This is a genomic window from Crocinitomix catalasitica ATCC 23190 (assembly GCF_000621625.1).
GTDB lineage: Bacteria > Bacteroidota > Bacteroidia > Flavobacteriales_D > Crocinitomicaceae > Crocinitomix > Crocinitomix catalasitica.
On record NZ_JHXV01000010.1, the window covers coordinates 57,672 to 173,014 of the forward strand.

At 33.8% G+C, this 115,343-nt stretch carries 98 protein-coding genes and 2 pseudogenes (2 of these 100 cut by a window edge); 56 read left to right on the forward strand and 44 right to left on the reverse strand.

Going from position 1 to position 115,343, the window contains the following annotated elements:
* The 4 genes in view from mutL to T367_RS23805 are tightly spaced (at most 44 nt apart) and all read left to right on the forward strand, a layout consistent with a single transcriptional unit that may run on beyond the window.
* Positions 1–176 carry the 3' end of a DNA mismatch repair endonuclease MutL gene (gene mutL / locus T367_RS0108020; protein ID WP_027419383.1) on the forward strand. The gene continues 1,705 nt to the left of window position 1, outside the view, so the window shows 176 of its 1,881 coding nt (coding positions 1,706–1,881); its start codon lies off the left edge, out of view; its stop codon occupies positions 174–176.
* Positions 177–220: 44 nt separating this feature from the next.
* Positions 221–901 carry a rhomboid family intramembrane serine protease gene (locus T367_RS0108025; RefSeq protein WP_211252693.1) on the forward strand — a complete coding sequence of 227 codons (681 nt, stop codon included), beginning with the start codon at positions 221–223 and terminating at the stop codon, positions 899–901.
* 2 nt (positions 902–903) lie between these two features.
* Positions 904–1,818 carry a rhomboid family intramembrane serine protease gene (locus T367_RS0108030; protein ID WP_035842980.1) on the forward strand — a complete coding sequence of 305 codons (915 nt, stop codon included), beginning with the start codon at positions 904–906 and terminating at the stop codon, positions 1,816–1,818.
* Positions 1,799–2,914, forward strand: coding sequence for an endonuclease/exonuclease/phosphatase family protein (locus T367_RS23805; RefSeq protein ID WP_051568446.1), 1,116 nt, complete (start codon positions 1,799–1,801; stop codon positions 2,912–2,914). The genes T367_RS0108030 and T367_RS23805 overlap by 20 nt, the downstream gene beginning before the upstream one ends.
* An 11-nt stretch (positions 2,915–2,925) precedes the next feature.
* Here T367_RS23805 and purE read toward each other — a convergent pair whose 3' ends face one another.
* The 4 genes from purE to rpmH all read right to left on the reverse strand — a co-directional run bounded on the left by purE (position 2,926) and on the right by rpmH (position 5,827).
* Positions 2,926–3,417, reverse strand: a complete 492-nt coding sequence (gene purE, locus T367_RS0108040) for a 5-(carboxyamino)imidazole ribonucleotide mutase (RefSeq protein ID WP_027419386.1) — start codon at positions 3,415–3,417, stop codon at positions 2,926–2,928.
* Entirely contained in the window at positions 3,410–4,444 is a 1,035-nt protein-coding gene (locus tag T367_RS0108045; RefSeq protein WP_027419387.1) for an acyltransferase family protein, read from the reverse strand. The genes purE and T367_RS0108045 overlap by 8 nt, the downstream gene beginning before the upstream one ends.
* Positions 4,434–5,579: a 5-(carboxyamino)imidazole ribonucleotide synthase gene (locus T367_RS0108050; RefSeq protein WP_027419388.1), complete on the reverse strand. Its 1,146-nt coding sequence runs from the start codon at positions 5,577–5,579 to the stop codon at positions 4,434–4,436. Before T367_RS0108050 ends, T367_RS0108045 begins: the two co-directional genes overlap by 11 nt.
* An 86-nt stretch (positions 5,580–5,665) precedes the next feature.
* Positions 5,666–5,827, reverse strand: a complete 162-nt coding sequence (gene rpmH, locus T367_RS24510) for a 50S ribosomal protein L34 (protein ID WP_072032179.1) — start codon at positions 5,825–5,827, stop codon at positions 5,666–5,668.
* Positions 5,828–6,003: 176 nt separating this feature from the next.
* Between rpmH and T367_RS0108055 the strand changes: the two genes are divergently transcribed.
* Positions 6,004–7,797, forward strand: a complete 1,794-nt coding sequence (locus T367_RS0108055; RefSeq protein WP_027419389.1) for an ABC transporter ATP-binding protein — start codon at positions 6,004–6,006, stop codon at positions 7,795–7,797.
* Here T367_RS0108055 and T367_RS0108060 read toward each other — a convergent pair whose 3' ends face one another.
* Positions 7,798–8,667, reverse strand: a complete 870-nt coding sequence (locus T367_RS0108060; protein ID WP_027419390.1) for a sigma-70 family RNA polymerase sigma factor — start codon at positions 8,665–8,667, stop codon at positions 7,798–7,800.
* 324 nt (positions 8,668–8,991) lie between these two features.
* Between T367_RS0108060 and T367_RS0108065 the strand changes: the two genes are divergently transcribed.
* From T367_RS0108065 to T367_RS0108105, 8 genes are all read left to right on the forward strand, one after another.
* Positions 8,992–9,411 (forward strand): RrF2 family transcriptional regulator, encoded by a 420-nt coding sequence (locus tag T367_RS0108065; RefSeq protein ID WP_027419391.1) that lies wholly within the window; start codon positions 8,992–8,994, stop codon positions 9,409–9,411.
* A 62-nt stretch (positions 9,412–9,473) separates the two neighbouring features.
* A complete protein-coding gene (locus T367_RS0108070; RefSeq protein WP_027419392.1) occupies positions 9,474–9,704 on the forward strand; it encodes a DUF2061 domain-containing protein in 231 nt (76 codons plus the stop codon).
* A complete protein-coding gene (locus T367_RS0108075) occupies positions 9,704–10,396 on the forward strand; it encodes a phosphoadenylyl-sulfate reductase (RefSeq protein ID WP_027419393.1) in 693 nt (230 codons plus the stop codon). The genes T367_RS0108070 and T367_RS0108075 overlap by 1 nt, the downstream gene beginning before the upstream one ends.
* Before the next feature lie 9 nt (positions 10,397–10,405).
* Positions 10,406–11,296, forward strand: a complete 891-nt coding sequence (gene cysD / locus T367_RS0108080) for a sulfate adenylyltransferase subunit CysD (RefSeq protein ID WP_027419394.1) — start codon at positions 10,406–10,408, stop codon at positions 11,294–11,296.
* Positions 11,297–11,307: 11 nt separating this feature from the next.
* Positions 11,308–12,549: a sulfate adenylyltransferase subunit 1 gene (locus T367_RS0108085; protein WP_027419395.1), complete on the forward strand. Its 1,242-nt coding sequence runs from the start codon at positions 11,308–11,310 to the stop codon at positions 12,547–12,549.
* 76 nt (positions 12,550–12,625) lie between these two features.
* Entirely contained in the window at positions 12,626–15,274 is a 2,649-nt protein-coding gene (locus tag T367_RS0108090) for a T9SS type A sorting domain-containing protein (RefSeq protein WP_027419396.1), read from the forward strand.
* 12 nt (positions 15,275–15,286) lie between these two features.
* Positions 15,287–17,152, forward strand: coding sequence for a S8 family peptidase (locus T367_RS25550; RefSeq protein ID WP_027419397.1), 1,866 nt, complete (start codon positions 15,287–15,289; stop codon positions 17,150–17,152).
* Positions 17,153–17,476: 324 nt separating this feature from the next.
* Positions 17,477–18,022, forward strand: a complete 546-nt coding sequence (locus T367_RS0108105; protein ID WP_027419399.1) for a hypothetical protein — start codon at positions 17,477–17,479, stop codon at positions 18,020–18,022.
* Between the two features lie 704 nt (positions 18,023–18,726).
* Here the strand turns inward: T367_RS0108105 and T367_RS0108110 are convergent.
* A complete protein-coding gene (locus T367_RS0108110; RefSeq protein WP_027419400.1) occupies positions 18,727–19,032 on the reverse strand; it encodes a type II toxin-antitoxin system RelE/ParE family toxin in 306 nt (101 codons plus the stop codon).
* A gap of 1 nt (position 19,033) precedes the next feature.
* A complete protein-coding gene (locus tag T367_RS0108115) occupies positions 19,034–19,258 on the reverse strand; it encodes a hypothetical protein (protein WP_027419401.1) in 225 nt (74 codons plus the stop codon).
* 415 nt (positions 19,259–19,673) lie between these two features.
* Here T367_RS0108115 and T367_RS0108120 point away from each other — a divergent pair, with 415 nt between their 5' ends.
* Positions 19,674–22,172: a PEP/pyruvate-binding domain-containing protein gene (locus tag T367_RS0108120; RefSeq protein ID WP_027419402.1), complete on the forward strand. Its 2,499-nt coding sequence runs from the start codon at positions 19,674–19,676 to the stop codon at positions 22,170–22,172.
* A 670-nt stretch (positions 22,173–22,842) separates the two neighbouring features.
* Positions 22,843–23,736: a DUF808 domain-containing protein gene (locus T367_RS0108125; RefSeq protein WP_027419403.1), complete on the forward strand. Its 894-nt coding sequence runs from the start codon at positions 22,843–22,845 to the stop codon at positions 23,734–23,736.
* 634 nt (positions 23,737–24,370) lie between these two features.
* On the opposite strand, the gene T367_RS21790 is transcribed toward T367_RS0108125, so the two are convergent.
* Together T367_RS21790 and T367_RS0108140 are read right to left on the reverse strand one after the other, a co-directional pair.
* Positions 24,371–25,540: a S1C family serine protease gene (locus T367_RS21790; RefSeq protein WP_084274351.1), complete on the reverse strand. Its 1,170-nt coding sequence runs from the start codon at positions 25,538–25,540 to the stop codon at positions 24,371–24,373.
* A gap of 188 nt (positions 25,541–25,728) precedes the next feature.
* Positions 25,729–26,058 (reverse strand): hypothetical protein, encoded by a 330-nt coding sequence (locus tag T367_RS0108140; protein ID WP_027419405.1) that lies wholly within the window; start codon positions 26,056–26,058, stop codon positions 25,729–25,731.
* A 90-nt stretch (positions 26,059–26,148) separates the two neighbouring features.
* Between T367_RS0108140 and T367_RS0108145 the strand changes: the two genes are divergently transcribed.
* The 3 genes from T367_RS0108145 to T367_RS0108155 all read left to right on the forward strand — a co-directional run bounded on the left by T367_RS0108145 (position 26,149) and on the right by T367_RS0108155 (position 31,704).
* A complete protein-coding gene (locus T367_RS0108145; protein ID WP_027419406.1) occupies positions 26,149–29,577 on the forward strand; it encodes a methylmalonyl-CoA mutase family protein in 3,429 nt (1,142 codons plus the stop codon).
* Positions 29,578–29,848: 271 nt separating this feature from the next.
* Positions 29,849–31,333, forward strand: a complete 1,485-nt coding sequence (locus T367_RS0108150) for a PP2C family protein-serine/threonine phosphatase (protein WP_027419407.1) — start codon at positions 29,849–29,851, stop codon at positions 31,331–31,333.
* 14 nt (positions 31,334–31,347) lie between these two features.
* A complete protein-coding gene (locus tag T367_RS0108155) occupies positions 31,348–31,704 on the forward strand; it encodes a hypothetical protein (RefSeq protein WP_157454166.1) in 357 nt (118 codons plus the stop codon).
* 57 nt (positions 31,705–31,761) lie between these two features.
* Here T367_RS0108155 and pckA read toward each other — a convergent pair whose 3' ends face one another.
* From pckA to T367_RS0108185, 6 genes are all read right to left on the reverse strand, one after another.
* A complete protein-coding gene (gene pckA, locus T367_RS0108160) occupies positions 31,762–33,375 on the reverse strand; it encodes a phosphoenolpyruvate carboxykinase (ATP) (protein WP_027419409.1) in 1,614 nt (537 codons plus the stop codon).
* Between the two features lie 155 nt (positions 33,376–33,530).
* Entirely contained in the window at positions 33,531–34,364 is an 834-nt protein-coding gene (locus tag T367_RS0108165; protein WP_027419410.1) for an ion transporter, read from the reverse strand.
* Between the two features lies 1 nt (position 34,365).
* Positions 34,366–35,733, reverse strand: coding sequence for an exonuclease domain-containing protein (locus T367_RS0108170; RefSeq protein WP_027419411.1), 1,368 nt, complete (start codon positions 35,731–35,733; stop codon positions 34,366–34,368).
* A 20-nt stretch (positions 35,734–35,753) separates the two neighbouring features.
* Positions 35,754–36,320, reverse strand: a complete 567-nt coding sequence (locus T367_RS0108175) for a TlpA family protein disulfide reductase (RefSeq protein ID WP_027419412.1) — start codon at positions 36,318–36,320, stop codon at positions 35,754–35,756.
* Positions 36,321–36,329: 9 nt separating this feature from the next.
* On the reverse strand, positions 36,330–37,019 hold the full coding sequence (locus tag T367_RS0108180) for a phospholipase D-like domain-containing protein (RefSeq protein WP_027419413.1): 690 nt from the start codon (positions 37,017–37,019) through the stop codon (positions 36,330–36,332).
* Positions 37,020–37,023: 4 nt separating this feature from the next.
* Complete coding sequence (locus T367_RS0108185; protein WP_027419414.1) at positions 37,024–37,359, reverse strand: helix-turn-helix domain-containing protein; 336 nt, start codon at positions 37,357–37,359, stop codon at positions 37,024–37,026.
* Between the two features lie 210 nt (positions 37,360–37,569).
* Here T367_RS0108185 and T367_RS0108190 point away from each other — a divergent pair, with 210 nt between their 5' ends.
* Together T367_RS0108190 and T367_RS0108195 are read left to right on the forward strand one after the other, a co-directional pair.
* Positions 37,570–37,965, forward strand: coding sequence for a hypothetical protein (locus tag T367_RS0108190; RefSeq protein WP_027419415.1), 396 nt, complete (start codon positions 37,570–37,572; stop codon positions 37,963–37,965).
* Between the two features lie 30 nt (positions 37,966–37,995).
* On the forward strand, positions 37,996–38,700 hold the full coding sequence (locus T367_RS0108195; protein WP_027419416.1) for a PspA/IM30 family protein: 705 nt from the start codon (positions 37,996–37,998) through the stop codon (positions 38,698–38,700).
* A gap of 284 nt (positions 38,701–38,984) precedes the next feature.
* Here T367_RS0108195 and T367_RS23810 read toward each other — a convergent pair whose 3' ends face one another.
* The 10 genes from T367_RS23810 to T367_RS0108245 all read right to left on the reverse strand — a co-directional run bounded on the left by T367_RS23810 (position 38,985) and on the right by T367_RS0108245 (position 52,862).
* Entirely contained in the window at positions 38,985–39,560 is a 576-nt protein-coding gene (locus T367_RS23810) for a hypothetical protein (protein ID WP_051568448.1), read from the reverse strand.
* 158 nt (positions 39,561–39,718) lie between these two features.
* On the reverse strand, positions 39,719–40,297 hold the full coding sequence (locus T367_RS23815) for a hypothetical protein (RefSeq protein ID WP_027419417.1): 579 nt from the start codon (positions 40,295–40,297) through the stop codon (positions 39,719–39,721).
* A 181-nt stretch (positions 40,298–40,478) separates the two neighbouring features.
* Positions 40,479–41,429: a calcium/sodium antiporter gene (locus T367_RS0108210; RefSeq protein ID WP_027419418.1), complete on the reverse strand. Its 951-nt coding sequence runs from the start codon at positions 41,427–41,429 to the stop codon at positions 40,479–40,481.
* On the reverse strand, positions 41,426–41,860 hold the full coding sequence (locus T367_RS23820) for a twin-arginine translocase TatA/TatE family subunit (protein ID WP_051568449.1): 435 nt from the start codon (positions 41,858–41,860) through the stop codon (positions 41,426–41,428). The genes T367_RS0108210 and T367_RS23820 overlap by 4 nt, the downstream gene beginning before the upstream one ends.
* 57 nt (positions 41,861–41,917) lie before the next feature.
* The gene (gene secDF / locus T367_RS0108220) at positions 41,918–45,004 is read right to left on the reverse strand and encodes a protein translocase subunit SecDF (protein WP_027419419.1); all 3,087 of its coding nucleotides are present in this window, start codon (positions 45,002–45,004) and stop codon (positions 41,918–41,920) included.
* 239 nt (positions 45,005–45,243) lie between these two features.
* Positions 45,244–46,326, reverse strand: coding sequence for a glycine cleavage system aminomethyltransferase GcvT (gene gcvT, locus T367_RS0108225; RefSeq protein ID WP_027419420.1), 1,083 nt, complete (start codon positions 46,324–46,326; stop codon positions 45,244–45,246).
* A gap of 115 nt (positions 46,327–46,441) precedes the next feature.
* Positions 46,442–50,176: a M4 family metallopeptidase gene (locus tag T367_RS23825; protein ID WP_051568450.1), complete on the reverse strand. Its 3,735-nt coding sequence runs from the start codon at positions 50,174–50,176 to the stop codon at positions 46,442–46,444.
* Positions 50,177–50,355: 179 nt separating this feature from the next.
* Entirely contained in the window at positions 50,356–50,739 is a 384-nt protein-coding gene (locus T367_RS0108235) for a DUF1987 domain-containing protein (RefSeq protein WP_027419421.1), read from the reverse strand.
* A gap of 157 nt (positions 50,740–50,896) precedes the next feature.
* Complete coding sequence (locus tag T367_RS0108240; protein ID WP_027419422.1) at positions 50,897–52,291, reverse strand: T9SS C-terminal target domain-containing protein; 1,395 nt, start codon at positions 52,289–52,291, stop codon at positions 50,897–50,899.
* Positions 52,284–52,862 carry an RNA polymerase sigma factor gene (locus T367_RS0108245; protein WP_027419423.1) on the reverse strand — a complete coding sequence of 193 codons (579 nt, stop codon included), beginning with the start codon at positions 52,860–52,862 and terminating at the stop codon, positions 52,284–52,286. The genes T367_RS0108240 and T367_RS0108245 overlap by 8 nt, the downstream gene beginning before the upstream one ends.
* Positions 52,863–53,035: 173 nt before the next feature.
* On the opposite strand from T367_RS0108245, the gene mdh reads away from it, so the two are divergent.
* Positions 53,036–53,971, forward strand: a complete 936-nt coding sequence (mdh, locus tag T367_RS0108250) for a malate dehydrogenase (protein ID WP_027419424.1) — start codon at positions 53,036–53,038, stop codon at positions 53,969–53,971.
* Positions 53,972–54,400: 429 nt separating this feature from the next.
* Here the strand turns inward: mdh and T367_RS0108255 are convergent, their stop codons facing one another.
* Together T367_RS0108255 and T367_RS0108260 are read right to left on the reverse strand one after the other, a co-directional pair.
* Positions 54,401–56,536, reverse strand: coding sequence for a peptide MFS transporter (locus tag T367_RS0108255; protein ID WP_027419425.1), 2,136 nt, complete (start codon positions 56,534–56,536; stop codon positions 54,401–54,403).
* 563 nt (positions 56,537–57,099) lie between these two features.
* A pseudogene (locus T367_RS0108260) lies at positions 57,100–58,335 on the reverse strand (peptide MFS transporter); the annotation flags it as partial.
* Positions 58,336–58,531: 196 nt separating this feature from the next.
* Here T367_RS0108260 and T367_RS0108265 point away from each other — a divergent pair.
* Both T367_RS0108265 and T367_RS0108270 read left to right on the forward strand, forming a co-directional pair.
* Positions 58,532–60,427 (forward strand): M1 family metallopeptidase, encoded by a 1,896-nt coding sequence (locus T367_RS0108265; RefSeq protein WP_027419427.1) that lies wholly within the window; start codon positions 58,532–58,534, stop codon positions 60,425–60,427.
* A gap of 55 nt (positions 60,428–60,482) precedes the next feature.
* Entirely contained in the window at positions 60,483–63,011 is a 2,529-nt protein-coding gene (locus T367_RS0108270; RefSeq protein WP_027419428.1) for a DUF5686 family protein, read from the forward strand.
* Positions 63,012–63,015: 4 nt separating this feature from the next.
* On the opposite strand, the gene T367_RS0108275 is transcribed toward T367_RS0108270, so the two are convergent.
* The 3 genes from T367_RS0108275 to xerD are packed head-to-tail and all read right to left on the reverse strand — an operon-like array spanning position 63,016 to position 65,858.
* On the reverse strand, positions 63,016–63,882 hold the full coding sequence (locus T367_RS0108275) for a DMT family transporter (RefSeq protein WP_027419429.1): 867 nt from the start codon (positions 63,880–63,882) through the stop codon (positions 63,016–63,018).
* Entirely contained in the window at positions 63,875–64,915 is a 1,041-nt protein-coding gene (gene ribD, locus T367_RS0108280; protein ID WP_027419430.1) for a bifunctional diaminohydroxyphosphoribosylaminopyrimidine deaminase/5-amino-6-(5-phosphoribosylamino)uracil reductase RibD, read from the reverse strand. Before ribD ends, T367_RS0108275 begins: the two co-directional genes overlap by 8 nt.
* 22 nt (positions 64,916–64,937) lie before the next feature.
* Positions 64,938–65,858 carry a site-specific tyrosine recombinase XerD gene (gene xerD / locus T367_RS0108285; RefSeq protein ID WP_027419431.1) on the reverse strand — a complete coding sequence of 307 codons (921 nt, stop codon included), beginning with the start codon at positions 65,856–65,858 and terminating at the stop codon, positions 64,938–64,940.
* Between xerD and aroQ the strand changes: the two genes are divergently transcribed.
* The gene (gene aroQ, locus T367_RS0108295; protein WP_027419432.1) at positions 65,849–66,271 is read left to right on the forward strand and encodes a type II 3-dehydroquinate dehydratase; all 423 of its coding nucleotides are present in this window, start codon (positions 65,849–65,851) and stop codon (positions 66,269–66,271) included. The two genes, xerD and aroQ, sit on opposite strands and share 10 nt — an antisense overlap.
* On the opposite strand, the gene T367_RS0108300 is transcribed toward aroQ, so the two are convergent.
* From T367_RS0108300 to T367_RS0108315, 4 genes are all read right to left on the reverse strand, one after another.
* Complete coding sequence (locus T367_RS0108300; RefSeq protein ID WP_027419433.1) at positions 66,268–66,573, reverse strand: DUF3817 domain-containing protein; 306 nt, start codon at positions 66,571–66,573, stop codon at positions 66,268–66,270. The genes aroQ and T367_RS0108300 overlap by 4 nt on opposite strands.
* Positions 66,566–67,033 (reverse strand): MarR family winged helix-turn-helix transcriptional regulator, encoded by a 468-nt coding sequence (locus T367_RS0108305; RefSeq protein ID WP_035842985.1) that lies wholly within the window; start codon positions 67,031–67,033, stop codon positions 66,566–66,568. The genes T367_RS0108300 and T367_RS0108305 overlap by 8 nt, the downstream gene beginning before the upstream one ends.
* A gap of 129 nt (positions 67,034–67,162) precedes the next feature.
* Entirely contained in the window at positions 67,163–68,185 is a 1,023-nt protein-coding gene (locus T367_RS0108310; RefSeq protein WP_027419435.1) for a fumarylacetoacetate hydrolase family protein, read from the reverse strand.
* 14 nt (positions 68,186–68,199) lie between these two features.
* On the reverse strand, positions 68,200–70,608 hold the full coding sequence (locus T367_RS0108315; protein ID WP_027419436.1) for an alpha-ketoacid dehydrogenase subunit alpha/beta: 2,409 nt from the start codon (positions 70,606–70,608) through the stop codon (positions 68,200–68,202).
* 180 nt (positions 70,609–70,788) lie between these two features.
* Here T367_RS0108315 and T367_RS23830 point away from each other — a divergent pair, with 180 nt between their 5' ends.
* Entirely contained in the window at positions 70,789–71,496 is a 708-nt protein-coding gene (locus T367_RS23830) for a DUF547 domain-containing protein (protein ID WP_051568451.1), read from the forward strand.
* Positions 71,497–71,516: 20 nt separating this feature from the next.
* Here the strand turns inward: T367_RS23830 and T367_RS24880 are convergent, their stop codons facing one another.
* Positions 71,517–71,657: a hypothetical protein gene (locus T367_RS24880; RefSeq protein ID WP_157454168.1), complete on the reverse strand. Its 141-nt coding sequence runs from the start codon at positions 71,655–71,657 to the stop codon at positions 71,517–71,519.
* A gap of 177 nt (positions 71,658–71,834) precedes the next feature.
* Between T367_RS24880 and T367_RS0108330 the strand changes: the two genes are divergently transcribed.
* The 7 genes from T367_RS0108330 to T367_RS0108360 all read left to right on the forward strand — a co-directional run bounded on the left by T367_RS0108330 (position 71,835) and on the right by T367_RS0108360 (position 78,686).
* The gene (locus tag T367_RS0108330; protein ID WP_027419437.1) at positions 71,835–72,425 is read left to right on the forward strand and encodes a hypothetical protein; all 591 of its coding nucleotides are present in this window, start codon (positions 71,835–71,837) and stop codon (positions 72,423–72,425) included.
* A gap of 175 nt (positions 72,426–72,600) precedes the next feature.
* Positions 72,601–74,871 (forward strand): aconitate hydratase, encoded by a 2,271-nt coding sequence (locus T367_RS0108335; RefSeq protein ID WP_027419438.1) that lies wholly within the window; start codon positions 72,601–72,603, stop codon positions 74,869–74,871.
* Positions 74,872–74,942: 71 nt separating this feature from the next.
* Entirely contained in the window at positions 74,943–75,779 is an 837-nt protein-coding gene (locus T367_RS0108340; RefSeq protein WP_157454169.1) for a hypothetical protein, read from the forward strand.
* Positions 75,780–75,884: 105 nt separating this feature from the next.
* Positions 75,885–76,280, forward strand: coding sequence for a DUF1987 domain-containing protein (locus T367_RS0108345; RefSeq protein ID WP_169736040.1), 396 nt, complete (start codon positions 75,885–75,887; stop codon positions 76,278–76,280).
* 110 nt (positions 76,281–76,390) lie between these two features.
* Positions 76,391–77,041 (forward strand): OmpH family outer membrane protein, encoded by a 651-nt coding sequence (locus tag T367_RS0108350; protein WP_027419441.1) that lies wholly within the window; start codon positions 76,391–76,393, stop codon positions 77,039–77,041.
* Between the two features lie 11 nt (positions 77,042–77,052).
* Complete coding sequence (locus tag T367_RS0108355) at positions 77,053–77,604, forward strand: DUF4924 family protein (protein WP_027419442.1); 552 nt, start codon at positions 77,053–77,055, stop codon at positions 77,602–77,604.
* Positions 77,605–77,774: 170 nt separating this feature from the next.
* The gene (locus tag T367_RS0108360) at positions 77,775–78,686 is read left to right on the forward strand and encodes a lysophospholipid acyltransferase family protein (protein WP_035842988.1); all 912 of its coding nucleotides are present in this window, start codon (positions 77,775–77,777) and stop codon (positions 78,684–78,686) included.
* Here the strand turns inward: T367_RS0108360 and T367_RS0108365 are convergent.
* Positions 78,683–79,270: a DinB family protein gene (locus T367_RS0108365; protein ID WP_027419444.1), complete on the reverse strand. Its 588-nt coding sequence runs from the start codon at positions 79,268–79,270 to the stop codon at positions 78,683–78,685. The genes T367_RS0108360 and T367_RS0108365 overlap by 4 nt on opposite strands.
* 168 nt (positions 79,271–79,438) lie before the next feature.
* Between T367_RS0108365 and T367_RS24515 the strand changes: the two genes are divergently transcribed.
* The 14 genes from T367_RS24515 to prmC all read left to right on the forward strand — a co-directional run bounded on the left by T367_RS24515 (position 79,439) and on the right by prmC (position 98,194).
* Entirely contained in the window at positions 79,439–84,490 is a 5,052-nt protein-coding gene (locus tag T367_RS24515; protein WP_072032180.1) for a hypothetical protein, read from the forward strand.
* A gap of 4 nt (positions 84,491–84,494) precedes the next feature.
* Positions 84,495–85,226, forward strand: a complete 732-nt coding sequence (locus tag T367_RS0108375) for a mechanosensitive ion channel domain-containing protein (RefSeq protein WP_027419445.1) — start codon at positions 84,495–84,497, stop codon at positions 85,224–85,226.
* 105 nt (positions 85,227–85,331) lie between these two features.
* Complete coding sequence (locus tag T367_RS0108380; RefSeq protein ID WP_027419446.1) at positions 85,332–86,663, forward strand: NAD(P)/FAD-dependent oxidoreductase; 1,332 nt, start codon at positions 85,332–85,334, stop codon at positions 86,661–86,663.
* A gap of 2 nt (positions 86,664–86,665) precedes the next feature.
* Positions 86,666–88,258, forward strand: a complete 1,593-nt coding sequence (locus T367_RS0108385) for a 4Fe-4S binding protein (protein WP_027419447.1) — start codon at positions 86,666–86,668, stop codon at positions 88,256–88,258.
* A gap of 23 nt (positions 88,259–88,281) precedes the next feature.
* Positions 88,282–88,980, forward strand: coding sequence for a glycosyltransferase family 2 protein (locus T367_RS0108390; RefSeq protein WP_027419448.1), 699 nt, complete (start codon positions 88,282–88,284; stop codon positions 88,978–88,980).
* 98 nt (positions 88,981–89,078) lie between these two features.
* Positions 89,079–90,443 (forward strand): cellulose synthase family protein, encoded by a 1,365-nt coding sequence (locus T367_RS0108395; RefSeq protein ID WP_245593032.1) that lies wholly within the window; start codon positions 89,079–89,081, stop codon positions 90,441–90,443.
* 74 nt (positions 90,444–90,517) lie between these two features.
* Positions 90,518–91,318 carry a ParA family protein gene (locus tag T367_RS0108400; RefSeq protein ID WP_027419450.1) on the forward strand — a complete coding sequence of 267 codons (801 nt, stop codon included), beginning with the start codon at positions 90,518–90,520 and terminating at the stop codon, positions 91,316–91,318.
* A gap of 10 nt (positions 91,319–91,328) precedes the next feature.
* On the forward strand, positions 91,329–92,231 hold the full coding sequence (locus T367_RS0108405; protein WP_027419451.1) for a ParB/RepB/Spo0J family partition protein: 903 nt from the start codon (positions 91,329–91,331) through the stop codon (positions 92,229–92,231).
* Positions 92,231–92,845, forward strand: a complete 615-nt coding sequence (locus T367_RS21825) for a DUF5683 domain-containing protein (protein ID WP_051568452.1) — start codon at positions 92,231–92,233, stop codon at positions 92,843–92,845. Before T367_RS0108405 ends, T367_RS21825 begins: the two co-directional genes overlap by 1 nt.
* A 42-nt stretch (positions 92,846–92,887) precedes the next feature.
* Positions 92,888–93,772 (forward strand): hypothetical protein, encoded by an 885-nt coding sequence (locus T367_RS0108415; RefSeq protein ID WP_157454171.1) that lies wholly within the window; start codon positions 92,888–92,890, stop codon positions 93,770–93,772.
* The gene (locus T367_RS0108420; protein ID WP_245593033.1) at positions 93,769–94,431 is read left to right on the forward strand and encodes an HD domain-containing protein; all 663 of its coding nucleotides are present in this window, start codon (positions 93,769–93,771) and stop codon (positions 94,429–94,431) included. Before T367_RS0108415 ends, T367_RS0108420 begins: the two co-directional genes overlap by 4 nt.
* Before the next feature lie 63 nt (positions 94,432–94,494).
* A complete protein-coding gene (locus tag T367_RS0108425) occupies positions 94,495–95,100 on the forward strand; it encodes an outer membrane beta-barrel protein (protein WP_027419454.1) in 606 nt (201 codons plus the stop codon).
* A gap of 155 nt (positions 95,101–95,255) precedes the next feature.
* Positions 95,256–97,337 (forward strand): OmpA family protein, encoded by a 2,082-nt coding sequence (locus T367_RS0108430; protein ID WP_027419455.1) that lies wholly within the window; start codon positions 95,256–95,258, stop codon positions 97,335–97,337.
* Positions 97,338–97,357: 20 nt separating this feature from the next.
* Complete coding sequence (gene prmC / locus T367_RS0108435; protein WP_169736042.1) at positions 97,358–98,194, forward strand: peptide chain release factor N(5)-glutamine methyltransferase; 837 nt, start codon at positions 97,358–97,360, stop codon at positions 98,192–98,194.
* On the opposite strand, the gene T367_RS0108440 is transcribed toward prmC, so the two are convergent.
* Positions 98,195–98,965 (reverse strand): SOS response-associated peptidase, encoded by a 771-nt coding sequence (locus T367_RS0108440; RefSeq protein WP_027419457.1) that lies wholly within the window; start codon positions 98,963–98,965, stop codon positions 98,195–98,197.
* Between the two features lie 104 nt (positions 98,966–99,069).
* Between T367_RS0108440 and T367_RS21830 the strand changes: the two genes are divergently transcribed.
* Entirely contained in the window at positions 99,070–99,735 is a 666-nt protein-coding gene (locus tag T367_RS21830; protein ID WP_051568453.1) for an inorganic diphosphatase, read from the forward strand.
* A 55-nt stretch (positions 99,736–99,790) separates the two neighbouring features.
* Here T367_RS21830 and T367_RS0108450 read toward each other — a convergent pair whose 3' ends face one another.
* The 5 genes and pseudogenes from T367_RS0108450 to T367_RS0108470 all read right to left on the reverse strand — a co-directional run bounded on the left by T367_RS0108450 (position 99,791) and on the right by T367_RS0108470 (position 104,531).
* Positions 99,791–100,954: a T9SS type A sorting domain-containing protein gene (locus T367_RS0108450; RefSeq protein WP_027419458.1), complete on the reverse strand. Its 1,164-nt coding sequence runs from the start codon at positions 100,952–100,954 to the stop codon at positions 99,791–99,793.
* 85 nt (positions 100,955–101,039) lie between these two features.
* Positions 101,040–101,876, reverse strand: coding sequence for a 5-oxoprolinase subunit C family protein (locus tag T367_RS0108455; RefSeq protein ID WP_027419459.1), 837 nt, complete (start codon positions 101,874–101,876; stop codon positions 101,040–101,042).
* Complete coding sequence (gene pxpB, locus T367_RS0108460) at positions 101,870–102,589, reverse strand: 5-oxoprolinase subunit PxpB (protein WP_027419460.1); 720 nt, start codon at positions 102,587–102,589, stop codon at positions 101,870–101,872. The genes T367_RS0108455 and pxpB overlap by 7 nt, the downstream gene beginning before the upstream one ends.
* Positions 102,589–103,317 (reverse strand): annotated as a pseudogene (locus T367_RS21835) (LamB/YcsF family protein). The gene pxpB and the pseudogene T367_RS21835 overlap by 1 nt, the downstream one beginning before the upstream one ends.
* On the reverse strand, positions 103,314–104,531 hold the full coding sequence (locus tag T367_RS0108470) for an Nramp family divalent metal transporter (protein WP_027419461.1): 1,218 nt from the start codon (positions 104,529–104,531) through the stop codon (positions 103,314–103,316). The pseudogene T367_RS21835 and the gene T367_RS0108470 overlap by 4 nt, the downstream one beginning before the upstream one ends.
* Positions 104,532–104,663: 132 nt before the next feature.
* On the opposite strand from T367_RS0108470, the gene T367_RS21840 reads away from it, so the two are divergent.
* Complete coding sequence (locus T367_RS21840; protein ID WP_169736043.1) at positions 104,664–105,908, forward strand: MFS transporter; 1,245 nt, start codon at positions 104,664–104,666, stop codon at positions 105,906–105,908.
* A 67-nt stretch (positions 105,909–105,975) separates the two neighbouring features.
* Here the strand turns inward: T367_RS21840 and T367_RS0108480 are convergent, their stop codons facing one another.
* Both T367_RS0108480 and T367_RS0108485 read right to left on the reverse strand, forming a co-directional pair.
* The gene (locus T367_RS0108480) at positions 105,976–106,209 is read right to left on the reverse strand and encodes a hypothetical protein (protein ID WP_027419462.1); all 234 of its coding nucleotides are present in this window, start codon (positions 106,207–106,209) and stop codon (positions 105,976–105,978) included.
* Positions 106,210–106,361: 152 nt separating this feature from the next.
* Complete coding sequence (locus tag T367_RS0108485; protein WP_027419463.1) at positions 106,362–108,212, reverse strand: SulP family inorganic anion transporter; 1,851 nt, start codon at positions 108,210–108,212, stop codon at positions 106,362–106,364.
* Between the two features lie 322 nt (positions 108,213–108,534).
* Between T367_RS0108485 and T367_RS0108495 the strand changes: the two genes are divergently transcribed.
* The 8 genes from T367_RS0108495 to T367_RS0108530 form a co-directional block, all read left to right on the forward strand.
* Positions 108,535–108,948 (forward strand): HYC_CC_PP family protein, encoded by a 414-nt coding sequence (locus T367_RS0108495; protein WP_157454173.1) that lies wholly within the window; start codon positions 108,535–108,537, stop codon positions 108,946–108,948.
* 50 nt (positions 108,949–108,998) lie between these two features.
* The gene (locus T367_RS0108500) at positions 108,999–111,215 is read left to right on the forward strand and encodes a TonB-dependent receptor (RefSeq protein ID WP_027419465.1); all 2,217 of its coding nucleotides are present in this window, start codon (positions 108,999–109,001) and stop codon (positions 111,213–111,215) included.
* A gap of 7 nt (positions 111,216–111,222) precedes the next feature.
* Positions 111,223–111,573: a heavy-metal-associated domain-containing protein gene (locus T367_RS0108505; RefSeq protein WP_027419466.1), complete on the forward strand. Its 351-nt coding sequence runs from the start codon at positions 111,223–111,225 to the stop codon at positions 111,571–111,573.
* Positions 111,574–111,818: 245 nt separating this feature from the next.
* Positions 111,819–112,460 carry an O-methyltransferase gene (locus T367_RS0108510; protein WP_027419467.1) on the forward strand — a complete coding sequence of 214 codons (642 nt, stop codon included), beginning with the start codon at positions 111,819–111,821 and terminating at the stop codon, positions 112,458–112,460.
* Entirely contained in the window at positions 112,460–113,488 is a 1,029-nt protein-coding gene (locus T367_RS0108515) for a threonine aldolase family protein (protein ID WP_027419468.1), read from the forward strand. The genes T367_RS0108510 and T367_RS0108515 overlap by 1 nt, the downstream gene beginning before the upstream one ends.
* On the forward strand, positions 113,475–113,741 hold the full coding sequence (locus tag T367_RS0108520; protein WP_027419469.1) for a hypothetical protein: 267 nt from the start codon (positions 113,475–113,477) through the stop codon (positions 113,739–113,741). Before T367_RS0108515 ends, T367_RS0108520 begins: the two co-directional genes overlap by 14 nt.
* Entirely contained in the window at positions 113,732–114,358 is a 627-nt protein-coding gene (locus tag T367_RS0108525) for a hypothetical protein (protein WP_027419470.1), read from the forward strand. Before T367_RS0108520 ends, T367_RS0108525 begins: the two co-directional genes overlap by 10 nt.
* Before the next feature lie 87 nt (positions 114,359–114,445).
* A protein-coding gene (locus T367_RS0108530) for a hypothetical protein (protein ID WP_027419471.1) crosses the window boundary here: on the forward strand, positions 114,446–115,343 show its beginning. 1,334 nt of this gene lie beyond the right edge of the window; 898 of the gene's 2,232 nt are visible here — the first part of the coding sequence; it begins with the start codon at positions 114,446–114,448; its stop codon lies beyond the right edge, outside the window.

A 115,343-nucleotide genomic window follows, 5' to 3' on the forward strand; every position in this document is an offset into this window, starting at 1 on the left:
TAGCCTTATCAGCGGCAAGCGCCATGGCAACAAAAGGGGGGAATAAATTGACTGGTGATGAAATGGAATACATAACGGATGCGCTTTTTGCATCTAGTGCTCCGCAAATATCACCACACGGCAAAAAAATTATTGAAACATTTACTTTAGAAGAAATATCAAAAAGATTTAACTAATGCTACAGAACATTTTCCGGAACATGCAACCCGTCGTTAAAAACTTGCTAATAATTAATGTTATTTTTTTCTTTGCGACTTTTGTATTCCAACAACAGAATATAAGTCTGATTAATTTATTGGGCCTACACTATATTGATTCTCCACTTTTCGAGCCTTATCAATTGGTGACGCACTTTTTTATGCATGCCAATTTCCCGCATATCTTATTCAATATGTTTGCTGTTGTGATTTTTGGAAATATGCTCGAACGAATTTGGGGTGCGAAGAAATTCTTAATTTTCTATTTCGTAACAGCATTGGGCGCTGCGGTATTACATCAATTTATTCAAGGACTTGAAGTTTATAGTGCATCTGGATCTTGGCTGCCTGTTTTTAATGGTATTTTTGAAATTCAAGGAGACATGGTTCAATATCCAAGCACAATTAAAGATTTTAATTCTGTTTGGACTACGATTAATATTCCTACCGTTGGTGCTTCTGGTGCTGTATACGGTTTAATTATGGCGGTTGCTTTATTGTTCCCGAATACTGAGGTGTATCTTTATTTTGCCATTCCTGTTAAAATGAAATGGCTTGCATTAGGTTTAGCGGCTATCGCACTATTCAACGGATTTCAAAATAATCCAGGAGATTCTGTAGCGCATTTTGCCCATTTAGGAGGTATGTTATTCGGATTTATTATGATTAAAATTTGGCAACGTCAAAGAACTGATTTTTATTAATTATGGAAGGGGAACGAATTATAGATTTTATTAAACGAAGTATTCGTGAGTCTGGTCTTACAGGGAAGATTATTGCTGTAAACGCAATTGTTTTCATGTTCTTTGTACTGTTAAGATTGATAGGATACTTGTTTCAGTTTAGAGGATTAGAGGATACTGTGAAGATGTATTTTGTTGCGCCAGGAAATCCAGCGGAGCTATTATATAAACCGTGGTCGTTAATCACACAGCTGTTCACACATGCCGACTTTTTCCACTTCTTCTTCAACATGTTCATTTTGTATTTTGTTGCAAGAATTTTTATCCATTTCTTCGGTGAAAGACGATTGTTGACCACCTATTTATTGGGGGGGATATTTGCATATTTGATACATATAATAGCGTATTATATTTTTCCCGCTTATACAATGACTTCTGCACCTCCTATAACTGGAGCTTCGGCTTCTATAATGGCGGTGTTTATCGCTTCGGCGATTCACCAACCTAGCTTTAAAGTGAATTTATTTGGTGCTTTTCCAATGCCGCTTATTTTATTAGCCGTATTGTATGTGATCTCAGATTTAGTTGGAATAGGTAGCAATGATAATGTTGCACATTTTGCACATTTAGGTGGAGCACTTTTTGGTGGTTTGTCTGTATTGAATATTCATTCGAAATCGAACTTTATGAATCGTTTTGATAAATGGTTCTATAGCTATAATTGGTCAAAAATATCGTTGAAGAGGAAACCTAAAATGAAGGTCTACTCTCAATCAAAAAAAACGGCAAAAGAGATGACTGATGAGGAATTTAATGCCTCAAAAGTTGAAAAACAAAAACGGGTAGATGCAATTTTAGACAAGATTGCTAAAAAAGGTTACGACGGTCTGAATAAGGCTGAAAAAGACTTCTTATTTAATGAAAGTAAGCGAAAATAAACGCAAATTAGGTCTTCTATTAAAATTGATGATCCTAATGAATGTGCTCAACTCTTTTGGGTTGATAGCAGCATATATGGCCACGCATATATCGCCGACTTCGTTCGTCTACTTTAGTTTTTTCGGATTGACTTTTCCCATTTGGCTAACTATCGAAGTGTTATTTATTGTTTTCTGGTTGTTCTTCTCCAAAAAGCTAATGCTCATTTCTTTTGTGACGATTCTGCTAGGATTTAATCATGTAACAAATTTCTTTGCAGTGAATATGATTGATAGCAAAATGACTGCATCAGTAAAGATCTTATCTTATAATGTTAAAATTTTCAATTTGTATGACCTCGAGAATCGGGAATCTCTTCGAGATGCAAATTTTAAATTCTTACAGGAAGAAGATGCGGGGATCTACTGTTTTCAAGAATTCTATCATCAAGAAACAGAAGGAGTTAATCCTTTTATAACTAAGGATCATTTAGTGGAGATATTAAACACGCCATATCATCACGAACGATATACGCATGAAATGTCACATAAACGATATTTTGGTGTTGCAACTTTCTCTCGTTACCCTATAATTGGTAAGGGGGAAATAGCTTTCGAAAACGATGCGAATAACTTTTGTATTTATTCTGATATCGTAGTAAATGAAGATACTTTTCGCGTGTTTAATGGTCATTTAGGTTCTATTCGATTCCAAAATGACGATTATAAATTCTTTGACGAAACGGAAGACAAAAAGAAATATGTCAATGAAGAAGCTGGTCAACGAATCTATAATCTATTAAAGAATGCTTTTATTAAACGTTCAAGTCAAGCGGAAAAAGTAGCCAAAGAAATTGAGAATTCTCCTTATCCTGCTATTTTCTGTGGTGATCTTAATGATACGCCTGTATCTTATGCTTATACGCAGTTTGAAGATCAATTAGACGATGCTTTTGTTGCTTCAGGAAATGGAATAGGGCAGACATATATTGGAAAGATTCCATCAAATAGAATCGATTATATTTTTTATGATCCGGATTTAAAATCTAAAGATTTTGAAACGCATTCAGTGAGTTTCTCAGACCACAAAGCTGTCTCTTGTTGGATTGGAAAATAACTTAAAGCGACTTAATTATTTTCTTCCATTTCTTTAGCTGTTTCTAGTACTTTGTCTTTTAAACTTGCTTTATAAGCTATAATTCTATTTAAGACTTCAGGATTTGCAGACCCGATAATACTTGCTGCCAAAATTCCAGCGTTCTTCGCACCATCTAATGCTACAGTTGCAACTGGAATTCCTCCAGGCATTTGAAGAATGGATAGAATAGAATCCCAACCGTCAATTGAGTTGCTTGATAAAATTGGAACGCCAATAACGGGTAATGGTGTAATTGATGCCATCATACCTGGTAAATGAGCTGCTCCACCTGCACCCGCAATAATCACTTTGATTCCTCTCTTATGCGCCTCACGACCATAATCAAACATGCGTTCTGGTGTACGATGTGCAGAAACAACAGTCATTTCGAATGCTATATTAAATTCCTTTAACATGTCTGCAGCTTGCTGCATTACTGGCAAGTCAGACTTGCTCCCCATTATAATACCAACTTCAATCATATTTATTTTTTATGCGCTTATACTTGAATTTCTTCGATAAAATTATACTTGGTTTTTCAACTAATTTATAAAGTAAATAGGCTGCTACCCAAGAAATAATCAAAGCAAAAATAATCATTAAATAGGGATAGTGGGTCGTCAAATAATGGGATCTTGTGAAATATAAGAATTGTTGACCGGTTAATCCGTGTATTAAATAGAAAGAATAGGAGATTTTACCAGTTATATTAAAGAATTTGAATTGACTTGGTAATCCAAGAACTAAAATAAATGTAATTAAAGAAACGACAAGGTCTTGTGGCATGTAGAAATAAGCTAAATCAAGAAGAATTATCCCTGCAATAACATAGTATACCCAATGTTTCTCAATTTGTCGAATGAAGAAAGTACACAGGCCTAGTAGAAAATAAGGAGCGCTTACGAAAAATGTATTCGCATTATTGGTATACAAGCCAAAAAGTAGTAAAAAAATTGCTATTCCAGCAAACAACCATTTACTTTTTGTAATTAAAGGAAATAACAGTCCAATTAATAAATAGAATTGTAGTTCGACTTTTAACGTGAGGAAAATAGGATTGATCCAAGTATTATCTGGAAAAAATGATTTTAACCACTCAAATGCATTGATGAAATCAACCATAAAGAACCCATTCGCAAAAAGTTGGCGCCACTGAATATTGTATGGAGTGAGCCAAACATACTCAAAAAGAAAGTTCGTCCAAATTGTAATCAATGCAAGTACAATAAAGTAGGGAGGCAAAAGTCGAGAAAGTCGTTTTCCTAAATATTGAAAATAATCTCGAATGTGGTAACCACCATAATACAAAGCGTAAGGGATGATAAAACCAGAAATAATATAAAACATTTCTACTCCTTGAGCACCAAAGTGAAAGGCCTGACGGATATCTTCATTGGCAATTAAGGGAATATTCTCACTAGTATGATTGGTAAAATGAAATAATGCAACAGAAAGGGCTGCAATAGCCCTTATAAACTCAATATGATTAAGATGCTGCTTATTTTCCAACTGCTTTTAGCGTTTCTTTGACTTTAACTGCAATTTCCTTTGCCGTATCTAATTCCGGATTAAGGATCGTAATATGGCCCATTTTACGAAAAGGTTTTGTTTCCCTTTTACCGTATAAATGCGGATAAACACCTGGCCAATTCATGATTTTCTCAAATCCTTGATATTTTACTTCTCCAAAATTCTCTTTTTCACCCAAAAGATTAACCATAACCGATGGCTGAAGCATTCCAGTTGCGCCTAAAGGTAAGTTTAAGATTGCACGTAAATGTTGCTGATATTGTGAAGTATAATTGGCCTCAATGGTTTGGTGTCCGCTATTGTGCGGACGAGGAGCAACTTCATTAACCAATACTTGCCCCGTCTTCGTTAAAAACAATTCTACTGCTAAAATTCCAACCATACCAAGCTTTTCAATTATGCTTTCAGCAATATCCTTAGCTACTTCTTCAATTGAAGGGGAAACATTGGCAGGCGCAAATAAAAACTCTACCAAATTGGCCTCAGGATTAAATTCTAACTCGACCAATGGATAAGATTTAATTTGTCCATCAGCATTCCGCGAAACAATAACTGATAATTCTTTTTCAAAATCTACAAACGATTCTAAAACACTTGCTTCGCTAAATCCTAATTCAAAATCAGCGCTTGACTTAATGGCTTGTACACCACGACCATCGTATCCACCTGTTCTTAATTTTTGCATGAATGGCAAAAAGTCTTGATGATCAGAAAGTGATTCGTTCTCTGCAATCAATTTAAATGGAGCGGTAGGAATCTTATTTTCTGAATAGAAAGACTTTTGTAATCCTTTGTCTTTTATCAAACGAATGATATGAGGCTGCGGATAAACTTTTTTTCCTTCTTGTTCCAACTTTTCAAGAGCATCAACATTGACATTTTCTATTTCAATCGTGATGACATCCTTATCTTTCCCAAAATTATAAACGGTATCAAAATCTAAAATACTACCCAAGGTAAATTCTTTGGCAATATTCCTGCATGGCGCATTTTCGTCTGAATCTAAGATGTGAACTTCTACATCAAAGTCAATCGCTTCTTGAATAAACATGCGGCCTAATTGACCGCCGCCTAGAATGCCAATCTTCATTCCTGATTGATAAAAACTACTCATGTTACAAATTTAATATTCTTTTAAAGTTAGGGAACAAAAAAAGCCCCTTGGTCACAAGGAGCTTATAATAATATCGCGAAAGTATATTATCTCTTAGCTAAAGTTTCTGAAGAAACTGATAATTTCTTTCTTCCTTTTCTTCTTCTACCGTTGATAATAGCTCTACCGTTTTTAGTAGCCATTCGACTTCTAAATCCGTGCTTATTTCTTCTTTTTCTAATTGATGGTTGAAACGTTCTCTTGCTCATTGTCCTATATATTATAAAATACTTTTATTTCTTCTTCTAAATTTCCTCTAAGGGAGTGCAAAGATAAAACAAAAATATAGAGTACAAAATTTTATTTGCGATTTTTCGAAATTATGTAATTATTATGACATTCACTCCATATAAAGACCTTAATTTTACGCTTTTTAAGTCGAATTATGTTTGGAAGAAATAGTAAGAAAGATAAAGTTACATTGTCAGAAGATGCTTATAAAAAGGCGAGACGCTTTTTTAAATTCTTAAAACCTTATAGGTCGGTATACCTTGTCGGTTGGTTGTTTTTAATTTTATCAAGTATCACATCTATGTTATTCCCTGCTTTAATGGGACAGTTATTGGGAACAAATGGCGATGAAAAGCCAATTGTAGACATTCCAAATGTTGATTTAACCAATATAAATACCATACTTATAGTAATGTTGGTTGTTTTTGGTGCTCAAGCTGTATTTTCGTTCATTCGAATTGTACTTTTTAATCATGTAACAGAAAGAGCATTAAAAGATCTTAAGTCAAAAGCTTTTGATCGCTTGATAAAATATCCAATAGATTTTTTTAATCGGAATAAAGTAGGGGAGTTGTCTTCAAGAATTGCAACTGATATTAATTTATTGCAAGAGACCTTAAATACAACCATCGCCGAATTCTTCAGACAATTCATTACCATTATTATAGCTTTAGGATTCATTCTAATGGTTTCGTGGGAATTGGCTTTATGGATGTTAGCTGTTGTTCCTGTTTTAGCGATTTCTGCAATTATCTTTGGTCGTTACATCAGAAAGCTGTCAAAAGCTGCTCAAAATGAATCTGCTAGTTCGAATGCTATATTAGAAGAGGTATTAACTGGGATTGTGAATGTGAAAGCATTTACGAACGAACAATACGAAATTAATAGATACGGTAGCAGAATTAAAAATATACTGAAATTAAATATCAAGAGTGGAATAATGCGTGGGGCTTTTGTTTCGTTCATTATTTTTGGAATGTTTGGTGGTGTAGCTTTTGTTATATGGAAAGCAAAGGGTATGCAAGGCGAAGGTCTAATCACCAGTGCCGAATTCACAGCATTTATATTATATACTATTTTCCTTGGGGCATCTTTTGCCGCAGTGCCGGATTTATATGCCAAAATTCAAAAAGCAATCGGTTCAACCGAACATTTAATGGACTTATTAGAAGAGGATGTTGAAAGTGCTGAAGGTAATTTGTTGACAGACTTTAAAGGAGCGGTTGAATTCAAATCTGTGTCTTTTGCCTTTCCTCAAAGAAAAGAAATTCAAGTGCTGAATGAGATTAGTTTTAAATGTGCTCCAGGTCATACAACTGCTTTAGTTGGTAGTTCAGGCGCTGGTAAAACAACCATATCTGCATTATTATTGAAGTTTTATAATGTTGATAAAGGTGCTATTCTTTTTGATGGAATTGATGTTAAGGATATTGCAACTGAAAGTTTAAGATCGAATATTGCAGTAGTACCACAAGAAGTAATTCTATTTGGTGGTACGGTTAAAGAGAACATTCTTTATGGTAAAACCGAAGCGACTGACGAAGAGGTGATGGAGGCTGCGAAAAAAGCGAATGCTTACGACTTTATCATGTCATTTCCTGATCAATTCGACACAATGGTAGGGGATAGAGGTATTCAATTATCAGGCGGTCAAAAACAACGTGTCGCAATCGCCAGAGCAGTCCTAAAAGATCCTAAAATCTTAATTCTTGATGAAGCCACTTCTGCGTTGGATACCGAATCAGAAAAATTAGTACAAGATGCTTTGGATAAATTGATGATCAACAGAACATCATTCGTTATTGCGCATCGTTTGTCTACGATTCGAAATGCGGATAATATACTTGTCTTGGAAAATGGGAAAATTGTTGATCAAGGTAAACATGACGAATTAATTGCAAAAACAGATGGTGTTTACCATAAGTTGAATAATATGCAATTGTCTTAATTAACCCAAATAGGTTCTCAACATTTTGCTTCTTGAAGTGTTTTTTAATTTGCGAATGCCTTTTTCCTTAATCTGACGAACTCTTTCTCTTGTTAAGTCGAATCGCAACCCTATTTCTGCCAATGTCATTGGAGGATTATTGTCCAATCCGAAATATAAACGAATGACGTCAGCTTCTCTATGCTTTAAAGTGCTAAGAGAACGCTCTATTTCCGCTCTTAATGATTCTAAAATTAAATCCTTCTCGGGATTGTTTTGTTCAGAATTCTGTAAAACATCGTAAAGACTTGAACTGTCTTCTTCACCCTCTCTAAGAGGAGCATCCATACTGATATGTCTTCCGCTATTCGCTAACGAATTGGATACATCTGCTTTTGTGAATTCTAAAAATTCAGCTAATTCGTCAATCGTAGGTGGGCGATCGAATTGCTGTTCGAGTGTTGAAAATGCTTTGTTAACCTTATTAATTAAACCAATCTTGTTCAATGGTAAACGTACAATTCTTGCCTGCTCAGCTAATGCTTGCAGTATAGACTGACGAATCCACCAAACAGCGTATGAAATGAATTTGAAACCTCTCGTTTCATCAAATCTTTGAGCCGCTTTGATTAATCCTAAATTTCCTTCATTAATTAAATCGGGTAAGGATAAACCTTGATTTTGGTATTGTTTAGAAACTGAAACAACGAATCTTAAGTTCGCTCTAGTCAAACGATCTAAAGCTTTTTCATCTCCCGCGCGAATTTTTTTCGCCAATTCAGCCTCTTCCTCAGCTGTAATTAAATCAACACGACCAATTTCTTGTAAATACTTATCTAAAGATGCAGTTTCTCTATTGGTAACCTGTTTTGTGATCTTCAGTTGTCGCATGTTGTCGTGTTAAAGGTTAATACTATAATAAGTAACGTGTTTTTCGGTCGAATGGTTGGTCTTTCCTATCTGTTTAAAGTAACCATAAAAACTGAATTTTCAAATAAAACACGCATGTTATTTCGAATAAAAATAATATAAAAATCTATCGGATATATTTTTTTATAAAAAATATTTAAAGTGTGCGAATAAGTCCCGTTTAATTATTCGAATGAGAAGCGCAAATATTGATCGTAATCTCGATTTTACACAAAAAGTTATGGTATCAAATAAGTTTTCACTAAATTTAAATTCAGAATCAAAATTTAGATCGTTTAGATCATCATGTTATCAAAAAAGACAAAATATGCCTTTCATGCGCTAACTTTTCTAGGCAAACAGCCCAATAATATTCCCGTTGTTATCAGTGAGATCGCTAATCGAACTAAATTGCCAAAAAAATTCCTCGAGACTATTCTTTTAGATCTCAAAAAATCAGGTATTCTTGGAAGTAAAATGGGGAAAGGTGGAGGCTATTACTTAATTAAACAGACAAAGGATATTTCGTTAGCTGAAATTATTCGCATGTTTAATGGGCCAATTGCTTTACTGCCTTGCGCAAGTTTGAATTATTATGAACCTTGTGAAGAATGTGAAGACGAGGCTCAATGCGGTTTGAATAAAATGTTACTAAAAGTTAGAGAAGAAACGCTTAAAATATTAGTGAACAAGACGCTATTTGATATCATTTCAGCGGAAGAATAATTTTTTTAACACTTATTAATCTATTAAAACGATAGATTATATATATTTGTCAAAAATTATACGTGCTATTCGATCAATTTCTACATAAAAAAGGTGTTCGCCGAGGTGATTCTAACGCTAAATCAATATTGAAAAGTGTTAGCTGGCGAATAGTAGGTACATGCGATACTATATTAATTGCATATATCTTAACTGGTAATGTTAAAATGGCGGCTTCGATCGGAGGCATTGAAGTATTTACAAAAATGTTCTTGTACTATCTACACGAAAGATTTTGGAATAAGTATATCTAATGGAGAAAGAGAATTTAAAAAAAATACAAAAATTAACTGATTTACCAACAGTCGAACTGATTAAAACTTTATCAACTTTGGACTTGAAATTGGTCTTTTCGACTTCATTCGGTAAGGAGGATCAGGTATTAACAGATCTAATCGCGAATAACAATCCTGCAATTGACTTGTTCACCCTTGATACCGGACGTTTGTTTTCAGAAACTTATGATGTTTTTAATCGAACCATAAAGAAGTATAAAAGAAGTATTCAAACTTTTTATCCTCAAGCGGCACCATTGCAAAAAATGGTAACTGAAGATGGACCATATTCTTTCTATGAATCAATTGAAAATCGCAAGCAGTGTTGTGCAATAAGAAAGATAGAACCTTTAAAAAGAGCGATTAAAGGATATGATGTTTGGATTACTGGTTTGCGGAAAGAACAATCAAATAATAGAGGGCAATTAGAAATGGTTGAGTGGGATGAGTCGAATAATATCATTAAGATTCATCCGTTATTAAATTGGACTGAAAAAGAGATGGATGCGGTGATTGATGCGAATAATATTCCAGTAAATATTTTACATAAAAAAGGATTTAAAAGTATTGGTTGCCAACCTTGCACAAGAGCAATTGAAGAGGGTGAAGAGGAAAGAGCTGGAAGATGGTGGTGGGAGCAATCAAAAAAAGAATGTGGTTTACATACATAATTAAGACAAATGAATTATTTAGATGAATTAGAAAACGAGTCCGTATACATTTTTAGAGAAGTAGCGGCGCAATTTGACAATCCAGTTTTGTTATTCTCAGGCGGAAAAGACTCCATTTTAATGGTCGAGTTGGCGATAAAGGCATTTTATCCTGCGCCCATACCATTCCCCTTAATGCATATAGATACGGGTCATAATTTTCCTGAAACAATCGAATTTAGAGATTATTTGGTAGATAAATATAACCTTAAACTGATTGTTGTTTCTGTCGAAGAGACAATCAATAGTAAAGGAATTATTGAAGAGAGTGGGAAATATGCAAGCAGGAATAATTTGCAAACCATTAGTCTTTTAGAAGGAATCAATGATAATAAATTTGACGCATGTTTAGGCGGTGCACGTAGGGATGAAGAGAAGGCAAGAGCAAAAGAGCGCATTTTTTCTGTTCGTGATGATTTTGGTCAATGGGATGCAAAGAATCAACGGCCTGAATTATTCGATATTTTAAACGGTGCCATTAATCAAGGTGAGAATATGAGGGTTTTCCCCATTTCAAATTGGACAGAATTGGATGTATGGAATTATATAAGAAGAGAAAATATCGAATTGCCTTCAGTCTATTTTGCACATAAAAGGAATGTGTTTTATAGGGATGGAATGATTTGGCCAGCATCTGATTTTGTCTTTAGTGAACAAGACGAATCAATTGTCGAACAGACAGTGCGGTTCAGAACAGTAGGTGATATGACTTGTACAGCAGCAGTCGAATCGAATGCGGATAATTTAGATTTGATAATTACTGAAATAGAGTCCGCTTTAATTTCAGAAAGAGGCGCTAGAATAGACGATAAGCGATCTGAAGCAGCCATGGAGAAAAGAAAAGAAACAGGATATTTTTAAAAGAATTAAGCATGAGTATTATTAGAATTTCAACAGCAGGTAGTGTCGATGACGGTAAAAGTACCTTAATCGGTCGACTTTTATTCGATACGAAATCACTACCACAAGATAAAATCGATGCCATTCAATTATCGTCCGAAAAGAAAGGATTGAAAGAATTGGATTTGGCGTTAATAACGGACGGATTAACAGCCGAAAGAGAACAGGGTATTACAATTGATGTGGCGCATATCTTTTTCTCAACGGCGTCTAGAAAATATATTATTGCGGATACACCTGGTCATGTCGAATACACGCGAAACATGGTGACAGGTGCCTCAAATTCGCAGGTTTCTATGATCTTAATCGATGCGAGAAAAGGAATTTTGGAGCAAACAAGAAGGCACTTGTTTATTGCTAAATTCTTGGAAATGGAACAGGTACTTTTTGTTATTAATAAAATGGATTTGATGGATTATAATCAGCAAACATTTGAATCCTTGAAGGACGAATTATTGGATGTTTGTGTTGCCATTGATTTTCCATTAGACCGCGTTTCCTTCGTTCCTATTTCTGCAAAAGTTGGAGATAATGTTGTCGAAAAATCCAAGCATATGGATTGGTACAGTGGTCCAACTATTTTAGGGTATTTAGAACAATTGAATTTAAGAGCTAATTTGAATGATGATTTCCGCTTCAATGTCCAATATGTTGTTCGTCCACAAAGTGCTGACTTTTCAGATTTTAGAGGTTATGCAGGTAAAGTGAAAAGTGGTACGATAAAAGTTGGTGATGAAATTCAAGTGAATAGTTCTGGCCAAAAATCGCGTGTGTTGAGAATATTTAAAGGCAATTCACCAATTTTAGAGGCGGGACCTGAGGCCAGTGTATTGATAGAGTTAGAAAAGGCAATTGATATTTCCAGAGGGGATACTCTCACCCAATCGCATGAAGATGTCGTACACGATAAAAACTTAATTGCTCAACTTTGTTGGTTAGATAAAAGACCATTAAATATCGCTAAAAAATATTTATTGAGACATGCCGGTTTTCAAACGATTGTTGCTATAAATGAAGTCGTTAAAACATTAGACTTTGACACGTTAAATTTTATGGTTTCAAAATTAGTTGAGCAAAATACGATTTGTGAAGTAGAAATTAAAGCTGCAGCACCAATATATCTGGATAATTTTAAGCGAAATAAGAAAAATGGTTATTTTATCCTTGTTGATAGAGATACGAACGCCACTGTTGCTGTTGGTGTAAAACAATAAGTTTGATTTAAATTTTAGATTATTAGTATTTTACAGGCTATTTTAATAACTTAGTTGCTCTGTAAAAAAACTACTTATGATCTCAAAATTACTTGCAATTGTATTGGCAATGATGTCTTTACATGTCTTTGGACAAATATCTATTGATTTAAATCCTATTCAAGACAACTCTATTTATTCTGAAAGTGACTTTTCTAATGGATTAGGAGAGCTCTATTCCGGATTAGATTGCGATGGTAATATACGTCGTGCATTAATTCAATTTGATGTAGAAGATGCTATTCCTCCAGGTGCAGTTATAACAAATGTTTCATTGACTTTAAATGTATCTGCTTACGACGAGAGTGCAGCGGATGCAATTTATTCAATTCATAAAATCACACGCAGTTGGGGTGAGGGAACTTCTTTCGGTGACGATGATGGTGCTTCACCAATCATGCCTGATGCAACTTGGGAACATGCGATGTTTTCAGATGAACTTTGGAGTGATTTAGGTGGTGATTTTGAAGGTGTTTCTTCTGGTGATCAATTATTAACTGTCGATACAGATGATTTTTTATGGACTGATCCGCAAATGATTGAGGACGTCGAAAATTGGATCGCTGATCCTGCTACAAATTTTGGGTGGGTTTTGATTGGGGATGAAGATACTGATTGCTCGATAAGACGAATTGGAAGTAAAGATGAAGGCATCGAACCAATTTTAACGATTGAATATGAATGTGATGGAGGTGAATTAACTGCCGTTTGTAGAAATATTACGATTTATTTGGATGAATTTGGAGAAGCAACGATTGATGCTGAAGATTTAGATGGTGGTTCAACGCCTTCATGTGGTGTTGGTGAATTAACTTTTTCTGCTAGTCAAATAAATTTTAACTGTGAAGATTTAGGTGGTGAAATAGCTCCGCCTTATTTGGTCTTATCTGCAATTTTTGATGGTCCATTGCCTGACGGTTTACCTAAAGGAGTGGAATTGTACGTGACTGAGGATATTGATGACCTGAGTTTGTATGGTATCGGTTCAGCGAATAATGGTGAAGGATCGGATGGACAAGAATTTACTTTTCCAGCCGTAACAGCTTCAGCTGGAGATTATATTTATTTGGCTAACGAAGGTGTCTCTTTTGAAGATTGGTTTGATTTTGCTCCTGACTATATTACTTCTGCCGTAAATATAAATGGGAACGATGCGATTGAATTGTATTTTGACGGTCGTGTAATTGATGTGTTTGGCGATATTGATGTTGATGGCTCTGGTGAACTTTGGGATTATGAAGATGGTTGGGCTGGTCGTATTAATGGAACAGGACCCGATGATATAGTTTTTAACGCTGAGAATTGGAATTATAGTGGTGCAGATGCTTTAGATGATGAGTTAACGAATGAAACGGCAGCGTTTCCAATTCCAATAGGTGTTTTTGAAACGGAGGCTTTTGAAGGTGTCCCTGTAGTTTTAACGGTAATGGATGAAGATGCGAATATTGAAGAATGTATCGCTTATGTTAACGTATTAGATACAATTCCACCTACGGTAACATGTAGAGGTTCGTTAGATATAGAGATTGGTGAAACAGGCGAATATAATTTGACTGTTGATATGGTTAGAATGGGCTATGCTGATGCTTGCGGTGTGTTAAGCCTAAGCTTGTCACAATATCTTTATACTTGTGCTGATATCGGAGAAAAAACGGTCGATTTAACCCTTTTTGATATCAGTGGGAACAGGAATACTTGTTCAACTATTCTTAATATAACAGGAGATGATGTGATTACTATTTCTGAAGATGAGTTTATTGAATCGACATGCGAAGGTGATGGTGAAGATGGATCTATTTCAGTGATTGTTGAAGGTGGAAGAGATGATTTTTATTTTTACGATTGGGACACAGATGGATTGGGAGATATGGACGATCCCGAAATGTTGTTGGGCACAACTGCTGGTACTTATAAGTTAGTTGTAACTGATTTAGATGGTTGTATCGATTCAACAACGATTACTGTTGGTGGTATTGAAGGAATCGAAGTCACTTCTATTATTGTGAATGAAACTTGTGATGGGAGTAGTGACGGTGAGATTGATATTACTGTAACTGGTGGTGTCGGAGGATATGTATTTGACTGGGATAATGATGGTCTCGGTGCTTTTGACGATACTGAAGATATAGCTGGACTAGAAGCTGATAGATATGATGTTTACATTAAAGATGCTGATGGTTGTAATGGTTTTTATACTACAATTGTAATCGTAGACGGTGTTGTTGATCGAACGGTGACGGTGACTTCTGAAGATATTACAGCGAATCAAGCTGGAGCCGAATATCAATGGTTAGTTTGTCCTGGGAAAACACCTGTTGATGGTGCTACCGAACAAATTTTTGTTCCAACTCGAAACGACTTTTATGCCGTTGCAATTAACTATTTAGGCTGTATCGATACTTCTGAATGTGTGATCTATGTTTCTTCAGGTGTAGAAGATTATGATGATGTAAATTTGGAATTATATCCTAACCCCTCTGCTGGTCAATTTACTTTAGACATCAATCAAAATTTTAATGACGCTCTAATAGTAGTAACCGATATGAGAGGTGGAATTGTGTTAGAACAAATGTTGAATGATGAACAAACCACATTTGATTTATCGCATGTAGAGAATGGTCTCTATTTTGTTAATCTGCATTTCGATAATAAATTGATTACCCGAAAAATTCAGAAAATAAATTAAGACCATAAAATTATGATCAAATACTTCTTGCTCTTATTTTTTTTTGGTGTATTAGTGGCTTTCGGTCAAAAGTCCCCAAAAGGGATGCTTGTTAAATTTAATGCCAGCGTTCAAGAAAGTGATTATAACCACATTTTAACGCATGTGTTAGCAGAATTACCATCAACTAATATTAGCCCTTTAAAAGGAATTGATATGGTATTGGTCAGTATCGAGGGGAATATGTCCGTCGATTCTATCGATGTATATAGAAATGCCTTAAAAAAGAATGAGAAAATTCTATTCACTTCTGTCATTTACGGAACGGAACGTGGCAGTATAGCAGCAGACTTGAATAAGGCTTATATCAAAACTAAATCGAAATTGAGTTATGATCAAATGTCAATTCATTTGCGTCCTTATAAGGTTGTAAATTATTATCCCCACGCTTTTTTGGAAAATGTTTGGGAATTAGAATTAGATAAATGTTCTGCGGGACCACGAATCATTCAAGAGGAGTTGAGTGATATTCCAGATTTTGAGTTTATTTCAGTGAATACCCTCCATTCTATACAAGCCACGAGTGATGATCCTTATTACGAGTATCAATGGGCTTTAAAAAACGAGGGAACAGCAATTCATTTTGATGGAACGGAAGATGCCGATATGGATGTGGAAGAAGCATGGATAATAACGGCAGGAAGTCCTTTAATAAAGGTCGCCGTTCTTGATTCTGGAATAGATACGAATCATGTTGATTTACGCGCAAATCTATTACCTGGTTTTGATGCAACTGGCGCCGATCAAAAAGGATATCCAAATACAACTTATAGTAATGATGGTCACGGAACCTGTTCTGCTGGTATAATTGGAGCAATTGCGGACAATGAAATCGGTATTGCTGGAATTGCAAATCAGGTGAAAATCATTCCCGTTCGAATTTTTTTCTATGCCGAATTTGGCGGTGATGTTATTCCAGTTACTACAACCGAATTTGGAGTGAATGGAATTAATTGGGCCGTTGAAACAGGCGGAGCAGATATTTTAAGTAATTCTTGGGGCATTAGAAATGAAGAATTAGGAATTTTAAGTATTGATACAGCCTTGGGGAATGCAACGATAAAAAATCATGCGCTGAATGGAAGAGGAGGGAAAGGTGTTCCGATGTTATTCTCGTCGGGGAATGATGGTGATGCTTATTCTATTTGGCCTTCATCGCATCCTTTGACAATTGCAGTTGGAGCTTCGAGTATGTGTGACGAATTAAAAACATTTTCTGATTGTTCGCCAGAATCATGGAGAAGTAATTACAATGAAAATTTAGATGTTGTTGCACCTGGTGTGAAAGTGCTTTCAACGGATATGACTGGTGAGTTGGGTTATAATAATTTTATTGATGATGATTATGCTTGGTTTAATGGAACTTCTGCTGCTTGCCCAAATGCTGCAGGCGTCATGGCATTAATTCTTTCAGTTGATCCTGATTTAACAGCTTTCGAAGCAAGAGCAATTCTATCTGTCACAGCCGATAAAACAGGTGGTTATGCTTATGACGAAGCCAAAGATTTTGGTATGTGGTCAGAAAGAATGGGCTACGGTCGCGTGAATGCTTTTCAGGCCGTACAATATGCCCAATCTTCAGTAGGCCTAAAAGATAATTCAGTTAAAACCTATAACGACTATATCACCACTATTAACAACCAAACTTTATTGGTTCTCGATCCAATTGCTCCAGCTAATATTAGTGTTTACAACGTGATGGGGCAGTTAATTAAAGATTTAGGAATTTCCTCCACTCAAACCATTAACATTTCGGATCAAGTGACAAGTGCAAGTATTTACCTTATTCGAATTGAAAGATATGATGTGGTTGAGACAATGAAGGTTTATGTTTGGTAGTAGGGGGAACGTTTGTGATTACTATCCCTTTGGTATGCTGTTACCTAATAGAAATGGTAGTGAAGAGGATTACCGTTATGGCTTCCAAGGACAGGAGAATGACAATGAGATAAAGGGAGATAATAATCAGTTGTCTGATAGTGAGTGGAAAAACTTGAAATCACAAAATGTGATATCAAGTTGGGGCGGTAGAAGCCCCCCCCCTATGTTTTTACAGAACATGGAGTGTCAATGCTGTCAAGTGTTTTGGGAAGTAAAAAAACAGGGAAAATTAAGGTTGTTGAAAATATTGAGAATGTTACTCTCGATCATTAAAAACTAATTATGAAATCATACATTAGTAAATTCATCTTAATGGGAATTGTTTATTTCTTAGTTCTGCTTTTAGCGAATTACAAAGTAGAGTACCTCGAAGAAGGAATCGAACTCAAAAAGTTAAAATTTGGAGAGTACATCACTTATTTTATAAATGATTCATTAGGTGAGGTAGAATTTGAAAAAACGATTGTTATTAGAAGTCAAAGTGAATATGAAGAATTGAAAAGGGAGTTTGCTTTTAATAATCCCAAATTGAGTAATTGGGATTCGTTATCTCCTAAGATTAATTTTTCGAAAAATTCGATTATAGGAAGGAGTTTCGAGTTGAATACATGCGAAGTAGCAATCAATAAGTATTACAAGATTAATGATTTCAGAAAGAATGTACATTTGATTTATTCAAAGGATAAGGGCACTCCATGTAATTCGACCACATTCTATATGTCTTATTTTTTAGTTCCAAAGATCCCTGATGATTATGAGGTGTTTTTTCCAATTAGACAATTTCCAATTCCAGAAATTGAAAAGTATGTTCCATTCACCTATTATTGATGTGATAATTAGCTTCATTGAACGCTCCGGTGCGAAGAGTTTGTTATAGGCTGCGTATTCTAAGACAAAACCCGGTGCGAAGAGTTTGTGATAGGCTGCGCTGGATATTCATCCTGCGCTTACTGTTATAAACTACAATATTAATTATTCAGGTAATTATTGACAGGTACCGGATACATTCTGCTCCAAACCTAATCTCGAGGATATTTATCCTCTTTCTCAACCGAAGATGCTCCGCATGTATAAGTGCTATTGCGCTTGCAAATCATTGCCTAAATTCCACATCTTGCAACAATGCAAATTTTTAACACGAACTACTTATTTATTGTTATTTTTAAAAGGTTAAAATTGTATGATAAAAGATATTGCTTAATAATAACCGCAGTCTGGCAGCTACTACGGAGCTGGGGTTCCGAATTATGTAATACTACCAAAATAATTAAGCGATAGAATCCTTTAGGACAAATTTGTATTCATCGTATTCAACCGCCATTGCTCTGACACGTGCTCCGTTAGACGAAAATCAATATGATATGTATCATCATTCACTCCGCAAATAATTACGTTGCTGCGGTTGTTAAACCATACAATAATTTTAAATTTCCCTCAAAAATTAATACTCTATTAAATCTAACCTGCCTAACCACGCGATACGCAAAAGCTAATCATTCAAAAGTGTCGCGCTTCAACTAATTTAAATAACTCTACGTTTTTGATCCCAATTTTTCAGGATCTTGTCTCGTATCAAACACATGTGTAATATAAGCTGTCTTGTTTTCTACTTTATAGATAATTTTATTGTGGTTAGAAATCAAATATCGATATCCTTGATTTAGTTCTTTTAGAAGTTCTTCTTCCTGTCCTAACTCTGTGCCGTGTTCGAGTGTTTTAACTTTGTTAAGAACCTCACCTTTTATCTTCTGGGCAAGCGTGACGGAAAAGTGTTTGGTGTAGAATTTATAGATTTTTTTGAGGTCTTTTTTTGCTTCAAGCGTCCATTTAATATGCATGCTACCAGTTTTGTGATTCTTTTTCTAAATCATCATGAGAAACTGTCTTGCCTTGTTTTATTTGTTTGTCAGTTACAGTTATACGGTCCTTAATTTCTTTTTCAGTCATGCTTGGATAACAGATGTTTTCATCACTCTCTTGAACTGTCACAAAGTCCAAACTTTTAATAAAATTTAGAAAAGCTTTGGCCTTACTGCTGTCTTTTATTTTTATTGTAATTTGCATGATAATCGTATTTAAGGTGTGTCTTCTTTTTTAGCTATTGCGTATCTAATCACCTCATCAAACAAAAGAAAAGTTTGACTTTAATGGTTGTATTTAAAGCTTTAATATCTTACAAGTATTGTACGTATTATTTAAAATGTCTTATCTAAACAAATATACATAATTATAAGATAAAAATAAATTGAATAATTATTGTATAAATTAATGCTTAGCTAAAGTAGTGAGTAGGATTTGCTCCCACTGCGGAGGATATTCATCAGCCGGTGGTCGGACAAGTCTTGCGCTTGCTAAAACAAACTATTATGATAATTAACAAGCTCTCAAACTAATCGAAAATGCCTAAATTGCACACCAACTCAACCTTATTCGACTTAGTGTCGTTATAATTGATGAATTCAAATTTGGTAAGTGTAGCATGATTTTTAAAAAAAAGATAAAGTATTATTGGACAGCATTAGTTTTAATTGTAGGTATGAATGCCTTTGCACAATCAGTTCCAATAATCAGTTATTCAACGAATTCTAACGGTCAAGTGCAGCTTGAAGTGAATTCGACTGCCGATAAATATTATATTTTGAAAGCAAAACATCATGTTGACTCTGCTTATTTTTTGGCGGTATCTATGACTTTAGGTGAAGCAGGAACGACAATAATATCTGAGTCGTTGGAGGCTTATCCCGAATCTCATTATCAAATTCTTGAATATAGTATTGCTGATCCCTTTGATACAGATGGTGATGGAATTGATGATATAACTGAATTTAATGCAATGCCGAATCTAAATCCTCTGAATTATGCGGGGGAAGTAACCATTGAGAATGGCTTAGTAGGCATTGATGATACTTCAACCTTCAATTATATCGCGTTAAAAAAAGATTACGTCAATTTTTTACCTTACCTAAGTGGGAAGGAATATCTTAAATTTATTATCCTTGAATTTCCGGATGACGAGAGAAGACTTTATTTTATCAATACGAACAAACACAATGCGCACGTTAATTTTGCTGATTTTTTAGGTGTCGATCCAATGGCGCATGATGTATTAAAAGGGCAACTTACTTTTCATCCTACTGTTATATCTGCTAATGGAACTTTAGGTACTTATGCCTTTAACTTTACGAATAATGAAGGAGAGGATTTTTTAACGATTCAACAAACACAAGAAGTGCTGGCAGTAAGTATGCCATTTTTGACCAATAATTTGTCCTACTATATCACATCTAATAATGAATTGCAATATGAAGAAGAATTTGAGCTGATGCAAAATTCTCGTGTTCCAGTATTGTTTGAAACAGATATTTATGCCGGTGTAAATTATTGGGGACTAAATCAAACGGAAGGTTATGGTTATTTTAGAAAAGCGGCAGGTGCTGATTTGCCTGGAGCCAAGGATATTGTTTTATATGATGCCTTACCTAATTCTTTACCTCGTGTTGCAGGAATAATAACCTCAGTAATTCAAACGCCATTGTCACATGTTAATTTACGTGCTATTCAAGATAATATCCCCAATGCTTTTATTAGAGACCCTTTATTGATTGATACGATAGCTAATTTACTAAATGATTATATTTATTTTAAGGTCGAACAAAGTAGTTATACGATTAGAAAAGCCAGTATTGAAGAAGTAAATGATTGGTACGATAAAATTAGGCCACAATCAACGCTTTACCCTCCGCTGAATTTAGACTATAAAAAAATTAAACCCTTGAATCAGATTACATTCGAAATGTATGATGGATTCGGAGCAAAGTGTACTAATCTAGCTACGATGCATCGTTTTGGATTCGATGAAGGCACGATTCCAGACGGATTTGGTATTCCCTTTTACTTCTACCAAGAGTTTATGAAGTACAATGGATTCTTTGACGAGCTAGATTGGATGCTGACTAATCATGAATTTATGAATGATAGAGCAACGCGAGATTTGATGCTAGATGATTTCAGGGAAAAAATAGAAGCCGCTGCGATGCCTGCATGGATGTTAGACGCCTTGTCTGAAATGCATGCGGATTTTCCTGCTGGTAGCTCAGTTAGAACACGGTCGAGTACCAATAATGAAGATTTGCCTGGTTTTAGTGGCGCTGGATTATACGATTCAAAAACACAACATCCTGACGAAGGACATATTTCAAAGTCTATCAAACAAGTCTATGCGAGCTTATGGAATTTAGAAGCATTTGAAGAACGTGAATTTTTTAGAGTGGATCATTATAGAGCCTCAATGGGTGTACTCTGTCATCCTAACTTCAGTGATGAAAAAGTAAATGGTGTTGGCATTAGTGCAGATCCAATTTATAATACGAAGAATACTTTTTATTTAAACTCTCAATTCGAAGAGGCGCTGATAACGAATCCTGGAGAGGAAGGTCCTGAAGAAATGTTGCTTTACCGTACTAAAACGAATAGTGAAAATTATAGCATTATTAGATATTCAAGTCTTGTTCATGGCGATTCAGTATTAATGAGTCAAAATCACTTGGATCAATTAAGAGCTTACTTAACGATTATTCATGATGAATTTGCAAAACTGTACAAAGCTGAAGGGAATTCAACTTTTGCAATGGACATCGAATATAAAATAACAAGTGATAATCGTTTGGCAATAAAACAAGCGAGACCATGGGTGCAATATGAACATCACAATATTGAAATACCTGTTGAACTGAGTTGTGAAACGATAGTTTTTCCAAATCCTGCTACCGAATATGTGAACGTTACTTGCAGAGATTGTAATATGACTACGATTAGAGTTTTAGATCTTCAAGCAAGACTGGTCCTACAAAGAGATGTGAATGATGCGACCAGTGAAAATATTCATATAGCAATTGATCACTTGCCGGCAGGTTTGTATTTTGTTTCAGTATTTGTGGATGAAGAATTATGTAATGCTACCAAAATCATCAAGCGATAGAACCTTTTTGACAAATTTGTATTCATCGTATATCTGAGCTTCGACTGTTTAATTATAATCGGCTCGGCATGCAGCTGTAATGCTGCGGTTGTTAAACCAAACTCTAAACTTAAGTTTCATTCAAAATATTAATATTCTAATATCTCTAACCTCGGTAACCACGCAATACGCACAAGCTAATCGCACGGCAGCGTTCATTTTTATTAGATTTTAGTTAACAAAACGTTGGAACACGAATCTTTCGTGTTCCTTTTTACAATAATGAATGATTTATTAAAAAGCTCATCTTAATTTACATTCGGATGGCGAAAACCAAGCAAATCAATAATTCCTATTCAAGCATTTAATATTAATTGCATGAATCTAATCAAGCATTTAATGTTAATTGCATCAATTTATTCAAGCAGTTAACAATAAATATCATTGTTGAATAAGGCTGCGGAGGATATTTATCCTTCGCTAAACAAAATCAATATGATATTTATCATCAGCCACTCCGCAAATAATTACGCTGCTACGGCTGTTAAACCATACTATAAATTTAAATTACTCGCTGAGTAGGACATAAATACCTCACTACGGAGGATATTAATCAGCCAACTGTCTAACAAATACTGCACTAACCAATCAAAAAAATCAATAACTTTGCACCCTCAAAAGAAAACAAACTATGGCTTCAGGATTTTTTGCCTTACTCGATGATATTGCTGCTTTAATGGATGATGTGTCTGTGATGACTAAAGTTGCTACAAAAAAAACAGCTGGAATTTTAGGGGATGATTTGGCTGTGAATGCAGAAAAAGCATCTGGTTTTGTTTCTTCTCGTGAAATTCCTGTTTTATGGGCTATAATGAAAGGCTCTTTGCTGAATAAATTAATCATTTTGCCGATTGCTTTTTTATTGAGTGCCTTTTATCCGCCAGCTATCATTTTTATTCTGGTTTTAGGTGGAATTTATTTGGCTTACGAAGGAGCTGAAAAAATTTATGAGTATTTCTTTTATCGCAAAGAGAAAGTAGTTGTTGAGGTTGAAGAAGAATTGCCTTCACCTGAAGAGGTACTAGCAAAAGAAAAAGAGAAAATAAAATCAGCAATTTTTACAGATTTTATTCTTTCTGTTGAGATCGTAATCATAGCATTAGGAACGGTTGTAGAAGAAGCTTTGAGTATTCAAATTGTAGTAGTAACAATTATCGCAATCATTGCAACGGTAGGGGTATATGGAATTGTTGCACTTATCGTTCGTATGGACGATACCGGTCATTATATGATTCGTAAAAGTGACGGCAAAAAGGGTTTTAGAATGAGTCTAGGCAAAGGATTGGTTAAAGCTTTACCGATAGTAATTAAGGGGCTGACTATTGTTGGTACTATTGCATTATTGCTCGTTGCAGGTGGAATTTTCGCTCATTATATCGACTTTTTTCATCATGTGTTAGAATCGTTTCCAGCAATGCTTCGTGAATTATTGTTCGGATTAGCAATTGGAATTGTAAGTTTACCAATTGTAGGTTTGATCAAAAAAGGATGGTCTAAAATTCGGCCAGCTAAAGTGGAAGCTTAATTATATCAATGTATTCAGAAGATAATTAATGCACGGCATATGCGCGAATATTTCGTGCAATACTGACAAACTTACCGTGAATTGTATTTATAAATTTCATATTTCTATTCACTATAGTCTTCAAACAAAAATAATAACTTTAAAGATGTTCTATGGAAGAATGCTATGGATGCAGACATCAAAGAATCAATTATTTTAATTCAATATGATATCAATAGTTTTATTTGCTGCTTTTTGTACAATGACGATTTATATCTTCAGTATTCACAAACAAATGAATGATGATTTTGATCGTCAAATTAGAGGTCAAAAAAAAACCGATTTAGAGAAAAAAGCAATCAAGAAAAAACTCGTTAAGGGCTACTTGAAAAAAAGTTTTCTAGCGATGTTATTGTTTATTATTTTTTCGCTTATACTTTTGATTATAAAATTTAAGGAATTTATATAACCGTTGTGCAAGACCGTCTCAGACGATTTAAATCTAACCTTAAAACTGCTGTGATATTCAACTTTTCTGCAAGTAACAACAAAGAACTAATATCAGAAAAATAAGAAATGGCCCTACACCGCTGTGCAAGACCATTTCACCTAACCTAACCTAAATCTAAATAAACTAACTTATACTACTAAACTGTTACTCTAACAGTACTTTCACCATTTCAACTTTGTTACCGCGCTGAATGCCTAATTCTATAGTGTCACCAGGTTTATGTGTTACTAATTCTGCTTGTAGTCGACCAATCGAATTGATAGATTTATTCTCTACAGAAACAATAACATCTTTCACCTTTAAATTACCTTTTGAAGCGTTACCTCCATTAATAATTCCAGTAATTACAATCCCTTTTTCTGTACCTAATTGGTTCATTTTTGCGATGTCCGAATTGTTCTCCATAATGTTTACACCTAGTTGAACTCTTTTCACTTCACCGTGTTGAATTAAATCGAAAGCTACTTTTTTTACAATATTCGCTGGAATGGCGAACGAATAACCTGTATAGAATCCGTTTCCTGAAGCGATTGCTGTATTAATACCAATTAATTCACCTCTTTGATTGACCAATGCGCCACCACTATTGCCTGAGTTGACTGCTGCATCTGTTTGAATGAATGATTCTACTGGGAATACATTCTTCTCTGGATTGTAATTAGATGTCAACAGATCAATATTTCTGTTCTTCGCACTCACAATTCCTGCTGTAATCGTTGTCTGCAGGTTCAGCGGATTCCCAATAGCCAATACCCATTCGCCTAATCTTAATTCATCTGAATTTCCGAAGTCTAAATAGTCTAATCCTTTTTTATCAATCTTAATAACAGCAAGGTCTGTTGAAGGATCTGTTCCAATCAATTCAGCTTCATAATTTACATTATTCAGTGAGACTTTAATTTTGCTTGCATCTTGAACAACGTGGTTATTGGTTACAATATATCCTTCAGGTGATACTACAACACCAGAACCCGATGCTCTGCCTTTACGTTGTCTAGTTTTATAAGCGTCTTCACCGTAGAACAATTTCATGAATGGATCATATGTGATTTCTTCTCTCACAAATTCTGTTGTAATGTGCACAACTGATTCAACACCTTTCTCTGATGCTGGTGTAAGATTAGCATAGGTTAAACATTCATCTGCCTTTGTATCTGTAAGGGATACTGCCTTAATATTTGTTGGCTTTTCTGAAAAAGCTTGATCAGCCGTAAATGCTGTTGAATTATTTTTTAAAGTATATCTAACTCCTAATCCTCCAATGAGACACCCGACTGCTGAAGCTCCCATTATTTTTAAAAAATTTGCTTTCATTTTTCGTTTGTTTTAGTTCTTATTGTTGTTTGTATTTAAATCCTTTCGATTTCTAATTATTAGAACGAAGAACTGATACAAAATTACAAGGTGAACTTCTAAAAAATGTTAAAAAGGTCAGTAGGAGCAAAGATTTAGGAAATATTTAACTTTTCAATTTTTACAAAATGAATCAATTTTAAGAAGGCTTATTTGATTTCAAATCCCCAATAATTCATATAGCCTATTTGAGATTTATCAACCAATACTTCATATCTCTTTCCTGTTAAACATGCGCAAGCTTCACAAGTAATTTCTCGTTCACCAAGTACTCTTATTTTAAGTGGAATGATACCGTCGTCTTTTAGAAAACTTTCTAGTTGATCTTTGGTTTTATTATCATTTGATGTATGCACCCAATACGGATAACAAACAGTTTCTTCATATACCATCCATTTGCCATCAGTTGTTTTGTCACAACCCGTTAATAGTAGCATTAGGATGCCGAATACTAAACTTAATCTTCTGATCATTTTCATATTGTGTCGTTTTTTACGAAAATCAATACAAAATCCATTCCAAAACCTACCATTTTTGTATATTTGGGACTTTGAAAATTCAATCAATACATGGAAAAAATCGAACCATATACACCAAAGAATAAAGTGAGAATAGTTACTGCAGCTTCGTTATTCGACGGGCATGATGCAGCAATTAATATCATGCGTCGTATCATTCAGTCTACAGGTTGTGAAGTAATTCACCTCGGACATGATAGGAGTGTTGAAGAGGTTGTTAATTGTGCAATTCAGGAAGATGTTCAAGCAATCGCAATGACGTCATACCAAGGAGGACATACAGAGTATTTAAAATATATGTATGATCTACTGAAAGAAAAAGGTGCATCACATATCAAAATATTCGCAGGTGGAGGAGGAACAATTTTACCGTCTGAGATTGAAGAATTAGAGACTTACGGTATAACGCGTATCTATCATCCGGATGACGGTAGATCAATGGGCTTACAAGGCATGATTAATGACTTGGTAGAACGTTCTGATTTTCCTGTTGGGAACAATATTGATATTGATGTCAAAACACTTCCTAATAAGAATGAGACTTCTATCGCACGAATGATAAGTGCTGCAGAAAACTTTCCTGAAGGAGCTGAGAAAGAAATGGCTGCCGTGCATGAAATGGCGAAGAAAGTTGATACACCAATTCTAGGTATTACCGGAACGGGTGGAGCAGGGAAGTCGTCTTTAGTTGATGAGCTTGTACGTCGTTTTTTAATTGATTTTCAAGATAAAACAATTGCCATTGTATCTGTCGATCCTTCTAAAAGAAAAACAGGCGGTGCATTATTAGGTGATAGAATTCGAATGAATGCAATAAAGAATGACCGTGTTTATATGCGATCATTAGCAACGAGACAAAGTAATTTAGCTTTGAGCAAACATGTTGGTGAAGCTTTATTGATTTTAAAGGCTGCTGAATATGATTTAATTATTCTTGAAACTTCAGGTATTGGCCAGTCGGATACGGAAATTATGGACCATTCAGATGTTTCGTTATATGTAATGACGCCTGAATTTGGTGCAGCAACACAATTAGAGAAAATTGACATGTTGGATTTCGCTGATATAGTAGCGATCAATAAATTCGACAAACGTGGTGCATTAGACGCTGTACGTGATGTGAAGAAACAATATATGCGTAACCACCAGTTGTGGGAAGTAGATCAAAATGATTTACCTGTTTACGGAACGATAGCATCTCAATTTAATGATCCAGGAATGAATACCTTGTACAAGGCAATCATGGATAAAGTAGTTGAAAAAACAGCGGCAAAAGATATGGTGTCGAATATTGTTATCTCAGCAGAAATGTCTGAGAAAATATTCATCATTCCACCTGCTAGATCTCGTTATTTATCTGAAATAGCAGAGAACAATAGAGCGTATGATACACAGGTTGACGAACAAACAGCAATTGCTCAAAAATTATTCGGTATTTATAAAACTATCGAATCGGTTACGGGAGCTGTTCCTGTTTTGAATACGAATGGTATCGATGAAGATGCGATTAATGGAACAAAAGAAGATCAACTTTTTATTGACCTATTATTAAAGGAATTTGGTAGAATTAAAATGGATTTTGATCCATATAATTGGATTCATATTCTAGAATGGGCTGATAAAGTTAAACGATATAAAGATCCACTTTATGTATTTAAAGTGCGTGATAAAGAAATTAAAATTGAGACGCATACAACATCATTGTCTCAATCACAGATTCCAAAAATATCATTACCAAAGTATACTGCTTGGGGTGATTTATTAAGATGGATTCTACAAGAAAATGTACCGGGTGAATTCCCTTATACATCTGGTTTATATCCATTCAAACGAACGGGAGAAGATCCTTCAAGAATGTTCGCTGGTGAAGGTGGACCGGAACGTACGAATAAGCGTTTCCACTATGTAAGTTTAGGAATGCCGGCAAAACGTTTGTCTACAGCTTTCGATTCTGTTACTCTTTATGGTAACGATCCTGCCATTCGACCAGATATTTACGGTAAAGTAGGGAATTCAGGTGTTTCTATTTGTTGTTTAGATGATGCTAAGAAACTATATTCTGGATTTGATTTATCTCATCCTTTAACTTCTGTATCGATGACCATTAATGGTCCCGCTCCAATGTTATTGGGATTCTTTATGAATGCTGCTATCGATCAGAATTGTGAGAAATATATTGTAGAAAACAAATTAGAAAAAGCAACGGAAGCAAAAATCGTTGAGATTTATAAGAAAAAAGGTGTTAAAAGGCCTGCTTATCAAGGTGAATTACCTGAAGGACATGACGGATACGGTTTGATGTTATTGGGTGTCACTGGTGATCAAGTTTTACCAAAGGACGTTTATGACCGCATTAAGGCGGAAACTTTAAGCCAAGTTCGTGGTACTGTTCAAGCTGATATCTTAAAAGAAGATCAAGCACAGAATACCTGTATTTTCTCAACAGAATTTGCATTGAGATTGATGGGGGATGTTCAGGAATACTTTATTGATAAAGGGGTTAGAAATTTCTATTCAGTTTCTATTTCAGGATACCATATTGCAGAAGCAGGGGCTAACCCAATTACGCAATTGGCACTGACACTAGCAAACGGATTTACTTATGTAGAATACTACTTAAGTAGAGGAATGGATATCGACAAATTTGGACCTAATTTATCTTTCTTCTTCTCCAACGGAATCGATCCTGAATATGCAGTGATTGGTAGGGTTGCTAGAAAGATTTGGTCTAAAGCCATGAAGAATAAATACAAAGCGAATCCGCGTGCGCAAATGTTGAAATACCATATTCAAACATCTGGTCGTTCATTACACGCACAGGAGATTGACTTTAATGATATTCGTACAACTTTACAAGCTTTATACGCGATTTACGACAATTGTAATTCGTTGCATACAAATGCGTATGACGAAGCGATTACAACGCCTACAGAGGAGTCTGTAAGACGTGCAATGGCCATTCAATTGATTATTAATAAAGAATTAGGATTAGCGAAGAATGAAAATCCAATTCAAGGTGCATTTATTATTGAAGAATTAACTGATTTGGTTGAAGAAGCAGTTTTAACTGAATTCGATAGATTGACTGAGCGTGGTGGTGTTCTTGGAGCGATGGAAACAATGTACCAAAGAAGTAAAATTCAAGAAGAAAGTTTGTATTATGAAACGTTGAAGCACAATGGGGAATTCCCAATTATTGGTGTGAATACTTTCTTGAATAAAAATGGTTCTCCTACTGTTCTTCCTGCTGAGGTAATTCGAGCTACGGAAGAAGAGAAGAATTATCAAATTACCATGTTAAGTGAATTGAAAAAAGCTAACGAGAGTACTGTTGAAGAGCAATTGAATAAAATTCGATATGCAGCAATTCACAACGAGAATATATTTGATTATTTGATGGAAGCAACGAAGTTTTGCTCATTGGGTCAAATCACTCAAGCTTTATTTGAAGTGGGGGGTCAGTATAGAAGAAATATGTAATTGGAATTTTAATATTCTTGAGAATATTGAACCGAAAGGATAAAATATAAAATGGAGCATCATTATTTGGTGCTTCATTTTTTTTTGAATAACAATAGACACTTATGTTTGTTGCTTACTTTTGTGTAATATTTTTTTTATATAATGGTTATCAGTATTTTGTAGACTTTAGTTAATAGCCAATAAATTCTATTGGTTTAAATTTTCCATTTTACGCTGAGGTTTAAACGAAAATTAAGTATTTTCATGAACCTCAAAACATGAAATTACCTTGACAAAAATTATCAATCATATTTTTCGCAACCTAACTACGCGTATTCTTCTATTGATATATTTAGGGTTAATTCTAATAACAATCTTATTTATAACCATTGGGTATGTTAGTGAATTAAGTCTGCAAAAGGAGCGACAATACGATAGATTAAAAGGGATCGTAACTTCTACAGCCATTCAAATTGAAGGAGAACAACATGCAGCTATTTTTGATGCGAACTCAACACCAACTGCCATTCAAAATATAAATACTGATCCTAATTATTTATCAATCCATAAAGTGCTTGAAAAATGTGTTGCTGCGAATAATTTGACGAGTCCTATTTATACTTTGGTGATGAATCCGATTGACAGTACATTTAGTTATGGTGTCAGATCTGATGATTTTATTGATTTTCGGAATGGATATAAATTAAGTCCAACTATTTTAATCGATGCATTTAACACAGGTGGAATTATACCTGTCTATTCATCAGAGAATGGTATTTGGTTGTCAGCATTCCATCCTATTCGAGATAAAGAAGGTAAAACAATCGCTTTATTAGAAGCGGATATTGAATTCTCAGAGTTTAAAAGTATTGTAATTGGTCGTTTCTTAAAAGAGACGCTCATCGCATTATTTATCATTGCTTTATTTTCCGTTATTTTAATTTATTACGCGAGGAGAATTCTAAAAAAGGAAGAATTACACCAGGAATTAATCACAAATCAAAAAAGGATAATTGAGTTAAAGAATAAGGATATAACTGATTCCATTCGTTACGCACAGCGCATACAAAACTCAATTTTGCCTTCTAAAAAAGGATTTGATGCCGTTTTTAGTGAAAGTTTTATATTCTATCAACCTAAAGATATTGTGGCTGGTGATTTTTATTGGTTCGAAGAGAAAGAAAATTTAGTCTTTTTCGCAGTAGCTGATTGCACGGGACATGGGGTTCCAGGTTCAATTATGAGTCTCTTATGTTCAAATGCTTTAAACACGGCCGTAGATGTCTTAAATTTAACTGATACGGCTGCTATTTTGAATGAGGTAAGAGCATTTATCATTAAAAGATTGGGGAAAGCAGATTCTATTATCAGTGACGGAATGGATATTGCGCTATGTTGTTTCAATAAAACGACACTTGAATTGCAGTTTAGTGGTGCAAATAATCCTGTTTATATTTTCAGTGAAGATGCATTTGTTATTTCTAATCCGAATAAACAGCCTGTTGCAAATTACATTAAACCCGTTCCGTTTACAAGTGAATATTTTCAATTGAAAAAAGGAGATGTGCTGTTTTTATTTACAGACGGGTTTTACGATCAGTTTGGTGGAACAAAAGGGAAAAAATACATGCAAAAAAGGTTTAAAACCTTCTTGAATTCAATAAAAGACAACACTTGCGAAGAACAAGGGGAATTAATTGATCAAGAATTTAACAATTGGAGAGGTGATACCGAACAGATTGATGATGTTTGTATTGTTGGTGTTCGGATATAAAAAATGAAATTTAAATGAAAGAATTTTATAAAAATAACAGCAGGTCAATTCTCATTATATTATCCCTTATAGCTGTATGGACTATCTTTTATTTTATGCAATCTGATAAAACCGATGCATATATCAAATCACCAAAAGTAGGTGATGTTTACATTTTTACAAATGATACGATTTTTGCACCGATGCGGTTGGATAGAGTGGAAGAGGGGCAATTGTATATGCGGAATTATAATGCCGTTTTTGTGAATGACATTCCTGAATATAAGCAAATTCTAACTGAAGAATTTGATACGTTATTCTATGCTATCTATGATGAAGGAGAACTAGACCGGCTAAGGTCTTTGGATCAGATTATCAAAATATACAGATAAAAAAAAGCCTTACAATCATTGACTGTAAGGCTTTTTAATTATAGAATTAGTTTCTACTTAAACTGTCGCTTTTGCTTTAGGAGCAGCAGCTAAAATTTCAGCACTAGCATCATCACTAAATTGAGCAAAATTCTCATTGAATTTGTTCGCTAAGTTATTTGCTTTTTCATCGTAAGCTTCTTTATTTTTCCAAGTGTTTTTTGGATGTAGAATCTCAGTTGGAACATTTTCACATTCGTTTGGCATTGCCAATCCGAATATTTCATGATTGGTATAAGCTACCTTATCAAGTTTTCCTTCTAATGCAGATGTGATCATTGCACGAGTGAATTTCAAAGAAATTCTTTCACCAGTACCATATTCACCACCAGACCAGCCAGTGTTGATTAACCAAACATTTACATTGTGCTCAGACATTTTATTTCCTAACATCTCAGCATATTTTGCTGGGTGTAAAGGTAAGAATGGAGCACCGAAACAAGCAGAGAATACTGTTTGTGGTTCTGTAACGCCAGCTTCAGTTCCTGCAACTTTAGCAGTATAACCTGAAATGAAGTGATACATTGCTTGACCAGCAGTTAATTTAGAAATTGGAGGTAAAACTCCAAAAGCATCTGCAGTTAAGAAAAATATATTTTTTGGGTTTCCACCTTTAGATGGAACCATGATATTATCGATATGATCAATAGGGTAAGATACACGTGTATTTTGTGTAATCTCACAGTCACTATAATCAGGAGTAGAAGAACCATCTTTAAAGCCGATGTTTTCTAAAATCGCACCAAATTTAATAGCATTGTAAATTTGAGGTTCTTTTTCAGCAGATAGATCAATCGTTTTAGCATAACATCCACCTTCAAAATTGAAGACACCATTATCTGACCAACCATGCTCATCATCACCAATTAAACGTCTGTTCTCATCTGATGATAAAGTCGTTTTACCTGTTCCTGATAAACCAAAGAATACAGCTGTATCTCCATCTTTACCAACATTTGCAGAACAATGCATAGACAATACGTCTTTTTCATGCGGTAATACAAAATTCAAAACAGAAAAGATTCCTTTTTTGATTTCGCCTGTATAACCAGTTCCACCAATGATAATCATTTTATCAGTGAAGTTGATAATCGCAAAGTTGTGCTGTCTTGTTCCGTCAATTTCCGGATCAGCCATAAAATGTGGCGCACATACTACATGCCATTCAGGTTTGAAGTTCTCAATTTCTTGATCAGTTGGACGCAAAAACATATTGTTTGCGAACATGTTAGACCAAGGTAACTCAGTAACAACTCTAATATTTAATCTGTAATCATCATCAGCACATGCGTAAGCATCACGAACATAAACATCTCTATCAGTTAGATACGCTTTCATTCTGTTGTAAAGCGCTTGATATTTTGATGTTTCAAATTTCTTATTAATATTCCCCCACCATACCGCGTCTTCAGTTTTCGAATCACACACAATAAATCTATCTTGTGGAGATCGTCCTGTAAACTCACCAGTTTCAATTGCAATAGCACCCGTGTCGGTTAAAATTCCTTGTCCACTAAGTATTGTGTCTTCTACCAATTCTGATGGAGTTAAGTTCCAAAAAGAATTGGACACATTATTTAGCCCAATTGATTCTAATGAAGCATCTTCTGCTCTTTTTCCATAATTATTCATGCGAATATTTTTTTAGCCATTTACTATTTATAGTTTAACAAAATTACATTAAATCCTTAGTTTCAACAAATAAATGCCGCTTACTTTTTAATAAGATATTAACGTTTTGTCTTTTATATTTAACTTTATAATCATGTATTTTATTGTAAATTCACCTAAGTGTGCAGGTTTTCTCCGCAGTATTTACAAAATTCAGCGTCCTTATCATGCCCTTCTTTAGCGCATGAAGTACATGATTGTGTAGATAATTTACTTTCATCTACTCTTGCCATTTCTGTTGTTACAATACCCGTAGGTACTGCTATTATTGCATAACCAGTGATCATTACAATGGATGCTATAAATTGTCCTAACTCTGAAGATGGGTAAATATCACCATACCCAACAGTTGTTAATGTGACGATGGCCCAATAAATACTTCTAGGAATACTGGTGAACCCACTTTCTTCTGTTTCTATCAGATACATGAGTGTTCCTAAAATGATAACTAATGTTAATACTGTTCCTAAAAAAACTATTATTTTTCGTTTAGAATTCCTTAAAGCAATATTAAGGGACTGTACTTCTTTTAAATATTTACCCAATTTTAAGATTCTGAATACACGCAATAGACGTAACGAACGAATTACGGTAAGTGTATGTGTTCCGGTTAAGAATAAACCTAAAAATGTAGGTAGAATAGATAATAAATCTACAACTCCATAAAAAGAGAGGATATAGGACCAGGGTTTTTTTATACTGATTATTCGAATGATATATTCGATCGTAAATAAAATAGTTAATCCCCATTCTATTACCAAGAATAATTGATGATAACGATCGTTGAAATTCTTTACACTTTCAAGCATTACAATAAGAATGCTCAACAAAATGGCAATCAACAAGATAATATCAAAGGTTTTTCCAGCCTTGGTATCCGCTTCGAATATCACTTCGTGTATTTTTAAACGCCAAGGAGCTAGCTTTTCCTTATCTGCTGATGGACTCATCTTAAAGTGGTACTATTTCAAGTTTTAAATTTTGCTCCAATTGGAGCTTTATAATGGATTGAAAATCTCTATTACTGACTTGTGGAAGTACGAATTTTTTAAAATTCAATACGTCCTTTCTAAGTAAGTATCTGTAAATATAGCCATAACCTTGATATGTTCCATTTTCAATATGAACAAAACTATATTCTCTTGTATTTCTTCCTTTGTCAACGATTAAAAAACTCTCTTTATTGAAACATAAATGGTTGTGTAATGCCGCAACCTTTTTATTATAATCTAATGGTGCTTCAAGTGCTATACATGCACCGTCGCATTTTTTTATACCGTGATTGAAGCAGGCTCCAGTGGTTTTATGTAAATGACATAAACGCAAACATAAATTGAATTCATCAACCCATTTTTCTAATTGTTTTTTACCAATTTGAAGGGAAGTAAATGTAACCAATGGCTTTTCGGTAGCCGTATTCTTTTTAATCAGTAAATGCTGATAACCTGCCTGATCTTCATGCAGGAATAATCCATAACTGAAATTTACATTTTTTTGTGCGCGGTTATAAACGGGCTGATTTTCTTTTATTTCCTCTGACTCATGCAGTAGTGCTATTAATTCACTTCCTGTTAAAACGTGATCAATATCGGCAACAACTTCACGCATTTCAATAGCCTTGGTGGTTTTTGTATTCTTAAAGTGTTGCTCAATTCGTTTTTTAATATGAATACTTTTGCCGATATAAATTAGCTCTTTATCGCTATTGTAAAACTTGTAAATACCAATCTTATTCGGAATTTCATCTAAAATTGAAATGTCTAAATTCGGATTTAATCCGCTTGTATCAATTTCCTTTTTTATAAAGTTCGATAAATCGTGTTTTGCTTTATCGAATAAAAGTTCGAATATTTCAGCAGTTGCTTGTGTATCTGAAATGGCTCTATGATGACTGTCGAGCACAATTCCTAAACTTGTACATAACTTTTTTAGACTATAAGAATCATGCCCCGGTAATAAAATACGAGAGGTTTGAACAGTACATAAATGATCTAAACGATAGTCAAAACTAAGGCGTTTAAATTCTCTACGCATCACACCATAATCAAAACTCACATTGTGCGCAACAAATATTTTACCTGCTGTTAATTCGACCAATTTCTTAGCGATCTCATAAAATTTAGGAGCTCCTTTAACATGATGATCTTGGATGCCGGTTAAACGAGAAATAAATGGGGTAATTGGTTGCTCGGGATCCACAAAAGTCTGATAACTATCGAGCGTTTTTATCCCGTCGTGAATGATCACGGCAATTTCAATTATTTTGAAATTCTTAGGCTTATCGCCAGTGGTTTCTATGTCGATTATGGCAAATTCCAACTGTGTACTAAATCACAAAATTAGCTATTCTGAATCAATTCGTTGATGAATTTGATGTTATTTTCTCCAGTTAGCTTGCCTGCACCGCTATGTTTAAAAACTTCTTTCAAATTATGATCAAGAATAATAAGGGTAGGGAATGCTTGAATTTGGAATTGAAGAGGGTATCTTTTAGTGGTGAATAGAAAATTATAATCATCGTGTAAGCCAGAATTCACAACAAGATCTTTTGTTTCTTCCGTTACCGCTATGATATTGATTTGATCTCCAAATTGTTCTTTTATTTTTTTTAATTCAACCAATTCTGCTCTGCATGGAGGACACCAAGTTGCCCAAAAAGAAATAATGGTTGGTTTTCCTTGTAACGAATCGAATTGATAATCTTCATCAGCAATATTCGTGAACACCCAGTCAATACTATTTACATTTCTTGTAGTAGCAGCAGTTGAATTATGCTCAAAAGCTAATTCCCCCATGAATAGGCCTTGTGTCCATCCTTGGAATTTAATACGCCAATTAGGAATGATGAGAATTAATAAAATGGCAACCAATGCCGCGCTGGATAAATAATTAAAAAACTTTTTCATTTCAGCGAATTAAGAATCGAATTGACTCCATAAATAATTAAATTGTTTGGTATACTCGTGCATTACGCGTTTCGAATCGGTAATTAAAATATTTTCGTGGTTATATTTTTCAGCACTACGCGTCCAATTATAACTTCCAGTTAAGGTAATTTCATTATCGAATAAGGCAAATTTATGATGCATATGATTGCTTGTTTTGTCCAAAACAATCTTTACACCTGATGCTATTAAATGATCTATATCAGAACCTTTATCAAATACTTTGTCGTTGTCTGAAATGATACGAATGTCTAATCCAGCCTTATGCTTCTCAATTAGTGCATCACTTATTCGATTGTCGCTGATCGTGAAAAGACAAATTCTAATAATTTGTTTGGCTTCTAAAATGTATTTGGTGATTGCATCTAAACATTCTTCACCAGGGGAGAACAAAACCTTTTCTTGTTGAACTTCTATTTTATGTGTTGAAAGCAATACTTTATTCATGGCCTCAAGCCACGATAGAATTTCATTATAATTCTCAGCGTTTATTTTTGAATAGGCCAAGTCGAAAATCTCACTGCGCATCAAATCACTAACACTTTTGTCTGGATTCAATAAACGTAATTTCTCTTTTATTTTCTTTTTCTCGCCCCTTGTTAATATAGTATCTTCTATTGAGGCGTCTATCAATTCGTCAATTTGATCTTTAAGTTCCATAAATTTATTGATTGTCGAATTTTTGGTTGATTAATTTTATTTCTAAAGCCAATTGATCTAATTTTTCGTGTACTTTATCGAAAGATGAAGAAGGAATATTATCGGCCGGAAATTTAGCAATTTCATTAATTGTAAGCTCTTTTTTTACGATTTGATCAATGGACAGTTTATAAAAATTAGCTAAATCAATTAAGAATGCCAATTTAGGTTCTGCTCTACCTTCTTCATAAGCACCAATACTAGCGCGTGTTACACTCAGTTTTTCTGCAAATTCAGTCTGGTTGAGTTGTTTGAATAACCTTAGTTTCCGAATGTTTAAAGCTAAAGGTGATTTTTTCATAAATCAAAATTACTAATTTATTTAGTTTATTGCTAATATTTGTAGTATATTGTGCTCGAAACAAATTAATAGCCACGAATATAGCTGTTTTTTAGAAGGAAAAGGTGATGTAAATTAATTGATAATTAAATTACTAAGGAGAAAAGTTAAACTTCAATAAAATATATATATTTGAGAAGAACAAAGAAATACAAATTTAAATTATAAATAATTATGAGTCATTTTGATAAGGTAAAAGAATATTTGTCAGAATTAAACTATTCAATAGTTAAAGAAGATAAAGCCAATGAGGTTTTTGTTGTTGAATCTCCAGCAGATGGTATCCAAAATTTATTGATTGGTATTGCTGATCCGATTATTATTATTGAGCAGTATATGTTTGATTTAACGGCACATGTAGGTGATGTGGCTAAAGCCTTATTAATTAAGAATAGAGATATTGTTCATGGAGCGTTTGTAATGGACGAAACAGGTACAAAAGTGATCTTTAGAGATACTTTACAAGTGGATTCGCTAGACTTAAATGAATTAGAGGCAACACTAAACTCTCTATGTCTATTATTAGGTGAATATTCTGATGAGATTATTAAATTCTCAAAAAACTAAGATTAATTATTAAAATTTAAAATAAGAAGAATGAACATATTTAGAAGATTATTTAGAATAGGGTCGGCAGAGGCCAATTCAATGGTAGATAAATTGGAGGATCCAATTAAAATGACCGAACAAGGAATTCGAGATTTAAAAGGAGACTTAGGAAAAGCATTAGAAGCATTAGCGGAAGTAAAAGCATTAGCGATTAGAGCAAGAAATGACGCTGAATCGGATACTGAAAAAGCAAAAGATTACGAAAAGAAAGCTGTTCTTTTATTAAAGAGAGCTGAAAAGGGAGAGATCTCTATGGAAGAGGCTGATCGTTTAGCAAGTGAGTGTTTGGTTCAAAAAGAATCAAATATGGCGAATGCGACGACTAACCGTAATAACCAGGTTAAGTTTGAAGCGAGTGTTGCTAAATTAGATGGTAACATTAAAAACTTAAAGAAAAATGTTCAGCGTTATGAAGTTGAATTAAAAACCTTAAGAGCAAGAGCTAAAGTTTCTTCTGCGACTAAGAATATCAACAAACAATTGGCTGATATTGATTCTTCAAGTACCGTTTCAATGTTAGAAAGAATGAAAGAAAAAGTAGCACAAGAAGAGGCATTGGCTGAATCGTATGGCGAAATAGCTGGTGAAAACACTTCATTGGATCAAGAAATTGATCAAGCAATTGACGCAGGGTCAGCAGAAGTTAAAGCTTCTGATAGCTTAGCTGCATTAAAATCTAAATTGGGAATGTAATATTCTTTTAAATAATAATTATTAAAAATCCGTTTTGGCTTGGCTGAGACGGATTTTTTTTTGAAGAAAGCCCAAATCAATATCGTACGTCAAAACGTTCGTTTCTAAAAAGAAATTTTTTCTGCATAATAATTGTATAATTAAGGAAGCTCCCGCGCGATTGAATCGCGTGGTAATCAACCTCAAATCATGATTATTGTACTTTAATTGTCATTCAATTAGCTGTAGTTTAGAAAATGCGGATAAAATCAAAAGATATTTCATTGGGTTTAAGTTTAGGTTAATTAATACCTTACATCAAAGCGTCCATCAGTAATATGCATTATACTATCTTCGCAATTAAAATTGGTTACATCCAATTCAAATGTACCAGAAATAATATGGTTAATGGTATCGTAAAAAGTTATATTTAATTCACTTTTATATAAAGAGTCGTGATTATAAGCTGTACAATTTCTATTTTTATTATAATCTAAAAAACTATTGATCTTTGATCCATCATACGCTTCAAACGAAAACTGATACAATCCTGTTTCATAAACATTATTTAGCTTTACTAAACCTATCTGTTCTAAAATATTTTCGTCATAAATTTCCTTATGTGCCACTATATAAAACTCACCATCTTCAGGGTCATAGTGTGCGTAAAGTTTCCGTGAGCCATTTATCCCTCCACCAGAACGTGCCACCCATACTTCGCCATTTACTTTACAGCCAAAAGTATGTTTTCCCTCATGTGTTAATTCTGGTAATACTTGGATTATTTTATCATCATCTTTTGGGGTGTCTTTTTTACAAGCAACGGTGATAAGCGTTAAGCAGGTAAGTAGAAATAGAAATGATGTTTTGGGTGTTTTCATAGCAGTTAGGTCACGAAATATACATCTTCGTTTTATTTATCAAACCACGTAATATTCTCGATAGCTATCGGGAGGCGCGGCAGCAATTAATCGTTTAGATGTTTGTAAGTTAACAAGAAAAAAGTTGAAAGACAAAAGACTTTTAAAGTTTAGGTTAATTAATTGTATCGGACGTCAAATCTACCATCAGTAATATGCATTATACTATCTTCACAATCGAAATTGGTAATATCTAATTCAAATGTGCCAGAAATTATACGGTTAATGGTATCGTAAAAGGTTATATTTAATTCGCTTTTATGTAAAGAGTCATGATAGTAGCCACGACAAGTTCTATTTTCATGAGCATCGAAAAAACATAAAATTGGAGTGCCATCGAATGCACTGATAGAGAATGAATACAATCCAGTTCCGTAAACATCTTTTAATTGAATTAAGTTTATAGATTCTAAAATGTTTTCGTCATAAATTTGCTTATGCGCGACAAAATAAAATTCACCATCTTCAGCGTCATAATGTGCATATAGTTTCCGCTGCCCATTAATTCCTCCACCAGACCTTGCCACCCATACCTCACCATTTACTTTACAGCCAAAAGTATGTTTGCCTTCATGTGTTAATTCTGGTAATACTTGGATTATTTTATCATCATCTTTTGGGGTGTCTTTTTTACAAGCAACGGTGATAAGCGTTAAGCAGGTAAGTAGAAATAGAAATGATGTTTTGGGTGTTTTCATAGCAGTTAGGTCACGAAATATACATCTTCGTTTTATTTATCAAACCACGTAATATTCTCGATAGCTATCGGGAGGCGCGGCAGCAATTAATCGTATAGTTACTCGAAAGTTACGATAAAAAATTGACTAATAAAATAAAGTGATTTATTCCTTTTAGATTACTTAAAGGAAAAAGGATGGTCTAGAGACCTAAAACTAGAATACTGATATATATGACATAAGTTGATAAAAGGATAGCTCCTTTTAATCTGCCAATTTTTTTACCGATGATCATCATAGGTAGAATTGCAGCTGCAATGGCTATCATCCACCACATATCAAAATTGATAGATTCTTCGCCAACAGCAATTGGGTGAATCATTGAAGTAATTCCAATTACGGCCATTATATTGAATATGTTCGAACCAATTAAATTACCGATTGAAATTCCAGTTTCTTTTTTTATTGCAGCAATTGCTGAAGTTATAAGTTCTGGAACAGAGGTACCGAAGGCAACAATGGTTACAGCTATTACCCTTTCTTCCATCCCTAATTCTAATGCAATTCCAACCGCTCCAAATAATAACCACTTGGCACCAAAGAACAATCCTGTTAAACCAATGATCAATAAAAGAATTGATTTTGGAAAACTATCTTCAGCTTCATCAGAAGGAGCTTCCTCTATAGCCTCGAGTTTAGCTTTTTTAGTCGTTTTGCGAGAGTTTCTTATTAATAAGTAGGTGAATGTTATTAAGATTGCAAATAAGACGAATCCTTCGTAGAAAACGATTATACCGTCAAGAGAGAAGAAAAAGAAGAGTAGGGTAGCCAACATCATCATGGGCCAATCTATAATCTTACTATTTCTATCAACAACGAGTGGGAATATCAAAACTGTTATTCCAAGTACAAGGGCAATATTCGCTATGTTCGATCCTATTACATTTCCAATTGCAATTTCGGGATGTCCGGTAAGTGCCGCATTGATACTTACGATTAATTCAGGAGCAGAAGTTCCGAAAGAAATGACTGTCATTCCAATTACAAGTGTAGAAATATGGAATCGCTTTGCCATAGATACAGCACTGCGTACAAGGAATTCACCACCGACAATTAGCGTCGCTAGTCCTAAGATCAGCCAAAAATACATCATAATTCTTCGGTGCTTTTAGTTTTCTGTTCAGTAGGTTGAGCTGTTTCATCAGCTTTAATCGATTCCTTCGCTTTGATTTCTTGAGCTTTAACTTCTTGTGCTTTGATTGAATCTGGAGCTTTGATTGTTGTTGAAGGATTGTCAGAACGAAATTCAATTGGTTCATCGATCGTTTCAATTTGTTTTTTGATATCCTTAAAAGGGTTGTCAATATCCATTTTTAAATCGAAGTCCATGTCTTTTCTAATCTCCATTGCAGAGTTTTGAATGTCTTGACGGATTTCATCAGTCGCACCTTTAATTTCTCTCATGGTTTTACCAAGACCTTGAGCAAGGCTAGGTAGACTCTTCGAACCAAAAAGAATCAATACAACCAATAAAACGAATATCAATTCGCCAGTTCCAATGCTATTTAAAAAGAGTATCGTCATAAAAATAAAAAAGCCCTCCAAAGTTAAGGAAGGCTTTTAAATATTTAGTGTAAATAATTAATTTTTATTTTCAGAAATTTCTTTCGTTAAATCTACAACAGTAGGAGTCGCGATGAACAATGATGAATATGTTCCGACAACAACACCGATCATTAATGCAAATACAAATCCTTTAATCGCGTCACCGCCGAATAAGAAGATGATGAACAATACGATAAATGTAGAGACAGAAGTATTAACCGTACGTCCTAAAGTTGAGTTTAAGGCCATATTGATAACTTCTTTTCTATCCTTCTTAGTATATAATCCCAAGTATTCACGAATTCTATCAAACACAACAACCGTATCATTTATTGAGTAACCAACTACCGTTAGTATTGCCGCAATAAAGGCTTGGTCAATTTCCATTGAGAATCCGATCCATCCATAACATATAGAGAAGATTGAAAGTACAATTAAAACATCATGCGCCATTGCGATCAATGCCCCAAGACCGAACTGCCATTTCTTAAATCTAAATAAGATGTATAAGAAGATAATCAATAATGAAAATCCAATTGCATAAAACGAATTCGCCTTTAAATCTTTAGAGATAGTAGGGGCAATCATTTTAGTTTCTTCGATCGTATAAGAACCTAAAGGATCAAGACCACTTTTTAGTAAGTCTTCAACAACAGTGTTTGCTGTAGAATCAGTTTCAGTAATTTTATATTTAGTTGTAATAAGTGAAGTAAAGGCGTTATCAACCATTTTTACTTGCGGCTCATTACCTTCGAATGCGATAGCAAGGTTTTGACGAATTGCTTCATTGTCTGCAGCTTTTCCATCGTTAAACTTTACTTTGTATTGACGACCACCGGCAAAATCAACACCTAAATCTAATCCTTTAGTTGAAAGTGAAATAACACCGATTAGAATTACAATACCAGATATTACGTAGAAGAATCGTCTTTTTTGAACAAAAGGAACATTGTTTTTCGTAAACCAATTCTCTGTCATTTTTGTAGAGAATGAAATTTTCTTATCCTTTTCAACAAACGAAGTAATAATTAATCTTGTGATAATTACCGCAGCAAAGAATGAAGTAAAGATACCGATGATTAATGTAGTTGCGAATCCTTTAATTGGACCAGAACCAAATATAGCCAATACGATACCTGTTAATAATGTTGTAATGTTTGCATCTAAGATTGAAGACAATGCTTTCGCGTAACCTTCTTTAATAGCGCCTTTCATTCCTTTGCCATTTCTTAACTCTTCACGAATACGTTCAAAGATAAGTACGTTAGCATCCACCGACATACCTATGGTCAGTACAATTCCGGCTATTCCAGGAAGGGTTAGTATTGCTTTTAAGGAGGCCAGCGCACCGAATAAGAGGAAGACGTTAATTAATAAAGCCGCATCAGCAACTAAACCTGCTTTGTTATAATAGAAAACCATATAAACAAGTACCAAGAACAATGCAAAAGCAAATGACCACATTCCTGAGCTAATATTGTCAGCACCTAAAGAGGCTCCAACCATAGATTCATCAACAATTTTTACTGGAGTAGGTAAAGCACCTGCATTTAATAAACCAGCTAAATCTTGCGCTTCGTAAAGACTGAAATTTCCAGTAATACTAGAGCTGTAAGTCATTTTCTCTTGAACAACAGGAGCAGAGTATACGAAATTATCCATGGTGATGGCAACTTGTTTCTTTAAGTTGTCTTCAGTCATTGATTCCCATTTCTTAGCACCAGTATTTGTCAATTGCATACCAACAGCAAATTTTCCAATTTGTCCGTTATCTACAGTTGCACGATCAATATCTTTTCCACTTACACGTGCACCATTAACAGGAACTTTAATTGCGTGTAGGTTTAGGTAACCAGTAGGTAAACCTTCAACATCTTCAATTTCTTTAGCATCCCACATGAAAACCAAATCACTTGGTAATCCTGAACGAACAGTAGGGTGATTGATACGCGCATTAATTGTTGCTGTATCTTTTGCCAATCCAGTTCCTACTACAGAACCTTCTCTATAACCTACAGGTTGTCCTTCTTCATTAAAATTAAAGGCCAATTGTAAAATAGAAGTAATTGGTGTTTTTTGTAATCTTTCTTCGTCTGTTAATAATGAATCTGGTTTAGCATCATCACCACTGCCACCTAATAAATCATCCTTATCAGTGTCTAAGCTATCATTACCTGTTAAATCAGCTAATAAGCTTGAAATTCCAGAAGAATCAGTCGAAGTAGTATCTTTTTCGATAATCTCTTCAGCTACTTCATTACCATAAAGAACATTACTTAATTCAGCTTGTTTTTCAGCTAAAACACCACTAATTCCGAATTCTGCATTGTTATAAATCTCGTAGAATTCAAGATTTGCAGTTGCTTGTAACTTTCTTCTAACAGAAGCTTTGTCAGTAATACCTGGCAATTCAACAAAAACACGGTTAGCACCTGGTTGTTTTTGAATCGTAGGTTGAGCAACACCGAAAGAGTTTACACGTTTTTCGATAATGATCTCAACACCGTCCAAAGCATTCACAGCTTGTTCCTTCAAAAAGTCATTAACTTGACTATTTGTCGCGTCAGAAGCAATTTCATCAGGATTGTGCATGTGGAAGATTTTAGCCATCGAACCACCTGGGTTAAGACGCTCAAATTCTTCTTCAAATAAATCAATAAATGAACCTTCACCGTTATCTGTTCTAACTACAGCAGCATCAAATGGTGTTCTGAATTCTTGATTTCTTGTTTTACCGGCTAATTCAGAAACTAAATCAGGAACTGAAATTTCTAAAGTAGCACTCATACCACCTTTTAAATCTAGACCTAAATTAAGTTCTCTGTTTTTACACTCAGCATAAGTATATCCTAAGTGGATCACTTCATGCGTTTTGCTTTTGATGTATTCACCGTGATACAATTGAACAATAGCACTACTATCTTCTGGACTGTCCAATGATAAAGTAGCTTTACCATATTCGATAGATGGAATGTTAAATTCAATCAATGAATCTATTTTTTCTTGAGCGTATTGTTTCGCATCTTTCTCTACACCGCTAGTTGCCCATGTAAATGAAAGTTGATAAATACAAGCCAATGCTAACGCAATAGTTATTGACCAAAAAAATCCTTTATTTCTCATTTGAAATGTTAATTAATCTTATATACTTTTTTAAAGGCTGCAAATATAGAATTTCAAATGAATATAACCAATACTAATTTGCAGTATTTACGCTAATTATCAACTTGAGCATAAAAAATATTAAATTCAGTCAATGTCAGGGCCTTAACTTAAAAATAAAAAAAGTAAGTATAAATGAACAAAAGAAGGGTGATGTAAAAATTTACACCACCCTCTAAATAATTTTAAATAAATAGTAATTAAGCCTTATAAAAAGGCGCTTTTACAATCTTTGCTTCAATCTGTTTATTTCTAACTTCGATGAAAATAGGCCCGTCTATGGTCGCGTTTTCAATTGTAACATAACCTAGTCCAATGGCCTTGTTTAGTGAAGGAGACATCGTTCCTGAAGTCACACGACCGATATTTTTTCCGTCCGCATCTACGATAGGGTAGTCATGTCTTGGAATTCCTTTTTCTACCATTTCAAAAGCAACTAATTTTTTCTTAACACCTGCTTCTTTTTGCGCTTTTAAGTTCTCAGAATTGGTAAAGTCCTTTGTGAATTTTGTAATCCAACCTAAACCTGCTTCTAATGGAGATGTAGTATCATCAATGTCATTTCCATATAAACAGAATCCCATTTCTAAACGCAAAGTATCTCTTGCTGCTAGACCGATAGGCTTGATATTATAACTTTCACCTGCTTCAAAAACTTTATCCCATAATGTAGCAACATCTGTATTTTTAACATAAAGTTCAAATCCGCCAGAACCGGTATAACCAGTAGCTGAAACCATTACATTATCAATTCCGGCAAATTTTGCCATTTGAAATGTGTAATATTTCATATCTGTTAAATCTATATCTGTCAGCACATTCATTGCTTCAGCAGCTTTAGGACCTTGAACAGCTAACAAAGAATAATCGTCAGATAAGTTCTGCATTTTAACGCCTAAGTCGTTATTCTTTTCTATCCAATTCCAATCTTTCTCAATATTTGATGCATTTACGACAACAAAAAAGCTATTCTCGTTTTTTCTGTAGATAATTAAATCGTCTATAACGCCACCTGTTGCATTTGGCAAGCAAGTATATTGTGCTTGTCCATCAACCATTTTTGAAACATCATTAGAAGTGATTTTTTGTAATAATGCAATTGTATTTTCACCTTCAAGTAAAAATTCACCCATATGTGAAACATCAAATACACCAACACCTGTCCTAACAATTTCGTGTTCTGCTTTTACTCCTTCGTATTGAACTGGCATATTATAGCCAGCAAAAGGAACCATTTTTGCGCCTAGCGCTATGTGTTTTTGTGATAATGCGGTATCTTTCATAGTTGATATTTATTGAAGGACAAATATAATTAATTCATGATTGATTTTCGGAATCTAGGCAATAAAAAAGGGATGATAATTATCATCCCCTTTGCAATACGATATGGTAATCGTTTTAGTGCTTAATTATTTTTTTACTTGTGATATAATTTCCGTTCACATCCGAAAAGTGTATAAAATAAGTTCCGTCAGCTAGATTGCTATCAAAATTGTAAATAACTTGATTAGAATTAAAAGTTACTTGAGAAATAGTCTTACCTAAAACATCCGTCACATTTATTATTCCCGCAGACACAGAACCTGTTTTGATATAAACTCTACTGTTCGTTGGATTAGGATAAACATTAAATTCATTAGCCAAAGAATTATCTTCAAGACCTAGACAGTCAACCACATTTATCGTTATTGTATTCACAAATGAACATGTACCTTCAACATTGTAAGCAACTGTAAATTCGCCAACACCTGCAAGGTTAGGATTAAATTCACCAGACATATCATCAATACATGCACCACAAGTTGCTGACCAAGTTCCTCCAGGCATAGTTGCCTCTAATGTAATTGGAGCTGATTGAATACAAATATCATCAACAGATTTAATTGTGATAGGAGATTCGTCGAGTACAGTTGCTGTAACCGCAACACGATCACTAGTACATTCGTAACGGTGAATTTCCCAATTGTAGTAATGATAATAATATTCAGAACCAGCACTACTTGTAAGAATCTCAACTAAATCGTCAATTATGTATGGGTAAGAAGGCAGTGCAGCTTCGTTATCATTTCTAAATAGAGAAGGAATACTGCCAGCAGCCGTTCCTAATTGATAATTCTCTCCGATTGGAACACTTAAGTTTAAATCAATCGTTTGTTCACCATCTTCAATAAATATCGTTTTTGACTCGATTAAAGTACCTTCATTATCTCTCAATTCAATTGTTCTGTTTTTAGATCCCGAAGCATAAACTTTAACCCTTTTGATAATAATAGGGGTATCAACATTAAAAATCAAATATTGTTCACCGTCAAAAGGATCACCTTCACCGAAAGTATTATCAGCAGGTCCTACAAATTCAGGAGTCTCATATTCGTCTGATGATACATAAAAAGTAGTTGTAGCATCTAGAGGTTCAGTTGTGAAACTTGCACCTCTTCCTAATAACGTTCCACCTACCGGTGTATCATACCATTGCATTTCACCTGCACCAAGTGCAGACAATACAGCGTTTTCAGTAGGGCAAATTTCTGCACCCGAAGCTGTTGGATTTTCAGCATAATTAACTGTGATATAATCTGTAATAATAACCGTGTTTTCACCAATTAGATTTGTTGCTCTTAATTGAACTGTATAAACGCCTTCAGCATCATATGTATGCGAAGGGTTTTGTAATGAAGAAATGTTTCCATCACCAAAATCCCAATCCCATTCAGTTGGAGCATTTGTAGTAAGATCAACAAAGTGAACGAGTCCATCGCAAGTTGTAGTTGTGTTAGATGTAAAGTTTGCAACTGGCGGATCGAAAGGAACTACGCAAGTCCACTCAACTTCAAAACCAGTTCCTTCAACGCTTGCATCCGAATGGAAAACAATTGTGATTGCGCCTCCAGTAGAACTTACGTCCGTAGGGATGTTATTATCACAATAGCGATCAATTAGAGGACTGAATCTTGTTGGACCATCAAATATTTCAATATAATCGTAATTACAAGTTAGACCCGCACCAGCTTCCATATTAAAAGATACAAAAGAAAGGTCGACTCTATCTGCTCCAATTGGTGCAATTGTAATTTGGCTATCACTTCTTCCTGGATAATCACCTAGTTCACCACCAGCATCGAATAATGTTCCTTCACAACTAGATTGAGTTGGTCCAGTCCCATCCGATGGAAGAACAGCTACACATTCGATAGTTGGATCTATGATAATATAATCTTCAATTGTCAAAGAATCAATACCACAAGCGCCACCGTCAACGATAAGTTTCACGTCATATTCGCCTGCAGCGGTATAAACATGCTCTGGATTTGTTTCATCATCTGTATCTCCATCTCCAAAAAACCATGCATAAGTCGAACCATTAATACTTAAATTATCAAAATTGATAGCATAAGGCAAAGAACAACCTACAGTTTCGCTAGCTTCAAAAGCTACTTCTACAATTGGTACGAATATTTCACCAACACCAACTGCATACCAAGCATTTGTAGTTTGTTCTACTTCAAAAGTACAACCTCCAAAAATATCAGTAGCAGATTGTATTGCATAGAATCGCGCTTCTTCAAAATTAGAAGATGGCGTTAAGTAAACAGTTAAATTTCTAAATGCAATTTTACCAGCATCCTCAATTCCAATGCCAGTTACATCATAATCATCTCCATTGTCATTGGTTCCTGTTCCACCTTGTGACAATAAATAAAACCAAAAATTCTGTACACCGCTATTCGTATGAACACCGCCGCTATCACCGCCATCTAATGATGCCCAAAAGTCACCAAAATAAGTATCGGGATCTCCATAAGAATTTGGATTAGACATAGATCTTAAAGCCGAACCGATGTCCTCACCAACCAACCAGCTAAAATCTCCTGGTCGAGCGAATTGTTCAATTGCATTACCAAAAATATCACTGAACGACTCGTTTAATGCACCTGATTCTCTTGCATAAATAAGACCCGCAGTAAATGTTGTTAAACCATGAGTGATTTCGTGGCCTGCAATATCAACAGATGTCAATGGATCCCAAAAATCATCACCATCTCCATAAGTCATTCTTGTTCCATCCCAAAAAGCGTTGGCATAATCAACACCGAAATGGATATAACTGTTTAATTGAAAACCATCATTATCAATACTGTTTCTATCGTGTTGTTCAAAAAAGTAATCATAGGTCATTTCAGATCCCCAATGCGCATCTGTTGCATATTCATCTTTTTGAGGGTTTACGTTATCCCAATCATTATCATCGTCTTCAAAATCTACAGCATCACCATATTCAACCGCCTCATTTAAATCGAAAGTTCTAATTCCGTTACCTCTACTAGCATCTCTTAATCTATAAATACCTTCAAAACTGTCAGCAGTAATAGTTTGTGTTCCAGAATAAGCCGTTTCAGCCGTTCCTTCTTCGTCAACTTCATGAATTAAACTGTTTTCACGAAGAATTTCACCACTATTTGCATCAATAAAAATATCAGCTCTTGAAAGTGGTTTGTGTGCGTAGACATTAAATTTATAAGCTAAGCGATATGAGTTAGCATGAAAGCTACTATTGTTTGTAATCAATACCAATTCTCCTTTTGGAGCATAGGTTGAAGTTTGATCATCAGATTCCCATTTAAGGTGCGCTTCTTCTCCTGGTAATTCCCATTTGTATACTTCAGCGCCGATATGTTCTAAAACAATAGATAAAGCAGCGTTCTCTGAAAGACTGGCAATCGTAGGCGCAACAATTTTATTGTAAATCAAGCCGTTTAGTGAAACAACCTTATCATGTTTCGTATGCACATTCCATATTCCATCTTGAAGAGGAATACCTTTATAGGTTTGTTGGAATTTATGGTGAACGAATCCAATATTGTCAGCTTCTGATTGAATAAGCTTAAAATCCATTTCAGGATTTAACTTGAATACAGTTTTGTACCAATTTTTGACATTGTCAATCTCAATTCCGTTTTCCTTTTGTAGTCGAATAAAAGAGGGGAGATCTGAGTAGGGACTTGTTCGAACCATTTCGGCCCCTTTTATGACCTTATGGGCTTCAGCTCCAACAAGGACTTTCTGGGAATACCCCACAAGTGGTCCAATTGCAATAAAAAGAATTACAATTAGCTTAGTAGATAGTTTTTTCATGTTTAAGTAATTTGAATCGCAATTTACTCAAAAAAAACTTGATTCTTTAATTATATTCCTGTAATTATTGGGATCTTAAACTGAAATAGAGGTAGTATTGTAAATGAGAATTTTCAGAGAATTAGAATTACAATGGAATACAATATGTTGAAATCCAAGAAACTAATAAGTTATTAGAATTATTTAAACTCCTTAACTGCTATTAACGAAATATTCAACGGCTTTATCAGTGTGTCGAATTCTTCACCAGCTACTTTCATATCTTCATCATACTCCTCATAATACCATTTTACAAGTATGTCTGAGTTATTGGTTTTTTCGGCTAGAAACTTTAATATATTTCGAATAACTAAAGTCGAACTCGTATTAAAATATTCGAGTTTAAATTCAAAAACTGTTTTAGTTGGAGATTGGTTGAAATATGATTCCAATTCTTGATTAAATGGAGTGTAGAATGTATAGGGATCTTCTGGTATTGATATACCTGCAATCAGAATTAATCCATCTTCATTATTTAGAAGGACATGTGGTGTTTTGAGTGTTGGTTTTATTTCAAATTGCATTTAACGAATCATTACGATTGTTCTGTAGTATACTTCATGTTTATAAATCTAAAAAAAAAATACCATACATTACGTTTATTTCATCGCAATTTTAAGAAAAAAAAAACAACCAAGTCAATTAAACTTGGTTGTTTTTTCAAAATTATTTCGATTTGCTCTATTTGGTAAGTATAACTTGACCAGTATATTGTTCTAATTGATCATTTGCATTCATTATTTTCACGAGCCAAACATACGCACCTTGAGGAGCTTCGTTGTTATCTATTGCAACTCGTCCATCCCAAGGTTGGTTGATATTACTCGTTTGAAATATCAACTTTCCAGCTTGATTATAAATAGTCATTGTAAATTCTTGATCCAGAATTTTTAAAGCTTTAGGTATAAAAAAGTCATTTATATTATCACCATTTGGAGAAAATGCAGTTGGCGCTAATAAATTATAATCGTCTTCAATATTTATTTGCTTGCTGATTTTATTTTGACATCCATTGTTGGCTTCAGCTAATAATTCAACATTGTAAATACCTTGAGTTCTAAAAGTATGTTCGAATTGATTTTTATCAGAACACATTTTATCTTGAACTTTCCATGCGAATAAGTTCGCTTCTTTTGTCAAGTTGATAAACTTAATGGTTGGAATAATATCTAAAGATTTCTCCCAAGCAAAATCAACATCAGGTAAAGCATTGACTTGAACACTTGAACTATAAGTTGCTAGATCTTTATTTGTTTTACTGTCTTTTAAAGAAAGTTTTACGTTAAAGTTTCCTGATTTACTGTAGTTATGATTTGGAAAGCTTTCTGCGCTGTAATTCCCGTCACCAAAATCCCATACATATAACACGTCTGAATATGTCTTATTGGGGTTGAATTGTATTGACTCATTCTGGCAGATAGTTACAGCAGAAGCATCAAACTTAGCATTATAATTAACCTTCGTTACTGTTCCAGCATCAATTGTTTTATCTTCTATCACTGGAATAGATTCATCAGTTTTTGAATTTGTTTTATGCTCAAACTCTTTTATATCTATCTGAGTAGGTTCTTTAACAATGGTTGGTTTAAGTGTTGTTTTATTTGTTGGATTTAATTTTTCAACGACAGGTAGATTAGGCTGTGCTTTAGCATTATTAAGCTCTTCTTTTTGAGATTCAGTTGTTTCAGAAATTATGTTTTTTGCTTGATCGTTTGTGTTTAAATTCTTTTCGATTGTTTTAACATCTTTTATTGATGAATCAACAACTTTGCTCGGCTGATCAGCAGTAAGCATTTTAGATTCATTTTCTGGTAGAATTGCAATTGTAGTAAAGATAATACCAAGTACAGCAGCTGATCCAATTAACCAGCCAATTACGTTTTTATTAGGGCCTAATTGCTTGTTAACATTAGTCCATGCATCGTCATTATACGGAGCTTCGTAATCTTCAACAGCCTCACGAATAACATCCTCGAATGGGCTAAGCTGACTACTGAGCCGCTCCCATGCTTGTGGATCGAATGGCGCTTCATAGCCATCGATCGATGATTTTATTATTTTATCAATATCACTCATTTTCTTCAATTTTAGCAAACTTCTCTGTGAGATTTGCGCGTAATTTTTGTTTGGCTTTCGCCAAGTTGGATTTTGATGTTCCTTCACTTATTTCTAAGTAATTAGCGATTTCTTTGTGTGTGAACCCCTCAATTACATACATATTAAACACCGTTCTATATGCTGGTGATAATTCACTGATCGCTTTAATCGCTGTTTCAGCTTTAAGTTCTAAATTAAATTCGTCTGCGTCCGCAAAGGGCTGTACTTCCTCTTCATTTTGCAATAACGAATCATCATCAACTAAAAATGGATCCCGCTTATTTTTTCTAATTTGATCAATAGCAGTATTCACCATTATTCGTCTTATCCAACCTTCCAAAGAACCATCAAAATTATAAACATCTAATTTCTTAAAGACTTTAATGAAACCGTTCTGAACCATGTCCTGCGCTTCGTCTTTGTCTTTGGCGTAACGATAGCAAACTGCCATCATTTTTCCATAGTACATCTCGAAGAGCTTTTTTTGGTAAGCTCGTTTTCCACGGATACATCCGTCAACAATTTCCTCTAGTTCGTCTTTTTTTTCCACAGTGTTTACAATTCTTAAACGTTCGACTTATTCATCGGTTGCCTACTTTACATAAAAAAAATAAAATTCGCTATAATCCTGAAATAAGATGCGATTTTTTTAAACTGAACTTAAAATTCTTTTTAAATTCGCAAGAGAAAAAATTATATTTAATTTAAATAATCCTATTAAAGATGAAAGTTACCGTTGTAGGAGCGGGAAATGTTGGTTCGACTTGTGCTAATGTTCTTGCTCATAATGAAATTGCAAATGAAATTGTATTGTTAGATATCAAAGAAGGTGTTGCTGAAGGCAAGGCTTTAGATATGTGGGAGACTTCTCCTGTTAACATGTATGATTCAAGAATTGTTGGGTCAACAAATGATTATTCAAAAACTGCAGGTTCGGAAGTTGTGGTAATTACATCTGGTATTCCACGTAAACCTGGAATGTCTCGTGATGATTTGATCGCTACGAATGCTGGAATTGTAAAATCAGTTACAGAAAACGTTGTTAAACATTCTCCTGATGCTAAAATCATCATTGTATCTAATCCTTTAGATGTAATGTGTTATACTGCTTATTTATCAGCGAAAGTTGACAAATCAAGAGTAATGGGTATGGCTGGTGTTTTAGATACTGCTAGATATAGATCATTTTTAGCAATGGAATTAAATGTTTCTCCAAAAGATATCCAAGCTTTATTGATGGGTGGACATGGTGATACAATGGTTCCTCTTCCAAGATATACAACTGTTGGTGGTATTCCAGTTACAGAATTAATTGATCCAGCTAAATTAGACGAGATTATTGAGCGTACTAAATTTGGTGGTGGTGAAATCGTTAAATTATTAGGAACTTCTGCTTGGTATGCACCAGGTGCTGCAGCTGCTCAAATGGTTGAAGCAATTGTGAAGGATCAAAAAAGAGTGCTACCAGTTTGTTCTTGGTTAGAAGGTGAATATGGTCAAAATGGAATTTATTTAGGTGTACCAGTTGTTCTTGGTAAAAACGGAATCGAAAAAATTCTTGAAGTGAAATTAAATGATGCTGAACAAGCGTTACTTGACGAATCTGCTGCTGCAGTTAGAAATGTAATGGGAGTTTTAGACGGAATGAACGTTTTATAGTCATTTAAATAAATCAAAATAATATTAAGCAGCACTTCTTTTGAGGTGCTGCTTTTTTTTGTGCCTTGTTTTTAAATTAAGAAGGTGTTAATGATTCGGTTAAAATTTATGATAGATGAAGACTGTTGATAGGATAATATTCTTTATGATACACAGGTTTTAAGAGGTTTCTTAACGATTAAAATAGTTCTAACTCAGAAGTTATAGAAATAAGTAAAATTCTAATTGTGGATGACGCCAGAAGAAACTGGGGTAGGCAAATCAAAACAGGTTTGATAGCAGATATAATTTTAAGCTTTAGATGATCATTGGCAAAGCAATTACAATAAAGGAATGGGGAAGGAGAGGCATTCAATAATTAGTGTTACCAACAAAAAAAACGGTCACCAAAGCTGATGACCGTTTTTATAATTTAATTATTTGTGTTGATTACTTTACACCATGCATTAATTTCTTAATGACTGGAGATAAGAATAAAATCAAGATTCCAGCAAGTGCTGGAACAATCGTAAATATCAAGAAGAAGAACGATAATGAATATTGTTCAGTAATATTTTCAATTTGACCACCTAATACGGCTGCTAGTTTGTTTCCAATAGCAATCGCTAAATACCACATACCGAACATAAATGCTATCATACGTGCAGGAACTAGTTTACTCACGTAAGATAGACCTACAGGAGAAATACAAAGCTCTCCAAGTGTATGGAATAAGTACGCCAGTATTAACCAAACCATACTCACTTTAACACCTTCTTGAATGCCCATAGCGCCAAATGCTAATAAAGCAAATCCTATTGCCATAATAATTAATCCTAAAGCATATTTACCTGTTGCCGAAGGGTTGTATTTAGATTCCCACCATTTAGAAAAGAATGATGCAAAAGCAATAATAAAGAATGAATTCAAAATACTGAACCAACTTACAAAGATTTCAACTTCATTCGCTTTAATCTCAGCAACCTTAGCAACGACTACGCCATTATCTAAATTCTGCTTAATTCCATTCGCTCTTGCATTTTCTACACCTTTATCGCTTAAGTAGGCGTATTCTGTTTTTTCGTTGTTTTTATGAATAATATGCACTTCTTCATTAACAGCTAGTTGTACAGGTTCAGCAATTTTCATTATTTTATCTACAACAACAGCTCCTTCAGGAACACTCATGTTTTCTGTTACGGCTTCATAAGCATAAACTAGTTCACCTTTATCATCGAGTAACTGTTCTCCTGATTCTTCATTGAGCGCAGGTGTTTGAATAGCTGAATAGGTTACATCGTATGCAACAGTGTTAAAATCTCTGTTTAACATCCAACCTACGATTCCCCACATACCAGCAAAACATATTACCAATACAATGTTCGATCCTGGAATTTTCTTGAAAGTTCTTTTCCATAATAAGAAAAGTACCCATGAAATGATTAATAAAGGAATAACCGTTAATAATGCGTTAATGATATTGAAAGCAATGGCACTGTTTCCAGTTAAGACTCTATCTACAGAATCTCTAGCGAATAATACCAACGATGTTGCACCTTGTTCGAAAGACAACCAAAAGAATACAGTGAAGAAAGCAAATATTACAAAGGCAATCATTCTATCTCGAACGACTCTTTCATAACGCCACATTCTTGAAATAACTAAGTAAAGGAATAAACCTAAACCTAAAAGAATAACAGCATATTGTCCATCTAGATTTCCAACTTTAAAAGGGAATAAATTAATATCCGCAATTTTAGATAAAGGATCATTGAATAAATATGCTAAACCAACAACAGAACATATGGTAATTAATATTTTGTCTACCATTGTAAACGGATTTGCATGTGCAACCGTTTTACTACTTTTCACATCGTCGATTAAGTCATCAGCTTCAATAACATTTTCAACTACCATTTCGTCGTTGCCACCTCTTTTAGGTACTTCTCCGATATTTCCAAATAATGGTTTAGATAACCAGAATTGTAGCGTTCCTAATAACATGAAGATTCCTGCAAGACCAAAGCCCCAGCTCCAGCCAATTTTCTCAGCTAAATAACCACATAACATCATTCCGAAGAATGCACCTGCGTTTACACCCATATAGAAGATCGTATAAGCACCATCTTTCTTTTCAGGTAAATCCTTATACATCTCAGAAATGATTGAAGTCATTGTAGGTTTAAAGAAACCAGTACCAATAACTAATAAAGCAAGACCTGCATACAAAGAGAACTCAGTTTCCAAAGCCATTGATGCGTGCCCTAAAGTCATGATTAAGGCGCCAAGTACAACGGCCCAACGGTAACCAATCCATTTATCAGCAATTAATCCACCTATAATTGGTGTTAAGTAGAGTAGGCCTGCGTAAGTACCAAATAAAGCTGTTGCGTTTTCTGCTGACCATTCCCAACCTGGGTTATAGCCGATCACAGCCATTGTTAAAAAGTTTACCAATAAAACACGCATTCCGTAAAACGAAAAACGTTCCCACATTTCTGTGAAAAATAGGACAAATAAGCCTGCTGGATGTCCTAATACTTTGGATTTAAAAAAATCTTGTGTTTGATCTTCTGTTCCTTGCATAAAAAAAGATTACGGTGTTATTAATTTATTTATTTTGATTCTTCAGCTAATTCAAAGCCTTCTGTTTCGTTTTTACTTAGGCCTTCATTGTCCTCCGCTCCGTGCGTTAGTCGTTTTAATGGTTTTAGTAAAGCAATAACCAATAAACCGAATGCTAATGTGAGTAAAAAGATGAATAAGAATATATTGTGTTCTTTTTCTGTTTGGATTTCTTCAATAATGAATTCTCCTTCGTAGTTTTTACCATCGCCCTTGTTTGCTTTTATTTTGGCAGCTTCAACTTCTTTTTCAAATTTAAATGTTGCATGATATGGGTTTTCCTTTGTGGCCTTATTTTCAGCAAGAATTGCCATTACTTCATTTCGCTTTTCTTCTTTTTGAAACTTAAATAAATTTTCAACTGAAATACCATTTTTGAATCCTTCAGCAACAAATTTATCATCCAATAAATAGATGTTGGATTTAATTGAGAATCCTTTATCTACGGCAACCAATGTGTCTTGATTATTAAAGTTGATTAAATCGTTAGTATTCGCTATAAATTCTATATTGATAGGTTCTGATTGTGAAGCTTCACCAATAGACCCTGCTAATTTGTTTCCTAATCCAGTTGCAGCGAAATATACCCCCATCATTATTGAGGCATATTTTAATGGTGCAAGTTTTGTAATGAATGAAAGAGCAGTTGGAGAAGCACATAATTCACCGATTGTATGAAGTAAATATGCTCCTGTTAACCACCAAAAACTAGCCGTACCAAAAGCAATTTCACCAGCCTGATTAGAAGCGAACACCATTAATAAAAAGCCAAAGCCCATAATTATGGTTCCTATTCCCATTTTTAATAATGTGGAAGTTTCTTTACCTTTTAGTTTTCGATTTGCCCAAAATCCTGCAACCGCAGTTCCGAAAAGTATAATAAATCCTGCATTAAAAGATTGAAACCATGTTGCAGGCATCTCCCATCCAAAAATTACACGATCAATTTTCTCATTTGCGTAAATATTTAAAAGTCCACCAGCTTGTTCAAAAGCTCCCCAAAAAACAATAATGATTAAAAATGAAATTAAAAGAACCAACATTCGATCTTTTTCAATTTTTGTCAATGGCTTTTTAAGTGCAGCTTTTTCAAGTTCGTTTTCAGAATTGCCAATAAAATTTCCAACATTCGCTAAGTATTTCTGTCCACCGATATATACTACTAATCCCAATAACATCCCAATGCCAGCTAAACCGAAACCATAATGCCATCCATAGAATTCTCCGACATATCCAACAATTAATGCTGATAAAAATGCGCCTACATTTATTCCTATATAAAATATTGTAAACCCTTTATCTCTTCTAATATCACCAGATTTATACAAGCCACCAACCATTGTTGAAATGTTTGGTTTTAGCATACCAACACCAAATATTATTAAGCCAAGGCCAGTATAAAATGCCCATAAAGCCTCAATAGCTAAAATTCCATGTCCTGCTACCAATATTATTGCACCGTATAGCACTGATTTTTTCTGTCCCAAAAATTTATCCGCAATAATTCCTCCAGGAATTGACATCACATAGACCAGCATAGTGTACCATCCATATAATTCTATTGCACTTGCCTTTGTCCAACCTAAACCTCCATCACCAACAGTCGCGGAAATATAAAGCACCAATAAGGCTCTCATTCCATAATAACTAAAACGTTCCCACATTTCAGTAAAGAATAGTACAAACAGGCCAACAGGGTGACCAAATAGCGTTTTGTCTGATGCAATGTTGTGATTCGTCGGTTGGACAGTATTTGTCATAGAAATTCGTTGAATTAAGCTCGTGAAATTAATTAAATAAACTTAAAATATATTACCGTTCATCATTTTAATTCACCGTTTTTTAGAAAATGCTCAAAATCAAACGGAATTAAAATAGATTAAAAATTGCATCGCGTTGAATATTATGGGCTATTTAATTTAACTATCTTTACAGACCAAAACTATAAGTAACTGCATGAAAAAGTTTATTTTACCTTTAATTAGTATAGCCGTTTTAATTCAATCGTGTAAGAATGAATCATCTAAAGAACACAGTTATGATGAGGGTGCTAAAGAATTAATAGAAGTAATTGATAAACATTCTTATTCTAACATCGAATCTGTTCGAACGAAACATTTACATTTAGACTTATTAGTTGATTTTGAATCTTCTAAATTAGTTGGAAGTGTAGAACACGAATTAGAATATTTAGACGATGCTAAAGAGGTGATTTTTGATATTTATGGACTTTCTATAGAAAAAATAGAAGTCGATGGATTGGAAACAACTGATTATAAAATTGGTGAATTAGACGAATTACTTGGTCAGCCATTAACTGTGCAATTACCGAAAAAATCTAAAAAGGTTAAAATCTATTATTCAACTGGATCGGATGCAAATGCGCTTCAATGGCTTAATCCACAGCAGACAGCGGGAAAGGTAAATCCTTATCTGTTTACGCAAGGACAAGCAATTTTAACACGAACGTGGATTCCTTGTCAAGATAGTCCAAAAAATAGGATTACGTATAGTGCTAGAATTAAGACTCCGGAGAATTTAATGGCGGTCATGAGCGCTGATAACCCTAAAGAAATCAATCCAGAAGGAGTATATAATTTTAAAATGGATCAAAAAATTCCGACCTATTTAATTGCAATGGCTGTTGGTGATATTCGCTTTAAAGCAATAGGAGAACATACAGGTGTTTATGCTGAAGTTGAGATGTTAGATAAGAGTGTCGATGAATTTGCGGATGTGGATAAAATGATAGCTGCGGCAGTTGAACTTTACGGACCTTATAAATGGGGGAGATATGATATTCTGGTTTTACCTCCTTCATTTCCTTTTGGTGGTATGGAGAATCCTAAATTGACTTTTGCAACACCGACTATTATAGCTGGAGATAAATCATTGGTTTCACTTATCGCACATGAATTAGCCCATTCATGGTCTGGTAATCTAGTTACGAATGCAACATGGGATGATTTCTGGTTGAACGAAGGATTTACAGTGTACTTTGAAAATAGAATAATGGAAAAAGTATATGGTAAAGATTATGCAGATATGTTAATGAGTATTTCTTATCAGGAATTAACACATGAGAATGAAGAGATTTTACATGGTAAACATCCAGATGACACAAAATTAAAATTGGACTTAGATGGTCGGAATCCAGATGATGGGATGACATGCATCGCCTATGATAAGGGTGCATTGTTTTTGCGAACATTAGAAAGTAAAGTGGGGCGTGATAAATTTGACGTTTTTGTATCGAATTACTTTAAAGATTATATGTTTAAAACTATTAGTACGGAGGAATTTGTGACTTACTTGAACGAAAATTTATTAGAAAGAGATTCTATTCGTTTTAATCTTGATGATTGGATTTATGGACAAGGTATTCCGAATAATAGGGTTGAGATCAAATCGACAAGGTTTGAAGCGGTCGATAAAAAAGTTTTTGCATTGTATGAGATTGAGGAAGTTCAAGATTTAGGAATTTCTAAAGGTGATTGGTCAACGCAAGAATGGATTCGTTTTATTAGGTGTATTCCAGAAAAAATAGAACCTGAAATGATGCAGAAGTTAGATGAATTTTATGAATTTAGTACATGTGGAAATGCTGAGATTATGGCAGAATGGTACATTTCTTCTATTCAACATGGTTATCATGGTATGGAGCCAGCAATGGAAAACTTTTTAATTAATGTAGGTCGAAGAAAATTCTTAGAGCCTATATACGGACAACTGGTTTTAACTCCTGAAGGGGTTGAATTGGCAAAGTCTATTTACACGAAGGCAAGGCCTAATTATCACGCTATTTCATACAAAACAATAGACGAAATACTAAATTGGAAAGTAGAAAAATAGCCAATTTTAAAAAGATTGTAACTTCTCGATATTTTTCTCGTCTTGTTGATCAATTATGTTAAGATTCTTTATTTTTCTTTTTATTGTTTGTTCAAGTTTCGCAAACGCACAAAATGTTGTTAAGGGCAATGTGAATGATGTATTAGGTCGACCGATACCTGGTGTGCGCGTTTCAGTTTTAAACACAACCTACGGTGTTCCTACAGATTTTAACGGTAATTACTTTTTAGAGATTACTGCTTTAGATAGTGTTGTTTTAAAGTTCACAATGATTGGAATGGAAGTTCGAATAGATACTTTGGTAATCACTTCAAAAATTCACGAACACAATATTACTTTACTTGAAAATGCACGCTCATTGAGTTCTGTTGAGATCTATGCCGATAAGAGAGATATCGCAAAAGAAGTTATTCAAAATGCGATGGAGATGAAGGATAAATATCGCTATCAATATGAAAGTTATAAATGTCAAACTTATATCAAAAGTAGTTTAGAGTCGGAAAACAGGTATAATCGCGTCACTGATAGTTTGGATGCTGATGGGGAATTGGTGCTCGATTTGGATCGAACTAAGATGAATTTTATTGAGTCTGTTTCGGAAAGTAATTTTTATCAAAAAGATAAATACCATGAAGTTATTTTGGCCTATCAAGATTATTCTGATAAAAGTTCCAGTACAACGGGAGTTTCAGCAAGCTTTTCTCGGTCAGGTGATATTGCTCCAACTCAGAACATCAAACATAACCCTTACCTGTTTTTTGAAAAGTTAGAGGACGGTGATATAAACTTGTATCAAAATCTTCTAACCTTGCCTAAAATTGCGGAAAACCCAATAGTTTCGCCGTTAGCGATCAATACGTTCATTAATTACAAATTCATATTGAACAGTGTTTTTTTTCAAGATGGACAGAAAATATTTGATATTGCTGTTGAACCTAGGTTTAGTGAAACGGCATTGTTCTCGGGTAATATTTATATCATCGATAGTTTATGGGTGATTAAATCATTTGACTTGTCTATTAATAAAAATGCCATGAATTATTTTAAAAGTTTTAGAATAAATCAGGATTATAAATTATTAGAAGATAAGTGGGTTGTAACGCGAAGAGAATTTGATTATACGGTTAATGATTTCAATAAAATTGTAATAGGTAACACAAGAGTAAATCACAAAGATTATCAATTCAATATTGAAGAGTTAGTGAAGTCAGACCGAAATATATTGATGAAATATGATGAAGAAGCTTTTGATAAAGATTCATTGTATTGGAGCGAGATTAGACCCATTCAACTCAAAGAGATGGAATTAGACTTTATCGCAGAGCAAGACAGTATTTACAAAGAGATAACAAGCGATAAATATATTGATAGTGTTAATAATGAGTTTAATCGCATTAAATTTTGGGATATTGTTTTGAATGGTGTCGGATTCCGAAGTAGAATTAAAAGGCAAGAAATATTTATCAATCCACTAATTGGGCAGATAATTCCATTAGGTATGGGTGGTTTTAGATGGAAATTAGGCGGTTCGTACTCCAAAGAATTTGAGAATGCGCAAGCTTTTAGTGTAGATGGATTTATTGATTATGGTTTTAGAAATGAGGATGTAAAGGGGCAATTAGGGGTCGAATATACATTTTTACCAAAGCGATTTGGTAGTTTTAAAATAGCTGGAGGTGATATTTACGACTTTGTGACGATGGAGCAATCAATCGAGGACTTTTTCAGTGTGTCAAATCAAGTGCGAAAGACTTTTATTGAATTAAGTCAAAGAATTGAGCTCACGAATGGATTATACGGTAAAATTAGCTTCGATCATTCTGTTCGTCGTGATGTTTCGAATGTTGAGTTCGCGCCATGGGTTGATACATTGGTTAATCTCGGAATATGGTCTTATCCTGATCCTTACGAAACCTATACCGTGTCGATCATTGGACTTGAGTTTTTATATCGATTTAAGCAGAAGTATATTTTAAAAGGGAATAAAAAATTAATAGTAGGAACGGAGTACCCTGAATTGAAATTACGATACAAAATAGGTGTTCCAAATTTATTTGGGAGTGATGTTAATTTTAGCTTTTTACAAATAGATTTAAGTGATAAGGTTAAATTGGGCACATTTGGAGAGTTAAAATGGCGGATGGAAGCAGGTTCTTTTTTGGGTTCGAATAAGGAGGAAGTCCAATATGTTGAACGAAAATTTATTCGAGGTTCAGATCTCTTTTTCTTCTCCAATCCTTTAAACACTATGCAGCTATTAGATTCTACATTTAATACAACGAGTCCTTTCTTTCAAGCTTATGGAATTCATCATTTTAATGGAGCGATTATGGATAAGATTTGGCTTATTAATAAATTAAAGCTTCAAATCGTTGCGGGAGCCGGAGCGCTATTTCTCCAAGATAAAAACTATGCACATGTCGAATTTTACGGTGGTTTAGAACGGGTATTTAAAATAAGACAACAATTGTTTAAGGCAAGTGTTTTTTATGTGGTCCGAGATAATAATGCCGCCTCCATTAATTTCAATTTTAAAATCGGATTCGATTTCTTTAATACCTTCAGTAATGAATGGTCCTATTAGGTACTTAACTTAATCCAATTAGTGCAATAGCGACCATTGAAACAATAATTCCTATCCAATTTAGTTTGGATAATTTTTCTTTGAAAAAGATGAGTCCAATCATTGTTGAAATCAATATAATTCCAATGTTAAGGATAGGATAAATTTGAGAACTTTCTAAAAAGTTTTCCTCTAAAGCTTTGAAAAAATAGAAGACAGTTAAATAATTAGGTATCCCCACTGCAATACCCCATGCAACATTTTTAATCCGCAATTTGGTTTTACCCATTATTGCCAATGTCATTAAATAAATTAGACCAAATATAAAGGCTGTTAGAAAAATGGTTGAAATAAAAAAGGGCGCCGTATTCTCATCGATATAGTGATGCTGAACATAGTTAAATATAATATCGCTAATGCCTTGACCAATAAAAATTACAAGTATTATAGATAAATACTTTTTTTCAAAAGAGAGTTCCTTATTCTTTGAAAGACTACTAAATACTATCCCTACTAAGGCCAAAAGAACACCAATTGACTTGAGCCAAGTTAAACTTTCATTGTACAGATAAATACTTGCGATTACGGGAAGAATAACAGACATTTTATTCGCTATCGTCGAAATAGCGAAACCGTTCTTTTGCGTACTAAAAGCTAAAAAGTTAAATACTAAAATGAACAAGATTCCAATTAGGGAAGCAAGAGGTAACCATGGTAAAACGAAAATTTCATCGATTGATAATTGGTTATTAGAACTTATATATCCAATAGTACCTGCTACTAAGTAATTCGTAACAATTGCTTGTAAAATGTCTACTTTGTTTCGATCGAATAATTTAAATAAAACTAAAACGATAACAAAAAAGAGGATGCCTAATATTAAATTAAACATTTGTAAAAATATTTACCTTGTTTGAAAAGTAGGCATATGATAAACTTGATTTTCTATTAAGACTAGTAGCTTTGATCCCTTTTTGAAGCATTTTATTCCCTGTTAAAACTCTTGCTTCATCCCATAAATTATCAAGAATGAATTTTTCTAAAGTGAATTTTCCACCTTCAATAATAACTGATTGAATATTTAACTCATAAAGCAAAGTCATGATATCATTTAAAGCAAAACTTTTAGGTTGTACAAATTGTAAATTCCCGCTAGCGATTACTTTTTTCTTGGTAATAATATATGTTAGTACTGATCGATCACCTACATTAAAAGCGCCATAATCTAGTTTTAAATTTTCGTCAATAACTATGCGAATGGGGGATACGCCAGCATAATCTCTGCAATTAAGTTGCGGGTTATCTGTTACAATGGTATTGTTACCAACTAAAATAGCAGATTCTTCATGTCTCCATTTATGAACAAGTGTTTTCATTTCAGGACTTGTAATCCAGAATATTCCTTTTTCATTTTTAGATCGATCCATATCCATAAAACCATCTTCAGTCTCGGCCCATTTAAGTATGATATACGGTCTTTTAGAAGCGTGGAATGTAAAAAAACGTTTATTCAATGCCAATGACTCTTCTTCTAAAATACCGACTTCAACTTTGGCACCTGCGGCTTCAAGTTTTTTAATACCATTGCCGGCTACTTTAGCAAATGAATCGATACAACCAATTTTAACATTTGGAATTTTGTTGGCAATGATAAGATCGGCACAAGGCGGTGTTTTTCCATGATGTGCACAAGGTTCGAGATTAATATAAATTGTCGACTCCTTTAAAAGACTTTTATCCTTGACAGCATTTACGGCATTTACTTCAGCATGTGCTTGTCCATATTGTTGGTGATAACCTTCCCCAATAATTATATTGTTGTGGACAATTACAGATCCAACCATCGGGTTAGGAGCAACCGAACCTTGTCCTAGTTTGGCTAGCTCCAAACAGCGCTGCATGAAAATCTTGTCTAATTCCGTCATTTATAAGGTAAAGTTAAATTTTTTATAATCGATAGTCATTATTACGAGGATGAAATGAAACAATGGCACTTTTTAACATGTCATCACTCAAATGGGTGTAGATTTCAGTTGTACTGATCGATTCATGGCCTAACATTTCTTGTATTGCTCTTAAATTGGCTCCATTTTCAACCATATGTGTCGCAAAAGAATGCCTGAATGTATGTGGGCTGATTGATTTTGCTAAACCAATTATTTCAGCCAATTGTTTGACAATTGTAAAAATCATCACTCTTGTTAGTTGGGCTCCTCGACGGTTTAGAAAAACAAAATCTTCATGACCTGCTTTAATGTCCTGATGAATTCGGGTGCCTTCCATATAAAAGCTAATTTCCTTTACAACCGAAGGACTTATTGGTACAAGTCTTTCTTTGTTTCCTTTTCCAATAACACGAATGAACCCTTCATCAAAATAGAGATTCGTAATTTTTAAATTGATTAATTCACTTACACGCAATCCGCAACTATATAATGTTTCAATGATAGCTTTGTTGCGATGTCCCTCATTTTTGGACAAATCTATGGCCGACATCAAAGCATCTATTTCATGTAAATCCAAAACTTCAGGAAGCTTTTTACCGATTTTAGGTAAGGATAATAATTCTGTAGGATCATCATCAATTATATCTTCAAGTACTAGAAAAAAGAAAAAATTCCGCAGACCAGATATAATTCGAGCTTGTGATCTTGCCGAAATTCCCATTTCATTAATCCACTGCATCATCTCTTGAAGATCCTTTAAATTTATATCCTGAGGGTCTTTTTGAATTTGATAAGTCTCTATAAAAGCGTACAGCTTTTCATAGTCTCTCAAATAAGCTTCAATGCTATTGTTTGATAAAGACTTTTCAATTTTAAGGTAACTTAAATAATCCTTTTTATATTTGAGCCAAGATGAATTCAAAACAGATTTTAATATTAAATGGTCCGAATCTAAATTTACTTGGAAAAAGGGAGCAAACTATCTACGGAGATAAAAGTTTTGAAGATTATTTTGTGGAATTGCAAGCCGCTTTTCAGTCATTAGATTTATCCTATTTGCAATCGAACCATGAAGGCGTGTTAATAGATGCCATTCAAGATTTAAAATGGGATGGGATTGTGTTAAATGCTGGAGGTTATACCCATACCAGTGTTGCGATTAGAGATGCTATAAATTCTGTTCAAACCCCCGTATTAGAAGTGCATATATCCAATGTGACGAATCGCGAATCATTCAGACATGAATCTTTGATCAGTCCAGTATGTATAGGTGTGATTTTAGGTTTTGGATTGCAATCTTATGAATTGGCATTGCACCATTTTAAATCCATCTAACTTTTCAAAGCTGCGGAATCAGCAACTTTAAAAATTTTTGCATCTGCAATAAAAGTTCCAAGTGGAATAATTGAAGCCAATAAACCCCATCCAATGGTTTTATAAGACCAGTTATATTTAAGACCTACAAGCACAACCAATAGGATATAGAGAACAAATAATGCTCCATGTGCCATGCCTATTTGGCTTACCATTTCTGGTTGGTCCCAATAGTATTTTAATGGCATTGCTATCAAAAGTAGTATTAAGTAAGATAGTCCTTCTAAAAGACCTGTTAAGCGTAGTAATTTTAAACTATTCATTCGTACTAGGTATTGATTTTCTAATTTTATCTAATAAATCATTCATTAACTGGACTTCACTTAGCGTTAAATTCTCAAAATAACGGTCAGTATCACCTTGAACAGCCATTATTTTTTCTAATAACACTAATCCTGTCTCACTTATGATGATGTCTTTTTGTCTTTTGTCTAGCTTATTCTTTTTTCGAATAATTAAGTCCTTTTTCAGCAGTCTATCAATAACACGGCTTACGTCCGAATTACGTTCAATCATTCGAGATTTAATAATTCCTATTGATACGGGGTTTTGTTTTTGACCCCGTAAAATTCGAAGTATGTTGTATTGAGTAGGAGTGATGTCAAAGGTTGACAATAATTTTTGAAAAGGCTCAGCTAATCGTGAATGTGTCAAATATAGATTAACAGTTAGTTTTTGATAATCATCTGTAAATCTGGATTTAATTTCTTCTTCAATTTTCATATAAATAAGCTTTTCACATAACAAAGTTACGCTATTTTATCAAACAGAAAAAACGAATTTTCTAATCTTTTTTTTAAACGAAAAAAGCTCCAGAATAAAAATCTGGAGCTTTAAATTCTATTTTATTTTTTAAGCTGGAGGATTGTATTTTTCAACAGTTTGGTTGATTGAACCAAATATTGATTTACCATCATTATCATACATTGCGATAGTAACATTATCACCAAACTGCATGAACGGAGTAGTTGGTTTCCCCGTTAAAATAGTTTCAACCATTCTCTCTTCTGCTAAGCAAGAATAACCCAAGCCACCTTCTTGAATAGGTTTACCTGGTCCGCCATCTTTTCCTTTATTTGAAATTGTACCAGAACCAAGAATTGTTCCTGCACATAATGGACGAGTTTTAGCCGCGTGTGAAATTAATTTCGCAAAATTAAAAGTCATATCTACGCCAGCATTTGCACGACCTAATGGTTTACCATTTAAATCAACATGGATCGGAAGTTTTACTTTTCCATCTTCCCAAGCACTACCTAGTTCGTCTGGAGTGACAGCAACAGGAGAAAAAGAGCTTGAAGGTTTAGATTGTAAAAATCCGAATCCTTTTGCAAGTTCAGCAGGAATTAATCCTCTTAAAGATACATCATTCACTAACATAATTAAACGAACTCGACTTAAAGCCAACGTTTCTTTAGACCCCATTTCAACATCGTCAAGAATAACAGCGGTTTCAGCTTCCATATCTATTCCCCAATCTGTAGTTTCCATTTTAATGGTCTCATGAGGCGCTAAAAAAGTATCACTACCTCCTTGATACATTAAAGGATCAGTCCAGAAAGTTTCTGGAATTTCAGCTCCTCTTGCTTGTCTTACCAGTTGTACGTGGTTTACATATGCTGAAGCATCGAGCCATTGTACAGCACGAGGCAGGGGAGAAGTACAAGCTGCTTCATCAAAATCAAAAGCTGCATTTGTATTTCCGTTATTTAAATCTTTATATTCTTCTTCAAGTCGCGGTGCAACTGTGTTCCAATTATCCAATGCCAATTGCATTGTTGGAGCACTTTTAGCTTGTATTGCTTTTTTTAAATCTCTTGAAACAATCAATAATTGACCATCTCTATCACCATTTCTTAATGTTGCTAATTTCATAAGGTTTATTCTTTTTAATATATTGATGGATATTTTTCAGGATTTGATTCATGCATTAAATCATAAATCGCATCGAAAATAGTTTCCATATTAGGTTTGCTAAAATAATCTCCATCCGTACTATAAGCTGGTCGGTGATCGTTAGCTGAAATTGTTAAAGGTTCAGAATCTAATGAATAATAACCTTTTTGTTTAACCAAAATCTGATCTAACAAATAAGCCGTTGCTCCACTTTCAACATCCTCATCTACAATTACTAATTTATTAGTTTTTGCTAAAGAGGCAGCTACGTCATGATCGCGGTCAAAAGGAATTAAACATTGTGCATCAATTAAATCAACAGAAATATCCATTTCAGCTAATTGTTTGACAACTTCTTGACAAATATTAAATGTTGATCCGTAAGAAACCAAAGTTAAATCTGTTCCTTCAATAACCGTTTCAACTTTTCCTAATTCAACTTTGAATTCGGTATAATTCGCTGGTTCTTTTTCTTTAATTCTATATCCGTTTAATGGTTCAATTACCAAAGCAGGATCGTCAGCTTGTAATAATGTATTGTAAAAACCTGCGGCAACTGTCATATTACGAGGAACACAAACAAATATACCTCTCACGGCATTGATAATCATTCCCATTGGAGAACCTGAATGCCAAATACCTTCTAGTCTATGACCACGTGTACGAATAATTAAAGGGGCTTTTTGACCACCTTTAGTTCTGTATTGAACAGTTGCTAAATCATCAGACATGATTTGAATAGCATACAATAAATAATCTAAATATTGTATTTCAGCGATTGGTCTTAAACCACGCATAGCCATTCCGATTCCTTGACCTAGAATTGTACATTCTCTAATTCCAGTATCTGTAACACGATCAACGCCGAACTTTTCTTGCATCCCTTCCATACTCTGATTCACACCACCAATTTTTCCAACGTCTTCACCAAAAGTTAGAATCTCTGGATATTTAGTAAATAGTGCATCAAAATTATCTCTTAGAATCAATCTTCCATCAATCATATTGTCAGAATTGTATTCTACAGGTACTCCACTAACTTTTAAAGCAGACTCGTCTGATTGAGAATAAAGATGAGATGAATATTTATCAGAATTGATTTCTTGTGCCGACTTTAACCAATTCATTAAAGCCGTTTTATTCGGAGATGATTCACCTCTCATATAGCGCAAACCTTTTTTTGCAGCTGTAAAAATGTCCTTCTTGATAGGTCCCATTGTAGCAGCTAAGTCATCCGCTATTTTTTGAATAAAACTACCTTTTGAACTTTCAGTAGCCATATTGTTCAATAAACTATTAACCGTTGCTAGGTCATCGTTTAACAATGCATTAAATTCTTTCCAAGCTTCGTTCTTTTCGTCACGAACTTGTTTTTTTGCATCCTTTTCAATTGCCTCTAACTCTTCAAGTGTTGCAATTTCTGATTCGAGAATGAATGATTTGAATTTTTCAATACAATCCATATCTGTTTCCCAAGCCAATCTATTTTCAGATTTATATCTTTCATGCGATCCAGAAGTTGAATGACCTTGTGGTTGATTCACTTCTTCAACATGGATAAAAACAGGGATATGTTCTTCACGACACAATTTAATTGCACGTTCGTAAGTATCACATAAATCTAGATAATCCCAACCTTTAGTTTTGAAAATTTCAAAACCAGTATGATCTTCCGTTCTTTGCATTCCAGCCAAAGCTTCGGAAATACTTGATTTAGTAGTTTGGTATTTTTTAGGGACAGAAATTCCGTAGCCATCATCCCATACGGACATAGCAAAAGGAATTTGTAGAACACCAGCTGCATTCATAGCTTCCCAAAAAGGACCTTCAGATGTACTCGCATCTCCAATTGTTCCAAAAGCGACTTCATTTCCTTTGTTCGTGAAATTAGTCATACCATGCAAAGCCTTATTGTTTTTATAAACTTTAGAAGCTAAAGCTAGACCAACCAATCTTGGCATTTGACCGGCAGTAGGGGAGATATCGGCAGAACTATTTTTTTGTTCCATCAAATTCTTCCATGTACCATCTGGATTTAGACTTCTAGTAGAAAAATGGCCTCCCATTTGTCTTCCGCCAGAAGCTGGCTCTTTTTCTACATCTGTATGCGCATAAAGTGCAGCAAAATATTGTTTTACTGTCAATGCACCTATAGCCATCATAAAGGTTTGATCTCTATAATAACCAGATCTAAAATCACCATTTTTAAATTGTTTGGCCATGGCAATCTGAGCAATCTCCTTACCATCACCGAAAATTCCAAATTTGGCTTTTCCACCTAAAACTTCTCTACGACCGATTAAAGAAGTTTCTCGCGATATTCTCGCAAGTTTATAATCTTCTAATACAGTTGTAGAATATTTTTTATCGACAGCGTTTAAAGTTGCTTTTTGGTTTGACATAATTAATGATTTTTAGAGCTGCAAAGTTAGTTATAATTTGAAGATTTTTTTGAAAATTAGCGTTTAAAATTTATACAAGTATTGAATGTTTCTTCTATTCAATACGCCCAAAGTGAAATTATTGATGTTAGAAAACGAAGACAAGTGTAAGGTGGGTATTCTTTTCTCGACTCAAGTGGCATGTTGTTACAGTTGTCAAATGATTTTATAGATGCGATTAAAAGAAATGATACCGATATTATTAATCGGTCGTTGCAGGCTTATAAAGAAATTAATGAATTACAGATATTAAATGAATTAACTACGGATAAACAAAAGATCGTTTTTTGGTCGAACGTTTATAATGGCTGTTTTCAATATTGTGCACAAAAAGCCAATCCATCTGATGAAAAAGGATTTACTAAATTGTTTTTCACAACTAAATGTATCATTTTTAAAGATTTAGAATTGAGTTTTGATGATGTTGAACACCGAATATTAAGACAGAATCGTTGGAAATATGGACTGGGTTTTATTAAGGGAGGGAATAGGAAAAATCCGCTGACCTCATTGATGTTGGAAAAATTAGACTTTAGGGTTCATTTCATTTTGAATTGTGGCGCTAAAAGTTGTCCACTGATTGTTCCACTTGATATTGAAACTGCAGAAATAAAATTGGAAGAGTCTATGTTGATTTATATGGCGAATGAGGTCCTGACAAATCGCGACGAACAATTAATCTATATCAATAAATTATTCTTATTCTATTTAGGTGACTTTGGAGGAAAACGCGGTTTAAAAAGATTGTTCTTTGAAAAGGGGATAATTAAAAAAGACGCCTTAAATTACAAATGGAAGTATGTCGCATTTGACAAGTCAATAAAATTATTGAATTTCAGGAACAATTAGGCAGTAAAAATTAAGTGGGGTTAAGCCTCTTTATTTACACTAGCTTTCTGTTGTTTACTCATGGCAAGAATTTTCGAACCAATTTCAATCAATCCTTTATCAATTCCATTTAACCGCACTGTCTTTTTATTTATAGGTAGTATTTGACTTAAATTTATCATAATCGAGTTTTTCATTTCACAAGATAAAACAAGAAATGTGCCGTTTTATTGCTGTAACTTAAATTGTATCAACTATTGATTGTTTAGTTTGTTTGAAAAATTAATGTGAATTTCGCTCGATAACAGTTTGAATACATTTTTGAAATTACTATCATTGTCAAAACAGAAGTATGGACCATGAATCTTAAGTTAATACAATTCATTAGTATTATTTTTTTAGTATTTGCATGTAACGTCGAACAAGACGAAACTGTAACGAATGAGAAAGCATCCGCCGATATGATTTGTCATACAAATGATATTAGTGGCTTTAATACTTATTTAGGACTTAAATATGGTGATGGTGAAGAATTGTTGCGTTCGAAAATCGGTTTGATTTCAGGGGGTGATTTTGTAGAAGATTCTACTTCATTCGTTTATCATTTCCGACAAGTTAAGAATATGCCACTATCAATTTGGGCAGATGTTAAAACAGGTATAATTGAAGCGATTTTTATTGAAGTATTAAGTAAAAGTGAGGAAATTGGATTAACAATTCAAAAGGCCGAGCACTTTTATGGATTTGATTCATGTGATTTAAATTTGTTTGGACTCACAGAGGTCGAAATGGTTAAAAGATTAGGCGAGCCGGCATCACGATTGGTTGATGAACATGATGTTGTTACTCTATCATATTCGACAAACGATATTAAAACCACAACAACATTTAAGTTTTATCCTGAACAAGACTTGAAATGTTCTTCAATTTTGATAAATTGGTTTTATTAACTTTTATACTATTTATGTAACGATTCAGGTTAATTAACCTTTAAAATTTAACGACAAAATTCATTTTCGTATAGAAGTAATATAAATAAGTACTTTTTCTTTTAAAAGAATGAAGAAATAGCTAATTTCGCTACTCAATTACGAAAGAAAATAAATTTAAAATAAAACATAAACTATGGCATTTGATATTGACATGATCAAAAAGGTATACGCTAGGTATCCTGAACGTATTGAAAAAGCACGTAAACTTATTGGTAAACCTTTAACGCTAGCTGAAAAAATATTGTACACACACTTATGGGAAAATCCAGTAAGTGAAGAGTATGCTAGAGGTAAGTCTTACGTTGATTTTGATCCAGATCGTGTAGCTATGCAAGATGCTACAGCTCAAATGGCTTTATTGCAATTCATGCAAGCTGGAAAAACGAAAGTTGCAGTTCCTTCTACTGCGCATGCAGATCACCTTATTCTTGCAAAAGATGGTGCAAAGAGTGATCTTGAACGCTCAAGTCATACCAATGGTGAAGTATTTGATTTTTTAAGTTCTGTTTGTGATAAGTATGGTATTGGTTTTTGGAAACCAGGTGCAGGAATTATTCACCAAGTAGTTTTAGAGAATTATGCGTTCCCTGGAGGAATGATGATTGGAACGGATTCACATACAGTAAATGCTGGTGGATTAGGAATGGTTGCAATTGGTGTTGGTGGAGCTGATGCTGTTGATGTAATGGCAGGTATGCCTTGGGAATTAAAATTTCCAAAATTAATTGGAATTAAATTAACAGGTAAATTAAGTGGTTGGACTGCTCCTAAAGATATTATTTTAAAGGTTGCTGGAATTCTTACTGTAAAAGGTGGAACAGGAGCAATTGTTGAATATTTTGGTGAAGGAGCTAAATCTTTATCTTGTACAGGTAAAGGTACAATCTGTAATATGGGAGCTGAAATTGGAGCTACAACTTCAACTTTTGGTTATGACGAATCAATGCGTCGTTATTTAGCTGCAACAGGAAGACAAGATGTTGTTGATGCGGCTGATACAGTTGCGGACCACTTGACTGGAGATGCTGAAGTTTATGCAAATCCTGAAAAATACTTTGATCAAGTAATTGAAATTGATCTTGATACTTTGACTCCATATTTAAATGGACCATTTACGCCAGATTTAGCAACGCCAGTTTCAGAAATGAAAGCAGCTGCTAAAGCAAACGGATGGCCTACAGATATTGAATGGGCATTAATTGGTTCTTGTACAAACTCTTCGTACGAGGATTTAACGCGAGCAGCATCTATTGTAAAGAATGCAACTGATCAAGGTCTACAAGCGAAAGCGAAATTAGGAATTAACCCTGGTTCAGAACAAGTTCGTTATACTGCTGATAGAGATGGTTTATTCGATATTTTTAATAAACTGAATGGTACCACTATATTTACGAATGCATGTGGACCATGTATTGGTCAGTGGGATAGAGCAGGAGCAGAAAAAGAAGAAGTGAACTCTATCGTTCATTCATTCAATAGAAATTTCAAGAAAAGAGCAGATGGAAATCCTAATACAATGGCATTCGTAACTTCTCCAGAAATGGTTGCTGCAGTTGCAATTTCAGGTAAATTGGACTTTAATCCATTAACGGATACTTTGACAAATGATAAAGGTGAGCAAGTAAAATTAGCAGATCCTTCTGGATATGAATTACCACCAAATGGTTTCGCTGTTGAAAACAACGGTTATCAAGCACCAGCTGCTGACGGAAGTGGTATTAATGTTGTTGTTAGTCCTACATCTGATAGATTACAATTATTAACACCTTTCCAAGCTTGGGATGGTAAAAATATAACTGGAGCTAAATTATTAATCAAAGCTTTTGGAAAATGTACAACTGATCATATTTCTATGGCTGGACCATGGTTGAAGTATAGAGGTCACTTAGACAATATTTCGAATAACTGTTTAATTGGTGCGATCAATGATTTTGGTAAAGAAGCAAATAACGTAAAGAATCAATTAGATGGTTCTTATGGAACTGTACCGGATACGGCTAGAGCTTATAAAGCGGCTAATGTTCCTTCGGTTGTCGTTGGTGATCATAATTATGGTGAAGGTTCTTCAAGAGAGCACGCTGCAATGGAGCCAAGACATTTAGGTGTTAAAGCTGTGATTGTAAAATCTTTTGCTAGAATTCATGAAACAAACCTTAAAAAACAAGGTATGTTAGGATTGACTTTCGCTAATGAAAGTGATTATGATAAAGTACAGGAAGATGATACAATGAACTTTATTGATTTAGAAAGCTTTGCTCCAGACAAGCAATTAACTTTAGAGTTAGTTCATGCTGATGGTTCAAAAGATACGATCATGTTAAATCATACTTATAACAGTTCTCAAATTGATTGGTTTAAAGCTGGATCTGCACTTAATTTTTTAAAGTTAGAGCAAGCGAATTAATCAATTCGTAAAATTATTAATAAGGGCAATTGAACTCGTTTTGAGTAAATTGCCCTTTTTTTATGAAAAAAATGAAGCGAATTTTTATTTTTGAAGCAGGTAGTTCTAAAACATCGTTGGCGCATAATGTTGATGATCTGAAAATAACTTTAACCTATCCAGGGTATAATCCTAATCGAACGAATAAGGGGTTTTTAGAATCGATTGACCAATTGCCAAGCGCTGTTTTTGAAGATGCTCATATATACTTCTATGGAAGTGGTCTTCGGCATCCTGCAAAACAATTAGAAATAAAAACGTATTTCAAAGAAAGGTTCCAAACGAATATAGAAGTCTTTGATGATGTGCTAGGTGCAGCACGCGCACTTTTATTAAAAAAGGAAGGGGTTATAGCAATAATGGGAACCGGAGCATGTGTCGCTTATTATGACGGTAGAAATATTATCGAAAGTACAGGTGGGCACGGTTATCTCATAGATGATATCGGAGGAGGATACGAGTTAGGGAAGTTGATCACGTCATATTGGCTAAATGGACAAATGAATGCCGCTCAAGATAAATCAATGGCTGATCATTTTGGCGTCTCCAGAACTGATTTTACAAGTTATTATTACTTAGAGAAAGACTTAAATTCGGTTGCGCAAGTCGTTCGACTTATTAATGATTTCAAAACCAATGATATTGAACAATTATTATTGGATTATTTCGATATTTTTTTTAAGCGGCATGTCAACTCTATATTAGAAAAATATAATACCAATGAAATAAGTTTTGTAGGTTCTATTAGTTCTAACTTTAACGCGGAAATTGTCCAGGTAGCTCAATCAAATGGTATAAAAGTTACAAGTATTAATCAATTCCCCGTCAATGCTTTACTCAATTTTCATCTTAACAATTTGACAACTTAAAAATATCATCAAAAAACAGGGATTGGTCTACAAAATAAAGAGGTTTGTAGAAAATATGTTTTTCGAGCAATTTTTTTTATCAATTTTATAAATAAGATGAAACGAATGGAGACTTTAAGAATTATTGAAACGGCAAATACACCTTCGGTTTTATTGAGTGCAGAACTTGGTAAAATTGAATTTATTGGTGTTTTAAATCCTGATGAAGTTGATGAGTTTTTTCATCCGATATTTAAGTGGGTTGAAGATTATATGGTCAATCCCGCAGATGAGACTAAAATAAAAATGCATATTGAACATTTCAATATTGCGGCTTCAAAGAGAATTTTATTTCTATTGTATAAAATGAATGATCTTTTCCAAAATGGAGCGAATGTGAAAATTTCTTGGATTTATAATGAAAATGATGAGAAGATGTTTGAACATGGCCAGGATTTTGATCATATGATCGAAATCCCAATGGAATATCTCAGTTTAAAGAAAAATGAAGTTTTAGTTTAAAAATCCCGAATCTCACGGGTAATATTTCCTTTGTATTTAACAAATTTATAGCGATTCGTCACCGCGTTTAACATTTTGTTATTAATTTCGCGCTTTTAAAATAAGTAAACATGGAGAAAAATAATAATTCAATAGCAAAATTAGCATTAGGACTAAGTGTACTATTGTTAGTTGCAGTAATTATTTTATTTGTTAAAATGCCAAATGGCGCAAATGATACTGCTAATGAAACTAAGGTTAAAGATTCAACTAAGGTCGTTTCTAAAATTGTAGATGATGGTATTTTAAAGGTTGCTTATTTTTATGCTGATTCATTATCACTTAATCTTTCATTCATGAAGGATCTTGAAAAAGATGTTTTAGCTGCCCAAAAATCTGCGGAAGATAAAATGATGAAAAAGCAAAGAGAAATTGAAGCTTGGCAACAGAAATGGGCGAATAAAGGTCAATTATTGTCTTCTGAACAAGCTGAGTTTGCAAAGCAAGGTCAACAAATGCAACAAGAAGCGATGATGTTCGAACAAAACGTTCAAATGGAATTACAACAAAAACAAGAAAACTTACTTCGAATTAATATTAAAAGAATTTCAGACGCATCTAAGGTCTTTGCAGAAGAAAATGGTTATGATTTAATTTTCTCTTATCAATTGGGACAGAATTTATATTATGCATCTGAAATATTTGATGTAACTGCTGAATTGACAGCGCAGATGAATGCTGATTACGAGGCTTCATTCAGCAAGCCAGAGTCTAACGATTAGAAATTTTAACTATGCGGATAGCGAATCGAACTAAAGAAGAGAATATTGCAGAACATGTTGTTTATATGTTCCAAATTGAAGATTTAATTCGTGCTAACAATCTAGATTCGGATAGAATAATACAACAAATTATTGCCCCTCAGATAGAGGATAGACAATTGATTGAATCGTATTCTAAGTGGTACGAAGGTCTTGTCAAACAAATGATTTCTGAACGAATTCAAAAAACGGGACATCTATCAGATATTGATGAAATTCTAACAGAGCTTTTATTATTACACAATACATTAATCAATATCACCCAAGACAAGAAATATCTTGCGGTATTTGAGGCTGCTTTACCTATTTTGAAAGATTTTCAAGGGAAAAGCCAAACTGGGGATTTGAATTTAATTGAAGTAGGATTTAATGCGCTATACGGTAAGATAATTTTGAAATTACAAGGGAAAGAAATTACGCCTGCATCTGAAGCAGGATTTAAATTGATTTCAAACCTGCTAGGTCATTTAGCTGCTTATTATAAAAAAATGAAAGCAGGTGATTTAGATTTTTCTAAAAATTAACTCATTTTTCTTTTCTTGTTTTGTAATTCGAAATTGAATTAACGCTAATTGTAACAAACTGGCCTTTGTTTTGTTTTACTAATTTGCGAAGCGATTTATAATAGCGTGTATAAGTTCCTATTTATTAATAAATTCGCATATAATTTAATTATTGAGTCGTGTTAAATAGAATGCTTTATTATTTTATCGTGCTTCCAATGTCATTGCTACCAATGGGATTGATCTATTTCATGTCTAATTTTTTCTATTTTTTAATCTACAATGTTTTTAAATATAGAAGAAAGGTTGTCCTTAACAATGTTCGAAATTCTTTCCCAAATCACTCGGAATTGGAGCAAAAAAAAATTGTTAAAGATTTTTACCATTATTTAACGAATTTGGTTGCGGAGTCAATCAAGAACCTTTCAATTTCTGAGAATGATCTTTTAAATCGTATGCAATTAAAGGATAATGCGCTAATGGATCAATTGTATAAAGAAGGGAAAAATGTCATTATATTATCTTCTCATTTGAATAATTGGGAATTATTAATCACCGCACAAAGTTTGTTATTTAAACATCAAGCAATAGGGATTGGAACACCATTGTCTAACAAATTTTGGGATGCAAAAATTAATGAACGACGTGAACGATTTGGAATGCAAGTAGTTCATGCCAATAATTATAAAGAAATTCTTCAAAATAATGGTGCTAAACCAACCGCAACTTTAGTGCTGGGCGATCAATCGCCAGGAAAAGATGAGAATTGTTATTGGACAGACTTTTTAAATCAAAAAACGGCTTTCTTTTTTGGTGCAGAAATTCTAGCGAATCAATTCAATTCAGTTGTGGTATACGCTTCTATTAAACAACTAAAAAAAGGCCATTACGAGGTTGATGTTTTACCAATAACTCTTAAACCTCATGAAGAGGACTATGGGTTTATTACAAGTAGCTATATTGAATTGTTAGAGAAGGATATTAATGCATCTCCTGCAAACTGGTTATGGTCTCATAAAAGGTGGAAGAAAAGTGTTCCTAAAAATCTTCAGGAATTGCAAAAGAATCATGAAAAAAGATTCGTACAGAAATTCAGATCTTAGGCACTAGGGAAGGCACGCATACGTTTTACTCTCTGCATTTGCTCCATATGACGTTCGTTGTGATAGGTAATGAAAATAAGTGCATCACCCAAATTCAATTTAACTACTGGTCGTAAGGACAAAGGGCATTTAGTTTTTCGCAAATTTACTTCTTTACTTTCTTGTAAAAGTTCTTTAAATTCTACTAAATGATCCAGGTATTCTTCTCTTACTTTAGTTAAAGGCAATGACGTATTTATTAAAGGATTATAATCTTTTACTGATTTTAATTTACGCTTGATGTTTTTTACTTTACCAAGTTTTACCTGTCTATAAACAGCGAATCCTAAAGGACTACTTGAAAATGTTTCGGTCGGTTCGTTAAATCTTGTATTTGAAATTTTTCCTTTAAATACAGGAATGTAATATCTGAAATAAGCATTTAAATGGCTTAAGCAATGTGCAATACTCCAAGTTTTCTCATTTGGTTGCCAATTAAGTTGATTTTCGCTCAAACTTTCAAAATCACGTTTAATTTCAGCAGCGAACAAATCGGTCTTTTCAGTTAATTGGCTAATTAATTTGGAAATTGGAACTCTTTTCATATTTATTTGTACACCTCTAATACTCAATTGAGGATAAATATATTCAAAACCTTCTATTAATACTAACCTTTGTCTATTTTTTAATAGAAATTTTTTGATTCAATTTTTTATGACGAATTCTTATCAATTTCTAATTTTTTTCCTTTAGCTTAGTTCTTCATAAATATTATGGCTAAAAGCAAAAAATTCGGAACGTTTACTGGTGTCTTTACACCTTCTATTCTTACAATCCTTGGTGTTATTATGTACCTCCGTATGGGATGGGTAGTTGGTAACGCTGGTCTTCTATCAACAATCATAATCATTTTAATAGCCCATGTAATTTCTATTACAACAGGTTTAAGTATTTCTTCAATTGCAACAGATAAAAAGGTCGGTGCAGGGGGGGTGTACTATGTGCTGTCCAGAAGTTTAGGTTTACCGATTGGTGGCGCCTTAGGGTTAACTTTATTCGCTGCTATGGCATTGAGTATAGCACTGTATATGGTCGGTTTTGCCGAAATATTTAATCAATGGATTGGTTTTGGATACGAAACAGTGAATGGAGTTAAAACGCCGATCGAAGGTGCTTTAACTAATTCTTATCGAATCACAGGAAGCTTAGGACTTTTAACTTTAACCATACTTGCATTAATCTCAACATCAATAGCGCTTAAAACGCAATTTATTATCCTCGCGCTAATTTTAGTGTCATTGTTTTCGATCTTTTTGGGGTCGTCAGATAATTTGATAACAACTGTTGCAAGTCCAATCTCAGAAACAGTTGGCTTCTTTGCTATTTTTGCCATTTTCTTTCCTGCTGTGACTGGGTTTACCGCAGGTGTATCAATGTCAGGTGATCTTAAGGATCCTAAAAAATCGATTCCCTTCGGAACAATGCTATCTATCGGTACTGGTTTAATCATTTACATTGTTTTAGCCATTTTTATTTCCCTTTCAATTGATGAAGATATTCTGATTAACAACCCTAATGCTCTTTTTCAATTTGCAGCAGTTAATATTCTTGTATTTATAGGTGTTTGGGGTGCAACGTTATCATCCGCTTTAGGTGGAATTCTGGGAGGACCAAGAATTCTACAAGCGATGTCGGTTGATAGAATTACTCCGAAAACTTTTGCTGAAGGTGTAGGGCAGGCTAACGAACCGAGGAAAGCATTGATATTGACGGTGATTATTGCAGAAGCAGGTGTCTTAATTGGTGACCTGAATGTTATAGCGGAAATTGTTACGATGTTTTATCTCGCGGCATACGGTTTTATAAATCTGTCTTTCTTTCTTGAGAGCTGGGCAAGCTCAGATTTCAAACCAACTTTTAAAGTTAAAAAATGGGTTGGCCTACTTGGGTTTATCTCGACTTTTATTGTGATGTCTCAATTGAATTTGCTCGCAATGATTGCTGCTTTTGTAATCATTGGCGGAATTTATTTCTACTTATCACGTAAACAGGTTGCGCTTGGTACTGGAGATATTTGGCAATCTGTTTGGGCAACTATCGTTCGTAAAGGTTTAAAACGAATGGAAGCAAAGGATGATCATAAAAGGAATTGGACGCCTAATATTTTGATGTTCAGTGCTGATAGTATTCATCGGAGTAAAATGATCGAATTTAGTAAAGCAATCGCTGGTCAAAATGGTATCGTTACAAATTTCGATTTACATGAAAATCCTGAGGCTAAAGTATTATTCCCGAAGAATAAAGAATCTGTTTCGGATGAAGAGCTCGATAAACATGGAATTTTCGGTCGAAAAATTGAAGTTCAAAATGTATTTAAAAGTGTAGAGTCAATCGCATGTACTTTTGGTTTTTCTGGAATTGAACCGAATACCGTATTGATGAATTGGCCGGGACAAACTAAAGATCCTATCTGGTTTACTAATATGACTGAGAAGTTGATTCAGTTAGATCATAATGTACTCTATCTTGATTATGACGAAAGATGGGGCTTCGGTAAAAAGGAAAAGATTGATTTATGGTGGAGAGGAGCTGAAAACAACGCTGAATTAATGCTTGTACTCGCTAAGTTTATCACAAGTTCTCCGAATTGGTCACGGGCAAATATCAGGGTTTTAACAGTGAACAATGCCGATGCTGATGTGAAAATTATTGAGAAAAAAATTCATTCGGTGCTCGAAGAATTTAGAGTAAAAGCAACGGTTAAAGTATTGAAAAATGATATCGATCAAAAACCATTTTATGAATTGATGAAAATTCATTCTCATGACGCTGATCTTATTTTTGTTGGCATTCCTGAAATTAAAAGTGAGAATAGAGCAGATTTTGTAGAACGTACCAATAATCTGGTGAGTGTGATTGGTACAACGCTTTTGGTTAAAGCTTCAACTAAATTCGATGAGACGGATCTGAAGATAGAGCATATAAATTTAGATTTCGAACCGAAAGCAACTACTTTGATTCAATCAAAGCCTCTTATTCTTGGTGAAGATGAGCTTTGGAATGCTGGAATTTCAGCATTGGATAATCAATTCGAAGAAACAGTTAATAAGCTAATAACGAATTCCGTTCAAGAAATAAAGAATTATCAAGAGAACTTATTTGCACGCGTTTCAGATAAAACTCATTCATTTTTGAATAATGCTTTTGAAACTAAGAGTCAGGCAGAAATTTACAAATTACTCAGTAAAACATTGCATCAAATACAAGATATTTATAGTGATGCTTTGGAACATGAATTACCAGAAGTGTATGACCGTTTTGATGTCTCCGTTGCAGAGTTTTTAGAACAGAAAGAGAAAACAATTTCTTATTTGCAAACTAAATTGCAAGTGTCTAAAGTGATAGATAAAAATGGAAATTTAATCAACACCAAAAGAAAAATAGCCTTTAGAAACAGTATTCAACGATTGTGGTTCGGTAAAATACTAGAAATTAACTACAACGAGTTAGTTCTATTTGGTTATGAAAATTTATTATTACTTCATAAAAGTAGAGCACTGTTGAATGAAGTTATCTGGAAGTTATTAGATAGTATTGAAGAAAAAGGTTTGGACAATTTGAATCAATTAGAATGTCAAACGCAATTGAAAGATAATTTAGATGAAATTGTTAATTCAGCCAACAGATTGGTAAACTCATTTTATACAGGAGTTCGAAACAAAGAAATTGATGAATTTAATAAGCTATCTAATATAATTCAATTTAAAGACTATAAACAGCGGCTAGAACATCAATATACTGAGCTTTCGCATAAACAATTTCAAAAATTATCAAAGGGAATTCGTTCATTCCCAAGTTATTTTTATCGTAATTTAATTCTATTTACTTATCAACTGAAAGCAGACTTTTTTCTCATAGATTTTAGTACGAATATCCAAAAATACAGTGATGAATTCAGAAATTCAATTAATGAGAATTACTTAATTCAAATCAGTAATAATTTTGATCAATTGGTCACAGGTCTTGCAAATGTAGAGAGCGCACTGAAGTCTGGAGTTAAAGAAGAAATTTCAATAATCAAACTGCCTTTAGCGGATGAATTTTTCTTCAATGCGGAGAAGGCGGTTAAGGATTTTACGCAGAAAGTTTTAAGTGAGGTTAACTATCTTCCGGAAGAAATTGAACTGATGACTGCAAAGTCTATCAATTCGATTAAAAACGAACAAGGTAAGGAGATTGAGACTGAAAAAATTGCACTAAGAGATATTGCTGAATATATGGTTCGGTCCGATTATTTGGATCCTATGTACGAGCAAATACAGAATTTTTATGACCAACTAAAAAGAAATATTGGTAAAATAATTAATTCAACATTGGTGCTTCAGGAGGAAATTGATAATGCTGTTCAAGCAACAACAACTGACAAGCTACAAGAGACTTTCGAATTTATTGATAAAGAGATTAGAGAAATTAATATTTCACACGATCTCACAGTTGAAAGCTTTTTAGTTCAATTTGAGGAACAAAAGAATCGACTAATTGATGAACTTGAAATCAATAATATAATAGAGCAAGAAGAGCGATTACATGAATTTGCAAAGAAGCATAAAAAGAGAAAAGGTGTTGGTCTTTCACTTAAAAAAGCAAATAATAAATTAGGTGAGAAGATTAGTCTAATATTTGATTATTTCGCTCGTAAACAGCACGATTTAACCGCGATAGAGTATAAGCGTTCATATAGAGATTTAATAAGTGAACAAGGTCTATTGGCTAATTTTTATCGTAAAATAGAAGCGAAAGAAGATTTACCATTTTTCTATAAACAACTTTATTTAGGAACTCATTTTTCTGATAGTGCAACAATTTCAAATAGACAATCTGAGCTAGAGCGAATAAATGCTGCGATCGAATCTATTGATTCAGGCAAACCTGGTGGAATCATGATTCTAGGTTCTGCGCGAAGTGGAAAGTCGTTTCTAACATCGCATATCGCGAATCATATATTGAAATCAAAAGTTTTGCAAATACAACCTCCAATTAATAATTCAGGTCGTAAAAAGGATTTGTATTACGCTATTCAGCGCGTTGCAGGCGTTAAAGAAGGTAATAGACAGGTTTTTGATAAAATTCCAAAAGGAACGGTGTTTATATTTGAAGATATAGAACAGTGGTGGAGAAAAACTAAGGGTGGGGATGAAATTTTAAATGAATTGTCAGAAATAATAGCTGAATATGGTTCTGAGTTCTACTTTTTACTGAATGCTAATATTCATGCATACAGTATATTTAGTGAAAACACAACCATTCAAAATGCCCTTGCTCAAACTGTTATATTAGCACCTTTAACGGTAACACAGCTCAGAGATGCGATTTGGTCAAGACATTTAACCAGTGGCTTTCAATTACAAATTAACGAGGTGGAAAGTCGTTATATGTCCCAGTCTAAAATTCAGAAATATCTGAATAAATACCACACTACCTCTTCTGGAGTCGTTGGGGTTGCACTTCAACAATGGATCACAGCAATCAACGATAAGGAAGAAAATACAATCCTGATTAATAATCCGGTATTAAATGAATTGCCATTAATTGATAAGCCTGAATGGCAAAATTTAATCTACCAACTATTCATTCATCACAATATTAAGACCACTGATTTATATAAATTGTATGGAGCCCATGATAAATTGTGGATTGATCAGATTTTAATGGCTATGAAGTCATCAGGTATTTGTAAACAAAATGAACGGGGAGGTTACCTGCTTAAAAAAGAAATTAAGCCATATATTGAGAATTGGCTAATTGAATTAGGATATTTTAAATAATAAGATGAATCTAAAATTAGATAATATTGGTTTTTATACTATTGTGATTTTGACTGCGGGTGCTGCCTTAATTGCAGGTGTCTTTTATCTGATTAAAAACTACTTAATCCCTTTTTTGAAATCAAGGCAAACGAAAGAGCGATTAAGGTTTACTGTTTTCCAATTAGAAGTGATTATTTGGACGACTTATTTCATGATAGGTATTTCGCTTTTAATACATGATAGTTTACTGACATCCTTAATTCTGTTGTTTTTAATAGCATTGATCGGATTCAATTTTTGGCGGAACTTTTTTAATGGGATCATTTTCAAACTACAGAAAAATTTTGAGGTGAAAGATCCTGTACAGTTCGATAATCATATCGGATTTATAGATCGATTGACTAAAACTAATATTCAAATTAAAACAGAAACAGACGAAATAGTTTATGTTCCTTATTTTAAATTAAATGGTAATCTTTTAATTAAGAGACAGGTAAAAGGTAAGTTGTTATCTGAGAAATTTAAGTTAAATTTAGTTCAAGGCCACGAAACTAAAGCTATTCAATTGGTTGAATTTTGGTTGTATTCTTGTCCTTGGACAGTGAATACAAAAGGGAATAAAGTGCAGTTTATAGATGAGAAAAGTATATTGATTACACTTTATGCTGTAGATAAAGCTACTTTATTAAAGGCTATTGATTATATCAGACGTCAAGTCAATTCAACTGAATTGGTAAATAATTTTATGAAATAATTTTTTGTAAGTAATTCAAACTGCTTACGACTTATTAGCAATTGATTTTTTAAATAAGGCTATTTCAAGTTGAAATTCGATTGAAATTAAACTTAATTTCTAACCATGAGTAAAGTAGTAATTATAGGAAATGGGGTTGCAGGTATAACGGCTGCAAGGCACATTCGTAAATTAAGTGATGACGAAATCGTTGTTATTTCAGCAGAATCAGATTATTTTTTCTCACGGACAGCTTTAATGTATGTCTTTATGGGACATATGAGATTCGAAGATATTCAACCTTACGAAGCTTGGTTTTGGGAAAAAAATAGAATTGATTTAAAAAATGGCTTAGTTACAGAGATAATTACAGATAATAAAACATTATTGATGTCTAATGGTGAGACGATCAATTATGATAAATTAATTTTAGCTACCGGCTCAAAGCCTAATAAGTTCGGTTGGCCTGGGCAAGACCTTAAAGGTGTGCAAGGGTTATACTCAAAACAAGATCTTGAAAGCATTGAAGAGAATGTTAAGGCTGCTAAAACTGCAGTTTTAATAGGTGGAGGTTTAATTGGTGTCGAATTGGCTGAAATGCTAATAACAAGAGGCGTTAAAGTTATATTTCTTGTTCGAGAAAATAATTTTTGGGGAGGAGTTCTACCAAAAGAAGAATCTGAATTAATTGGAAGACACATCAAAAAACATCACGTCGATCTACGTTTTAATGAGGAGTTAGATGAAATAATTGCAGACGATAATGGAAGAGTGAAAGAAATTAGAACGAAGAAAGGTGAAATAATTCCATGTGAAATTGTTGGACTAACTGCAGGAGTTTCGCCAAATGTAGATTTTATTAAAGGTTCTGGCATTGATGTCGAAAGAGGTGTTGTTATTAATACTTTTTTTGAAACAAATGTCCAAGATGTATATGCTATAGGTGATTGTGCCCAATTTAAAACAGGAGTCGATGGCAGAAAGAATATCGAACAAGTTTGGTATACCGGTCGAATAATGGGGGAGACTTTAGCTCAAACTATAACGGGGAATAAGAAGGCATACACACCCGGACCTTGGTTTAATTCGGCGAAATTTTTCGATATTGAATACCAAACTTACGGATGGGTATTTGCAAAAATGAAAGAAGGGGAAATCGACTTTTATTGGGAGCATAAAAGCGGTGAAATAGCTTTACATATTGTTTGGGACGAATCAACAGGTTTATTCAAAGGAATTAATGTTTTTGGAATCCGATTAAGACATGATCTATTTGATAAATGGTTGAATGAGAGTGCGTCAATCGAAACGGTAATGCAGAATTTAAAAACAGCAAATTTTGATCCTGAATTCTATCGACTCTATGAAGAGGAAATTATCAATGCATTTAATACAAAAACAAATCTAAATATTCAACTGAAGCCTAAGTCTTGGTGGAGAAATTTAATAACGAACTAAAGATGCAGAAAGTAAAATATTTTGGAATGGGCTTATTCCTTTTAGCCTTGTTAATTTTTACCAGTTTACCATTTTTAGGAACTGTTCAGTTGACAGAAAAAGTAATGATCGAACAGCTCAACGAGCAAGAGTTAGGTAATTTACAGACCCGTTTAAATGAATCGTTAGTAGGTAAAGAATTTAGTAATAGTATCTCATTTTCAAATGCCTTTGAAGATATTTTTAACGAAATTAATGAAGAACTAAAAGCTAAAGAAGATTGGGACAATGTAATGTGGACACCTGTTAAGGATATTTCACTAAAATTGGTTCGTTCGTCAACAATTGGACCGCCAGTAGATAATAAGTGGTTGTTATTATTTCTAACTTTTGGTTTAGGTATAATAGGTTCTTTAATCTATATATTGAGTGACCTTAAATTAAAAGGACCTCCAGGTATAAAGAATGATGGAATTTACCATGATAGCGCAACCAATAGAGGTTGGATCGGCATTCTTACAGGAGTTTGGTTAGTTACATTCTATATATTGCTTTACTTTAATCCTTCAACTATTGCAAATATGATCGCGATTGCCGATCCGCTAAAGCAATTATTCATTCCAACTGAACAAGCTTCAAAATGGTTTTTATACGGATTATTGTATACCACATCGATGACGGTAATGGGAATTCGAATGATTATTAAATACCGTCATAATCGTTATCAAATCGTTCGAACGATAACTGTGGTGCTATTTCAAATCATATTTGCGTTTTTATTGGTCGAAATTTTACCCATGTTTGATCTTCCAGGTAAGGATTTGAAGAATGCATGGCCTTTAGACTATTACTTTCTATTCGAATGGAATGTTCAGAATTTATTTGATAGTGGGAATTTTGGGAAATTTATATTTGTTTGGGGAATTGTTTTATCAATTATTATCGTGCCAACCATGGTATACTTCTTTGGTAAAAGATGGTATTGTTCTTGGGTATGTGGTTGCGGTGGTTTGGCTGAGACTTTAGGTGATCCATATAGACATTTGTCAAACAAGAAAATGTGGACATGGAAAATGGAGAGATGGATGATTCATGGCGTGTTAGTTTTCGCAATCATAATGACAATTTTTACAGGCTATTTAACTTATAATGTATTCAATAATCCAGAGATGGATGGCAAAGAAATGTTGTTTGGTATTTCTGCTTATGATGTACGTTCATGGTATGGATTCTTGATCGGTTCTATCTTTGCTGGTGTAATTGGAACAGGGTTCTATCCAATTCTTGGTAGCCGTTCTTGGTGTCGATTTGGTTGTCCATTAGCAGCATACATGGGAATTGTGCAACGTTTCAAATCGCGTTTTAGAATAACAACCAATGGTGGTCAATGTATTTCTTGTGGTAATTGTTCAACTTATTGTGAGCAAGGAATTGATGTACGTGCTTATGCCCAGAAAGGACAAAATATTGTTCGTTCTTCATGTGTTGGTTGTGGTGTTTGTTCTGCAGTTTGCCCAAGAGGTGTCCTTAAATTAGAAAATGGACCAGAAGAAGGACGATTTGGTAATGAAGGTCCAATAGTACTAGGTAATAATGGTTTTAAATTGAATCAGTAATTTTGCGAGCTTAAATTAATTAAATGTTGAAACCGACACCTAAAATTGTAGTTATTATTCCTGCCGTAAACGAAGAGAAGTCTATCGGTAAAGTAATAAACGAATTGCCACATCAAATTATCTCAGAAGTTTTGGTTTGTAATAATGGATCGACTGATCGAACTAAAGATGTTGCTTTAGAAGCAGGAGCGACGGTTTTAGATGAGCAAAGAAAAGGATATGGTTGGGCCTGTTTAAAAGGCTTAGATTATATTTCACAAATGAATGAGAAACCTGATATCGTCGTTTTTATTGACGGGGACTTTTCAGATTATCCTAAAGAATTAAGTCTTGTAGTTGCTCCGATTTTGAATGATGATATTGATTTAGTAATTGGCTCCAGGGCTTTAGGTGCTAAAGAGAAAGGATCGATGACCTTTCCTCAACGATTTGGGAACTGGTTAGCAACAAGATTGATGCGACTGTTTTATCACGTTCGATATACTGATTTAGGACCGTTTAGGGCCATTAAATATGATAAATTATTATTGTTAAAAATGGATGACAAAACCTATGGATGGACAATTGAAATGCAGATTAAAGCCGCCAAACATAAATTAACATATACAGAAGTACCTGTAAATTATAAAAAACGAATCGGTGTTTCTAAAGTGTCAGGCACGATAAAAGGAACAATTTTAGCTGGTTATAAAATAATATTCGCAATTTTTAAGTATTTATGATCTGGATTTTTGCAATATTTTATTTCATCTGCTTATTAATCATTTTTGGTTATGCAGTTTTACAGTTCAACCTAAGTCGCGCGTACCGGTCAGCGAAATTGAAAGAAATCGAAGAGATAGTACCACTTAAAGAATTTCCGTTTGTTACAATTCAATTACCCCTTTATAACGAACAATATGTCGCTGAACGTATTATTGATGCGGTAACAAAGATTAATTATCCTGCTGACAAATTACAAATTCAAGTCCTAGACGATAGTTCTGATATAACAACTCAGATTCTAAGGAATAGTATTAAAAAATATAAAAATCAAGGCGTGAATATCGTTCTTGTTTTAAGAGATGATCGAAAAGGTTATAAAGCGGGAGCATTGCAGCATGGTTTAAAAAGTGCAACTGGCGAATTTATTGCAATTTTTGATGCAGACTTTATTCCTGATCCTGATTTTCTTTATAAAACGTTGCCTTATTTTAAAGATAAAGGGATTGGAATGGTTCAAACACGGTGGGAGCATCTAAATAGAGATAGCTCATTACTAACCAAACTTCAGGCATTTGGCTTGGATGCACATTTTAGTGTTGAACAGGTGGGAAGGAGTTCACAGAATCATTTTATTAATTTTAATGGTACCGGAGGTGTTTGGCGTTTGAAAACGATTGAAGATGCTGGAGGTTGGCAGAATGATACATTAACAGAGGATTTAGATTTAAGCTATCGGTCGCAACTAAAAGGTTGGCGTTTTAAGTATTTAGAAAATGTTTTTTCTCCAGCCGAATTACCAGTTGCAATTTCAGCGCTTAAAAACCAACAGTATCGATGGACCAAGGGAGGTGCTGAGAATTTTAAGAAAATGTCCCTTCGGCTTTTATTTCAATCGAATTTGCGTTTTTCTGATCGTTTACATGGCTTAGCACATTTGTTTAATAGTACTGTTTATATATTCGTTTTTTTAGCAGCCATCTTATCTGTACCAGTTATATATGCAGCTGCAGGGAATGATAATATTGATGTGTTTTTATCCTGGATGGCAGTCTTTTTTATAAGTACAATATTATTAATGCGATTCTATTGGGTGTCATATCGTGAGCCCCATCGAAAAAAATGGGCGAGAGGTGTCATTTTTGTTTGGCGCTTTTTTCAATATTTAACTATCTCATTAGGATTGTCTTTCTATAATACACAAGGAATTTTATTGGCTTATATCGGCAAAAAAACTGCATTCGTTCGTACACCTAAATTTAATGTGTCTGGTAGTCAAAAGAAATGGCAGAAGAACGTATACATTTATCAAAAATTGAAGTTCTCAACTGTAATGGAATTTTTGCTCGCAATCTATTTTATTTATGGTATTTACACGAGTTTTAAATTCGAATATTATGGTATGATTCCATTTCAGTTCATGCTGTTCATAGGCTTTTTCACTGTTGCTATCTATACCCTTAAAGAACAGTTTCAAGAATAATAAGTTTTCAACAATTATCGATTCTAAGCATAAAAAAGGTATCTTTGATATTCGTACAATTTTAGGAGAATTTAATGGGTAAAATAATAGCAATTACAAATCAAAAAGGGGGAGTTGGGAAAACTACAACAGCAATAAATTTAGGTGCTAGTTTTGGTGTGCTTGAGTATAAAACATTGCTAATTGATGCAGATCCTCAGGCAAATGCAACATCAGGTGTTGGTTTTGATCCAAGAAATGTTCAGAAAAGTATCTATGATTCATTAGTAAATGAAACAGATGCTCGTGAATTAATATTAGAAACTGAAAATCCTAATTTAGATATCATTCCAGCGCATATCGATTTAGTTGGTGCGGAATTGGAAATGATTAATATGCCTAATAGAGAGTATAAATTAAAACAAGCGTTAGAAGGGGTTAAGAGTGATTATGATTTTATTATTATAGATTGTTCTCCTTCTCTTGGATTAATTACTGTAAACGCTTTAACGGCTGCGGACTCGGTTCTTATTCCAGTACAATGTGAGTATTTTGCTTTAGAAGGTTTAGGAAAATTATTGAATACAGTGAAAATTGTACAAACAAGACTGAATCCTGATTTGGATATTGAAGGAATTGTTTTAACAATGTATGATACAAGGTTAAGATTGGCCAATCAAGTTGTTGATGAAGTGAAAACGCATTTTCAAGAATTGGTTTTTAATACAATTATTCACAGGAATACCAGACTGGGGGAAGCACCAAGTTTTGGAGAAACAATTATAATGCACGATGCAACTTGTAAAGGATCAATTAATTATTTGAATTTTGCTAGAGAGGTCCTCCAAAAAAATGATCTCACTAAAATGAAAAACAAAGACAAACAATTGATTTAAGATAATATTGATGACTAAGAAAAGGGCTTTAGGAAAAGGGTTAAGTGCGTTATTAGATAATAATGATACGGATTATACATCAACAAATATTGGTGTTGAAAATAATAAAACAGTTGGTTCTATTTCGTCTATCGAAATAAGTCTAATTGAAGCGAATCCTTTTAATCCAAGAACGCAGTTTGAGGAAGAAGGATTACAAGAATTGAAAAGTTCTATCGAAGCGCATGGAATAATTCAGCCATTAACGGTTCGTAAACTGGGTAGAGACAAATATCAACTTATTTCTGGTGAAAGAAGATTTAGAGCTTCTCAACTGGTAGGTTTAACTGAAGTACCATGCTATATTCGAATAGCTAACGATCAAAGCATGTTAGAAATGGCTTTGGTTGAGAATATTCAACGTGTTGATTTAAATGCAATTGAGGTAGGTTTGTCTTATCAACGTTTGATTGATGAATGTGAATTCACGCAAGAAGAATTGAGTAAGAAGCTCGGTAAAAGTCGTTCAAATATTGCTAACTTTTTAAGACTTTTAAAATTGCCCGTGCCAATTCAAATAGGAATTCGTGAAGGTTTAATTTCGATGGGGCATGCCCGAGCAATTGTATCTGCAGGTGAAGAAGATTATCAATTAGAGATTTTTAAACAGATAATTGAAAAAGAACTATCTGTAAGGGATGTAGAAGCTTTAATCAAAAAAGGTAAATCATCAACAACTGATAAAGATGAATCTAAGCCTGCCAAGGTTGCAGATCTAAGTGATACGGCAATTGAATTACAATCTTTTTTGACAGATAACTTAAATTCAAAAGTGCAGGTGTCAACCAACAATAAAGGTGCAGGTAAAATCGTTATTAATTTTAAATCTGAGAAAGAGCTAAAAGAAATCAACGATTTTATTAATCAAAAATAATGACCAGGTATACAGTAATCTTCTGTCTTCTATATAGTATTACTGGCTTTGCGAATCCCAAAGACTCTGTTCGTTTGGATACTTCTTATCATCACAATTTGAATCGTGCGGCATTATTATCAACGATAATTCCAGGCTCAGGTCAGATTTATAATGAAATTGGTTATAGAAAATACGCGAATAAAAAGCATAGAGCTTGGTGGAAAACGCCTATAATTTACGGTGGATTGGGTGCGTGTGCCTATTATTTCTACCAGAATAACCAAATGGCTAATCTAATAAAAAAGGAATACCTTTTTCGTGAGCTTAACGATGGTGAAATACTAGATGAGCGCTTATCTCATTATGAAGATCAAAATGCTTTAATTGAAGGATATCAGTATCTAAACGCCCAATCACAAACAGTAGAAGTCAAAGGGTTCAACTTGTATGCTAAACGTCGTGATATTTTTATTTTTGCATTTATTGGTGTTTGGGGATTAAATGTGTTGGAGGCATATGTTGATGCACATTTTGTAAGTTTTGATATCTCTGAAGACTTGAGTTTTGCTTGGGCGCCAACTTTAATGGCTGGCAACTATCCAGGCTTGAGTTTAAGACTCTCTTTGTATTAAGGATTGTTGGACGCAACGAAAAAAGTTTTAAAATCGAATACCATGAAGTATGCATCGTTTACCCTCGTCTTTTTGACACTGAATTATTTGATGATTTCTTGTGATTCATCGAATTCAGAGCCTGTTTCTAACGGTGCCAATCTATCTATTATACAAGTGGATGAAGTTGCTGAGGACGACTATAAGATTAAGTATATTTTTAGCGAAGAATTTAAAGAAGATGATAAAGAAGGGCTGATATCATGGGTTGACTCTGTTTTTTCTGCAGCTGAAAGAACACTAGGGACTTATCTATTTAATATCGATGTCTATTTTTATTATAATGATGCTCAAAATCGAGCGGTAAGTTTTGGATCTACAAAAAGAGGGGAAGTTGAAAAGTTGAACCTTTATGTGAATCCTTCAGCTAATCTCGATGAATTATTAGATGATTGGATTGCTCCACATGAAATTAGTCATTTAGCGATAGGTGCTATTGGTAGAGATAATAAATGGTTTTCTGAAGGTTTTGCTACCTTTCTAAGTCGACAAATTAATATGGAACTTGGATTGATCACGCAAGCGGAATTCGATTCCATTTACTACCATAGAATAATGGATAAAAAAGAAGCCTATATCAACGGAGAAACCAACTTTATAGAGCAATCTAAATTATTATTCTCTAATAATAAATACGGCACTGTTTATTATGGGAGTGCTAGCTATTTCTATATCATAGATAAAAAACTGTTCGAAGAAAAAGGCATTCGATTTAAAGATGTACTTGTTGAATATCAAAAATGTTGTCGTGGAAACGATAAGAATTTGCTAGAAACAATAACCGCTTTTGATGAGATAATAGGAGAGAACTGGTTTACTGAATTGATGAAAGTTTATAGGCAAGAACCAGCATCTATAGTTTTTGATATGATTAAAGAGTATAAATGAAATTATCAGACAGTCAGATGGATGTGGTCGGTAAGTTAAAGGCACACATTAAAAATATTTTCGAAAAAGATGCGTCTGGTCATGATTGGTTTCATATTGAGCGGGTATATAAAAATGCTTTGTCTATCCATAAAATTGAAGGAGGAGATTTATTCATTATAAGTCTAAGTGCATTGCTACATGATATTGCCGACCATAAATTCAATGATGATGCTCAAAATCTAGCTATTGAAAGAATACACTCAATATTAATTCCATTAAAAGTAGATCAGGCAATCATCGATAAAGTCATTTACATTGTACAGAACAGTTCGTATAAAGGTGGTTTAGCCAACGAAATGAATTGTCTAGAAGGATTAATCGTTCAGGATGCGGATCGATTAGATGCTATAGGAGCAATAGGTATTGCGCGAACTTTTGCTTTTGGCGGTAAGTTCAATCGTTTACTTTACGACCCAAGCATCGAACCTGTAACCTTTAAATCGTTAGAAGAATTAAAAACTTCTAAGTCGCATACGATTAATCATTTCTATGAAAAACTATTGAAATTGAAAGATGGGATGCATACCAAAACTGGTCTTGCAATGGCAGAACAAAGACATGTTTTTATGGAACAATTTTTAAGTCAGTTTTTTGCAGAATGGAATGGAAAAAAATAGGTTTGAAGGGAATTAAAATTTTATTAATCATTAACTTTACTTAGTCATTAAAAATAGGGGTTCATGAAAAAAATAATTGTATTGATTCTGCTGATTTGTGCAGAAAATGTAAAAGCTCAAAGTGGATTGCAAATAGGTGCGGAAATCTCTCCATCATGGAAATTACTACTTCATAAAAGTAAAACAACGAGTATTCGGTCGTCTGAAAGTGGCTTTGGATTTACGGCTGGAATTCCTGTAAAGTATTGGTTATCTGAATATACATCTTTTAATACGGGACTTAATTACATTTTTAGTTCATATGATGTTATAGCGAATAATGTTTTTATCAGTACAACTCGATTTAATACAGTGCAGATACCGCTTAGTTTCAATATAAATTTAAAGGCTGATTGGTACGGTATAGTTGGAACTGGAGTAGATTATAATTTTATTTCTAGGACAAGATTCGGAGGTATAAGATCAGATATTTCTCCTATCATTAATAAGGTACAACCGTTTTTAACTTTAGGAGTGAATAATCTGCGTGAAACAGATAATGGTTTCTTTGAGATTGGTCTCCAAGCGAGATATCAATTACTTAATCTTAACAATAGTAATTCGATAGTATTTGATAACACTTCAAGCCATGTTTTGTCTTTGGACGTATTGATGCGTTTTTATATCTAATTATTAACAGTTGATAATGGATAAAAACTCTATTGAAATTTGTAACGAAATTGTATTTTTGAACTATTGATTATATTCAATCAAAGTTACGCTATAATAGTAATTGACTATGTGGTATAATATTTGAACAATACACATTAAAGCATTTTTAAAACATGAAGAACTTCTCAGTATTGGTTTTATTTACAATTACTACACTTGGCTCGATATCCGTAGCTTATGCGCAGGACGAAGAAAATGAGAATTGTTTAGAGCCGGATAAAAAGGTCATGAAATTAATTAGTACCGCTGAAAGTCCGAAAACAGACGATCACGGGAAGTTGGACGCCTTCATTCAAGCGAGAAGTTTAGCACCTGAAAACGCCTATTTAAATTTTCTATTTGCTGAATATAATTTTAAGAAAGCAGAAAAAGTAAATAAAAGTTATGAAAGTGGTCGAGCAAACTTCGGACAGGTTCAAACGGCTTTTAGAGGTGCACAAAAAGGATATCTAGAAGTCATTAACGCCTGCCCAGAATTTCATTCAGATCCCTATTATAAGTTGGGCTATATCGCGTTATTGATGAATGATAAAAAAGAAGCAGCGAATTATTTCCAACAGTTTCTAGATTTTAATGAACGTGATCCAGAAAAATATGCAGATGATTATGGGACTAAGAAGAAAGAAATTTCAGGTATTCTGCCAGAATTAAAATTTTACGAAGATTTTTTCACAAATCTAGTCCCTTTTAATGCGACTGAAGTGAAATTTGTTTCTTCTGAAAAAGATGAATACTTGCCAATGATTTCACCAGATAATCAAATCATTTTTTATACGAGAAAAGGCAAGTCAAAAGCACCTTCAGGTGTAGTAAATTTAGTAATAGAAGAGTTTACAGTGAGTCAAAGGCCAGATGTTAATAGTGACTTTAATTCAGGGTCTCCTTTAGCTAAACCATTTAATACAAGTAACTATTCGAATTATGGAGGGGTTTCTTTGTCTTTAGATAATAAAGAGATGTTTATCTGTGCTTGTGAAGAAGTCGAATACCAGCCACATGCCAATTGTGATATTTATAGAACAACGTTCGAAAGATCGGGTAAAGGCGGTAACGACTTTATTTGGACAGACCTCGAAAATATGGGACCAGCAATTAATACGAAAGATGGTTGGGAAGCGCAACCAACTTTGTCGGCTGATGGCAATACACTTTACTTTGCAAGTTGGAGAAATGGATCTGCTTTAACGGATATTTATTTCTCAACCCGTAAGGCAGATGGATCATGGAGTCAAGCTAAACCTATACCAGGTCCAATCAATTCAGCAGGTCATGATAAAGCTCCTTTTTTACATCAGGATAGCGAAACGCTTTATTTTGTTTCTGATTGTGCACCAGATAGATTAGGTGCTGGCGGTTCTGATATCTTTTATGCACGAAAGAATGATAATGGGGATTGGGAAAAGCCTATTAATATTGGTTATCCTATAAATTCTCAAGAGAATGAAGTAGGATTGGTCGTTTCAACGGATGGACATTTAGCTTATTATACAACAAGAAGTGCTGAGTCTAAAGGATATGATATTTATTATTTCGAATTGTATGAAGCAGCGAGACCGCAGAAAGTAAAGTTTGTTACTGGTATTATGGAGGATGAAGCAGGTAATCCGATTAAAGATGCTGTTGTTGAAGTGTCTTATAAAGATTCTAAAGAAAATATTGAATTTAAAGTCAATGGTGATGATGGAAAGTTTGCTGCGATTGTTAAAGCTGACGATCCCCAAGATGTGATGGTGACGGTGAAGAAGGAAGGACACTCTTTTGATACAAAATTGATTAAGAAATCTGAAGTAGCAAAAATTGATAATGTCTTTACAAAGGATATAAAAATGGAAATCGATGAAATAAAAGTAGGAAAGTCTTTTACTATTGATGATATTTTATTTGCAACTGATTCATGGGAACTTACTGAAGATTCTAAATTTATATTAGATCAATTTGTGAAATTTTTAAAGTCAAACCCAAATATTAAAGTAACAATACAAGGTCATACGGATGATGTTGGTGATAATGCTTCCAACAAAACCTTAAGTGCGAATAGAGCTAAAGCGTCACTAGATTATATTGTTGGTGAAGGAATTGAAGCTAGTCGATTAAAGTCTGAAGGTTTTGGCGAATCTAAACCTAAAGTGCCAAATAACTCGGCGCAGAATAGAGCGTTAAACAGAAGAACTGACTTTTATATTGATGCCAATTAATGTTCGTTGAATCAAATAAATTGAACGATTTTAAGGCTTATTTTCATGCTCAGTTGAATGATGTGTGCGAAGCAAGAGAGATTGATAACCTTTATTATTGGGTTGCTGAACATTACTTTGGCTTGAATAGAATAGAGGTTAACAGGGGAGATAAACGTTTGTCTGAATCTGAAATGCTTTCGCTAAGAGGGGTTGTTAAAAGATTAGCACTTAACGAACCGATTCAATATATTTTAGGGGAAACAGAATTTTATAATTGTAATATATTAGTTAATTCATCTGTATTAATTCCAAGACCTGAAACTGAGGAATTGGTTGATTTGGTCATTCATAAAGTTAATCCTCAATCAAAAATATTAGACATAGGAACGGGGAGTGGTTGCATTCCTATTGCCCTAAAAAAACATATGCCTAAAGCAAGTATGTCAGCTATAGATATCGACCCAAATGCTATTCAATTAGCAAAAAAATCAGCGGAACTTAATCATGTAGAAATTGACTTTTATCAGCTTGACATTCTAATTGATCAATTGAATGATTTTAAAGATTTAGATGTGATTATTTCTAATCCTCCTTATGTACTTGAATTGGACAAAGCTGAAATGGGGATGAATGTACTTGAATTTGAACCGCATCTTGCACTATTTGTTCCTGATCACAAACCTTTAATGTTTTACCAAAGAATTGCTTTGTTGGCCACTCAAAAACTGGTTAAAGGAGGATTGCTTTTCTTTGAAATTCACGAAGACTTTGGTGTAGAAATGACAGAGATGTTAAACGAGCTTGGTTTTATCGATATTCTTATTCAAAAGGATATGCAGAATAAGGATAGAATGATGATCGCCAAATTACCTTAGTTAAAAGTCATCAAATAAAGTTTTAGGAGGATTTAATTCGTGATAGTAGTGTTCGTCAGTAACATTCGAATTATTCGTCATTATATTTTTACCACGAATGGCTTTTACGGGATGCGCTTTAAGTTTGATTTTATTAGGTTGAATTAAAGCTTTTATCTTGTCTGAATCAACATCAGATAACCAAGTTGAAAGGTTTTTATCATCAAGTATCAAAGGCATCCTTCCTTCATTTAATTGGGGGTTATTATGAATGACTTCCATGAAAGGTGTGGCACGCGTCGTTATGATTGAAAAGGTTTTAAGCTTAATATTTGTCTGCGTATTTTCCCATACATCCCATAAACAACCTAGGTTTAATGTTTCCTTCGATTCAGCTTGAATAAAATGAGGAAAAGCTTTTTTATTGACATGTTTATGCTCAAAAAAGCCATCTACTACTAGAATACCTCTTTGCTTTTCTGCAGCCAGTTTAAAAGATGGTTTATCAAAAATATGCTCACCTCGTGCGTTAATAGTTTTTGACCAAATTTTATCTGCATCTAATTCGTTCTTTGTCCAATGTGGAATTAAGCCCCATTGCGCAATTTGTGGTGCGGATTTTAAATCGTCATAGATTAAAAGATTTGGCTGTTTAAAAGCTGATGTATGTTGATGATCCAATTTGTCCAGATATGGTGCTAATTTTTCTAGAATCTCGGGTACAAGTTCAGGTGTATACCTTTTGGCATATTTTAATTGTGACTCTAATTGACTTTTTATATCGTAGCACATACGGTCAGACTAAGAATGTTAATTCTATAATAATTTTATGTTAATAGGATTTCTTAAACATCATTTACGGCTAAATTTGCTAAAAATTATAATATTCAATATACATGTTTAAAATTACATTTATTTTATTCCTTGGAACTTTATTACTTAATTCTTGTAATGAATTAGAAAACAACAACCTAGTTAAAGATAAAGTAAATTCAGAAATTGATAATTCTTTTAATTTGAACGAGGGCAATCTTTTAAAAGATGTAAACACTTATGACTCTGAAGGTTTTATTAATGCCTTAATTGAAATTCCAACAGGAACCCGAGAGAAGTGGGAGGTGAGTAAGAAAACTGGTCAATTAGAGTTAAATACGAAAAAAGGTAAACCGCGTAAGATTGAGTATTTGCCTTATCCAGTGAATTATGGAATGATTCCAAATACTTTATTACCTAAAGAAGAAGGAGGCGACGGGGATCCATTAGATATTATAGTTATTGGCGATCCAATTCCAAAAGGAACAGTTGTGCCATGTAGAATTTTAGGCGTATTAAAGTTATTAGATAAAGGAGAACAGGATGATAAATTAATCGCTATTCGCGCTGAGAGTCAATATTACGATGTTAACAATATTCAAGAATTAGATAGTGCTAAAAATGATCTGACCAAACTAATTGAAATTTGGTTTACAAATTATAAAGGTCCCGGAAAAATGGTGTTTCAAGGATATGGAGATGTCAGTGAAGCCATGCACCTTTTAGAATTGTCCATTGTTAAGAATTAAAAATCGCCTAACTAGCAAACTAATTAGGCGATTTGAAAATTGAAAATTTATTCGATTAATTCAGAATTAACTTTTCAGTTTTAACTCTTGAATTTTGAATTACTGTAATGATATATGTCCCTTTGTCAATTGCAGTTACATCAATAATCGCATTATCGGTGCCATTACCTGTTAAAACAACACTTCCTTTTAAGTCAATAATTTGATAATTAAACGCTCCTTCAGTTTGTACATTCAAATTACCTTGAGTAGGATTCGGGAAAATATTACAATCAGTCAATAATTGATCAGCTAAGCCTACATCACCTGGTTCGTCAACAAATGTTGGTATGGCATCGAAAGTTGTTCCAAAGCCAAAAGTTTCTCCACCAGCTCTTCCTGGAGGTAAAGAAGTGATTTTATATGCTAAACCAATAGCCTGATCCGCAGTAATTGATGCATCTTCTTCTGTTGTTAAACCTTCATCACCATTCCACATCCATTCACCATTTCTATTCATAAAGCCACCATAGTATGCTTTCCATTCACTTCCATAAGCATATAAAGTTACTTTACTTACCCACGGCATGTCTTGTGTCGCAGAAACAATGCAAGAATCGTCAGCCATTCCGCTTTGAGAATCAATTGTGTTTGTCGTTACGAACGATCCCGAAATAGATTGGTTATTGTCTGGATCGAAATTATGGTAATAAAAAACATTTTCAAAAGTTTCATCACCAGTATTCGCTATTGTCATTTCGGTTGAATAATAAAGTTGATCTTTTTGTAAAGAGTAGACAATTGTTAACTCAATGCCGTCAACTTCACCAACCCAAGTAACAATAGTGGAGTCAACAGAATCGTAATAATCAGTAAGTTCTCCTGGTATTTCAAATAGACCTGCTGTAGCATTATTTCCTTTAGTATACTGTACCCCATCCAATGTATAAGTTAAACCGAAACCACATTCAGGTGATCCTGGCATAAAAAAATCGCCATTATATTCAGTCCAATCATCCATTTGAGGATTGGCAACAAAACCAATATTTTCACCACCCCCACGACAATACAAGGAATCTGGATTTATACATGGCGCTCCCTCGTAACCTTTCGCATTAATACCCACAACGACATAGTCTCCTACTAAATAAGCATGACCATCGACAATTTGTCCATATACTGAGGATACCCCAAAGCACAGGCAAAAAATAATTGAAATTTTCTGTAAAATTTGTTTCATAGAGTTTATTTTTTAATTAAACGTTAAGTTTATAACGAATTTATTTAGCGGAAAGTTGCACCATAAAAAAATGCTTTTTAATGCGTTAAATAATCTTAATTTGGAATTGGGTATTGATCTTTTTCTGAGCAAGTAAATTAATACTCATTTCACTTAGTTGTAAAATGCGTGCATAACCACCAGTTGTTTGACAATCACGCATCAAAACTATAAAATCTCCTCCTGGTGTAAGTTGTATTGTTCCTGGTTGAACTGGTCCTGATATTATCTCAAATCCTTTTATTTGTTTAGTCGTTTCTAATCGGTTTGCCATTCGATTACTCAAACTAGATACAGCATATTTTTGCGAGAGAATCTTATTTTTTGTTAGATCAGATAATTGATGAAATTCTGGACCTTCAAATACCTTTATTTCTTGATCAATACGGATCAATTCGAGCTGACTTTGCTTGTTTGGTGTAAATTTGGTTAATGGATTATAATCAACTCTCATCGTTTTTGTTAAACGTGATATTTCGGTAATTCCTGGATAAAAACTACTACTTCCCATTATCTCAGTCGAATTAAATCCACCGGCTATTGCTAAATAGCCATAATTACCTTCTCTTACTTGTCCTATTTTTAAGATGTCATTAGCTTTAATTTGCAACAATTGGTTCTGTTGAACTATTTTATCGTTTAGTTTTAAGTCACATTGAGCACCACAAATAGCGATATAGGTCGGTGAGTAGAATTTTAAAATAGGACCGCTGTGAACGAATTCTAAACAAACAGTGTTTAAAGAATTGCCAACTAAGCTATTTGCTACTTTAGCTGAATGTTGATCCATAAAGCCACAGAGGGGAATGCCGAAATTTCTATATCCAAAACGTCCTGCATCTTGAAGAGTTGTGTGAATTCCACTGCTTAATAACTCTAACATTCGAATCTTGTTTTATAATTGTTCCAATCAAGCGGTTTTTTTGTTAATAGGTCAAATTCATTAATTGTTATATCATAGAATTGAAAACTATCTCCTGATTTAAAAGGACTGGGAGATTGATTGTTAACATTAAATATTTCTAAAGGTGTTTGACCAATAATTTGCCAACCCCCAGGACTTTGTTGTGGATAAATACCTGTTTGCTCATTTGCAATTCCAACAGAACCTTTAGGTACGTTTAATCTTGGAGAAGACTTGCGCGCATATGAAAGGACAGGATTCAATCCTCCTAAATATGTAAACCCCGGTAAAAAACCAATGAAATGGATCCTATATTTCGGTTTTGTAAATAGATCTATAAATAATTCCTTGGATAGCTTTTTCTCGATTAATATTTCTGGTAAATCATAAGCGAATTTATCATCAAAACAAATTGGAATTTTCCATAAGGTTTGATTTATACTAGCGTTTTCAGTATTAAGATCAAGTGAATTTATTTTCTCTGAAAATTGAAAAGGATCAATTCCTGCTTTTAAATAAATACATAACGAATTATATGTATTTACCATTTCAATTATTTCATCTCCAAATAACGTATTGAATAATTGTTTTGTGTAAAGAATACGATCCAATAAGTTATCGTTGACTTTATCCTTCCAAGTATTAAGGACCGCAGATTCACCGAAAGGAATTGAATTTAGAGCTAGCCCCATTATTTTTTAGCTATTTGGTTTTGAATCTCTTTTAATATTTCAATGGCAAAATCATTGTCGCCATGAATACAATATGTTTTAGCAACTAAGGGAATGAATTGATCGATGTCGATCATAATCCTATTTTCTTCAACCATCCGTTCCAAATGTTTCCATGCGAGCATACTATTTTCAATTAATGCATTCTTTTCAGTTCGTCTAGCTAAAGTACCATCCGAATTGTAATTTCTATCAATAAATGCTTCAGGAACGACTTCAAAAAATGGTTTTGCTAAATTGATGAGTTGTGAATTAGGGTGGGCATAAATAGCAAAAGGATATTGATAAGATTTTAATAAATCTAAAACTAGATTCGATTTATTGAAGTCTGAAACCAAATCGTTATACAAGGCGCCATGCAATTTAATGTGGTTGATTTTTATATTTAATTCTTCCGCAGAATTTAAACCTAGCTCAATTTGTTCATTTAATGCGCTAATCAGATCGTTATTGTTAATGGTCAAACTCTTTCTTCCAAAATTTATTTTATCTGGGTAAGAAGGATGAATTCCAATTTTTAAATTATTATCAAATGCTTTGCGAGCAGTTTCTTTGAATGTGGAGCGATCACCAAAATGACCTCCTCAAGCAATATTACATGATGTGATATAATTCATGATATCAGATTCATTGGCAATACCTTCACCTAAATCACAGTTAATATCTATATTTTTCCAAAGATCATTCATAGAAATGTGCTAATGGTTTTAATTAACAAGACTAATGTTAGGAATAGGACCAAAGCACCAAAAAAGTTTTGGTATATATTGTTTTTAAATTTGCCAACAATTGCAGATCTGTTCATTACCCAAATTAAAAAAATAACGATCATCGGTAAGAGTAATGCATTTGTAATTTGTGCAAAATAGATGATTGCAATCGGTTTTTTACCGATTATGGCTATTAATGTTCCGCATAGGAGTACGAAAATCCAAATACTCCTAAATTGAACGGACTTCATTTCACCTTTCCAACCTAAACAGCCTTTTGCTACGAAAGCAGCAGCTAATGGAGCCGTAATTGCTGATGTTAGTCCTGCGGCAAACATGCCAAAACCTAATAAAACATTAGCAAACTTACCATATAAAGGCGTTAATGTTGTTGCTAAATCAGCCATATTCTCAACAGTGCCTCCTTTAGCTGATGCCGCGGCAATAATTACTGCCATAGAAACGAATCCTCCTAATAAGATAGATACGATCGTGTCTTTTCTGACTTTTCTTAAATCACTGGTTTTTGACCACCTCTTTTGAACGATTGATGAATGCAGAAAGAGGTTGTATGGAACGACTGTCGTACCAATTAAACCGAGTATCATTAATAAACTTCCTTCGGGAAATGAAGGAATGAACATGCCTTTGAATAATAGTTGAAGATCAGGTTTTGTTATAAATGCCGCAATAACAAATGAAATACTCATTAATAATACGAGTGTAATAAGTATTCGTTCAAGAATCTTATAATTTCCAATATAAAGAATTATAAAAGCTAAAAAACTTAAGATTAAAAGTAGCAGGTTAAATTCATGTCCCAATATATTTGCGTTGAAATTCGGTATTAACGTAGATAGTCCCATAACACCACCCGAAATATTACCACCTTGATATGCGCTATTACCAATGATTATTGCGGAAATTATTAATCCTATGGAAATATTTCGAATGATAGGTGATTTTATTTCTTTTCGAATCGCGCTGGCTAAATCGGATTGATAGATTAGACCAAGTCTTGCAGCCATCTCTTGTAAAATAATTGTTCCAAAAATAGACAATAACATTGTCCACAATAAGGCAAAACCAAAATTAACACCAGCTAATGTGCAAATTGTAATAGTCCCTGGACCAATAAATGCGGCTGCAATTAAAGTTGCTGGGCCAATATTTTTGAAAGGGTTAAAATTCATTTTTCCAATATAATGAATTATACAAATTGCAAATTAGAATTTATCAATTTGCTTTTAATAATTTATCATTAATTTTAGAATTAAAATCATTCTATCGGAAATAAGCAAACTAAAAACAATCGTCAATTAATTTTGATTCTTTTAATCTTGTCTGGAGAAGCCATCTTTGTTCTTCCTTTTGTATTAATTCGCGTCTTTAGAACAGTCTATTTGGATGTTTTTAATTTGAATCATACAGAATTAGGTATTTGTTATTCTATTTATGGTGTCGTTGCATTAGTCGCATATTTATTTGGGGGCAGTTTTGCAGATCGTATTCAACCAAGATATTTAATAGCTTTTTCTTTAGTTATCACGGCCTTTGGAGGCTTTTATTTAAGTTCAATACCTTCCTTTATTGGTTTGCAAATATTATATGGGTTTTGGGGATTCTCTACAGTCTTCTTTTTTTGGTCGGCAATGATAAAGGCAACACGATTATGGGGAGGTAAATCTGATCAAGGAAAGGCATTTGGTTTTTTAGAAGCAGGTAGGGGACTTGTTGCGGCAAGTTTTGGATTAATAGGGGTTTTTATTATATCATCCCTACTAGGTGAATTGGATTTAAACCAAACTCAGATAAAAGTAAATGCACTGCGAACAATTATTTTGGTGACTTCTTTGCTTGTAGCTTTAATAGGTGCCGTCGTGTTTTTCTTTTTAAAATTTGAAAATTCAAACGAATTTACCAGTCATAACCCTGTCAAAAAAGATTATTTACTGGTTTTAAAGGAAACGAAAGTTTGGCTGATGATGTTAATTGTTCTAGCTGGCTATATTGGTTATAAAATCACAGATATTATTCCTCAATTTAGTCGTGACATTCTAGGTTTTTCGGATTTAGCATCAGCTAAAATAGGGACTTCTTTTTTATATCTAAGAATGTTAGTAGCCTTAATATTTGGGTTTCTCGCGCAAAGAATTAATGCAATTAAACTAATTTCGATCAGCTTTGTTTTCGTTTGCATAGCAAGCATTGTTTTCAGTACATACGATGTTCAGTTGGAATTACTGATTTATTTTTTCGGACCGCTGATCTTTTTAGGATTGGGAATTTATGCTGTTCGAACGTTATACTTTTCGTTATTTGAACTAACAGGAACTCCTTTGACGATTACAGGGGCTATGATCGGAGTCATTTCCGTCGTAGGATTTACCCCTGAAATCTTTATGGGACCAATTATTGGATATTATTTAGATCAATATCCAGGAATAGAGGGCTACCATTATTTATTTAGTTTTTTGGCAATAGTTTCCCTCATCGGTACAATATCAACAGTTGTATTATATAAGTTGAATATCAACTCAGTCGATTTGCCAATAAAAAATAAAAACTAATAAATCGAAAAGGGATTTGTTTTTAAAACCAAACAAAGTATTCGATCATTTTTTTTGTTTAAAAGACCTAAGCTGTCTTTTTACCTTTGTTTTTGCCGTCTAACCATTTACCACCTTTAACTTGACCAAGGTATGTAACTGTTTTACTTCGACCATATTGTTCAATAGCCAACTCGACTTCTGCCATATTTTCTCTTCTTATTTTAACTAATGAATTTGAACCCTTGGTTCTTAGTTCTAAATAAAATCCTTCTTTTAACTCTACCGGTTTTGTAGCCGGTCTTCCTTTTTGACGCTGCATTCGTTCTTCTTTATTCTAATTTAGGGTAAATATGCAAAAAAATAGCCGATTTTTAGCATAATTAATTCGTGTTTGTGGAGAAATCGGCAAAAATGATGAAAACTAAACTGTTTTTATTGAAATTCACTTGTTAAATTTTCATTAAAAGTTAATTAACTGCTTTTTATTTCCATTAGAAAATTGCTTCGAATCCATGTTAAACTGTCTGAAACATTTTCAAATACATTTTCTTCAGGTACCAAATCAGGTATTATATCGATACTTTCTAACATCAGTTTAGGATATTTGTTTAATCCAACAAATAGTATTTGGATATTGTTTCTTGAGAGTTCTATTAATACATCCTCCATGGCATATAATCCAGATTGATCTATATATGTCATTTTACTTGTGCGAATAATTACAATACACGCTTCTTTAGGAATTTGTTTTGCAAGTATTTGGAATTCACTGGTAGAACCAAAGAATAACGGTCCATTGACATGTTTAATGAATACATTTTCTTTAAATGAAGCTGGAAAGTTTTGTTCATCTGCCCAAATAGGTTCTTGATCAAGCGTACTAATATTAGAATGTCGCGTAGTTAAATCACCAATTTGTTTCATGAATACTAGGGATGCTAAAACAAGTCCAATACCGACGGCATAAACCAAGTCCCAAACAGATGCTAGGATTAAAACGACTATCATGATTAATACTTCGGATTTTGGCATCTTTGGAATCGCTTTTAATCCTTTGTAATCCATCACACCTATGCCTACCGTGACTAATATTCCAGCTAAAACTGCGGCTGGAATTTTTGATGCGACTGGCCCCAGTGTCAGTAAGATCATTAATAATAAAACACCCGCAATCATTCCTGATAACCTTGTTTTCCCCCCTGCATTTATATTGACAATTGTTCTTATCGTAGCTCCTGCACCTGGTATGCCTCCAAAAATTGAAGCGATAGAATTGCCAATTCCTTGTCCTACAAGTTCTTTATTAGGATTGTGTTTAGTTTTTGTCACGTTGTCAGCAACTACGGAGGTCAATAATGAATCGATAGCACCTAATAATGAAAGTGTCAGGGCTGTGAATATATATGGCTGAATTCCTGCCCAACTAAATTCTTTAAAAACCTCCCAATGTGGAATGGGGAGTCCTGTTGGGATTTCTGAAATGGTTTGATAGTTTAATGAAAAGCCCACAGCAATACTGGTCATCACAATAAGGGCTATTAAAGTACTTGGAATAGCTGTGGTAATGCGTTTAAAACCATAAATAATAATGATAGTACCCAATGCAAGCCAAAATTCTAACCAATTAATCTGTTGAATAGCTTTTGGAAACATTTTTATTGCTCCAATTACTCCCGAAGCTTCTTTACTTGCCAAGGTTTTAGCTTCAACCATTATTAACGAATCTGAAATAGCACCCGCACGTTGAATTGTTTCTTGAAAGTCTTCCAAAACTAAGATGTCTTTGCCAGCTTCTTCGTGAAGAATTTTTTCGAGTAGAACTGCTTCAGCTTGAGGTTTAAAACTATTAACAAATTCTGTATCTTCTTTTGGGTAGTATCCTATTGCCGGTAATATTTGTGTAATTAAAATCATAATTCCAATGGCAGACATAAATCCAGAAACAACAGGGTAGGGTATGTATTTTATGTATTGTCCGACTCCCGTAAATCCCATGATAATTTGAAAGAGTCCAGCCAATAAAAATACACTTAAAATTGTTGGAATAGCGCTTTCAAAATCGCCGTCATTCGCGGCGATTAAACCTGCCACAACAACCATGCTAATTGCTGTCATTGGTGCTGTAGGTCCAGATATTTGAGTGTCGGTTCCTCCGAATAATGCCGCAAAGAAAGCAATGAAAATAGCCCCATAAAGACCGGCATCAGGCCCCATGCCCGAACTAACACCAAATGCTAATGCAAGGGGAAGGGCAACAATACCGGCTGTTAGCCCACCAAATAAATCTCCTTTAATATGTTTGAAATTGAAATAGTCTCTCATTGAATTAATGTAAAATAAATAACTAAAAAATTAAATTTTAGTCGATAGTAAAGTTAGGATTTGGATGTGATGTTTGAGCTAAATATCCTCAGGTTGATAAGTCAAAACTTGAACAAAAACATCAACCTTCATAGTAAATAATGAAGGCAAAAAATCGATATTTTTAAGTCGATAACTTCTCATCGAATGGACTATAAGTAAATTGTCTTTTCTGTATTTGCTTGATTCAATACTCTTTTATAATAATACGATTATTTTTAAGAAGAATAGTAAGGAAGAAGAATATATTTTGAAATTCATGTAGGTTTTGTATCTTTGTACAGTGAGAAGATTTTTGTCCATATTTTTTCTTTTAATTTTTACTTATCAATCGATAGGTCAGAGTATCAATTACCATTATTGTCACGGCGAATTAACAGGTGTTTCACTTGTTGAATCAGTTCAGTGTTGTTGTGCACCAAATGTGAATATTTCTGAATGTTCACCAAAAAGTATTGGTAATGATTTGAAAATTAATAAAACGGATTGTTGCTCGACTTCATCAAGTACTGAGATTACAGAAATTGTAAATGAAAAGATAACAACGAATCCTGTTCATGTAATTCAAACTTTAACTGAAGTTTTTATTGCTGATTTGGTTGAACTTAGTTCGGTTCACACCAAGGCTATAAAGCATTATTACGAACCGAATCTAATATTTGACATTCCTGTCAAATTGCAAAGTTTCATCATTTGATACCGTTTCAATTTCGTAAAAGATTTTGTTAAACGAATAATCAAATAAAAATGCAAAAATTATTATTAATAGTATTGTTACTAATAGGTACAAATGCTATTTCACAAACAACAAAAATTATTCGTGGTAAAGTTATAACCACCAATAAATTAGATAAAAAAAGTGCCTTACCAGGAGCGAAAATAAGATGGGTCAATGATGCGAATGTTGCAGTCTCAGACGTGAATGGTAAGTTTACGATCAAGAATGAAAACTTACCTGATACAATTAAAATTTCATTCACAGGCTACGAAACATTAACCTATTGGGTGACAGATGCTAGTCAAGAATTAGATTTCGATTTAAAACAAGGTAATATTCTTGATGGAGTAGAAGTCATTGCGAAAAACAGAGGGAAAAGTATCGATCTTATCAGTGCAACAGGAGTTGAGCATATAGGAGAGGATGAATTGAGAAAAGCAGCTTGCTGTAATCTTTCAGAGTCTTTCGAAACCAATGCTTCTGTAGATGTAAATATAACAGATGCTGTTTCTGGAGCAAAGAAAATCCAAATGCTTGGATTGGATGGTGTTTATACGCAATTACAATGGGAAAATATTCCTTTGGTGAGAGGGTTGTCAACTTCATACGGTTTGAGTTTTACACCTGGAACATGGATAGAATCTATTCAAATCACAAAAGGCACAGGTTCTGTTGTTAACGGTTATGAATCAATGGCTGGCATGATTAATTTGGAAATAAAAAAGCCAACTGAAAGTGAACGGTTTTATGTAAACTTATATGGGAACAAATTCGGACGAGCTGAAGTTAATTTTCATGGTGCTCAAATGCTGAATAAAAAATGGTCGACTATGAGTTTTATCCATTATTCTAATCAATTATTTGAATCAGATGTTAATAATGATGGGTTCAGAGATATGCCAATTGGTTCAATCATTGCATTAATGAATCGATGGTCTTATCAAGGTGATAAAATGGAGGCTAAATTTGGTGTGAAAGCCACTTATGGCGACAAAATGGGAGGTCAATTAAAAAGCCAACCAAACGACGTGGCTTCGGGTTTGTGGAATGCTAAAATGAATACTGAACATGTGGAATTGTTTTCTAAAACTGGTTTCTATTTAAAGAATAGACCGTCTGGCAGTATCGGTTTAATCAGCCAATGGAAATATCATCATATGAACAATGTTTTTGGTAATTCTAGTTATGATGGTACACAGAAAAAAGGTTATTTAAATGTGATGTATGGAGATATAATTCGAAATACAAATCATAATATTAAAACTGGCTTGAGTATGACTGTCGATAATTACAATCAAGTTTATAATGACTCGAACTTTGTGAAAACTGAAATTGTACCAGGCGCTTTTGCTGAGTATACTTATAACTCATTGGATAAATTAATTTTGGTTTTGGGTGTAAGAGGAGATTATCATAATTTGTATGGCCCCTTATTTGCTCCAAGATTCCATGGTAAGTATAACTTTTCAAAGAGAAATGCTTTAAGAATAAGTGTTGGAAGAGGTTACCGAGTTCCAAATCCATATGCTGATTTTATGAGCCAAATGGCAAGTAATAGAAAATGGATTGTTAATCCTAATCTAACACCAGAAGATGGTGTTACATCAGGAATAACCTTTACGCAGAAATTTTTGACAAATGACCATGTCTCTACTTTTTCTGTTGATTATTTCTACACCCATTTCTTAAATCAATTAATCATTGATATGGATGTGGATCCGAACGAAATTCATATCTATAATACAAATAGTACTTCATTCTCACATAGTGTTCAGGCTGAATTAACGATAAAGCCATACAAGGTACTTGAACTGAGAGGTGCATTTAAATATTATAATGTACAAGCAACTTATAATAATGAATTGCAACAGAAAGCTTTCGTACCGAAGTATAGAGTATTATTAAATATTGGTTATGAATCACGCAATAAAAAATGGTTGGTTGATGTAACAGGAAATTGGGTGGGTCGTAAACGATTACCGAGTACTGCTACCAACCCTGAAATATACCAACGTGCAGAAATATCTGATGATTATTGGCTTCTAAATAGTCAAATCACTTATAATTTTAAGAAGTTTAGTGTATATATTGGAGGTGAGAATTTATTAAATGTCATACAGAAAAATGCGATTATTTCTTCAAATGATCCTTTTGGTACGTATTTTGACGCTACACAAATATGGGCACCTATAAGTGGTGCGAATGTTTATATAGGATTACATTATAGTTTAAAACAAAAAAAGTAAATATAAAATGAAAAATTTAGGAATATTATTAGTTGGATTGGTATTAGTAAGCGGTTTGTTTTCTGTTGAAAAGCAACCAAAAGTTAAAACAGTAGAAATTTTAACAAGTTCTGTTTGTGGAGATTGTAAAGATCGAATTGAAACAGAGTTGAATTATACAAAAGGGGTTATTTTTTCAGAGTTAAATCTGGAAACAAAAATAGTTACTGTAAAATACAAAACAAAAGTCCTTTCGGAAAATGACATAAAAGTCGTGATCGCAAATTTAGGATATGATGCAGGTGAAACAAAAAGAAATGACGAGGCTTTCGGTAATTTGCCAAAATGTTGTCAGTCTGAAGGTCATTGCGCTAGATAATTCATAGAACAATACTCAATTAAACGCAACCTTAACGGGTTGCGTTTTTTTTGTGTAATTTTCTCAAATAGTATTGAATTGAGAAGCATCATTCGAAGGTAAGTTTTAGACTCATTCATTGAAAATTACCTTTGATAGGACATTTATTGGAAGCTTTAGTGTTTATCTTTAATGGAATTAAGAAACAAGTATTTTTAGGATCGGTTATTAAGCAAATATCAATTAACTTTATGCAAAATTAGAATATGGATTTTTTAGACGAGAAATTAGAGGAATACCTTGAGGTAAACACGAGTGAAGAATCGAAAGAATTAAATGATTTGTCTAGGGAAACGCATCTTAAAGTTTTGCGACCTCGAATGCTGTCAGGGCATCTACAGGGCCGATTTTTGAGTATGATTTCTAAAATGATTAATCCTAAATATATATTAGAGATTGGCACATACACTGGTTATTCGGCAATGTGTTTGGCTGAAGGGTTAAATCCAGAAGGGAAATTAGTAACGATTGATAGGAATGACGAATTAAAACCTATTTTGAGTAAATACTTGATGAGCTCTGAATATGCTTCAAAAATTGATTTACATTTTGGTTTGGCGACAGATATAATTCCTACTTTAGAAGGAGGAATCGATTTGGTATTTTTAGATGCAGATAAACCTAATTATGCCAATTATTTTAACTTGGTGATAGATAAATTAAATCCTGGTGGTTTTATTCTAGCAGATAATGTATTATGGAGTGGAAAAGTAGTTGAGGAAGCTAATGCGGCTGATAAAAGTACACAAGCGATAGTTGATTTTAATAAAATGGTGAATGATGATGAACGTGTTGAGAATGTTATGTTGCCAATTAGAGATGGGATTACACTGATAAGAAAAAAATAATGAGAATTGTAGATTTTAGAAGTGATACTGTAACCAAACCTTCAATTAAAATGAGGGGATTTATGTTGGAAGCTGAAGTCGGGGATGATGTTTTTGGTGACGACCCTTCCATCAACGAATTGCAAAATTATGCTGCGAAAAAGTTCGGTAAAGAAGCTGCCTTATATTGCGCATCTGGAACTATGACGAATCAAATCGCTATCATGACACATTGTTCGCCTGGTGATGAGTTAATTTGTCATGAAGAATCTCATATTTATCGTTACGAAGGAGGTGGAATAGCAAGGAATGCGCAAACTTCTGTAAGATTGCTTCGTGGTAATAATGGTCGTATTGAAGCGAACCAAATCCCTGAACAAATAAATCCTTTTGATCCACATTATCCAATAACAAGGTTGGTAAGTATTGAGGATACCGCCAATAGAGGTGGTGGGCGTGTTTATGACTTCGAAGAAATAAAGCGAATTAAATTAGTTTGTGATGAATTAAATTTAAAACTACATCTTGACGGAGCTAGAGTTTTTAATGCTTTGACTATTAATAATATTGATCCCTTGAGCTATGGGAAACAGTTTGATACCATATCGATTTGCTTGTCTAAAGGATTAGGAGCACCAGTAGGATCGTTACTTTTAGGAACGAAAGAATTTATTGCAAAAGCGCATCGCATTAGAAAAGTATTGGGTGGAGGAATGAGGCAAGCAGGAATTATCGCTGCTGGTGGACTGTTCGCTCTTAAAAATAATATCAAACGATTGAATGAAGATCATAGTCGTGCAAAAAAAATCGGAAATGCTTTAACCGATTTGGATTGGGTAAAAGTTGTTTGGCCAGTTGAAACGAATATTGTGGTGGTTGAAGTAAAAGATAATTTTGATGAGTATGAAATTGTCGAAGATTTGAAAAAATCTGGTATTTTATGTGTTACTTTCGGTAAGGGTAGAATCAGATTTACAACGCATTTAGATATTGATGATAATGATGTAGAGTTTTTAATAAATCACTTCAAAAAACATGTTCAAAAATAAAATAAATGAATTGAACAGGGTTCGCAAACTGTTGGTTTCATCAGCTATTGCAGTGTTTTTACTCGGTTGTTCGACAGGAGAATGGTCGCATGATCAAAAAAGCACTATTTTGGGAGATTGTAGGGCAGAGGGTGGCACAAAAAAGTATTGTAATTGTTTTTTAGAAAATATTATTTCACAATTTCCTGATCCAAATGAATTTGAAAAAATTGATTTTGAATCGGCTGTAAAAATTGCAGAAGAATGCAAATAAATATAAAAATTTACTCCTTATTAGTTTTTGGGATACTTGTCGTTTCATGTCAATCGGACGAAATGGAATCGAATACAATCTCAATGGAGGATTTTTCAGGAGGAACAGGTACTGAGGATTTAATAGTTGAAAAAGTAATTGAAGATACTTTGGCTTTTGAAATTCAAGTAGAGCAGGTCAATAATTTTGTGATTGAGCAAAAAGGGGAGTATAGTATATCTGCTCAAGATGAATTTATGTTGCTTGATCGTTTTAACCCCGAGAAAAAGGAAAAATTAAGATTCGTAAGTAAAGTAGAGGCAACTGACAGTATTTTTAATAGTTATGATCTGTTTTATTATGCTTTTGAAGATACTGTAAAAACTAAAAACGCCCTTTATAATTGGTTTGATTGTTTTGGCGATGGTTGCCAAATGATTAAGATGAATGAAAATATAGAAGATTTGCAAACGAAAGGATTACAAACTTTAGTATTCGAAAAAGAAATCGTCATTTTGGTTAACAATTCTATCTCTTCAACGGAATGGACAAAATTGGGAGGAGATCTTAAAAAAAATTGGATCGAAAATCCTAATCTTACTTTCACTGTTAGTAGCAGTAAGAAATTAATTTGGTAATTAAGCTAAATTTTATTGTACTTTTCCTTTCCTTTTTGCGTATTCTTATGTAAAGTTTTGAACCTAACAAAAATTAAGAAAAATTAAATGGACAAATTCAAGCGGTTTACAATAGTTTTGGCGAAATTTTTCCCAATTCAGCTTGTACTTTTGCAATTAAAGAATAGTCATTTTATTTTATTCATTTGGTTCATTTTGTTTGGTCTTGTTACTCAAACTATAGCAAATAAGTTCGGGATGCCTTATTTGTTTTTATCACCAGAATACTTAGGAAGTGTAAATTGGTTGTCTTATTTTGTTCTAGGCTTCGCGATTGGCGTTTTTTTTATGGCTTACCATCTCTATAGTTACATTATTTTGGGACCAGCTTTTCCTTTTATTGTTACTTTTTCTCGTGCTTTTTTCAAATTCTCTATTAACAACTCTTTTCTGCCTCTCTTATTCTATTTTTTCTTACTCGCTAATATTTATGATGTCCAGCATAGGGAAGAATTAGTTGGGAATGGTGAGATTTTTGTTGAGATGTTATCTTTGACTGCCGGAATAGTCGCTTTTATTCTTATCTGTGTATTCTACTTTTTCAAAACGAATGTTGATATTTTCAAAATTAAGAATCGAAAAAATACACGATATACTTATGTAAATAGCTTATTTGGAAAAAGGAAATATTGGTTTAACACAAGAGCGACGGTAACCTATCAACCTTCTTATTACTTTTCGTCAATGTTCAGAATATCCTTAGCAAGAGATGCTTCTCATTATGACAGAACGGTAATTCGAGATATATTCAGGCAGAACCATTTAAACGCCTCACTTTTCGAGATTATCATCATCATTTCATTCCTATTACTTAGTTTATTGCAGGAATTTCGTATTGTTGTAATACCCGCAGGTGCTAGTTTTTTCCTGTTAATGACTTTGATTTTGATGTTTGTTTCAATTTTTTATTCGTGGTTTAAAAGTTGGGCATTATCTCTAATTTTCA

Bases quoted from the DNA above. Each gene is read 5' to 3' on its own strand.
- pxpB (WP_027419460.1), bottom strand. From the start codon at position 102,589: ATGGGGCTAGCTCTAAATTCAATTCCTTTCGGTGAATCTGCGGTCCTT.
- mdh (WP_027419424.1), top strand. From the start codon at position 53,036: ATGAAAGTTACCGTTGTAGGAGCGGGAAATGTTGGTTCGACTTGTGCT.
- T367_RS0108520 (WP_027419469.1), top strand. From the start codon at position 113,475: ATGTTCAAAAATAAAATAAATGAATTGAACAGGGTTCGCAAACTGTTG.
- T367_RS0108060 (WP_027419390.1), bottom strand. From the start codon at position 8,667: ATGCGACAACTGAAGATCACAAAACAGGTTACCAATAGAGAAACTGCA.
- T367_RS0108165 (WP_027419410.1), bottom strand. From the start codon at position 34,364: ATGAGTCCATCAGCAGATAAGGAAAAGCTAGCTCCTTGGCGTTTAAAA.
- T367_RS0108050 (WP_027419388.1), bottom strand. From the start codon at position 5,579: ATGAGTAGTTTTTATCAATCAGGAATGAAGATTGGCATTCTAGGCGGC.
- purE (WP_027419386.1), bottom strand. From the start codon at position 3,417: ATGATTGAAGTTGGTATTATAATGGGGAGCAAGTCTGACTTGCCAGTA.
- ribD (WP_027419430.1), bottom strand. From the start codon at position 64,915: ATGACGGAATTAGACAAGATTTTCATGCAGCGCTGTTTGGAGCTAGCC.
- T367_RS0108510 (WP_027419467.1), top strand. From the start codon at position 111,819: ATGGATTTTTTAGACGAGAAATTAGAGGAATACCTTGAGGTAAACACG.
- T367_RS0108120 (WP_027419402.1), top strand. From the start codon at position 19,674: ATGATTTTTAAAAAAAAGATAAAGTATTATTGGACAGCATTAGTTTTA.
- T367_RS0108440 (WP_027419457.1), bottom strand. From the start codon at position 98,965: ATGTGCTACGATATAAAAAGTCAATTAGAGTCACAATTAAAATATGCC.
- T367_RS0108335 (WP_027419438.1), top strand. From the start codon at position 72,601: ATGGCATTTGATATTGACATGATCAAAAAGGTATACGCTAGGTATCCT.
- T367_RS0108310 (WP_027419435.1), bottom strand. From the start codon at position 68,185: ATGAAATTAGCAACATTAAGAAATGGTGATAGAGATGGTCAATTATTG.
- T367_RS0108275 (WP_027419429.1), bottom strand. From the start codon at position 63,882: ATGTTTAATTTAATATTAGGCATCCTCTTTTTTGTTATCGTTTTAGTT.
- T367_RS0108115 (WP_027419401.1), bottom strand. From the start codon at position 19,258: ATGCAAATTACAATAAAAATAAAAGACAGCAGTAAGGCCAAAGCTTTT.
- T367_RS0108155 (WP_157454166.1), top strand. From the start codon at position 31,348: ATGAAAGAATTTTATAAAAATAACAGCAGGTCAATTCTCATTATATTA.
- T367_RS0108450 (WP_027419458.1), bottom strand. From the start codon at position 100,954: ATGAAACAAATTTTACAGAAAATTTCAATTATTTTTTGCCTGTGCTTT.
- T367_RS0108195 (WP_027419416.1), top strand. From the start codon at position 37,996: ATGAACATATTTAGAAGATTATTTAGAATAGGGTCGGCAGAGGCCAAT.
- T367_RS0108400 (WP_027419450.1), top strand. From the start codon at position 90,518: ATGGGTAAAATAATAGCAATTACAAATCAAAAAGGGGGAGTTGGGAAA.
- T367_RS0108175 (WP_027419412.1), bottom strand. From the start codon at position 36,320: ATGAAAAAGTTTTTTAATTATTTATCCAGCGCGGCATTGGTTGCCATT.
- T367_RS0108055 (WP_027419389.1), top strand. From the start codon at position 6,004: ATGTTTGGAAGAAATAGTAAGAAAGATAAAGTTACATTGTCAGAAGAT.
- T367_RS0108210 (WP_027419418.1), bottom strand. From the start codon at position 41,429: ATGATGTATTTTTGGCTGATCTTAGGACTAGCGACGCTAATTGTCGGT.
- T367_RS0108030 (WP_035842980.1), top strand. From the start codon at position 904: ATGGAAGGGGAACGAATTATAGATTTTATTAAACGAAGTATTCGTGAG.
- T367_RS0108455 (WP_027419459.1), bottom strand. From the start codon at position 101,876: ATGTTAGAGTTATTAAGCAGTGGAATTCACACAACTCTTCAAGATGCA.
- T367_RS0108140 (WP_027419405.1), bottom strand. From the start codon at position 26,058: ATGAAAATGATCAGAAGATTAAGTTTAGTATTCGGCATCCTAATGCTA.
- T367_RS0108345 (WP_169736040.1), top strand. From the start codon at position 75,885: ATGGAGACTTTAAGAATTATTGAAACGGCAAATACACCTTCGGTTTTA.
- T367_RS24515 (WP_072032180.1), top strand. From the start codon at position 79,439: ATGGCTAAAAGCAAAAAATTCGGAACGTTTACTGGTGTCTTTACACCT.
- T367_RS0108315 (WP_027419436.1), bottom strand. From the start codon at position 70,608: ATGTCAAACCAAAAAGCAACTTTAAACGCTGTCGATAAAAAATATTCT.
- T367_RS0108270 (WP_027419428.1), top strand. From the start codon at position 60,483: ATGTTAAGATTCTTTATTTTTCTTTTTATTGTTTGTTCAAGTTTCGCA.
- T367_RS0108500 (WP_027419465.1), top strand. From the start codon at position 108,999: ATGCAAAAATTATTATTAATAGTATTGTTACTAATAGGTACAAATGCT.
- T367_RS0108365 (WP_027419444.1), bottom strand. From the start codon at position 79,270: ATGAAAAGAGTTCCAATTTCCAAATTAATTAGCCAATTAACTGAAAAG.
- T367_RS0108330 (WP_027419437.1), top strand. From the start codon at position 71,835: ATGAATCTTAAGTTAATACAATTCATTAGTATTATTTTTTTAGTATTT.
- T367_RS0108145 (WP_027419406.1), top strand. From the start codon at position 26,149: ATGGAAAAAATCGAACCATATACACCAAAGAATAAAGTGAGAATAGTT.
- cysD (WP_027419394.1), top strand. From the start codon at position 10,406: ATGAATTATTTAGATGAATTAGAAAACGAGTCCGTATACATTTTTAGA.
- T367_RS0108180 (WP_027419413.1), bottom strand. From the start codon at position 37,019: ATGGAACTTAAAGATCAAATTGACGAATTGATAGACGCCTCAATAGAA.
- T367_RS0108105 (WP_027419399.1), top strand. From the start codon at position 17,477: ATGAAATCATACATTAGTAAATTCATCTTAATGGGAATTGTTTATTTC.
- T367_RS0108305 (WP_035842985.1), bottom strand. From the start codon at position 67,033: ATGAAAATTGAAGAAGAAATTAAATCCAGATTTACAGATGATTATCAA.
- T367_RS0108350 (WP_027419441.1), top strand. From the start codon at position 76,391: ATGGAGAAAAATAATAATTCAATAGCAAAATTAGCATTAGGACTAAGT.
- T367_RS0108385 (WP_027419447.1), top strand. From the start codon at position 86,666: ATGCAGAAAGTAAAATATTTTGGAATGGGCTTATTCCTTTTAGCCTTG.
- T367_RS21830 (WP_051568453.1), top strand. From the start codon at position 99,070: ATGTTTAAAATTACATTTATTTTATTCCTTGGAACTTTATTACTTAAT.
- T367_RS0108480 (WP_027419462.1), bottom strand. From the start codon at position 106,209: ATGCAGCGTCAAAAAGGAAGACCGGCTACAAAACCGGTAGAGTTAAAA.
- T367_RS0108525 (WP_027419470.1), top strand. From the start codon at position 113,732: ATGCAAATAAATATAAAAATTTACTCCTTATTAGTTTTTGGGATACTT.
- secDF (WP_027419419.1), bottom strand. From the start codon at position 45,004: ATGAGAAATAAAGGATTTTTTTGGTCAATAACTATTGCGTTAGCATTG.
- aroQ (WP_027419432.1), top strand. From the start codon at position 65,849: ATGAATTCAAAACAGATTTTAATATTAAATGGTCCGAATCTAAATTTA.
- T367_RS0108515 (WP_027419468.1), top strand. From the start codon at position 112,460: ATGAGAATTGTAGATTTTAGAAGTGATACTGTAACCAAACCTTCAATT.
- T367_RS0108235 (WP_027419421.1), bottom strand. From the start codon at position 50,739: ATGCAATTTGAAATAAAACCAACACTCAAAACACCACATGTCCTTCTA.
- T367_RS0108255 (WP_027419425.1), bottom strand. From the start codon at position 56,536: ATGCAAGGAACAGAAGATCAAACACAAGATTTTTTTAAATCCAAAGTA.
- T367_RS0108505 (WP_027419466.1), top strand. From the start codon at position 111,223: ATGAAAAATTTAGGAATATTATTAGTTGGATTGGTATTAGTAAGCGGT.
- T367_RS0108360 (WP_035842988.1), top strand. From the start codon at position 77,775: ATGCTTTATTATTTTATCGTGCTTCCAATGTCATTGCTACCAATGGGA.
- T367_RS24880 (WP_157454168.1), bottom strand. From the start codon at position 71,657: ATGATAAATTTAAGTCAAATACTACCTATAAATAAAAAGACAGTGCGG.
- T367_RS21825 (WP_051568452.1), top strand. From the start codon at position 92,231: ATGACCAGGTATACAGTAATCTTCTGTCTTCTATATAGTATTACTGGC.
- T367_RS0108470 (WP_027419461.1), bottom strand. From the start codon at position 104,531: ATGAATTTTAACCCTTTCAAAAATATTGGCCCAGCAACTTTAATTGCA.
- T367_RS0108085 (WP_027419395.1), top strand. From the start codon at position 11,308: ATGAGTATTATTAGAATTTCAACAGCAGGTAGTGTCGATGACGGTAAA.
- T367_RS0108090 (WP_027419396.1), top strand. From the start codon at position 12,626: ATGATCTCAAAATTACTTGCAATTGTATTGGCAATGATGTCTTTACAT.
- T367_RS0108110 (WP_027419400.1), bottom strand. From the start codon at position 19,032: ATGCATATTAAATGGACGCTTGAAGCAAAAAAAGACCTCAAAAAAATC.
- T367_RS0108485 (WP_027419463.1), bottom strand. From the start codon at position 108,212: ATGAGAGACTATTTCAATTTCAAACATATTAAAGGAGATTTATTTGGT.
- rpmH (WP_072032179.1), bottom strand. From the start codon at position 5,827: ATGAGCAAGAGAACGTTTCAACCATCAATTAGAAAAAGAAGAAATAAG.
- T367_RS21790 (WP_084274351.1), bottom strand. From the start codon at position 25,540: ATGAAAGCAAATTTTTTAAAAATAATGGGAGCTTCAGCAGTCGGGTGT.
- T367_RS23805 (WP_051568446.1), top strand. From the start codon at position 1,799: ATGAAAGTAAGCGAAAATAAACGCAAATTAGGTCTTCTATTAAAATTG.
- T367_RS0108340 (WP_157454169.1), top strand. From the start codon at position 74,943: ATGAAGCGAATTTTTATTTTTGAAGCAGGTAGTTCTAAAACATCGTTG.
- T367_RS0108265 (WP_027419427.1), top strand. From the start codon at position 58,532: ATGAAAAAGTTTATTTTACCTTTAATTAGTATAGCCGTTTTAATTCAA.
- gcvT (WP_027419420.1), bottom strand. From the start codon at position 46,326: ATGAAAGATACCGCATTATCACAAAAACACATAGCGCTAGGCGCAAAA.
- T367_RS23830 (WP_051568451.1), top strand. From the start codon at position 70,789: ATGTTGTTACAGTTGTCAAATGATTTTATAGATGCGATTAAAAGAAAT.
- pckA (WP_027419409.1), bottom strand. From the start codon at position 33,375: ATGAATAATTATGGAAAAAGAGCAGAAGATGCTTCATTAGAATCAATT.
- T367_RS0108075 (WP_027419393.1), top strand. From the start codon at position 9,704: ATGGAGAAAGAGAATTTAAAAAAAATACAAAAATTAACTGATTTACCA.
- T367_RS0108420 (WP_245593033.1), top strand. From the start codon at position 93,769: ATGAAATTATCAGACAGTCAGATGGATGTGGTCGGTAAGTTAAAGGCA.
- T367_RS0108185 (WP_027419414.1), bottom strand. From the start codon at position 37,359: ATGAAAAAATCACCTTTAGCTTTAAACATTCGGAAACTAAGGTTATTC.
- T367_RS23825 (WP_051568450.1), bottom strand. From the start codon at position 50,176: ATGAAAAAACTATCTACTAAGCTAATTGTAATTCTTTTTATTGCAATT.
- T367_RS0108380 (WP_027419446.1), top strand. From the start codon at position 85,332: ATGAGTAAAGTAGTAATTATAGGAAATGGGGTTGCAGGTATAACGGCT.
- T367_RS0108355 (WP_027419442.1), top strand. From the start codon at position 77,053: ATGCGGATAGCGAATCGAACTAAAGAAGAGAATATTGCAGAACATGTT.
- T367_RS0108390 (WP_027419448.1), top strand. From the start codon at position 88,282: ATGTTGAAACCGACACCTAAAATTGTAGTTATTATTCCTGCCGTAAAC.
- T367_RS0108375 (WP_027419445.1), top strand. From the start codon at position 84,495: ATGAATCTAAAATTAGATAATATTGGTTTTTATACTATTGTGATTTTG.
- T367_RS0108065 (WP_027419391.1), top strand. From the start codon at position 8,992: ATGTTATCAAAAAAGACAAAATATGCCTTTCATGCGCTAACTTTTCTA.
- T367_RS23820 (WP_051568449.1), bottom strand. From the start codon at position 41,860: ATGACGATACTCTTTTTAAATAGCATTGGAACTGGCGAATTGATATTC.
- T367_RS0108300 (WP_027419433.1), bottom strand. From the start codon at position 66,573: ATGAATAGTTTAAAATTACTACGCTTAACAGGTCTTTTAGAAGGACTA.
- T367_RS23810 (WP_051568448.1), bottom strand. From the start codon at position 39,560: ATGAAAACACCCAAAACATCATTTCTATTTCTACTTACCTGCTTAACG.
- T367_RS0108425 (WP_027419454.1), top strand. From the start codon at position 94,495: ATGAAAAAAATAATTGTATTGATTCTGCTGATTTGTGCAGAAAATGTA.
- T367_RS23815 (WP_027419417.1), bottom strand. From the start codon at position 40,297: ATGAAAACACCCAAAACATCATTTCTATTTCTACTTACCTGCTTAACG.
- T367_RS25550 (WP_027419397.1), top strand. From the start codon at position 15,287: ATGATCAAATACTTCTTGCTCTTATTTTTTTTTGGTGTATTAGTGGCT.
- T367_RS0108405 (WP_027419451.1), top strand. From the start codon at position 91,329: ATGACTAAGAAAAGGGCTTTAGGAAAAGGGTTAAGTGCGTTATTAGAT.
- T367_RS0108415 (WP_157454171.1), top strand. From the start codon at position 92,888: ATGAAGTATGCATCGTTTACCCTCGTCTTTTTGACACTGAATTATTTG.
- T367_RS0108240 (WP_027419422.1), bottom strand. From the start codon at position 52,291: ATGAGTGATATTGATAAAATAATAAAATCATCGATCGATGGCTATGAA.
- T367_RS0108125 (WP_027419403.1), top strand. From the start codon at position 22,843: ATGGCTTCAGGATTTTTTGCCTTACTCGATGATATTGCTGCTTTAATG.
- T367_RS0108430 (WP_027419455.1), top strand. From the start codon at position 95,256: ATGAAGAACTTCTCAGTATTGGTTTTATTTACAATTACTACACTTGGC.